Genomic DNA, 115343 nt, shown 5'->3' on the forward strand with positions numbered 1-115343 from the left:
CTTCTCAAGATGTTCACCGGCAAGGTGCATCATCACCTGTTTTCGGCAAACGAATACGCGCCGGCGTAACGGCCGCATCTCGGCTTTGCCGGGCAGATCAGTCAGCAGTCCAAAAACGAGCCGCTCAATGAAAACGGCCCTCTTTCCAATCCGGAAAGAGGGCCGTTTGTTGTCAGGCTATGGCTGGTCGCCGATTACGCCAGATCGAAGCGGTCGGCGTTCATCACCTTGGTCCAGGCGGCGGCGAAGTCGTGCACGAACTTCTCCTTGCTGTCGTCCTGGGCGTAGACTTCGGCATAGGCGCGCAGGATGGAGTTCGAGCCGAACACCAGATCGACGCGTGTCGCCGTCCACTTCACCGCGCCGGTCTTGCGGTCACGGATCTCGTAGAGATTGTCGCCGGTCGGAACCCAGGTGTAGGCCATGTCCGTCAGGTTCACGAAGAAGTCGGTCGTCAACGCGCCTTCGCGATCCGTGAAGACGCCGTGCTTGGCGCCGCCATAGTTCGCGCCGATTGCACGCATGCCGCCGATCAACGCCACCATTTCCGGCGCGCTGAGGCCCATCAGTTGGGCGCGGTCGAGCAGCATTTCCTCGGGGCTGACCACATAGTCCTGCTTCTGCCAGTTGCGGAAGCCATCGGCCAGCGGTTCGAGATAGCTGAACGAGTCGACATCCACCTGATCCTGGCTCGCGTCGCCGCGGCCCGGAGCGAAGGGCAGTTCGAGAGCGACGCCGGCGGCCTTGGCGGCCTGTTCGACGCCGACATTGCCGGCGAGAACGATGACGTCGGCGATGCTGGCGCCGGTCTCAGCGGCGATCGGCTCAAGAGCCGCCAGAACCGAGGCGAGACGCGCAGGCTCATTGCCGGCCCAGTCCTTCTGCGGAGCCAGGCGAATACGGGCGCCGTTGGCGCCGCCGCGCATGTCTGAGCCGCGATAGGTGCGGGCGCTGTCCCAGGCGGTGGAGACGAGGTCCGCAACCGAAAGACCGGAAGCGGCAATCTTCGCCTTGACGGCTGCGACGTCGTAATCGCTGCGACCGGCGGGGGTTGGGTCCTGCCAGATCAGATCCTCGGCCGGAACGTCCGGACCGATATAGCGGGTCTTCGGACCCATGTCGCGATGGGTCAGCTTGAACCAGGCGCGGGCAAAGGCGTCGGAGAACGCGTCGAAGTCGTTCATGAAGCGCAGCGAGATCTCCCGATAGATCGGGTCGACCTTCAGCGCCATGTCGGCGTCGGTCATCATCGGATTGTGACGGATCGACGGATCCTCGACATCGACGGGCTTGTCTTCTTCCGCGATGTTGACCGGCTCCCACTGCATCGCGCCAGCCGGGCTCTTGCGCAGCTCCCAGTCATGCTTGAACAGCATTTCGAAGAAGCCGTTGTCCCACTGGGTCGGATGGGTGGTCCAGGCGCCTTCGAGGCCGCTGACCACTGTGTCGCGACCGATGCCGCGGCCGTTGACATTCATCCAGCCGAGACCCTGGAATTCCGGATCAGCCGTTTCCGGGTCGGGGCTGAGATTGGTCGCCGCGCCATTGCCATGGGTCTTGCCGACAGTGTGACCGCCTGCGGTCAGCGCTACGGTTTCAGCATCGTCCATGCCCATGCGGGCGAAGGTTTCGCGCATCATCGCCGCCGTCGCCAGCGGATCGGACTTGCCGTTCACGCCTTCCGGATTGACATAGATGAGGCCCATCTGCACGGCCGCGAGCGGATTGGCCAGCGTATCCGGCTTGGTCACATCGCCGTAGCGGCCGTCGCTGGGCGCCAGCCATTCCTTCTCGTCACCCCAATAGGTGTCCTTTTCCGGATGCCAGATATCTTCGCGGCCGAAGGCGAAGCCGAAGGTCTTGAGCCCGGCGACATCATAGGCGATCGTGCCGGCGAGCATGATGAGGTCGGCCCAGCTGATCTTGTTGCCGTACTTCTTCTTGATCGGCCACAGCAGACGGCGGCCCTTGTCGGTGTTGACGTTATCCGGCCAGGAATTGAGCGGGGCAAAACGCTGGTTGCCGGTGCCGCCGCCGCCGCGGCCATCGGTCACGCGGTAGGAGCCGGCGGAATGCCAGGCGGTGCGGGCGAACATGCCCACATAGCTACCCCAGTCGGCGGGCCACCAATCCTGGCTGTCGGTGACGAGCGCCCGCACATCGGCCTTGAGCGCTTCCACATCGAGCGTCTTCAGCTCTTCGCGGTAATTGAAATTCTTGCCCAGCGGATTGGTCTTGACGTCATGCTGATGCAGGATGTCGAGATTGAGCGCATTCGGCCACCAGTCGGTGTTGGTCGTCTGGCGTGAGGTATGGCCGCCATGCGCGACCGGACATTTGCCGACGATTTTCGGATGTTCGTTCATGTCGTTTTCCTTCCCTTCGTGCTGCCTGGGAGTGCCGCAGCCGCCCGTTCTGTTGTCGGGTCCCTCAACCCGTGAACTTCTTCTACATCATCGCAGTCATAAAATATAATTGCATTTTCTAAAGATCGCGATAGGAAAAACTAATGACGAACCTTTCGATGAGACATCTCAGATATTTCGACGCCCTGGCGCGTCACGGTCATTTCGGGCGGGCGGCCGCCGATTGCGCCGTGACCCAGCCGGCTTTGTCGGTGCAGATCAAGGAACTTGAGGAATTGCTCGGCGCGCCGTTGGTTGAACGCGGCGCGCGGCAGATCCGGTTGACGGCGCTCGGCGAGACGGTGGCGGCCCGGGCCCGCGATGTTCTCACCTCGGTGGATGAAATCGCCAATCTTACCCGCGGCGCGAACGGTGATTTCATGCGGGAATTGCGACTCGGGGTGATCCCCACCGTCGCGCCCTATCTGTTGCCAGCGTTGATCAAGGCGCTTGCGAAGCGCTATCCGGATCTCGACGTCCGTCCGCGCGAAACGGTGACGCAGCGGCTCATTGCCGATCTCGGCGACGGTAAACTGGACGCGGCCATCGTCGCGCTGCCGGTGTCGGAGCCTTCCCTGACCGAAACGCCATTGTTCGAGGAAGAGTTCGTGCTGGTGCGGTCGCTGGACGATGCCGTCAAGCCCGTCCCCAATCCGCAGGCTCTGCGCGAAATGCGTCTCCTGCTTCTTGAGGAGGGGCATTGTTTCCGTGACCAGGCTCTATCCTTCTGCGATATCGCGCCGCCCGCGCCGCGCGATCTGATGGAGGGGAGTTCGCTTTCGACCTTGGTGCAGATGGTTGGCGCGGGAATTGGCATCACGCTCATTCCGCAGATGGCGGTGGCCATCGACACCCGGTCGGCGGCGGTCTCGATCGCCCGTCTCAGCGACCCCAGCCCATCACGGATGGTGGGCATGGTCTGGCGCAAGAGCAACCCTCTGGGCACACAATTGCTGCAGATTTCCGACCTCGTCCGTGAAGAGGGATTGCGTCTCTTGTCCGACATCGCCGAGCGGGGAGCCTGAGCTCGGCAAACGCGGAGAATTTGATGAGGCAGTATGGCTGACTAAAAAATCACCAGCTAATCGCCTTGACACATTTTTGGGCCACCATTAACAATTTCTACCAATTGGTAAAAAATGGGGAACCACAAAATGTCTAGCCAATTCAAACTGTCGCGTCGCTCTGTGCTCGCCTCGGGCCTCGCGCTCGGCGCATCCTCCTTCATTCCCTCCGTGCGCGCCGCCGAACCGATCAAGGTCGCCGGCATTCACGGTTCGCCGGTTGAAAACGCCTGGAACTCGGTGCTGCATAAGGCAATGCAGGACGCCGCCAAGGAAGGCGCGATCGAATATGTGTTTTCCGAAGGCGTATCCGGCACCGATTATCCGCGCGCCATGCGCGAATATGCCGAACAGGGCGCAAAGCTGATCATCGGCGAAACCTTCCCGGTCGAAAAGCAGGCTCGTGAAGTGGCGGCTGACTATCCCGAGACCGCCTTCGTGATGGGGTCGAGCGGCAAGGAAGCCGGCAAGAATTTCGGCGTGTTCGGCACCTGGAATTTTGACGGCGCCTATCTCGCCGGCATGCTAGCCGGCAAGATGACCAAGTCGAATGTGGTCGGTTCGGTCGGCGCCATGCCGATCCCGGAAGTCAACATGCTGATCAACGCCTTTGCGGCGGGCGTGAAGGCGGTCAATCCGGACGCCAAGCATCTGGTCACCTTCATCGGCACCTTCTTTGATCCGCCTAAGGCGCGCGAAGCGGGTCTGGCGCAGATCGACGCCGGCGCCGACATCCTGTTCGGCGAACGCATCGGCACCGCTGACGCCGCCAAGGAGCGCGGCATCAAGTCGGTCGGTTCGCTGATCGATTACACGCCGCGTTATCCTGATACGGTGTTCGCCAATGCGCTGTGGAATTTCCGCCCGATCCTCAACGCCGCGCTCGCCGATATCGCCGCCGGCAAGCCGACCGGTCGCGATTACACCGCTTACGGTCTGATGAAGGAAGGCGGCAGCGACATCGTTTACGTCAAGGGCGTAGCTCCCGCCGACGCCGAGGCGGCGATGGAGAAGGTGCGCACGGACATCAAGTCCGGCGCCTTTGAAGTTCCCCGGATCATGGACGAGCCCAAGTAAGCCTTGATCATGCAGGAAGACGCCACCAGCCTCGCGGAGGCGATCGCAAATGGTCGCCTCGCCTCTGTCGAGGCGATGCGGGCTTGCCTCTCGGCAGCCGATAGGGCTGCCGATCTGGGTTCCATCGCCTATCGCGACGACGGCAAAGGCCTTGCCGCCGCCCAGGCGGTCGATGCGATGCCATTGTCCTCTCCCGAACGTGCGGCCATGCCCTTCGCTGGCGTTCCCACGCTCGGCAAGGATCTTGGCGGCCCTTTTGCCGGCTTTCCGATGGCGGCCGGGTCGCGGCTCATGGCGAGGCGCGGCGGTTTTGTTGATTCCGATCTTGCGGAACGGTACCGGAGCGCGGGCTTCTGTCTGTTCGGCCTGACCACCAGCCCGGAATTCGGCCTGTCGCTCGCCAGCGAACCGGCCATCGGTCCCATCGCCCGCAATCCGCTGGCGCCGGATCTCTCGGCCGGAGGCTCCTCTGGCGGAGCCGCAGCTGCGGTCGCGTCGGGCATTGTCAGCATCGCGCACGCCACCGACGCGGGCGGATCGATCCGCGTGCCCTCCGCCTGCTGCGGTCTCGTCGGCTTGAAGCCTAGCCGGGGGCTAATGCCGGCCGGCCCGCATTTCGGCAATCATCTCGCGGGGCTGGCCACCGAACTCGCCATCTGCCGCTCGGTGCGCGACAGCGCCGCCATGCTTACACTCTTGTCCGGCGAGGCGAGGGGGCCATTTCCACCCGTGGCGCTGGCTGCTCCCGGCGATGGGCCGCTGCGCATAGGTCTCCTGACCGACACCGGAGACGAGTTTCCCACCGATCCGGACCGCGCCCAGGCGATCGAAGACGCCGCCCGTTGTCTGGAGCAGGACGGCCACCGCATCGTCCCCATCTCGTTTTCGCAGATTGAAGCGGCGGCGGCCAGCAGCCGGCGCGCCTTCGTCGATATCGTCTGCATCAACCTCGCCGATACGATCGCACAGTTTAATCTCGACGCGACCAAGACCGAGCGGCTGACCCAGGCTGTGATTGAGCGCGGCCTCGGCATGAGCGCCGGCGCGGTGTGGCGCAGCTTCAACGCCATGGTCATCGTCAGCCGCGACCTCTGGCGTCTGTTCGACGGGATCGATTGCCTGCTCACGCCGATCCTGTCGTCCGCGCCGCTGCCGGTCGGCTCTTTCCCCAGCGATCACGCCGATACGGATCTGCATTTCGACCGCATGGCCGCGTTTTCGCCGCTTGCAGCGCTGGCCAACGCGTCGGGCTTCCCGGCTCTGACCCTGCCCTTCGGCCGCGACGCCAGGGGATTGCCGCTGCCGGTGCAATTGATGGCCCCGATGGGCGGCGATCACAGGCTCTTGCGTCTCGCCTCGCGTCTGGAGCAGGATGAACGCTGGACGCATCCTTTCCCGATCGCAGGATTGACCGCATGAGCGCTTCCGTTCTCGACATTGTCGGCGTCAGCAAGCGGTTTGGCGACAATCTTGCCAATGACGATATTTCGCTTTCGCTGGGTCGGGGCGAGATCGTTGCGCTGCTCGGCGAAAACGGCGCCGGCAAGACCACGCTGATGAGCATCCTGTTCGGCCATTATACGCCCGACAGCGGCCATATCCTTATCGACGGTCGCGATCTGCCGCCGGGCAAGCCGCGCGATGCCATCCGCGCCGGCATCGGCATGGTGCATCAGCATTTTTCGCTGGCCCCCAATCTGACCGTGCTCGAAAACGTCATGACCGGAACCGAAAGCCTGTGGTCGCTCGGCTCAAAACGCGCCGAGGGCCGGGCCAAGCTGATGGCGATTTCCGAGCGCTTCGGTCTGAAGACCGATCCCGACGCCCGGCTGGGCGATCTCTCGGTCGGCGAGCAGCAGCGCGTCGAGATCCTCAAGGCGCTTTATAACGACGCCCGCATTCTGGTGCTCGACGAGCCGACCGCGGTTCTGACCCAGATCGAGGCGGAACGTCTGTTCGCCATTCTCAAGGACATGGCGCGCCAGGGTCTGTCGCTGATCTTCATTTCGCACAAGCTCGACGAAGTGATGTCCACCGCCGACCGCGTCGTCGTGCTGCGCGGTGGACGGCTGGTCGCCGAACGCAAGGCGGCGGAGACCAGCAAATCCGAACTCGCCGAACTGATGGTCGGGCGCAGCGTGTCGCGTCCGGTCCGAGAGGCCTCGACGCCGGGCGAGATCGTGCTTGAGGCGGTCGGCGTCACCATCCGTCAGGGCGGTGTCGACAAGCTCAAGGCGGTGGATTTCCGTCTGCGCGCCGGAGAGGTTCTCGGCGTCATCGGCGTATCCGGCAATGGTCAGGCGCAGCTGGCGCAGATGCTGTCGGGAACGTTGCCCCGGACGTCAGGCGACATCCTCCTGTTCGGCCAGACCGTTGAACGGCTGACGGTGTCAGATGCGGTCGCGGCTGGTATTGGCCGCATCCCCGAAGATCGCAACAAGGACGGCGCGATCGGCGAAATGGCGATCTGGGAAAATGCTGTTCTGGAACGCCTGTCGAAATTCTCGAAAAACGGTCTGGTCGACCGCAAGGCGGGCGCCGCTTTTGCACAGGATATTATCAGCCAGTTCGACGTGCGCGGAGGCTCGCCAACCAGCCGCATCCGGCTGTTGTCGGGCGGCAATATGCAGAAGCTCATTCTGGGCCGCAATCTCATCGAACGACCGAAGATCCTGATTGCCGCGCAGCCGGCCCGCGGGCTCGACGAAGGCGCGGTCGCCGCTGTACATGCGCGCATTCTGGAGGCGCGCCGCCAGGGCGCGGCGGTCCTGTTGATTTCCGAAGATCTCGACGAAGTCATGGCGCTCGCCGATCGCATCCAGGCTATTGTCGGCGGCAGGCTGTCGCCGCCGATCTCCGCCGAACAGGCATCGACGCGAAAACTCGGGCTGATGATGGCGGGCGAATGGGAGAGTGAGGTGGCGCATGCGGTTTGAACGCCGTGAACACCGACCGCTGGCGCTGGTCGTGGCAACGCCGCTGATCGCCATCGCCGCCGCCATGGCGATCGCCGGCGTGCTGATCGCGATTGCCGGCGCGCCGGTTCTGGAGGCCTATTGGTTGATCCTCAAGGGCGCCTATGGCTCCAGGTTATCCGCCACGGAGACGCTGACCCGCGCGGCGCCGCTGATTCTGACCGGGCTTGCCGCAGCCGTCGCGTTTCGCGCCCGCCTCTGGAATATCGGCGGCGAAGGCCAGCTTTATCTCGGCGCCATCGCGGTCGCATGGATGAGTTCGCATCTTCTCGGCGACCTGCATCCTGCCGTTCAGATACCTCTTTTGCTGGTCTTCGGCGCCATTGCCGGCATGGTCTTGCTGCTGGCGCCGCTCTGGCTGAGATTGCGCTTTTCGGTCGATGAAGTGGTGACGACGCTGCTTCTGAATTTCGTCGCAGTCCTCTTCGTCTCGATGCTGATCGACACGGTGCTCAAGGATCCCATGGCCTTTGGCTGGCCGCAGTCGCAATCGGTCACCGATCAGGCGATGCTGCCGAAGCTCTTGTCGCGGTCGCGGCTGCATCTCGGCCTGGTGATTGCGATCGCGCTGGCCTTCGTCCTGCATTTCGTTCAGTCGCGCACGGTGTTCGGCATGCAGTCGCGGGCGGCTGGTCTCAATCCGCAAGGCGCGGTCTTTGCCGGCGTGCCGCTCGGACGCACGCTGGTGATCGTCGCCTGCCTGTCGGGAGGGCTCGCGGGTCTTGCGGGCGCAATCGAGGTGATGGGCGTCAAGGGTTACGTGACCACGGATCTGTCGCCGGGGTATGGCTATTCTGGCATCGTCGTCGCCATGCTCGCCAATCTCAATCCGCTCGGCGTCGTGCTGGCCGGACTGTTCACCGCCACCATGTTCGTCGGCGCTGATGGTATGAGCCGCAGCCTCGGCATCCCCAGCTATATCGCCGATGTGATCGTGGCGCTGTCGCTGCTCACCATGCTGATCGCCGTCTTTTTCACCCAATACAGGATCCGCCGATGAGCGCGCTGTTCGACATCGTCGCCTCCGCCGGTCTCTGGGCCGCCGTGCTCAGGATTGCGACGCCCCTGATCCTCGGTACGCTCGGCGCGCTGCTGTGCGAGCGAGCGGGCGTGCTCAATCTGGGCATCGAGGGGATCATGACCTTCGGCGCGATGATCGGCTGGCTCGCGGTCTATAACGGCGCCGATCTCTGGACCGGATTCCTGATTGCGGGGATCGCCGGCGGCGTCTTCGGTCTGCTGCATGCCGGCCTGACCGTGACGCTCGGCCTGTCGCAGCATGTCTCCGGCCTGGGCGTCACGCTGTTTGCGTCGAGTTTCAGTTACTACGTCTTTCGCCTCATGGTGCCGGTCGCCGGCACGCCGCCGACGATCGAGCCATTTCAACCGATTGCGATCCCCGGGCTGAGCGATATTCCCTTCATCGGACCGGCGCTGTTTTCCCAGACGCCGCCCACATACGCCGCCATTCTTCTCGCAATCGTGCTGGCCTATATGCTGTTTCGCACCCCGCTCGGGCTGGCGATCCGGATGACGGGGGAAAATCCGCATGCGGCGGATGCGCAGGGCGTCAATCCCATGGCGGTGCGTTATGGCGCCGTCATCGCCGGCAGCGCCCTGATGGGCATGGCGGGAGCGTTTCTGACGCTGTCGGCTTTCAACAGCTTTTTCCCGACCATGGTGCAGGGGCGTGGCTGGATCTGCATCGCGCTCGTGGTGTTTTCGTCCTGGCGGCCCGAGCGGGCGCTGTTGGGCGCGCTGCTGTTTGCTTTCTTCGACGGCTTTCAGCTCAGGCTGCAGACGACGCTCGGCGGCGCGGTGCCCTATCAACTGTTCCTGATGATCCCCTATATCCTGTCGATTGCGGCGCTGGCGGTCATGGCCCGGCGCGCGCGCGTTCCCCAGGCGCTGATGCAACCCTATCGGCGCGGCGAGCGCTGACCTCCGGAGAGTGACCATGTTCGATCTGATCATCCGCAACGCCAATCTGCCCGATGGCCGCCAGGGCTGGGATATCGGTCTCAAGGGCGGCAAGATCACCGCGATCGAGAAGAGTATCGCCGCTGAGGCGGGCGAGGAGATCGACGCGTCAGGCCGCCTCGTCAGCCCGCCCTTCTGCGATCCGCATTTCCACATGGATGCGACGCTGTCGCTCGGCATGCCCCGGATGAATGTATCCGGCACGCTTCTGGAGGGCATTGCGCTATGGGGCGAGTTGCGGCCGCTGCTCACCAAGGAGGCGCTGGTCGAGCGCGCCCTGCGCTATTGCGATCTCGCCGTAAGCCAGGGGCTTCTCTATATCCGCAGCCATGTCGACACCTCTGATCCCCGGCTGGTCACGGCCGAGGCATTGATCGAGGTCCGCGAGCGCGTCGCGCCCTATATCACGCTCCAGCTCGTCGCTTTTCCGCAGGATGGCTATTACCGCGCGCCCGAGGGCGAGAAGTCGCTGGAACGCGCGCTGGACATGGGCATCGACATTGTCGGCGGCATCCCGCATTTCGAACGCACCATGGATGACGGGCGCCGCTCGCTGGAAGCGCTCTGCCGTATCGCCGCCGAACGCGGCCTGCCGGTCGATATTCACTGCGACGAGACCGACGATCCCATGTCCCGGCATATCGAGACGCTGGCGGCTGAGGCGATCCGCTACGGACTGCAAGGCCGTGTCGCCGGCTCGCATCTCACCTCCATGCATTCCATGGACAATTACTATGTCTCGAAACTCATTCCGCTGATGGCGGAGGCCGAGATCAACGTCATCCCCAATCCGCTGATCAACATCATGCTGCAGGGGCGGCACGACACCTATCCGAAACGTCGCGGCATGACGCGGGTGCGCGAATTGATGGCGGCTGGCCTCAACGTGTCCTTCGGCCAGGATTGCACCATGGACCCCTGGTATTCGATGGGCTCGGCCGACATGCTCGAAGTCGGGCACATGGCCATCCATGTGGCGCAGATGGGCGGCATCGAGGACAAGAAGAGGATCTTCGAGGCGCTGACCGTCAATTCCGCCAAGACAATGGGGCTGGAAGGCTATGGCCTGGAGGTCGGCTGCAACGCCGATCTCGTGGTGCTGCAGGCAGCCGATGTGATCGAGGCGCTCCGGCTGAAGCCGACGCGGCTCTATGTCGTCAAGAGCGGCAAGGTCATTTCCCGCTCGGCGCCGCGCATCGGCGAATTGTTCCTCGACGGTCGCCCTGGAAGTATCGATCCGGGGCGTGACTACGTGCCGAAAATGGCTTGAGGATGATGGCGCTCCCGAAGGAGCGCCACGAGATCAGCCGACAAAGGCCCTTTCGACCACGAAGGTGGAAGGGGCATTGTTCGCGCCCTCTTCGAGACCAAAACCTTCGAGCACTGATTTGGTCTCGTTGAGCATCGCCATGGAGCCGCAGATCATCGCCCGGTCGGTTTCGGGCGAGATCGCGGGCAGGCCGAGATCGGCAAACAGTTTGCCATTGCGCATGAGATCGGTGACGCGGCCCATGCGAGGGGACGCTTCGCGGGTCGTTGTGGTGTAGAGGCGCAGCTTGCCGGCCGAGCATTCGCCGACCAGCGGGTCCTCCGCCAGGCCTTCCACCAGCTCCGTGATGTAAGTGAGCTCGGCGACCTCGCGGCAGGTCTGCACCAGAATGACCTCTTCGAACTTCTCGTAGGTTTCAGGATCGCGCACAAGGCTTGCAAATGGCGCGACGCCGGTGCCGGTCGAAAAGAGGTAGAGTCGCTTTCCGGGCAGCAGCGCGTCCAGCACCAGCGTGCCCGTCGGCTTCTTGCGCATCAGCACAGTGTCGCCCGGAACGATTTTCTGGAGATGTTCGGTCAGCGGACCGTTCTCCACCTTGATGGAGAAAAACTCCACTTCCTCGTCCCAGGACGGGCTCGCCACGGAATAGGCGCGGTAGACGGGCTTTTCGGCGTTGGGCAGGCCGATCATCACGAATTCGCCGGAGCGGAAGCGGAAAGCGGCGGGACGGGTGATCCGGAAGGAAAACAGACGGTCGGTGTAATGCTTCACGCTGACCACGCGCTCGGCGAAGACATTGTCGGGAATGGGGAAAGCGGGTGCGGAGACGAGGGCGTCCATGACGGGCTCCTGTGGAGAGATTGTTTGTGTGCGAATTAAATGCATGCACGTTGACTGAGGAGGGCGTCAGGCGGCCCTCAGGCCGCCTTTGCAGATCGCGCCGCTTTCGTCGCCGCGATATCGACATCGCCGGTCGCATCGAGCGCCACGCCGAATAGAGCCAAGGCTTGGTCAACAGTGTAGCGTCCGAGCCTGACATCGCGGGCCACGGCTTCCGGGTCTCGTTCGAACGGATTGCCGTAGCCGCCGCCGCCGGGGGTCTGCACCCGCACCCGGTCGCCGGCTTTCAGCGGAATGTCCTGCGCTTTGGACAGATGCTCGGGCGTCATGGCGACGCCGTCGCGATAGAGCGTCACCTGGTTGGTCGCGCCATCCTTGCCGCCGAGCGCGCCCGGAGGTCCGAAGCGGCCGTGATCCATCACGAAGCTCGCGGTGGCCAGTCCGCGCCGGAGTTCGATCTCATAGTCTAGACCGAAACCGCCGCGATGGCGGCCCGCGCCGCCCGAGCCTTCGCGAAGCGCATAGCGGTGATAGAGCACCGGATATTGCTGCTCCATGATTTCCACGGGCGGCGCCTTGGAAATGCCGATGGTCGAGCAGCCATTGGCGAGCCCGTCGTGATCGGCGTTGCCGCCGTAACCGCCGCCGGAGATCTGATACATGACATAGCCCTGGCCGCGTTCGGGATCATGGCCGCCAAGCGCGAAATTGCCGGAACTTCCGGCAGGCGAGGCCGTCACCCGGTCCGGCAGCGCCTCTACCAGCGCCGCAAACACCGCTTCGGCGATGCGCTGGCTGACTTCGGCGGCGCAGCCCGAGACCGGTCGGGGATAATGCGCGTCGAGGAACGTGCCTTCCGGGCGGATCACCGTCAGCGGCTCAAACGCGCCGGCCGAGATCGGCACATCCGGAAAAATGTGGCGCATGGCGAGATAGACGGAGGACAGCGTCGTCGCCAGCACCGAATTCATCGGGCCGATGCAGGGTTTTGAAGATCCGGTGAAATCGAAGGTCAGTTTGCCCTGGTGGGCTGTGACCGTCAGGCGGATTTCAAGCGGTTCATTGACCACGCCATCGCTGTCGACATAGGCGGTCGAGCGGTAAACGCCATCCGGGATCAGGCGGATATTGGCGCGCATCTGATCGGCCGCGCGACGGCGCAATTCGGCAATCGCCTCGGTTACTGTCGCGTCGCCATAGCGATCCAGCAGCCGCACAAGGCGCTTCTCGCCGACGAGAAGGGCAGCGGCCTGCGCCTTGACGTCGCCGATGCGCTGGTCGGCCACACGGATATTCGAGCAGATGATTGCATAGATTTCCGTGTCGAGTTCGCCTTGCTTGAACAGGCGCACGGGCGGTAGACGCAGGCCTTCCTGCTCGACGGATGTCGCTGACGCCGAAAAGCCGCCCGGCACCGCGCCGCCGGTATCCGGCCAATGGCCGGTGTTGGACAGCCAGCAGAAGATCTCGCCATTGCGATAGACGGGCATGGCGAAGCGCACATCCATCAGATGCGTGCCGCCGAGATAGGGATCGTTGACGATATAGATGTCTCCAGGCCTTGGAGCGGCCGCCTTGCCGGCGGCGATCATCTCGATCAGCACGCGGGTGGAATATTGCATCGTGCCGACGAACACCGGCAGGCCGCTCGATCCCTGCGCGATCAGCGCGCCATCGACGGCGGAATAGATGCCGTCGGAGCGGTCATTGGCTTCGGCGATGACAGGCGAGAAGGCGGCGCGGGAGAAGGACAGGTCCATCTCGTCGCAGACCTGCTGCAGGCCGGATTGAATGACGGAGAGCGTGATGGGATCGATGCCTTGGGTCATGGCTCAGCCTCCGATGGTGATGATGATGTTGCCGTCGGCGTCCTGACGAGCGACGTCGCCGGGCTCGATGACGATGGTCGTGTCCATCTGCTCGATGATGGCAGGACCTTCGACGACGGCGTCGGCGGGCAGATGGTCGCGCCAGTAGACCGGCGTCTCTACGAAGCCGCCGAAAAACACCGGACGTCTGCCGGTCTCGGCTTCGGCGAGGCTTTGCTTGCGACCCGAGGCGTCGATCAGCGCCGAGAGATCGATCTCCTCACGGCGTCCGATGACCGATGTATTGACATTGACGAGATTGGCGCGGATTTCCGGCAGCGCCACATGGAAGCGGGCGAAATAGGCTTCTTCAAAGCGCTGCTGCAGCTCTTCGCGGCTCGGCGTGGGATTGGGCAACGGCACGCGCAGCACATGCGTCTGGCCGATGAACTGCATGTCGACCGAGCGCATCTCGCGGATTTCGCGGATTTGCACGGCTTCCTTGGCGATCAGGCTGCGGCCTTCCTCGCTCTGGCGGGCGAAGATCTGGTGGACAGTGTCGATATCGGCGACGGCCAGGGGACGATTGACGGTCTGCACGAAATCATGCCGGAGATCGGCCACTACGCAGCCCAGCGCATTGGTGATGCCGGGTCTTGAGGGCGCGAGCACCTTGGGAATGCCGAGTTCCCTGGCGATGGCCGAGGCATGCAGGGGCCCCGCGCCGCCGAAGGCGAAGAGGGCGAAATCGCGCGGATCTTCGCCGAGGCTGACCGAGACCATGCGCACGGCGTCGGACATGCGGGCATTGGCGATGCGGATCACGGCGTCGGCGGCCTGGATCGCGTCGAGGCCAAGCCTGTCGCCGATTTCGCGGGCGAATGCGGCTTCGACATCGGCGAGCGTCACCCCGCCCGGCACCTTGTTGAGGCGCGAGGGGTTGAGGCGGCCGAGCAGAAGATTGGCGTCGGAAATGGTCGGTCTTGTTCCGCCCTTGCCATAACAGATAGGGCCGGGTGTGGCGCCAGCGCTTTCCGGGCCGACCTGCAGCAGGCCCGCTTCCGTGACGCGGGCGATCGAGCCGCCGCCGGCGCCGACGGTGCGCACATCCACCATCGGCACATGGATCGGCATGGCGTATTCCACCTCGATCTCGTTGGAGACGGTGGGTTCGGCGTCGCGGATCAGCGCGACATCGGTGGAGGTGCCGCCCATGTCATAGGTGATCAGGTTGGGCATGCCGGCGCGCCGACCGGTATAGGCGGCGGCCATCACGCCCGAGGCCGGGCCGGACATCACCGTCTTGGCCGCCTCATTGGCGACCCGGCGGGCGGAGACCATGCCGCCATTGCCGTTCATCACCAGCACGTCATGGCGATAGCCGCGCGCAGCGAGCGTATCGGCGAGACGCTCGACATAGCGGCGCAACAGCGGCTGCACCGAGGCGTTGACGGCGGCGGTGACGCCGCGCTCATATTCGCGGCTTTCCGACAGGAGCGCGTGCCCGAGCGTGATATTGCCGTTCGGCCAGACCTCGCGGGCGATTTCGCCGGCCCGGAGTTCATGGGCGGGATTGGCGTAGGCATGCAGGAAGTGAATGACCAGCGACTCACAGCCTTTGTCGGCGAGGTCCTTCAGCGCCGAACGAAGCGCTTCCTCGTCGAGCGGCGTCACCACCGTCCCGCGCGCGTCCATGCGCTCGGGAACCTCCATGCGAAGATCCCGCGGGATGATCGGACGAAAGTCGCCCTTCATGCCATAGGCCTGCGGCCGGGTGCGGCGGCCAAGCTCGAGCACGTCGCGGAAGCCCAGGGTGGTGATCATCCCGGTCTTGCAGAGCTGGCGTTCGAGCACGGCGTTGGTGGTTGTGGTCGTGCCATGCACGATGAGATCCAGAGCGGCGAAATCGGCCTCTGCCGCCTCAAGCGCATGGATCACGCCGAAGGCCTGATTGTCGAGCGTCGTCGGCGTTTTCGCCAGCCGCACCGTGCCGGTTGCAGCGTCGAACAGCACGAGATCGGTGAATGTGCCGCCGACATCGACGCCGGCGACGATCGATTGGCTGGAGGATGGAGTCCTGGCGTCGGTCGCCGATGCGGGGGGCTGAGACACGGCTGTTCCTTGGTTTTTATTGTTTGTATACAAATGATATTGTCAGCCGTCTTTCCGGCTGTCAAGCAAGGGCAGTCAGCGCAGACCGTCCTTGCCTTCGATTTCCTGGACCTTCAGTCCGCCGATACGGGGCAGGGGGCGACCGCTGTCCGTCAAGGCCACCGCGACCATGATTTCTCCGGCTCTCGGACTATCGGCGAGCCTGATATCCATGCCATCGAAATGCGAGCGCACATAAGCGGCATCCTTGTGTCCCAAGGGAATGTCGAGCGTCTGCCCCGGGCCGCCACGCTTCTTGGACGAGGGCACCAGAGCCGCGCCCTTTTCGACGGCGGCGCGAAGCGGCTTGCCCAAAGCGGGATGGAGGATGGCGGCGGCATGTTCGAGTTCGCCGTCCTCGCCCACCATCGCCGCCTTGCCGTAACTTTCGACGGCGCCCGGCTCGATGCCCAACGCTTCGACGCAGCGCCGGCCGAGGAGATCGCCCAGTTCTGCGCCGATGTCGATCAGGTCGGTCAGATCCTCGACATAGCGGCCCGCGAAGGGGTTGCGGATCACCCCCACCGCCGCGACCTTGCGGGTCGGAGGGGTGATCTCGCGGCCCATTTCCTGGCGCAACTCCTCGACGAAGACAGCGATTTTCCGGATTTCGGCCTTCACCGCAGTCCGTCCTCGCCCTTGATGTCCTCAGCCTTCAAGCCGCCGACGCGGGCATGGATGCGGGCGCCGGTGGTCATGACAAGGCAGAGCACGATCTCATTGGCGCGCGGCGCATCCGACACGCCAACTTCCATGGCGTCGAAATGGCTGCGCACATAGGAGGCGTTGATATGGGTCACAGGCACGTCAAGCCGGGTTCCCGGGCCGCCGACTTTCTTGGTCGAGGGCACAATGGCCTTGGCGTCGCCGAGCGCTTCGCGCATGGCGTAGCCGCCCGGCACATGCCAAAGCGCGCCATGTTCCAATTCTCCGCCCTGGCCGACGATCGCGCCCTTGCCATAGGCCTCGATATCATTGACGTCGCCGCCGAGACAATCGATCAGCTTGCGCGCCATCTCGAGACCAAGCGGCTCGAGATCCTTCATGAAGCCCGCAATCTCCGGCTCATAACGGCCGGCGAAAGGATTCTCGATCACGGCCATGACCGCGCCGCGCTTGAGCGGCGTTTCCGAAACCGGGCCGCCCTCGTGGAAGACGTCTTCGACGATGGTGGCGATCTTGCGCACTTTGGGTTCAGGCATAGAGTTTTTCCTCCGGAATGGGGATGTGCGGGGCAGAAGGGTGGGGCGGCGCAACGAGTCGGCCATGGTGGCCGAGAAACAATGCCGACCGCTCGACGAGAGTCCGTGAGCGAAGGTTTTCAGCCATCGCCTCGCCTTTGTCGAGCGCGAACGTAATGTCCTGATTTGTGAGCGCGCCGACGCCCGTCGTCACCAGACGCGCGCCGAGATCGCTGTCGTCGACGACAGTGTCTGCGGGCGCCCTGAAAACGGCGGGGTGACCAGGAAGATCGACGGCGTTGGCGATGATCGTGGCTGCCGCGTCAGCGCTCGCAGCACTCTCGGAAAGCGTGGTCACGGAATCGGCGATGCCCATGGACAGCGACCGTCCACCGCGTCCAGACGTAGCGACGCCCCGGCAGCGATGTTCGGCGGTCACGCTGAAATCGCCGAGATCTGCGCCATCCTCGCGGGCAATCTTCACCCGGAATGACGCGTCCTGTTCCAGATGCAGCGCGATGTCGCCGCCATTGTTGACATAGATGCGGTTGGGGCGGTTCTCGACGGGAAAGCCTGAGATCATCGCAGCCAGGATTTCGTCGGCCACCGCGCCCGCCACCGCAGCCATCGGTGTGATGAAGAATTCACTGGCGAAAGGCATCACAGCGCGCCACATGCGCTTGGCGACCGCGCCCTGAGGCTCAACACCATCTGGCAGAGCCTGGCACTTGAGAAGGGGAAGTTCCGCCACGAGTTCGTCGAGAACCGTCTTGAAGCGGCGATGCGCAAGCGCGAAGGCATGCGCCCGCTGATAGGCTTCGAGTTCCAGCGAATGCGCGCCATCGACGCCGATCACCAGATCGATCGGACCGTGCTGCAAATGCAGACGTCCGTTCTGATGTCCATCGAGATAGGCGGCTAACGGTCCCGGCATGATGTTTTGGCCTTTCAGGCGCCCCAACGGAAATTCTTGCCGTCCATCGGCCAGACGCTGTCCTCGGTCGAGGCGATCCGCCGCTCGGCCTGCTCGACGGCGCGCTCTACAGGAATGACGGCGTCCATATGGCCGCCCAGCGCCCGGTAGTCCTCGAGCCGCATGGTGAATTCGATCGGCGCGACAATGGCCGGCGTCGGCACATAGCCGAAACTGTTGGTCGGCATCTTGGTGACGTCGGCCATCACGGTGATGCCGCCGCCCGGCCAGACATAAGCGGGCGCTCCGCCCACCGAAACATAGGTCAGCGCATCTTTGACCGACCGCGTCAGCCGCACCGGATTGGTGGTGACGCCCGCGCGCAGGCTGCCGCCGGCGCCGCCGATGAACAGCACCGAGGTCATCGCCGGTTCGCAGTTTTCGGCGACGATCTCGACCGTTTCCTGCACTGCGGAGGGCAGGATGTCCTGCAGAACCGGCTGCAGGTTTTCATCAAGGATGTAGTAGCCGTATTGCTCGCCGGTGGTGGAGACCATCAGCAGGCGCAGGCCGGGATAGGCGACCTTGGGGTCGAAATCGCCGAGAATGGCGAGCGGATCGGAAATATTGGTGCCGCCCCAGCCGGTGCCGGGTTCTGCGACCTGGAAATAGCGGCCCGGCGTCGAACGGCGGCCCTTGATCTTGATGCCGGTGGGCGCGACGTCGAGAAGTTTGCCTGCCTGATGTTCAGAAAGGACGCCGGTGATATGGTCGTCGACCACCACGACCTCGTCCACCATGTCCTTCCACTGCTTGGCGAACATGCCGATCGTTGCGGAGCCGCAGCCCACGCGCATGCGGCTTTCCTCGACGCCATTGATGATGGGGGGACAGCCGGCCGTAAGCCGGAGCGTCGCGCCGCCGTCGATGACGAGGTCGACGCTTTCGCGGTTACAGAGGCGCAGGATCGTGTCGCAGGTGACGCGGCCCTCTTTCTTGGAGCCGCCGGTCAGATGATGCACGCCGCCGATCGACAGCATCTGCGAGCCATATTCGCCCGTGGTCACATGGCCGACGGGTTCGCCATCCACCAGCACTTTGGCGGTCTCGGGGCCGATGAAGCGATCGGTGTCGATCTTTATCTTGGCGCCGCAATAGGAGAAGATGCCTTCGGTAACCACGGTCACCATATCGACGCCAGCATGGGTCTGCGACACAATGAAGGGGGCCGGTTTGTAATCGGGATAGGTGGTGCCTGCGCCGACAGCGGTGACGAAGGGCGTCGAGGCGTGGACGAGGTCGCCATTCCACTCTTCCGAGGGCTCGTTGGGCAGGAAAGCCACCACCTTGCCGCCATCGTCGATGGTGTTTTCGATAATGGTCAGGGGATCAACGCGGATGAGCTCGCCGCCGACATTGGCGTAGCGGTCGCAGGCGCCGGAACGACCGTCGGCGATGTAGCACATGACCGGACAGGCGTCGCAGCGGATCTTTCCATTCACGGCGCTTTCGACTTGCTGTTTGACCATCGAAAATTCCCCCGGGCGCCAATTGAAAGCGGCGCGCTCAATTTATTTGTATACAAACAAACTAGGTCTGCTTTGCCGAAGCTGTCAAGCGCTGTTTCGCGCCATTTTCATGCTGTCTGCCGATAGAGCGCGATTGTCGTGCGATTGACAATCAACTCGCCGTCGCTAAACCGGGAAAACGGAGCGAGGATTTCTTGTCCTCAGATGGGAGCGCCAATGTCGACGAAACCGGATATTTCCGCCGCGCCCCTGGCCGTGGATTATCGCGTTGATCAGCAGATCGGCTTTATGCTTCGGCAGGCAAATCAGCGCCATGTCGCGATTTTTGCGGCGCGGATGGGCGACAAGCTGACCACCATGCAATGGTCTGCCCTCATCAAACTCCGGGAAATCCAGCCCTCGTCGCAGAACCAGCTCGGGCGCGAGATCGCCATGGATGCGGCGACGACCAAAGGCGTCATCGATCGGCTGGTGGCGCGTGGATATGTCTCGACCTCGCCGGATCCAGAGGATGGCCGCCGTGTGATCCTGTCTTTGACCGAGGCCGGCGATGAGGCGGTGGAGCGCAATCTCGCCTCCGCGCAGACTGTCACCGAAGAGACGCTGGCGCCGTTAAGTGTTGAGGAGCGCTCGACCTTGCTCAGCCTGATCCGCAAGCTCTGCTGACTGACGTCGCTTCGCCGTGAACAGGACAAGAATTCATTTGCGCACGAATGATTTCTTGTTATCATCCCGGCGATGGATGCGATCGAAAAAAACCAAAAGGGGAACGCCGCAATCCTGAGCCCAATCCCTTGCCGGGATCAAGGCCGGATTTACGCGCGATGTCCCACCGAACAGGCGGGTGCGCGATGTCTTCACCCCCGCTGACGCTCACAATCAACGGCGATGCCCGTGAGTTTTCCCTGCCGGTGGACACGCCGCTCATTTATGTCTTGCGCAATGATTGCGGGTTGAATGGCCCCAAATTCGGCTGCGGTCTCGGCGAATGCGGCGCCTGCGCCGTGTTGCTCGACGGTCGGCCGGTGCGATCCTGCGCGACGCCGCTTGCGGCCGTCGCAAAGCGTGAGGTGACGACGCTTGAGGGGCTGTCGCGCAATGGGCAGCCGCATCCTGTGCAGCAAGCCTTCATCGACATGCAGGCCGCGCAATGCGGCTATTGCCTCAACGGCATGATCATCGCGACGGTCGGGCTCCTGGCACGCAATCCCGATCCGACTGAAGCCGAAATTCGCACGGCACTCCGCCGCCATCTCTGTCGCTGCGGAACGCATATGGAAATCCTGGCGGCCGTCAGGCTGGCCCGTGCGCGATTGGATGCCCCTGAAACTGCGGAGACTGAAGCATCATGACTGCGCCGCGCGAAGCCAGCCGGGACGCCTATCTCGCCATGTCCGACGCGCTGCTGGTGGTCAGGCCGGGAGGCTCGAACCAGCCTGACATCTATCTCGCCATGACGGCGGCGGGCGAGGTGGTCGGATTCAACGGCCATGTCGATCTCGGCACCGGCATCCGCACTGCGCTCGCCCAGATCATCGCCGAAGAACTGGATGTCGCGTTCGAGAGCGTGCGCATGGTGCTGGGCGCGACCAGCGCCGCCCCCGATCAAGGCCCCACCATCGCCAGCGAAACGATCCAGATCACCGCGATCCCGCTCAGGCAGGCCGCAGCGTCAGCGCGCCGCCGGCTAGTGCAGGCGGCGGCGGAGCTATGGGGCGTCGAGCCCGAGGAGATTTCAGTTTCCGAGGGCGTATTGAGCCATGGCGACCGCCGAAACTCCTATGCGGAGCTGCTCCTCGGCTGGCGCGAGCGGATCGAGATCGACCCGATAGCGCCTTTGAAGTCGGGAGCCGAATTCCGCATCGTCGGCCAGTCGCAGCCGCGCAATGATATTCCGGCCAAGGCGACGGGCGACTGGGTCTATGTGCACGATGTCAGGCTGCCGGACATGCTGCATGGCCGCGTCATCCGCCCGCCCTATGTTGGCTTCGATCATGGCGAAGGCGTCGGCGCGAGCCTGCTGGGCGTTGATGAAGCCTCTGTCGCCCAAATGCCGGGTCTGGTGTCCGTGGTCGTGGTCGGCGATTTCGTCGGCGTCGTCGCCGAACGCGAGGAACAGGCCGCAGCCATCGCCAAGGCGCTGAAACTGACATGGCGTGAGCCGCCGAAACGCCCGGATCTCAACGCGCCGGAACAGCCGCTGCGCGACAATCCCGCCTCGCGTCGGCTGTTGAAGGAGAGCGGCGATGTCGATCTGGCGCTCGACGGCGCCTCGCCCCGTATGGACCGCACCTATGTCTGGCCCTATCAGATGCATGGCTCGATCGGTCCGTCCTGCGCCGTGGCCGACTGGACTCCTGAACGCCTCACCGTCTGGTCCGGGACGCAAAATCCCTATTTCATGCGCCGCGATCTTGCCCGCCTCATGGATTTGCCCGAGGACGCGATCGTGGTGGAGCGCCATGAGGCGGCGGGCTGTTACGGCCGCAATTGCGCCGATGACGTGACCGCTGACGCAGCACTTCTGTCGCGCGCCGTGGGGCGTCCTGTCCGCGTGCAGTTGACGCGTGAGCAGGAACATGGCTGGGAGCCGAAGGGTGCGGCGCAAGTCATCGATGTGCGCGGCGGCCTGGATCTCGAAGGCGGTCCGATCGCCTATGATTTCGAGACCCGCTATCCCTCCAATCTCGCCCCGACGCTGGCGCTGGTGCTGACCGGCAAGACGACCGGCAACGACACCGTCGAAATGGGCGACCGCACGGCGATCCCGCCTTATGCTGTCGGCAATATGCGCATCGCCGTGCATGACATGCCGCCGATCGCGCGGGCCTCCTGGTTTCGCGGCGTCTCCGCCATGCCGAATTCCTTCGCGCATGAAAGCTTTTTCGACGAACTCGCCGCCGCCGCTGGCGTCGATCCCGTCGAATACCGGCTCCGCTATCTGACCGATCCCAGGGCAATCGATCTGGTGCGCGCCGTAGCGGAAAAAGCCAAGTGGAAACCTCGCACCCGCTGGGGCAGCGAAGGCGGAGAGGGCGACCTGCTCTATGGCCGAGGCTTTGCCTACGCCCTTTACGTTCACGGAAAGTTTCCTGGAACACCAGCGGCCTGGTCGGCCTGGGTGGCCGATGTCGCCGTCAACAAGCGCACCGGTCAGGTGACCGTGACGCGGGTGACGGTGGGCCAGGATTCCGGCCTGATGATCAATCCGGACGGCGTTCGCCATCAGATCCACGGCAATGTCATCCAGTCCGTCAGCCGCGTGCTGAAAGAAAAGGTGACGTTCACCGAGACCGGCGTCGAGAGCCTGGAATGGGGCGGCTATCCGATCCTCACATTCGAGGAGACGCCCGATATCGATGTGCTGATGATCCCGCGTCCGGACGAGCCGCCAATGGGCGTCGGCGAATCCGCATCCGTTCCGAGCGCTGCGGCGATCGTCAATGCGGTCTATGACGCCACGGGCCTGCGCTTCCGCGAATTGCCGTTGACGCCCGACCGGATACTCGCCGGACTGGGCCGGCAGGCCTTGCCTCCTTCCGGCAACGACGGTGGCAAAAAGCGGATGTCCTGGTTCCGCCGCAGCTTCGGCTTCGCCGGGCTGGCGGGGTTGGCCGTCTTCGGACTGGCGACCGCTTCGCCCTGGCGGCCGTCGATCGCGGCCATTCAACGGCCCGATCCGGCCGTGTTCAGTCCCGCTTCAGTCGAGCGCGGCCGTCTGGTCGCCGCCGCCGGCGGCTGTGCGACCTGTCATGCTGGCGCCGATGGCGCGGCCTTGGCCGGCGGTCGGGCGTTCGAGACGCCGTTCGGCACGGTGCGCGCCGCCAATATCTCTCCGGATGAGACCCATGGCATCGGCGGCTGGTCCTATCCCGCCTTTGCCCGCGCCGTCCGCGAGGGCGTCAGCCGAGACGGGTCTCATCTCTATCCCGCCCATCCCTACACCTCTTTTGTCAGTGTATCCGATCAGGATCTTCAGGATCTCTACGCTTTCGTAATGAGCGCGCCGGCCGCGCATCAGCCTGCTGCCCAATCGGAGATGAAGCCGCCCTTTAATATCAGAGGATTGATGGCTGGCTGGAATACGTTGTTTCTCGGCGCCAAGACCGTCGCCTATGACCCCGCCAAGGGCGAAGCCTGGAACCGGGGCGCTTATCTGGTCGAAGGACTGGGCCATTGCTCCGCCTGCCATACGGACCGCAATATGCTGGGCGCCGAGCGCAGCGGCGATGCCCATCTCGCCGGCGGCTTTGCCGATGGCTGGGCGGCGCCGGCAATCAATGGCCCGGGCGAGGGCGCCGTTCCCTGGACCAAGGCTGCGCTCTATGACTATCTCCGCCGCGGTCATTCCGATGATCATGGCGGCGCCGGCGGGCCTATGGCGCAGGTCGTCGCCTCGCTCTCGGCATTGCCGGACAAGGATATCGAGGCGATGGCGACCTATCTGTCGAGCATGGCGCCTGAGCCTTCCGCACAAGACGTTGCGAGCGCCAAGCGCCAGGCGCTTGATCGCGCCGCAGCGGCGGAAAGCGCGGCGGCGCTAGCTTTTCCGGAAGGCCAGCGCCTGTTCGACGGCGCGTGTTCTTCTTGCCACGAGGGCGATGGAGCATTGACGAGCCTGGCCCTCAACACCAACCTTCTGAGCGGAGGCCCCGACAATGTGCTGCAGGCGATCCTGCATGGCGCGCCGGCGCCAGCCGGATTGAAGGAGCGGCTGGACGCCGACGGGCAGCCCATGGCTATGCCGTCCTTTGCCGGCAGTCTGTCGGATCGGCAGATCGGTGAATTGGCTCAGTATCTCCGCGCCCGCTTCGCCTCGAACCAGCCACCTTGGCGGATCGAGCCGGAAAACATTTCGGCGATGCGGGCCGCGCATGCCGCGCATTGACGGAATTCACGCTGATCAGCATGCTGTGTGGCGCACAAATTTGCCGCATTGCCGGCTTGCCGAAAAGCAAATAGAGAGGGCGCATGACCCGTTTTCGGCCCCGCAAAGACCTTCGAAACGTCGTGATGACCCTGCGCCTTGTCTGCGCGCTGGCCATTGCGATGATCGGCTTTGCGCATCAGCCGGTGTTTGCGGCGCAAGCATTCGGATACGACGTTTCGGTTCTCCCGGACGGCGAAATCGCCGCCATGTGCCTGTCTTCGTCTGAAGAGGGCGTCAAGAAAGGCGCTGTCGGAAATGGGATGTGCGAAGCCTGCCGGCTGTCGGCGGCTTGCCTGCTTCCGGCGCCGTCCGATGTCCATGCCGCCGTCATCCGCACGGCACTTGCCTTTCCAGCTGGGAATGGGCGGGAAGGCCCGCCTCTCGACGTCCTGTCCTATCGTGGCGCGCCGCGCGCCTCTCCCTGTGTCTGAGGGCTCGGCCGCTTGCGCCCGACAAGGGTGGAGCCGGCCTGTCAATGCGAGCGTCCGGTTTTAAGCCTGTCCTGCTCGCTCCGGTTCACAGAATTTACGCATAGGATCGTCACCATGAAAAAGTCACTCATTCGCGCCGCGCTGATGGCCGCTTTGTTCGCCGCAGCGCCGGCTCTCGCCCATGAATACAAACTGGGCCAGCTCGAGATCGATCATCCCTATTCCCGCGCCATGTTGCCGGGCGCTGTCGTTGGCGGCGGTTACCTGAAGATCGTCAATCACGGCGCGGCGGACCGGCTGCTTCGCGTCACCACGCCCCGCGCCGAATCTTCGCAATTGCACGAGATGCAGATGGGCGACGACGTCATGACCATGCAGGAAATGTCCGACGGCGCCGAAATTCCCGCCCATGGCGTTCTCGAATTGAAGCCCGGCGCCTTCCATGTGATGTTCATGAATGTCGCCCAGCCCTTCAAGGAAGGCGAGCGCGTCAAGGCGACGCTCTATTTCGAAAAAGCCGGCGCTGTCGATGTCGACTTCGTTGTTGGCGCGCCGGCTGGCGATCCGCCCGCCCATGCCGATCACGATGGCGGCCATGATCATATGGCGCATCAGCATGCTCAGGCGGATGCAAACGCCCATCATGATCATTCCGCCCATCAGATGCAGGCCGCCTCCGGCGATCCCGCACAGGACATTCCGGCGATCATGAAGGCGATGTTCGAAACCCCTGACACGCCCCTGTCCGTCGAACCTGTGGTGGTTGAGGGCGATTGGGCTGTCGCCGGCTGGGCGCAACAGGATCGCGGCGGTCGCGCGCTTCTCAAGAAGAAGGGCGACGGCTGGGCGATCCAGATCTGCAGCGGCGATAGTCTCAAACAGGCGGATGCGCTTGAAAAGGCTGGCATCTCCAAGCCGGACGCCGAGGCTTTGGCGGCCAAGGTCATCGATGCCGAGAAGAATTTCGACGTCGCGAAACTGGCGCTGTTCGCCAGTTTCGAAGGCACGGTGGTGGTCGATGGCGGCGAGCATGACCATGGCGCCACCGGAGGCCATCAGGATCACGCGCAATGACCAAGACCAATCCCTTCCTGATCGTGGTTCTGGCCGTCATCGGCCTGTTCATGTCAGCGCTGATCGGCATCATCGCCTGGGTGGCGGCGGATGATTACAGGCCAGGCCCGTTCCGCGAAACCTTCACGCTGATCAATGATCGCGGCGAGACGGTGACGGAAAAGATGTTCCGGGGACGGCCCTCGCTCGTCTATTTCGGCTATACGCATTGCCCGGAAGTCTGCCCGACCACGCTGTACGACGTCTCGGTCTGGTTGAAGAAACTGGGTCCGGAAGGGGCGGGTCTACAGGTCTATTTCATCACCATCGATCCCGAGCGCGACACCCAGCAATTGCTGCATGGCTATGTCAACGCGTTCACCAACCGCATCACCGGGGTAACAGGCGATCCCAGGGAGATCCAGAAGGTGGTCGATGGCTGGATGATCCATGCCTCGAAATCGGCGAGCAAGAATGGCGACTATCACATGAGCCATACGACGTCGCTCCTGTTGATCGGCTCGGATGCCCGGCTGAAATATCTGCTTCCCTATGGCACGGAAGACAGTGTCGCGGTCGACCGCATCCGGGATTTCCTGAAGCGCGACCGTCGCGCGGCGGAAGCCAACAGTTAGAGATTGATCTCAGCATGACATATGAAGCCGCGCGCCTTGTGACGCGCGGCTTTTCTCTTGCCTATCTCAGGCTGCTCGCCGCTGTTCCCAGGCGATTCCGAGTTCACGGGCATCGGCTTGGCGGTTGAGCTTGAATTGTCCCACCAGTTCCGAAAGCCCGGTCGAATCCTGCGCCAGCGAATGGCTGATCGCGGTCGTCTCCTCCACCATGGCGGCATTCTGCTGGGTCATCTGGTCGATCGAATTCACCGCTGCTGAGATTTCCTGCAGCCCGATCGACTGTTCGCGCGAGGCGGTGTCGATGGCGTTGATCTTGAGATCGATATCGTTGACGAAGGCGGCGATGCGCGTCAACGCCTGGCCGGTCTCGTCCACGAGACGGACGCCGGAGGAGACCTGTTCGCTCGAACTCTTGATGAGCGCGGAGATTTCCTTGGCCGCCTGCGCCGAACGTTGCGCCAGTTCCCGCACCTCCTGGGCGACCACCGCGAAACCCTTGCCGGCGTCGCCGGCGCGGGCGGCTTCGACGCCGGCGTTCAGTGCGAGAAGATTGGTCTGAAAGGCGATCTGGTCGATCACGGCGATGATCTGGCCGATCTTGCCAGACGAGTCCTCGATCCGGCGCATGGCGTCGACAGCTTCAGTCACCACATCCTGGGACGTCTGGGCGCAGGCGCGCGCATCGCCCACCAGCATGCGGGTCTCGGAGGCGCGTTCCGCCGAAGACTTGACCGTCGATGTCACCTCGTCGAGCGAAGCGGAGGTCTGCTCCAGCGCCGCCGCCTGCTGTTCCGTGCGCTTGGCGAGGTTGCCGGCCGAATCCTTCATCTCCTCGGCATTGCCGGAGACCTGCGCGGTCTTGGCCAGCACCTGTTCGAGCGCGCGCTGGAAGGTGGCGATCGAATTGTTGAAATAATGCCGAAGCGGCTCGAAACGCGGCGCGAAAGCGTGGTCGATCGTCACCCGCATGTCGCAGGCCGCAAGCCGTTCGAGGCCGGCGCCGAGTTCATCGACCACCTGCTTCAATTCTCCGGCTTCCGTCTGCATCAGTTCTTCGCGGGCGCGCTTTTCGTCCTCGATCCGGTCATTCTGCTCGGCGATCTTGCGCAACCTGTCCTGGACGCGGGCGCTGACGGAATCGCGCAGCGTTTCCAGCGCCCGCGACATGTCGCCGAATTCGCTGCGATCCTTCGCGCCGCTGATCGGCGCGTCAAACTCTTCCGATGCGATGCGCTGCATGGAGCGCATCAGCGATTTCATTGGCGCGATAACGCTGCGGATGACGGTGAAGGCAAAGCCCTGCAGGATGATCATGCCGATGATGCTGACCAGCCCCTGCTGACGGCCGATCTCCCAACGGCGGGCATGGAGATCGTCGACATAGACGCCCGTGCCGATGACCCAGCCCCAGGGTTCGAACAGGGTGACATGCGACAGTTTTTCGGCGGGCTCGGCCTCGCCGGGTTTGGGCCATTGATAGGTGACGAAGCCGGACTTCTCGTCGCGGGCCACCCGCGTGAATTCGGTGAACACGGCAAGACCGGTCGGGTCTTTCATGCCGCTGACATCCTTGCCGTTCAGTTCCGGCTTGGTCGGGTGCATGATCATCGTCTGGTCGAGATCGTTGATCCACACATAGCCGTTTTCGCCATAGCGCAGCGCGCCAATGTTCTCCATGGCGCGGGTCTGGGCCTGGTCGCGTGTCAGTTTGCCCGCCGTTTCCAGCGCATGAGCCGCCTTGGCGATGGCCATGGCGTTGTCGTCGATGGACGATAGCAGCATCCGCCGGTCCGCCATCATTTGGGCGTCCGTCGTCGTCAGGCTGAAATAGAAGACGCCGGCGAGCACGAGAAAGGCGAGCGTCACAAGGGCGTAGAGTCTTGAGGAAACCGAAAAGTTTTGCATGGTCAGTCCTGAAATGCAGGTGGACGAATGCGGGCGACAAGACACGGGTCAATCCACCAGCGCCATGACTTTCGTCAATCCAGCCGACCGGAAGAGGGTCGGAAGCGGAATTATTTGATTGTGGTATAAAAATAGTTTCTTGCAATTTTAAGGGCGACCTGAACTCTTCAGATCGCCCCAGGGCGCCGCATCATTCCGCCGCTTGCGGCAGCGGTTCAGGCCGATGGTGATCCAGCTCAGTCACCACATCATTCTTGGTCGCATCTTTAGTTCCGTCCTCCTTCTTCGCTCGGCCGAAGAATAGCGCATAGCCGGCGGGCAGCACGAAGATGGTCAGAAGCGTGGCGACAAGGATGCCGCCCATCATCGCAAAGGCGAGCGGTCCCCAGAAGACGCCGCGTGAGATCGGGATCAGCGCCAGCACGGCGGTGAGCGCGGTCAGCGTGATCGGCCGGAAACGCCTGACGGCGGCGCCAATAATCGCTTCGGATCGCTCCATGCCGGCCGCGATATCCTGGTCGATCTGGTCAACAAGAATGATCGAATTGCGGATGATGATGCCGAGCAGGGCGATGACGCCGAGGATGGCGACGAAGCCGAACGGCGCGCCGCTGATCAAAAGCGCGGCGGCGGCGCCGATGATGCCCAGGGGACCGGTCGCGAGCACCAGCATCGCCTTGCCGAAATGCTGCAGCTGGATCATCAGCAACACCACGATGATGGCGAGCATGATCGGCGCCTTGGCGGCGATCGAGGCCTGGCTTTCGGCGGAATCCTCAGGCCCGCCCTGGATTTCGACCCGATAGCCCGCCGGCAGCGCGGCGCGGAGATCGGTCATGCCGGCATACATGGCCGTCACCACGTCGTTGGCCTGGACGTCGTCGGGCAGCGTGGCGCGCACGGTGATCGTCGGCAGGCGGTCGCGGCGCCATTCGATGCCCTGTTCGATGACAGGCTCCACCTTGGCGATCTGCGATAGCGGCACGAAGGTTCCGAGATCGGTGGGAATAGAGATGCTCTGCACCGCCGACAGCAGCTTGCGATTGGCTTCGGGCTCGCGGGCGACGATCGACACGGTTTCCTCGCCATCGCGGAAATCATCGAGCGGCGCGCCTGACATCGTCGCCTGCAACATCTGGCGGATACGTTGCGAGGTGACGCCGAGGGCGCGGGCGCGGTCCTGGTCGACGACCAGTTTCATGGCTGTCACAGGCTCCAGCCAGTCGTCATGCACGGCGCCGAGTTGTGGATTGGCTATGAAGCGTTCCTTGACCTGATCTGCGATGCGGCGCACCTCTGCTCTGTCAGGACCCATCACCCGCATCTGCACCGGCCAGCCGGTCGGCGGACCCAGGAACAGACGGTCGACCTTGCCGCGGATCGAGGGGAAGTCGCTGGCGAGGATGCCGCGCAGCTTGACGATCAGCCTTTCGCGGGCCGGTTCGTCATTCGCCATCACCAGAAGCTGGGCGTAATTAGGATTGCGCAATTGCTGATCGAGCGGCAGGAAGAAGCGCGGCGCGCCTTCGCCGATATAGGTGGCGACGAATTTCTTGTCCTTGTCGTCGGCGATTTTGGCTTCGAGCAATTTCGCCTGGCGCTCCACTTCCGTGATGCTGGTTCCCTCCGGCAGCCAGAGATCGACGAGAATTTCCGGACGCGACGATTGCGGGAAAAAGTTCTTTGGAATGAACTGGAACGCCCAAAGGCTTGCGCCGAACGTGAGAAGAGTCAGCGTCAGCACGATCGTCTTGTAACGCACAGCCCAGGCGACCGTGTGGTGGAGTCCGCGATAAAAGCGGGTGTCGAACACATCTTTATGCTCGCCGGCATGCGCCCGCTGCTTGAGGATCATGTGCCCGAGCCAGGGCGTGAAATAGACGGCGACGAACCAGGAGAGCACCAGCGCGATGCCGACGACGTAGAAGAGCGAGCGCACATATTCGCCGGCGGTGGATTCCGCAAAACCCACGGGAATGAAGCCGGCGGTGGTGATCAATGTGCCCGTGAGCATGGGAAAAGCGGTGGAGGAATAAGCGAAGCTCGCGGCCTCGAGTTTCGGCAGGCCTTCCTCCAGCTTGCGCTCCATCAACTCCACGACGATCATCGCGTCGTCGACCAGAAGGCCGAGCGCAATGATCAGCGCGCCCAACGAGATGCGCTGAAGATCGATGCCGAGCTGATGCATGATGGCGAAAGTCGCGGCCAGCACCAAGGGAATGGTGATGGCGATGACGATGCCCGAGCGCCAGCCGATCGACAGGAAGGAGACGATCAGCACGATCACCAACGCTTCGCCCAGCGCCTTCATGAATTCGCCGACGGCTTCGGTCACCACATGCGGCTGATTGGCGATCTGGTCGACCTTGACGCCATAGGGCAGCGATGCCGCGAACCGTTGATAGGTCTCCTCGATCTTGGCTCCGACATCGGTGACCTTGAAGCCCTTGCTCATCACCACGCCGACCTGGACGCTGTCGGCGCCGTTGAAGCGGAACTTGCGCTGGACGGGGTCTTCGAGCCCTTGATAGACGGTGGCGATGTCGCCGAGGCGGGTCACCTCGCTGCCCGCGCGGAGGCGCAGTTCACGGATGGCGGCGACGCGATCCACCGCGCCATCGACGGAAATTCGCACCGATCTCAGGCCGGTGTCGACGGAGCCGGAGGGATCGACGCCATTCTGGCCTTTCAGCGCATTCTGGATATTGGTGAGCGTCAGTCCGCGTTCCGCGAGTGCTTGGGAGGAGATGTCGATATAGATCTTCTCAGGCTGGTCGCCGAGGATGACCGCCTTTTCGACGCCGGGCGTGGTCAACAGCATGTCGCGGGCCTGGATGGCGAAAGCCTTCAGCTCCGGGTAGGAATAGCCGTCGCCGCTCAGGGAATGCAGTGTGACATAGGTGTCGCCGAATTCGTCGTTGAAATAGGGGCCGAGCAATCCCGACGGCAATTCATTGGCGATGTCGCCGACTTTCTTGCGCGCCTGATAGAAGGACTCAGCGACGTCCTCGCCGGTGGTGTCGCCCTTGATCTGCAGGGTGATGATAGCGCTGCCGGCGCGGGTGTAGGATTTGACCCAGTCGAGATGCGGGGTTTCCTGCAGCTTGCGCTCGATCTTGTTGACGACCTGATCCTGCATGTCCTGGATCGATGCGCCCGGCCACACAGCCTGGACGACCATCACCCGAAAGGTGAAGTCGGGATCTTCCTTCTGCCCCATGTTCAAGAGGCCGAATACGCCGGTCAGCAGAATGAGGCCGAACAGAAAGCGCGCTATGCTCGGATGGCCGATGGCCCAGCGCGACAGGTTGAACTTTTCCTTCTCAGGGGATGTCGTCTGCATGGCCGGGCTCCGTCTGGATATCAGGATCAGTTGAGGATGTTTTCAGCCAGCGCCCCGACATCGGGAAGCTTTACGATCAGATTTTCGCGCATGAACTGGGTGCCCGCCGCGACCACGAGGTCGCCTGCCTTCAGGCCCGAAGTCACGCCGACGCCGTCATCAGTAAATCCGGCCACTTCGACGGCGCGCGCATGCACGGTCGCCTTGGCGGGATCGACCGTCCAGACGATCTTGGCGCCATCCTTTTCAGCGAGTGCGGTCAGAGGCACGGCATAGGCTGCCGTTTCCGCCTTTGCCTCCGCTTCGATCATGGCGGTCATGCCGATCAGCACCCGGTCATTGGCCGGCAGGCTGATGCGGACGGAGAAGGTGCGCGACTGCGGATCGGCGCTGCCGGAGACTTCGCGCACCTGGCCCGTCAACGTCAGCGCGTCGTCGGCCCAGAAGCGCGCCTTGACTGTTTTCCCTGGGCGGAATTCGGAAATCTCGGTCTCGGGAACGGCGATCTGTACTTCCTTTTCGTCGTCGGCGACGACGGTGAGAACGGGCGAGCCGGCGCTGACGACCTGGCCGCGATCGGCATTGACCGCAGAGACGATGCCATCGCGGTCCGACGCCAATTCGGCATAGGCAAGCTGGTTCTGGGCCTGTTCGAGCGCCGATTGCGCCGCTGTTCTGGTCGCTGCGGCCTGATCATAACTCAATTGCGCCTGTTCGAGTTGCGCCTTGGGAACGGCGTTCTTGGCAAACAGCGTCCTGGCGCGGCGATTGGCCAGGTCGGCGGTCTCCAACGCCTTTTGCGCAGAGCGCAAATCAGCCTCAGCCGATTGCACTGCGAGCTGATAATCGGTCGGATCGAGACGGGCGAGCACGTCGCCCTTCTTCACCCGATCGCCGATATCCACCTTGCGCTCGATCACCTTGCCTGCGACGCGGAAACCGAGGTTCATTTCGGTGCGGGATTTGACTGAACCGGAATAGGAGAGTGTGCGTGTGGCTGCAGCTGGTGCGATCTCCACCACTTTGACCGGTCGGATCACTGCAGCCGGTGCCTCAGCCTTCTCCTCGGTGCAGCCGACGAGAGCGAGGGAACCGATCGCGAGACCGGCGAGAAGAACAGATGTCCTGATGCGCATGCGGTTCAGCGTGGTCATGGATGCCTCCGGTCGTTACTTGAGCGCGGCAAGCGCGAATTCGATGAGCTGTTCGGGCGTCGCCCGGTTGGTCTTGGCCATGCATTGCGCCACCATCTGCGGATGGCAAAGCACGACGGTCGCTCCGCCAAAGCAGCGCGCGGCGATCTCGGGATCCTGATCGCGAAATTCCCCGGCTTCGATACCCTGGCGGATCGCTTCAGTCAGAAGTACGTGCAGGCGATTGATGTGCTGGTCGATGACATGCCAGTCGCGCTCCAGCGCCACGACCACCATTTCATGCACTTTCTCTTCGTCGAGCATGGTCTCGACAGTCATGCGGTGTTGCGCATGCCCCCATTGCCGCAGGCGCTCGGTGGCGCTGATCGGCTGGGACAGGATCTGTCGCGCCATGTCGTGTGAGCCCATCAGCATCCGCCCGCAGATCGCTTGGTGGATCTCAACCTTGGAGGTGAAGAACCGGTAGATATTGGCCGGCGACATGCCGAGATCGCGGGCGATATCCGCCACATTGGTCTTGGCGTAGCCGTAATGGCGAAACAGCCGCTCCGCCGCATCAAGGATGCGGGTGACGGTTTCGTTCTTCGAAACATCGGCTGCAAGCTCTGGCGTATCAATCACGACTGACGTCTTTCGAATTACGTGTGACGAAATATATAAATCGTCAGTAGACATAATTTTAGCGCGTGTCAATGGATGATGCAGCGCGGGTTCTGGTCCCGGGCGGTAAGGGCAACAAAAAACCCGCCGGAAAGCGGCGGGCTCGTGTCGTAGTGGTGCTGGAAAAGCTCAGGCGTGGTGAAAGACTTCCTCCATCGAGGCCCACCATTCCCCCTCTTTCCGCGTCTCAAGCGGCTTCTGGCAGGGCATGCAGACGGCCCACCAATCCTGCGTCACCGGATCGGCGGCCATGATCTTCATGTCGGCGTCGAAATCCTCCCCATGATATTCGAAATAGGAGAAGAGCAGGTTTTCCGGCTCCTTGAGGAAGATAGAATAGTTGCGGATGTGGCATTGGCTGATCATCCTGAGGACATCGGGCCAGACCGCGGCATGCAGACGCTTGTACTCCTCGATCTTATCGGCGTTGAGGCCGATCACCATTCCCATCCGCTGCATGCTGTCCTCCCTCAGGCAATAACGCGATTGAAGTCCGGGATCGCCCGGCGGCGGATTTCCTGCCAGTCCCAGTCGATCCCGAGGCCCGGCGCGGAGGGCGCGATCGCCATGCCGCTTTCGATCTTCATCTTCTCGCCGGTGATCTCGTCGAGTTGGGGAATATACTCGACATATTTGCCGTTCGGAACGGCGCAAGCGAGGCTGACATGCAGTTCCATCAGAAAATGCGGACAGATCGGGATATTATAGGCTTCCGCCGCATGCGCGACCTTGAGCCAGGGCGTGATGCCGCCGATGCGTCCGACATCGACCTGGACGATCGAGCAGGCGCCCCGCTGCATATATTCGCGGAAATGCCGGATGGAGTAGAGCGATTCACCGATGGCGATCGGCGTCGAGGTCGAGGCGGACAGCCTGACATGGCCGTCGATATCGTCAGCGGCCAGGGGCTCCTCGATCCAGGCGAGATCGAGATCGGCGAAGCGACCCGAACGCCGGATGGCTTCGTCGAGCCCAAAACCCTGATTGGCGTCCGTCATGATCTCATAGCCGTCGCCGAGGGCGGCGCGCATGGCTTCCAACCGCTCGACATCCTCGGCGGCGCGGGGCTTGCCGATCTTGACCTTGGAGCCAGTGAAACCTTTTTCGCGCGCGGCCAGAGCATCTTCGATCAGCGCCTGCTTGTCGATATGCAGCCAGCCGCCTTCGGTGGTGTAGAGCGGCCGGCGATCGGAAGCGCCGCCGGCGAGTTTCCAGAGCGGCAGCCCATCTTCCGGGCGCGCAGATCCCAGAGCGCCGTGTCGATGGCTGCAAGCGCAATGGCGGTGATCGCGCCGATCGTGGTGGCATGGGTGTAGAATTCCAGATCGCGCCAGATCGCCTCGATCCGGTCGGCGTCCTGGCCGATGATGCGCGGCGCGAGATGATCGGCGAGCAGCCGCATCACCGAGGAGCCGCCGGTGCCGATCGTGTAACTATAGCCCGCGCCGGTCGCGCCATCGCTGTCGGTGACGATGACTACAGGCGTTTCCTGGCTAACGAAGCTCTGGATCGCATCGGTGCGCTTCACTTTCGGCGCGAGGTCGACCATCAGCAGTTCGACTTTTTCGATTTTCGCCATGGTTCAGACCCTCAGGCTCGCGCCTGTTACGGCGTCGAACAGATGCGCCTGCGAAAGATCCACGCTCATGGCGATCACTTCGCCGGATTTCAGCGTGCGCGGATTGAGCATGCGCGCCACCCATTCCTTGCCGGCGAAGGTCACGAAGACCAGGGTCTCGTTGCCGAGCGGCTCGGTGATCGACACCGGCAGATCGAGAGCCGCGACTTCATGGGCTTCGCCCGAATGCAGGCCATGGCCGGCGGGGTAGAAATCGTCAGGTCGGATGCCGAACACCACTTTCTGTCCTGGTCGCAGCCGGTCGCGGAAGGCCTGCGGAATGGGCAGCGCATCGCCATTGGCGAAGACGAGCCGGCCCTGATCCACCGTCGCCTCGACGAGATTCATTGGCGGCGAGCCAATGAAGCCGGCGACGAAGCGGCTGGCGGGGCGCTTGAACACGTCTTCGGGCGTTCCCGCCTGCTCGATGCGGCCGTCGCGCATGATGACGATGCGGTCGGCAAGCGTCATTGCCTCCACCTGGTCATGGGTTACATAGATGACCGTCGACTGCACTTTTGCATGCAGTTTCTTGATCTCGGTGCGCATCTGCGTGCGCAGCTTGGCGTCCAGATTGGACAGCGGCTCATCAAACAGGAAGACTTCGGGATGGCGCACGATGGCGCGGCCCATGGCGACGCGCTGGCGCTGGCCGCCAGACAATTGCGCCGGCCGCCGCTCCAAGAGTTGTTCGAGATCGAGAGTCTTGGCAGCGTCGGCGACGCGGGCGGCGATCTCATCCTTGGAAGCGCCGGCGATCTTGAGCGAAAAGCCCATATTCTCCGCCACCGTCATATGCGGATAGAGCGCATAGGACTGGAACACCATGGAGATGTTGCGGGCGCGCGGCGGCAGGTCGTTGACCACTCTGCCGCCGATTTCGATCTCGCCGCCGGAAATGTCTTCCAGACCGGCGATCATGCGCAGCGTCGTCGACTTGCCGCAGCCGGAGGGGCCGACCAGCGCGATGAATTCGCGATCGGCGACATCGAGATTGATGCCATGGACGATTTCAAAGGCGCCGTAGCGCTTGACGAGGTTTCTGAGTGTGACGGGAGCCATGATTTACCCTTTGACCGCGCCGGATGTCAGGCCGGAGACGAGATGTTTCTGGACGGCGAAGGTGAGCGCGAGCGCAGGCAGGATCATCACCACGGCCAGCGCGCACATGCCGCGCCAGTCGATGGTGAATTCCGCCGTGTAATCGAGCAGCCCGACCGGCAGGGTCTTGGAATTGACCGAGCGGGTGAGGTTCGACGCCAGCGCGAACTCGTTCCAGGAGGTGAGAAAGGCGAAGATGCCGGCGGACGCGATGCCGGGTCCGGCGAGCGGAAACTCGACCTGCCAGAAGGCCTGCCAGCGCGTGCAGCCGTCGATCTGGGCGGCTTCGGCGAGGTCTTTCGGCACCTGCCGGAAGAAGCCGTCGATCAGCCAGATCGTGAAGGGCACGTTGAGCGCCACATAAGCGAGGATCAGGCCCATATGCGTGTCGAGAAGGCCAAGCTTGGCGTAGACGAAGAACAGCGGCAGCGACAGCGCGATGCCCGGAACGGTGCGGGTCAGCATCAGTCCGAGAAACCAGCCGGCCTTGCCCTTGAAGGAGAAGCGGGCGAAGGCGTAACCGCCGGACATGCCGATGGCGAGCGCGATCACCGTGGAGGTGATCGAGATGATCAGCGAATTGCGGAAATACTCGATGACCGGAATGCCGCCTTTGCCGACGCCTGAGAACATCGCGACATAGGCGTCGAAGGAGATTTCGCTGGGGATCCAGACCGGCGGCTTTGCCATGATTTCAACAGTCGGGCGGAGCGACGACAGCACGATCCAGAAGCCGGGCAGGCAGATGACCATCATCGCCAGGAACAGGCCGATGAGATGCCCGGCCTTGAGGAGCCGACGGCGGATGCGGTGGCTTGAATTGACGTCCATGATCACCACTCCGTCCCGACCTGGGCGCGGGCAAGCGCGAGTTTCTTGTAAAAATAGACCGTGAAGACGATCGACAGCAGGATCGAGAAATAGGCCATGGCGTTGGCCATCCCCATCTTGGCGTCGGCATAGGCCGTGCGTGAGACCAGCGTCCAGAGAAGCTCGGTGCGCTTGGCGGGGCCGCCATCGGTCATGATCTTGACGATGTCATAGGCGCGCGCCACATCGAGCGAGCGGATGGTCATGGCGATGAAGGCGAAGGGCATCACGAAGGGCCAGGTGACATAGCGGAAGGTCTGCCAGGGCGTGCAGCCGTCGACTTTGGCCGCCTCGATCGGCTCCTTCGGCATGGCGAGCAGGCCCGCCAGGATGAGGATTGCAAAGACGGAGGTGGACGACCAGACTTCCGCGACCACGATCGAGAAGAAGGCGAGTTGGCCGTCGATCAGCCAGGGAATGGCCTGGTCGGTCAGGCCCAGCGATTGCAAAGCGTTGTTCACCAGGCCGACATTGTCGTTGAACATGAATTTGAACTGGAAGCCGACGAGCAGCGGCGAAAACATCATCGGCAGCATCATCAGCGTGCGCAGGATGCGCTGGCCGGAGACGGCCTTTTCCACCAGCATCGCCAGTCCGAGGCCGAGCAGCATTTCGAGATTGAGCGCCACGGTGAGCAACAGCACGGTGCGGCCGAAAGCCGTCCAGAATTCGAGATCGGCCAGCAGCCGCGCATAATTGCGCAGGCCGATGAACACCCAGAATGTCTCCGGCTTGGTCAGCCGGAACGGTGTGAAGCTCGAATAGAAGGACAAAATCAGGGGCGCGATCACCACGGCCGCCAGCACGATTACGGCCGGCAGCAGCAGAAGAACGGGCGCCGAAAGTTTAAAACCTCTCATGCGAGGGCTCCGGCCGATATGCGTGATAACAAGGGAGAGGCGCGACCGCGGGAAGCGGTCGCGCCCATGTCGGAAACGCTCAGAGAGCGCCGGCGTCTTCGAGGATGGCCACCGCCTTGGCGGCGGCGTCGTCCAGCGCCTGCTTGGAGGTCTTGTCGCCGAGAATGGCGGCCTGAAGCTCCGGATAGACGGCGTTGGAGATCTCGATCCACTGCGCGGTCTGCGGCACCGGGAAAGCGTGCTTGGCGGCTTCCTGGAAAGCGGTCAGCACTTCCTTCTTGTAGGGATCGCTCGCGGCCTCGGCTACATCCCATTCCCAGACGGCGGTGCGGGTCGGCAGCGGGCCTGCGGCGGCTTCGAGCTTCTGGCTGTCCTCATTGGTCAGGAACCAGACGAGCGAGGCGGCCGCATCCTTGTTGGCGCAGGATTCGGTCACCGAGAAGCCGTGATGACCCGACCAGCCGGTGCGGATGCCGGCCGAACCCATCGGCTGAACCTTCACGCCGACATTGCCGGCGACCTTGGAGGACTTGGGATCGTTGAAGAAAGTCGCCCAGCCCGGCCAATCGAGATTGAGCGCCACAGTGCCCGAGGCGAAGCCCTGGCCGAGATCGTCCCAGAGATAGTTGGTCGTGCCGGCTGGAACCGCCTTGTTCTTGTACATACGCACGAACCAGTCGAGCGCGCGCACGCCGGCGTCGGAATTGAAGGCCGGCTTGCCTTCGCCGTCGAGATACTGGCCGCCCTCGGCCACCAGCATTTCGTAGAAGCGACCGTTGATCGCCTCTTCCTTGCCGGCGAACTGGGTGCCGTAGAAATCCGGCGGGCTCGCGAAGAATTCCGCCTGGTCGGCGAGGTCGGCCCAGGTGTCCGGCGGGGTCAGGTCACGGCCATATTTTTCCTTGAAGGCCTTCTTCTTGGCTTCGTCCTGATAAAGGCTCTTCTGGTAATAGAGCGCCGAGACGTCGAACTGCGCGCGCGGCAGCATCACCAGCTTGCCGTCGAGCGTCGAGGCCTTGATATTGGCCGGCACGAAGGCGTCGATTTCTTCCTTCGGCAGCAATGCGCCGAGATCGGTGTAGATATCGGGATATTGCGGGGCGAAGGACGAGTGGTTCGAGCCCACGCACCAGGTCACGCTGCTGGATGCGATGTCCGACTTGATTTCCTTGTCGAGTTCGAAGTGGTTCTTCTTCGAGAGAATGTTTACCTTGGCGCCGGTCGCCTTCTCCCATTCGCCTATCCGCGCATAGAGCGCCTCATATTGCTGACCGCCGATCAGCTTGGCGTCGATCGTGACGCCGTCGAACTTTCCCGGCAGATCCGCGGCCTGAGCAAACCCGCCCAGCAACATCAAGGAGACGACTCCGGCGGAGACGCCGGACAGCAATTTCACCATGACTTCCTCCCAGTTTGACAATGGCGGCCCCCTCCGGACCTGGCCCATCAAACCCTCACCCATGAAGGTTTCATTTATATGTAAACAGTGAATCCGACATGCGTCAAGCCGGGATTGTGTTTGCGGAACAAAAGCGCCCGGAACACGCGCGTTCGCGGCCGCCCAGGCGGACGTCGCTTCCGTGGTATTTTGGGGAATTGAGAAAGAAGACGCAGCAAAGAAGGCCCGTGCGGTTCAACGCCGATGAAATCGCGGCCTATAGACGGCCCTGTCTCATGGAGGGCGCGGAAGAAAGCGCGCAAAAAAAATAGCCCGGGCGCTGGGCCCGGGCCATGATCGAAAGCGAAAACTTGGGGATCAGGACTTCAGATACCAGCCCCAGGTTTCGGATGCGTCGAAGCTGGTGATCTGCTTGGTCTCCAGATAGTTTTCCAGCCCCCAGCGGCCCAGTTCGCGGCCGATGCCAGATTGCTTGTAGCCGCCCCAGGGCGCTTCGGTGAAGGTCGGCTGCGAGCAGTTGACCCAGACGATGCCGGCGCGGAAAGCGCGGGCGACGCGCTCACATCGGGCAAGATCATCCGACATCACCGCAGCTGCGAGGCCAAAGCGGCTGTCATTGGCCATGCGGATGGCGTCCGCCTCGTCCTTGAACGGCTTGACGCAGACGACGGGTCCAAAGATCTCTTCCCGCCAAAGGCTGTTGCCCTCGGCGAGTTCGGTGATGATGGTCGGCTCAAGAAAGTAGCCGGTCTGCAAGGTCGCCGGCGGCTTGCCGCCTGTGGCCACGACAGCGCCTTCCGCCATTCCTTGTTCGATCATGGCAAGGATCTTGTCGCGCTGGCCCTTCGATACGAGCGGGCCGAGCAGCACGCCCTCAGTGAGGCCGTCGCCCATGGTGATCTTCTGCGTCTCCTCGGTCAGTCGCGCCAGCAAGGCCGGATAGAGGCTTTCTTCGACGAGCACCCTCGAGGTCGCCGAGCAGACCTGACCCTGATTCCAGAAGATGCCGAACATGATCCATTCGACGGCCTTGTCGATGTCGCAATCAGCGAAGACCACGAAAGGCGATTTGCCGCCGAGTTCGAGGCTGACATTCTTGATGTCGCGCGCCGCCGTCGCCATGATCTTGGAACCGGTCGGCACCGAGCCGGTGAAGGCGAGCTTGTCGACGCCGGGATGTTCCGACAGCGGCTGACCGGCGTCCGCTCCGAAGCCGGTGACGATGTTGAGCACGCCAGCGGGAAGGCCGACCTCCTCGGCGATCGCCCCCAGTTCGAGGGCGGTGAGGGGCGTCAGCTCCGACGGCTTCAGCACCATGGCGCAACCCGCCGCCAAAGCAGGGGCGACTTTCCAGGATGCCATCAGCAGCGGATAGTTCCAGGGGATGATCGCGCCGGCGACGCCGATCGGCTCGCGGACGACCTTTGACGTGAAGCGGGCGTCGCCGAGCGGAATGGCTTCCTCGGGATGGGCGTCCAGTTGTTCGGCGAGACCGGCATAGAAGGCGAAGCAGCCGGCGGCGTCCTCGATGTCCCACACCGCTTCTGGCAGCGGCTTGCCGTTATCCATCACCTCGATCCGTGCGAGATCCTGTTTCCGTTCGAGGATCTTGTCAGAGATGGCGCGCAGATAGCGGGCGCGCTCGGCGCCAGTCATGCGCGGCCAGGGGCCGCTGTCGAAGGCGCGGCGCGCGGCCTTCACCGCGAGATCGATATCGCCCGCGCCGCCGGCCGGCGCCGTGGCGAATTCTTGTTCGGTGGCCGGATTGATCACCGGAAATGCGCCGCCGCCGAGCGGGGCGACCCATTGGCCGTCGATGAAGAGCTTGTCGCGCATAAAGCCTCCTTGCAGAAGTCAGCGCCGCGCCGCGCGCGTCGCCTTGGTGTCGCTGATGGTGTCGAGGATGCGGCGGGCGGCGAGCGTCGCGCCGGAATGGGCCTGCATGGTCGCGGCATTCGCCTTGAGGCGCGCCTGCATCGCCTCGTTGCCGATCAGGCGCAGAATCGCGCCGGAGAGATCTTGGGACGACCAGTCGTAGCGAGCGAGCTTTTCACCCACCTGGGTTTCTTCTGCGCGGCGGGCATTGTCATGGCCGTCCCAGCAATAGGGCATGACCAGTGACGGGACGCCGAAATAAAGCGCCTCGCAAAAGCTGTTATTGCCGCCGTGATGGATGAACAGGCTGGATTGACGCACGACGGACGGCTGCGGAAACCAGCTGTCGACATAGACATTGTCGGGCACATCGGAATAGTCGTCGCGCCAAGGCCCCGCATTGACCAGGAAACGGCAGGGCAGATGGGCGAAGACATCGATCATCCGCTTCATCATCTCGACATCCATGGCGCCGAGCGAGCCAAAGCTGACCAGCGCGAGCGGCGCATCATTGTGGCTGGCGAAACGCGGCGGCGCATAATCCACCTCGCGACGGACGCAGCCGTCGAGAAAGACGAAACGGTCAGGATCGAGAGGACTTTTGCGTTCCCGGCGGATGATCTCAGGCGCGAGCAGCAGATTGAGCCAGGGCGACGGGTCGAGGAAGGACGGCGAGGGCGGCGCCTTTACGCCGCAGTCGCCGAGAAAGGATGCGAAACGGCGATGCGCCGGCGCGGTGACCTTGGCGTAAGCGCTGGAAAACTCTTCCCAGCTCCTGTTCGGCTCGCCCCCCAGGCCCGAGAGATAGGGCGGCACTGAAACGTCGGCGATCTCTGTTTCGGCGCAGGAGACGATCCTGATCCAGGGAACGCCGGCTGTGGCGATGGCCGGAAACATCACCACATTGTCGAGCACGATCGCATCCGGTTTCAGCCGCGCCAGCAATTGGCGCAGCGGCTCTTCAGCCTTCACGGCGGTGTCGACGATGGCGTCCCAGGTCGGCCCCACATAACTGGTCAGTTGCTCATAGGGCGACTGCCGGAACGCGTCCTGATGGCGGGCGATGAAGTCGGTCCAATCGGTTGCGTCTGCACCGTCGTCGCTGCCCAGCTGATATTCGGCGAAACCGTATTCGGCAAAGACGCCGCGAAAGCCGGGGTGACAGATGAAGACCGGATTGGCGCCCATGTCTCTCAACGCCTGAGCCACGCCGACGCAATTGAGCGCCGCGCCGAAGCTGGCTTCCGGAAACAGGGCGATTGTCTTTGCTGCGCTCATTACTGTGTTTGGACTGCGTTTCTAGCGTGTGGCGAGTTTGAGGGCGGGCGGAACGCCGCGCCCGGCGAGTCGCGGCCGCTGGGATTGCGATAGCTGCAGATGCACGCGCATCAGATCCGCCGCAAGCGTCATTTGGCCCCGTTCGATCTGTTCGAGGATCTGCAGATGCTCGGTGTTGGATTGCATCAGCCTGAATGTGCCGACATGATTGGCGGCCGGCAGCGCGAAACGCCGGCGGTGATGCGCGTTCAACGCTTCGGCCATGAAGGGATTGCCGCAGCTCTTGGCGATCAGCAGGTGAAAGTCCATGTCGGTGCGTTCAAACAGTCGCCGGTCGAACTGCCGCTCGTCCATCGCTTTCAGCGCCAGCATGGATTGGCGAAGCGAAAAGATCGCGGTCGCGTCGCGCTTGAAGTCCGGCATGGTCAGCGCCAGTGGTTCAGCCGCAAGACGGAATTCGAAACTCTTGACCAGCGCTTCCGCGCCGACAGCGAACTGCTTCAAAATCCATTGCTGGCCTGATCCGCGTTCGGCGAGATTGTCTTCCGACAGTTTGATCAGCGCATTTTGTACCGCCTGCCTGCCGGCCTCATAGCGGCGTTGCAGGCTTGCGACCGTCTGGACGTCGCCAATCCGGCCCGCCGCGAGATCGCGCAGGATTGCCGCATGCAGGTCTTCTTCCGAGGCGTCGGCGAAATCGGTCTCGGTCCGCGCCAGCATCACCGGGTCGGCTGCAAACCTGTAACCGCCGTCCGTATCGGGCAGGACCAGACCTTTCTCCGCCAGGATCTGCAGGGCCTTGCGCACCGGAGTTCTAGAGACATTGCAAAGGCTTGCGATCGCTTGTTCAGCCATGCGCTCACCCGGCGACATGCCGCGCTCGGTGGCGATCTCCAGTATTTTCTGCGCCAATTCGACATGGCGTCGGTTGGGTTTTTTCGGCGTGTCCGTCATGCGCTCTTGTCCGGTTCAATGGGTATGCTGCCTGCGAAACCAGTGCTTTGCAAGCGTCTCCCACGGCTTCCAGCGTAAAATTTGCGCAGCGCACGATTTGCTATTGACGTATTTTTTTTTGAAATAATACTGTAGCGCATCGGGCGAACAGATCGCAACAAGCGGCGGCGCCGATGCTGAGGCTGGAACAATTCAACAAGGGAGCTTCCCGTGATTGCGAAAATTCGATCTGGTTCGCGGAACTGGACCGCGACACTCTTGGCCGCGACCATGCTCGCCTCCGGCGCCGGCATGGCCAGCGCCGCCGACCTGGTGATCTCCAACTGGGCTGGCTATATGGCCCCCGACATCGCCGAGACCTTCAAGAAGGCGACCGGGCTTGAGGTCGAGATCGTCAATCACGCCACCAATGAAGAAGTCATGGGCAAACTGATGGCGAGCGGCGGCAAGGGCTACGACATCGTCTTCGTGTCCTCGCCCTTTGCCGAAATCCTCAATGGCCAGGGCCTGGCCGAGCCGATCGACAAGGCTGCCGTTCCGAACCTCGCCAATCTCTATCCGGAAGCCGCAAGCCTCGCTTACGATCCCGGCGCGAATTTCTCCGTCCCCTATACCTGGGGCACGACCGGCCTTTGCTATCGCTCCGATCTGGTGAAAACCACGCCGGACAGCTGGATGAATCTGCTGAAGCCGTCTGACGATCTCAAGGGCAAGGTCACAATGCTGGCGACCGACCGCTGGCTGATGGCGGCAGGCCTGTTCGCGCTGGGCTATTCGGCCAATGAAAAGGATCCGGCCAAGATCGAGGAAGCCAAGAACCTGCTGATCGAGGCGAAAAAGACCTTGCTCGCCTATGACGACACGACCTTCTATTCCAAGCTCGTTTCCGGCGAAGCCTCGCTGGTGCATGCCTGGGACGGCTGGTGCAATTACGGCATCACCGACAACAAGGACATCAAGTTCGTGACGCCGAAGGAAGGCTCGGATCTCTGGGTCGACACGATGGTGGTGATGAAATCATCAGAGCATAAGGATGCGGCGATGAAGTTCATCAACTTCATGCTCGACGCCAAGAACCATGCCTGGGCCGCCGCCAACATCCTCTACAAGGTGCCGAACAAGGCCGCCATGGAAAGCCTCGATCCGGCGCTGATCACAGCCTATCCGAATATGGGCATGACGCCGGCGGAACTCACCAAGTTCGAACTGCTGCGCGATCTCGGCGATGCGCAGAAGGATTATTCCAAGGCGGTCAGCGAGATCAAGGCCGCCAACTGACGGTCTGCCTCTGAAGACCCGGCGGGGTTCTCTGAATCCTGCCGGCGCCGAGGCGAAAGCGAGGCGGGCCGTGTTCGCCTCGGCCAATCTCATCCCATTGTCAGACTGTGAATCGAAACCCCGTGTCCTCCAAGGCTGCACGTTCTAATCTCATGGCTGCGCCCGCCGTCGCCTGGCTTCTCCTGTTCATGGTGACGCCCTGCGCGCTGGTGCTCGCCTATGCCTTTTTCGAAAGAGGCCCGTGGGGCGGCGTCGTCTTCAATTTCAATTTTGACAATTTCATCAGGGTCGCCGATCCGCTTTACGCCAAGATCTTCCTGTCTTCGGCGCGGATTGCCGCGATCACCACACTGATCGCCATTCTCATCGCCTATCCCGCCGCCTACGCCATCAACCGCGCGCCGCGCTCGCGCCAGGCGTTGCTGCTGTTCTTCGCGGTGCTGCCCTTCTGGAGCAATTATCTGATCCGCACCTATGCCTGGATCGTGCTGCTCAACCGCGAGGGCCTGTTCAACAATCTGCTGCGCTGGCTGGGATACGAGGGCGAGCCGCTGTCGCTGCTCTACACCGAAGGCGCTGTGATCACCGGCCTCGTCTACAATTACCTGCCCTTCGTGATCCTGGCGATCTACTCCTCGCTGTCGCGCCTGAGCCCGGATTACGCCGAAGCGTCGCGCGATCTCGGGGCCGGCCCCGTCAGAACCTTCCTGCGGGTGATCCTGCCCTTGACGCTGCCGGGCGTCGCCGCCGGCGGCGTGTTCGTCTTCGTGCTGTCGATCGGGAATTTCGTCACGCCGGCGCTGCTCGGCGGCGGACGCTTCCAGATGATCGGCAATGTCGTCTACGACCAGTTCCTCACCGCCAATGACTGGCCTTTCGGCGCGGCGCTCGGCATGGCGCTGATTGCGGTGATGGTGGCGCTGCTCACCCTTCAGGCCAAGGCCGCCTCCCGCGCCGCCGGCGAAGTCAGGGAGGCCGAGGCATGAAGACCCGTTCGCTGCCCTTCCGGCTGATCCTCGTCGCCGTCTTCGGCTTTCTCTATCTGCCGATCGCCGTGCTGGTGCTGCTGTCTTTCAACGAGGCCGGCCTGCCGACCGCCTGGTCCGGCTTTTCGCTGAAATGGTATGCATCTCTCGCCGAGAACAAGGACATTCTCGGCGCAGCCTGGAACACATTGGTGGTCGGCGTTTTCGCCACGGTGATCTCCACCGTGCTCGGCACGATGCTGGCGATCGGCATCGAAAGCCGGAGGCGAAAGAGCGCCTCGCTGGAAGCGCTGATCTTCGCGCCGATGGTGATCCCGGACATCGTGCTCGCGGTGGCGCTGCTCACCTTCTTCTCGCGCCTCGACATCACGCTCGGCCTGCACACGATCGTCATCAGCCATGTGATCTTCGATCTCGCTTTCGTCAGCTCCATCGTCCGCGCCCGGCTCAAGCATTTCGACTATTCGATCGTGGAGGCGTCGCGCGATCTCGGCGCCTCGCCTTGGACGACCTTCTGGCGGATCACCTTCCCGGTGCTGGCCCCGGCCATCATCGCCGGCGCGCTTCTGGCTTTCACCCTGTCGGTGGATGAATTCATCATCGCCTTCTTCACGGCCGGCGCCGGCCGCGGCTCGATCACGCTGCCGATCCAGATCTATTCGATGATCCGCTTCGGCGTGACGCCCGAGATCAACGCGCTCGCGACCATCGTTATGGGGGTCAGCGCGCTCGCGCTCATCCTTTCCCAATGGCTCAACAAAGAACAGATGCAATGACCGATACCGCCCCCCAGACGATCCTGTCGATCGACAGCCTCAGCAAGGATTTCGGGCCGGTGCGCGCGGTCGATCGCATCGAGCTCGATATCCGGCGCAACGAATTCTTCGCGCTGCTCGGCCCGTCGGGCTGCGGAAAATCGACGCTATTGCGCATGCTGGCTGGTTTTGAAGCGCCAAGTTCGGGTCGCGTATTGCTCGACGGCGCCGACATCACGTCGCTGCCGCCGGAGAAGCGGCCGCTCAACCTGATGTTCCAGTCCTATGCGCTGTTTCCGCATATGACGGTCGCCAAGAACCTCGCTTATGGGTTGGAAATGGACGGTCTGCCCAAGGCCGAGATTGCTTCCCGCGTCGAGGAGATGATGGCGGTCACTGATCTCGGTGAATTCGCCGCCCGCAAGCCGGAGCAGCTGTCGGGCGGCCAGCGCCAGCGCGTGGCGCTCGCCCGCGCGCTCATCAAGCGGCCCAAGGTGCTGCTGCTCGACGAACCGCTCGGCGCGCTCGACAAGAAACTGCGCGAGCGCATGCAGCTCGAATTGAAGCGCCTCCAGCACGAGGTTGGCATCACCTTCATCATCGTCACCCATGATCAGGAGGAAGCGCTGGTGATGGCTGACCGCATGGCGATCCTGAGGGATGGCCGCCTGCTGCAATGCGGCTCGCCCGAGGAAATCTACGAGCGCCCGGTCGACCGTTTCGTCGCTAATTTCATCGGCGTCATGAATTTCATCGACGGCCGGGTCTCCGGCGGCCGCTTCGGCGCGCCCGGGCTGGATATCGCCGCGCCCGGCATGGTCGATGGGCCTGCGGCGCTGGCAATCCGGCCCGAGGATCTGGAGCTTGCGGGCGGGGTGGACGCCGAAGCGGTGATCGAGGGTGTCGTGGTCGATATCGCCTATCACGGTCTCGACCGTGTGCTGCATGTGAAAACGCAGGCGAGCCAGACGCCGCTTCAGTTGCGCGTCGCCGCCCGCAATCCGGCAGGGCATGCGGCGGGCGAGACAGTGCGTCTCGCTTTGCGCCCGGAGCGCTGCAAATTCTTCAACGAAAAATCAGAACCGAAAGAGGGTTGAGATGTCCAAGACGATTGCATTTTTCCCGGAAGCGGCCTTCGGGCCAGCGCTGAATTCCGTCGGCATCGCCCAGGCTGTCGAGGCGCTGGGCCACAAGGCCGTGTTCCTGTCCGATCCAGGTTTCGTTTCGGTCTATGAAGGCTATGGATTTGAGGCGCATCCGGTCAATCTTTCCGAACCGATGCCGCCCGAGCAGATGGCGAAGTTCTGGGAAGACTTCATCAACGGCCATATCCCGAACTTCCGCAAGAGCCCCTATGACCAGATCGACAATTATGTGAAGGATTGCTGGACGGCGATCGTCGACAGCGCCAAATGGGCCGAGAAGGATCTGCCGGGCGTGCTCGCCAAGATCAATCCAGACATGATCTGCGTCGACAATGTCATCCTGTTTCCGGCGGTCAAGCATTTCGGCAAACCCTGGGTGCGCATCATCTCCTGCTCGGAAAACGAAATCGAGGATCCGAAGATCCCGCCGCATCTCTCCGGCTGCCGTCAGGACGATTACGAGGGCCACAAGGCCTATCGCGACCACTTCAACGAGGTGATCAAGCCGATCCATGACGATTACAACGCCTTCCTCGCCTCAACGGGCGAAGCGGCCTATCCGATCGGCCAGTTCTTCGAAGCCTCGCCTTACATGAACCTGCTGCTCTATCCGGAATCGGCAAAGTTCGATCGCGAACATCCGCTCGATCCCAACCAGTTCCAGTATCTCGAAGGCTGCGTCCGCAAGGAAAAGTCCTATGAGGCGCCGACGTTCGCGATCAACAACGACAAGCCGCTGATCTACATTTCCTTCGGCTCGCTCGGCGCCGGCGACACCGATCTCCTGAAGCGGCTGATCGAGACGATCGGCAAGCTGCCCTACCGGGCGCTCGTCAATGTCGGCGACTACAAGGACCAGTATGAAAACGTGCCGGGCAATGTGGTCATCGAAAGCTGGTTCCCGCAGCCCTCGGTCATCCCGCAGGTCGACGCGGCCATTCATCACGGCGGCAATAACTCCTTCACCGAATGCCTCTATTTCGGCAAACCCGCCATCATCATGCCCTATGTCTGGGACGGTCATGACAACGCCACGCGCGTCGACGAAACCGGCCACGGCTTCAAGATGCCGCGCTACGACTGGACCGACGAGGAACTGGCCGCCAAGCTCGACCACATGATCAACGATCCCAAGATGAAGGCGAAGCTTCAGGCCACCTCGGCGCATATGCAGTCGCAGAACGGTCCGCAGAAGGCGGCGGTCATTCTGGATCAGTTGGTGAAGACGGGGGCGTATCGTGCTTGATATATCCGCATCACACGTAGGTGGTCGAGGCTACCCCCCTCTGGTCTGCCGACCATCTCCCCCTCAAGGGGGGAGATTGGATGGTGGTGCCGGCATCCCCCATCCTCGACGTCTGTTGCTGGGGGATGGTCGATCCTCTTGTCAATCTCCCCCCTTGAGGGGGAGATGTCCGGCAGGACAGAGGGGGGTAATGCTGGCTCCAACCACCCCGGAGGTCCTCCATTGACCGACACCCTCAAATCCACCGCCCCGCATATCCACAACGCCACCAGTTTCGACGATCTCGTCGATTGGGGTGTGCAATCGGACGCCATTGAGGGCCAATCGACATCCACAGGGCGGCTGCTGTTCAAAGGGCCGAACAACCAGCCGGAAACCGGCATCTGGGTCTGCACGCCCGGCCGCTGGCGATTGTCCATCCCGCGCGACGAATTCTGCCATTTCGTCTCGGGCTCGGCCACCTATCGTTCGGATGACGGCGAGGTGGTCGAGGTCTCGGCGGCAACCGCGGTGATGTTCAAGGCGGGCTGGACCGGCGAATGCACGGTGCATGAGACCATGCGCAATATCTACATGCTGGTATGAGGTTGAGATGACCACACCCCACTGGGCGAAAGCCGACGCCGTGGCGCTCGAAGACTGGGGCGCGTCGACGACCGCCACCGAAGGCAATCCGGTCATGGCCGGCAAGATCCTCAGCGTGAACGCGGATGGATCGAGCGAATGCGGCATCTGGTCCTGCACGCCGGGAACCCGGAAGATCACGATTGCCAGCGACGAGTTCTGCGTCTTTCTGGGCGGCAAGGGCCTCTATATCAGTGAAGACGGCGAGGAGATCGCCGTCGAAGCCGGTTCGATCGTTTTCTTTCCCAGAGGTTGGACCGGAACCTCCATCATCACCGAAACTCTGTCCAAGGCTTTCATGAGCCGCTGACTGCAAGGAATAGACATGACCTCCGCACCCCTTATGTACAAGCCGCTCGAACAGGACAACCTGGTCGATTGGGGCACGATCCCCACCATGATCGAAGGCGTCAGCCACGTCTCCGGCAAGCTCATTCACAAGGGCCCGAACGGCGAAAGCGAATGCGGCTTGTGGATCTGCACGCCCGGCAAATGGGAATGCCATGTGACGCGCGACGAATTCTGCCACTTCCTCGAGGGACGTTCGACCTATGTGCATGAAAGCGGCGAGGTGATCGAAATCACCCCTGATACCGCCGCCTTCTTCCCCAAGGATTGGAAGGGCGTCTGCACCGTCCATGAGACGATCAAGAAAGTCTACATGATCCGCTGAGCAAGCGGGACGGCCTTAACGGCCAGTCAGGACCAGATATGCAGGACTTATTGAAACCCGTCCATTTCGTGGACGGCGGCTACCGGCCGAGCCTGGGCGCCCGCGCCGATGTGATCGACCCGGCGACGCTTGCCGTGGTCGGCGCGTTTGCCGAAACCACAGACGCCGAGCTCGACGCAGCGCTGGCGCTTGCGACCGCCGCGCAAAAGAGCTGGGCGAAGATTGACGCCAAGACGCGCGCCGCGATCCTGCACCGGATCGCCAACCGCATCGAGACGACCGATATGCGCCGCTGCGCCGAGGTGATGTCGCGGGAAATGGGCAAGCCCTATCCCGAGGCGATCGGCGAAGTCGCCAATTGCGCCGGCGCCTTCCGCTATTTCGCCGAGATCGCCAGAGACGAAGCGGGCAAGGTGGCGGGAACGACGCAGACCGGCTCGTTTCAATATGCGCGCTACGAGCCGCTGGGCGTCTCCGTTCACATCATGCCCTTCAACTTCCCGATCCTGTTGATGTGCTGGACGGTCGCCGCCTCGCTCGCCTCGGGCAATGCTTGCATCATCAAGCCCGCGCCGGCGACGACGCTGTCGACATTGATTTTCATGGAGGTCTTCGCCGATCTGCCAGCCGGCCTGATCGCCTGCCTGCCGGGCGGCGCGGAGATTGCCAAGGCGCTGGTTGCGTCGAAGAAGACGCATGCCGTCGCCTTCACCGGTTCGGCGGAGGCGGGCAGGGCGGTGGCCATGGCCGCCGCTGGCGCAATGAAGCCTGCGGTGATCGAGGGCGGCGGCTCGGATCCGATGATCATCACCGCGCATGCGCCGCTCGATGTCGCCGCCGCCGGCGCGGTCACGGCCGCTTTCCACATGTCGGGCCAGGTCTGCACCTCGGCCGAGCGCTTCTTCGTTGTCGACGCCGTGCATGACGCCTTCATCGAGCAATTCGTCGCCGAGACCCGCCGGTTGCGGATCGGCAACGGCCTCGACAAGGCAGAGATCGGCCCTCTCGTCTCCAAGGCGGCGCGCGACAAGGTGATCCGTCTGGTCGAGGACGCCAAATCCAAGGGCGCAACGGCTGTTATCGGCGGCAAGATCCCCGAGGACCAGCCGGTGGGCTGGTTCTATGAGCCGACCATCCTGACCGGCTGCACGCCCGACATGGCGATCATGCAGGAGGAATGCTTCGGCCCGGTCGCGGCCGTGATGCGCGTGCAGGATTTCGACGAGGCTATAACCCGCGCCAATGACAGCGAATTCGGTCTCGGCGCATCGGTGTTCACCACCTCGCTCGAAGAGGCGATGGAGGCGGCCGAACGGCTGGAGGCCGGCATGGTCTGGGTCAACAATCCGTTGATCGACAATGACGCGCTGCCCTTCGGCGGCTGGAAGCGCTCGGGCCTGGGACGGGAACTCTCACGGCTTGGCCTAGACGCCTTCCGGCGCTCCAAGATGGTCATCATCGACCACAAGCCAGTGCGTCAGGGCTGGTGGTATCCCTATCCCGACGACTGGTTCTACGAGACGGGCGGCCGCAAGCACGTCTGACACAACGACATTTCAGCAGGAACGACATCATGATCATCAGCCTTCTCGGCGGCGCCGGCCTTATGGGCGCGGGCATCGTGCGCGACCTTCTTTCCGATCGCGCCATCATCGACATCAAGACCGTCCGAATCTGCGACGCGCAACGCGAGCGGATGGAGGCGCTGAAAGCCGAACTCGACGACATCAGGATCGAGCTTTTCGATCTCGACGTCACCAAGCCGGATGCGCTGGCCAGCGCTGTGGCTGGCGCCGATCTCTGCATCAACTGCGTGCCGACCCTGCTAGGCCACCAGATGACCATCTTCGAAGCCGCGCTGGCGGCCAAGGTCGCCTATATGGATCTCGGGGGCTTGGGCACCTACACCGTCAAGCAGATCGCCGAGCATGAGCGCTTCAAGGCGGCCGGCGTGACGGCGGTGGTCGGCTGCGGCGCCGATCCCGGCATGTCCAACGTCATCTGCCGCGCCGTCGCCGACGAACTCGACGAGATCGACACGATCAATCTCTATTGGGCGGCGGAACTGGTCGGCGAGGAGAACCCGGTTCTCGTGCCGCCCTATAGCGTCTCGACGGTGCTGGCCGAATACGCCCATGAAAGCACGCAGTTCTATGACGGCAAGCATGTGACCTGCCCGCCGATGAGCGGCTCTGAATATCTCGACCTTCCCGAGCCCTGGGGCCGGTGCGAATTCATGCATTCGCCGCATTCCGAACAGCTCACCGTGCCCTTGGCCGACGGCATTCGCGAAAAGGGTATCAAGGAATTTTCTTGGAAGCTGCATCTGCCGCATCGCGAGCATGAAGCCTGGGTCGGCCTCGTCAAAGCCGGTTTCGGCGATTTCGACGATCCGGTCGAGGTTGGCGGCGTCAAGGTGCGTCCGCTCGACGTGCTCAACAAGGTCATCGAGCGCAATATCAAGAAGAACGCCGCCCGTATGCCGGAGCAGGAAAGCCACGAAATCCATTTCGCCATCGGCCGTGGCCGCAAGGATGGCGTCGCGCGCACGGTGACCGTCGAAGTCGTGGTCAAGCCGGATGCGATGTATGCGCCCTATGTCGACGCCTGCACCTCGATGAACGGTTCGATCGCCGCGCAACTGATCCTCGCCAATCCGAAAAAGCCGGGCGTCTGGGCGCCGGAAGCCTATTTCGACATCCCGCCCTATTTCGTTGAATTGGAGAAGCGCAAGTTCATACTGTCGACGCGGGTTGAATAGGCGCGTTGCGTCCGGGGCCGGCAATCGCCTATGTGACGTCTACGCCATGACGGCGCGACAGGCGATTCCCGGTCAGGATGCTCGATGCACGAAAATAGAAGCACGGACAGGCTTTTTAGCGATCAAGGCCAGCGCAACCCGCTCTCGGTCCTGAAGGAAATCTACGGCTATCCTGCCTTTCGCGGCAAGCAGGCTGATGTCATCGAGACTGTCACCGCCGGCGGCGACGCCGTCGTGCTGTTTCCGACAGGGGCGGGCAAGTCACTCTGCTTTCAGATCCCGGCGCTGTGCCGCCCCGGTCTTGGCGTGGTGGTCTCGCCGCTGATCGCCTTGATGCGCGATCAGGTCGAGGCGCTCAAGCAGTTGGGCGTCCGCGCGGCCGCGCTGAATTCGGCCATGAGCCGCGAGGATTACCTTGACACTCGCCGCGCCATATCGCGCGGCGAACTGGATCTTCTCTATGTGACGCCGGAGCGCATCGTCACGCCGGCCTTCAAGGAACTGGTCGGGTCGTCCAAAATTTCGCTTTTTGCCATCGATGAGGCGCATTGCGTGTCGCAATGGGGCCATGACTTCCGGCCGGAATATCGCGAGCTCGGTAAGCTCGGTGAAGACTATCCTGGCGTGCCCAGAGTGGCGCTGACTGCCACCGCCGATCCGCATACCCGCGAGGACATCATCCGCGGCCTCGGCCTTGAGGGCGCGGAGGTCTTCACCACCTCGTTCGACCGCCCGAACATCTCTTATGAAATCGTCGAGCGCGACCAGCCGCGCCAGCAATTGCTGCAGTTCCTGTCGCGTCACAAGGGATCGAGCGGCATCGTCTATTGCTTGTCCCGCGCCAAGGTGGAAGACACCGCCGAATGGCTTGATGGTCAGGGCATCCGGGCGCTCGCTTACCACGCTGGCATGGACAGGGCTGTTCGCGACGCGCATCAGGACGCCTTTCTCAAGGAGGAAGATCTCTGCCTCGTCGCCACGGTCGCCTTCGGCATGGGCATCGACAAGCCGAATGTGCGCTATGTCGCCCATCTCGACCTGCCGGGCTCGGTCGAGGCCTATTATCAGGAAACGGGCCGCGCGGGTCGCGACGGTCTGCCGTCCGACGTCTGGATGGCTTACGGCATGGCCGATGTCATCCAGCGCGGCCGCATGATCGATGAAGGCGGGGCAAGCGACGAGATCAAGCGCATCGAGCGCGGCAAGCTCAATGCGCTGCTCGCCATCTGCGAAACGGCAGGATGCCGGCGCCAGGCGATCCTCAATCATTTCGGCGAAGCCCATGCCGGCGGTTGCGGCAATTGCGACACCTGCTTGAAACCGGTCGACACCTGGGACGGCACCGAGGCCGCCATCAAGGCGCTGGCCGCCGTCTATCGTACCGGCGAGCGTTTTGGCGTCGGCCATCTCATCGACGTGCTCTTGGGCGTCGTCAATGAGAAAACTCAACGCTTCGGCCATGTCGACATGCCGGTGTTTGGCGTTGGCAAGGACATCGCGGCCAAGACCTGGCAATCGGTCTATCGGCAGCTGCTCGCGGCCGGCTATGTCGGCGTCGATCACAGCGCTTTCGGCGCGATCAAGCTCGACGAGCGGGCGCGCGCGGTGTTTCGCAAGGAAGAAACAGTGCGCTTCCGCGTCGACCGTCCCACCAAGGGCAAGGCGGCGCGCAAGGCGTCAGCCAGTTCCAGCCAGGCCCGCTCGTCGCTTGATGTCGCTGATGGCGAGCTGTTCGAGGCGCTGAGGGCCGCGCGCAGCGCCATTGCCAGGGAGCTCGCTATCCCGCCTTATCTCGTCTTTCCAGACACGACGCTCGTGGCGCTCGCCACCGACCGACCTGATACGCCCGAAGCCATGCTGGCTATCTCCGGCGTCGGCCAATCCAAGCTGGAAAAGTATGGCGAGGCCTTTCTGGCGGTGATTGCAGAGCATCAAAGATAGGTCTTTGACTTTTGTCAGCGTTCGTGAATAATGTCAGAAACGCTGCGCAAAGGGAGATGCGAGGGACATGCGGTCCACAGACCAGATCATGCACAAGGCCGCCTGGCTTTATTACATGCACGGGCTCCGGCAGGACGAGGTCGCCAAGCAGCTCAATATTTCTCGCGCCTCGATCGCCACCTATCTCAGGCGCGCCCGCGAGATCGGCATCGTCAATATCTCCACGTCGACGCAGCTGTTCTCTGATGACGTTCTGGCGCGCAAGCTCGAAGACGCGCTGAGCCTGGAGACCGTCTGGATCGTGCCGGAGGACCGGTTGGCCATCGATCCGGCGGCGGAAATGCCTGTTGTGGCGGCCGCCGTCTTTCTCGAACTGATCAACAAGGGCGACCGGATCGGCGTGGCCTGGGGCCGGACGGTCTATCATCTCGCCGATGTCATGCCCTATGCCGATCTCCAAGGCGTCACCGTCGTGCAACTCTGCGGCAATCTCGGCGCGCCCTATAATTACCGTCCCGACCAGTGCACGACAGAAATCGGCCGGCGGCTCAATGCTGAAGGCATCAATCTCTATGCGCCGCTGGTGCTGAGTTCCGAGCGCCTGGCGAGCGATCTGCGCAACGAGCCTGTCATCCGCGAACAGCTCGCCTCGATCGCCGACTGTCAGCTGGTGCTCTATTCGGTCGGCGGCATCGAAAGCGACAGCCATCTGGTGCGCTGCGGCGCACTGACGCCAGAGGAAATGCAGGCTCTAGGAGAGGGCGGCGCGGGAGGGGTCATCGCCGGCCAGGTCATCGATCATGAGGGCCGCTGGCTCGACTGTCCGCACAATCGCCGCTGCATTTCGGCGGATCTGGAGATCATCAAGACGATCCCCAAGCGGATGATGGTGGTGGAGGAGGATTCCAAATTCCAGCCGCTGGTGGCCGCCATCAAGGGCGGCTTCGTCTCGCATCTCGTGGTGACGCATTCCATGGCGATGCGGCTTCTGGCCCGCTGGGAGGCTGAGGGACCACAGCGCAGCTGAGAGCTAGGCAATTAGAATTCTCCGCCCGGCCCGGATGCCGGGCGGAATCATGTTGAGGAGGAAACTATGGACAATCTCTGGAACGACCAGGACGCCGAGCGCATGGTCGAAACCTATGCGCCCAAGGGCGTCAATCGCGATCTCGCGCTGCGCACCTATACGACGCGACTTCTCGGCGGCGTGCCGAAACTCGTTCTGCATGGCGGCGGCAATACGTCGGTCAAGACCACCGTCACCGATCTGGTCGGCGATGAATGGGACGTGCTCTGCGTCAAGGGCAGCGGCTGGGACATGGGAGTCATCGAGCCCGCTGGCCTGCCGGCGGTCAAGATCGCGCCGCTGCTCAAGGCCCGCAAGCTCGATCGTCTGTCAGACGAAGACATGGTGACGCTGCAGCGCGCCAATCTCATCGATCCATCCTCGCCCAATCCCTCGGTGGAAGCGCTTCTGCACGCCTTCATTCCGCATAAATTCGTCGATCACACCCATTCCACCGGCGTGCTCGCGATTGCAGATCTCTCCGACAGCATGGCGCGCAGCAAGGAACTCTATGGCGACAAGATGGGCTATGTGCCCTATGTCATGCCGGGCTTCGCGCTCGCCAAACTGGCCGCCGAAGTCTATGACCGGAATCCAGACGTCGAGGGGCTGATCCTCGACAAGCATGGCATCTTCACCTTCGGCGCGACTGCGAAGGAAGCCTATGACCGGATGATCCACTATGTGAGCATGGCCGAGGACTATGTCCGCGCCCATGGCCGCAACCCCTTCACGCCTGTGACGCTGCCGAGCGCGCTCGCCAAGCCCGAGGATATCGCGCCGATGCTGCGCGGAGCCGTCGCCGTGCCCAAGGGCGAGGGCCGTTTCGACCGCATGGTCAGCGCGTTCCGCACCTCTCCCGACATCCTCGCTTTCGTCAACGCGGCCGAGGTCGAAGACATGGCGCGACGCGGCGTGTCGACGCCGGATCTCTCCATCCGCATCAAGACCGGACCGGTGGTGCTGGCCGCGCCCGAAGCCGGCAAGCTCGACGCCTACAAGTCCGACATCGCCGCCCGCGTTGCCGGCTTCATCGAGGATTACACCAATTATTTCAAGGCCAATGACGGCCGCGACGGCGTCAAGAAGATCATGCTCGATCCCATGCCGCGCCTGACGCTGGTTCCCGGTCTCGGCCTGTTCGGCCATGGCCGCACGCTGAAGGACGCGAAGATCGCCGCAGATGTCGCGGAAACCTGGATCGAGACCGCCCGCGACGCCGAATCCATCGGCCGTTTCGAGCCTGTCAGCAAGCCTGACCTCTTCGATCTCGAATATTGGTCTCTGGAACAGGCCAAGCTCGCCGGCGCCAAGCCGAAGCCGTTCACCGGTCAGGTGGCGCTGGTCACCGGCGGCGCGGGCGCGATCGGCGCGGCTGTCGCCAAGGCCTTCGCCCGCGAAGGCGCCCATGTCGTGGTGCTCGATCTCGATGGCGCCAAGGCTGCGGATGCGGCCAAGGCGGCCGGCAATATGTCGATCGGCGTCGCCTGCGACGTCACCGACCCGGCGTCGGTTCGCGCCGCTTTCGATAAGGCTGTCGCGACCTATGGCGGCGTCGATATCGTGATATCCAATGCCGGCGCGGCCTGGGAGAGCCCGATCGCCACCATGGACGATGCACTGCTGCGCAAGAGTTTCGAACTCAACTTCTTCGCTCATCAGACCGTGGCGCAGAATGCTGTGCGCATCATGAAGGAGCAGGGCACGGGCGGCGCGCTTCTGTTCAACGCCAGCAAGCAGGCAATCAATCCGGGCGCAAAATTCGGCGCTTACGGTCTGGCCAAGGCGGCGACCTTGTTCCTGTCGCGGCAATATGCGCTGGAGCATGGCGCTGCCGGCATCCGCGTCAACGCGGTGAATGCCGACCGGATCCGCTCCGGCCTGCTCAACGACGATATGATCGCCAACCGCGCCGCAGCCCGCGGCCTGTCCGTCAAGGATTACATGGGCGGCAATCTGCTCGGCCTCGAAGTGACCGCCGAGGATGTCGCCCAGGCCTTCGTCCACCATGCCCTGGCGGAGCGGACAACGGCCGATGTCACGACCGTGGATGGCGGGAATATTGCCGCGATCCTGAGGTAACCGGCTCCGTTAGCCCAGATCAGTATGTATGAAATCGTTCCCCTTGTAGAGGAGGGGAACGCGTTCAGCCTTTGCGCATGCATAGCTGAAACAGTCGCCAAGATTTAGGCTTGCGCGATGGCCGACTACTTTGCCGTACACACGAGCAGCCATCAAGGCAAGCACGCCAATCTCGGTTGTGATACCAACTTCCCGAACGCCAATTTCAACGAGCATTCCATTCACGAGCATTTCAGCTTCACCAAGGGCTTGCCCTCGGTTGTTGGCGTATGAGTCTGGACTTCGAGCAAAAGCAAGAACGGCTTCAAATTTTGAGAGTGGAGAAACCAAAAACTCCCCAGAGCACTCGTCCATGCGATCCGCAATGGCTTTCCACCCCGGCTCCCGCGCAAGAAGCGCAACGATGACCGAAGCGTCCAAGAACATTAGATGTCACCCCACATCTCGTCGAAGAACGCCTTCATATCAAAATTCGGATCACGGGGCCCCATCTTCGCTGCCAGCGCTTGCGACGCAGCGAGCCGTTCGCGCATCGGCCTCTTTTCGCTGACGCGCCTCAGTTCATTTTCAAGCGCTTGCTTGACGGCATCCTTCTTGGTCGGCGCGTTGGTCACCTTTTGAAGCTCGCTTGCCAAAGCATCGACTGTCTCGTCGCGAATGAATAGAGCCATGAAGAGCCCTCCAGATATCTCTCTTCTCATAGCAGATAGATGGGCGTGGTAAAATGCCTCGCTCAGAGATGAGCCGCCCAAGCTCTCAAAAGCAAAAAAGCCCAGCCGGGGCGAACCGGCTGGGCTCATTTTACATGCCGTCGAACTTAAACTTACTTCGCGTTCGGGTTCGGCATCCAGGCGGGCATTACGACATCGGCATGGGCGAACTGCGGCAATTTCGCGCCGAGTTCCTCGACATTCTTGATGTCCTTGTCGAGCAGATCCTTCTGGGTGATCAGCGTCGGCGGAACGATGACGCTTTTGCCGGGGTCTTCGCCGGTGAGCATCATGGCCAGCGCGCGGACCGATACCTGGCCGACGACTGCGGGATTGGTGGCGGCGGTGGCGGCCCAGGCGGAGCCCGGTTCGCGCATCGCGGCGATGTCGGAGGTCGAGATGTCGGCGGAATAGATCTTCACGCTGGAGGACATGCCGGCTTCGTCGACGGCGATCTTCACGCCCTTGGCGAATTCGTCATAGGGCGCGAACATCACGGTGATGTCGGGATTGGCCGAAATGACCGAACGCGCCTGGTTGGCGACGGAGTTGGCGATCGGATTGTCGAGCGTACCGAACATCGCCTTTTCCTTGATGCCCGGATATTTCGCCTTGAACTCTTTCCAGGTTTCGTCGCGGCGGTCGAGCGGCGCGATGCCGGCGACATAGACATAGCCGGCGTTGAAGCTCTCGCCATTGTCCTTGATCGCCTGTTCAAGGGCGAGACGGGCGAGGTCGCGGTCGGACTGTTCGATCTGCGGGATCTTGTCGTTTTCGACATTGACGTCAAAAGCCACGACCTTGATGCCGGCGGCCACTGCGCGCTGGGCGGCTTCCTTCATGGATTCGGTCAGGCCGTGCTGGATGATGATGCCCTGCACGCCCATGGCGATGGCCTGGTCGACCATGTCAGCTTGGAGTGCGGCGTCCTGACGGCTGTCGAGCACGCGCAGGTCGATGCCGAGCGCCTTGGACTGGGCTTCCACGCCCGCCAGATAGGACTGGAAGAAATCGCCGGTCGAGAGATAGCGGACCAGCGCGATCTTGGCGCCGGGCTTGTCGAACGGGGCGGGCATATCGGCTGCGAGTGCCGCGCCTCCCAACGCGGCGGCGCCGATGACGCCGAGGGTGAGTTTTCCGAGCAGTCTGCGGGTGATCGTCATAGGGCTCCTCCACTTATTGACGGTCTGGTGTCTGTTCTTGCGCCTGCCGTCGGATAAAAGTCCTGCGGCAGGCGATGGTCCGGGCCGGTCACCGCTTGCGGTGCGACAGCGCGAAGGTGAAGACGAGAGCGACGACGAGCACGCCGCCCTTGACGAAATCCTGGGTGTAATAGGGCGCGTTCATCATCGTCAGGCCCTGCAAGAGCACGCCGACAAACAATGCGCCGATTGCTGTGCCGAAGGCGTTGGGCTTGGCCGCGCCGAGCACCGCGAAACCGATCAGCGCCGCCGCGACCGCATCCAGCAAAAGATTGTTGCCCGAGGCGATGTCGCCGCGTCCCAGGCGGGCGGCAAGCAGGATGCCGCCGATCGAGGCGAAGACGCCGGAGATGACATAGGCGCTGATCTTGTAGGCGTTGACCGGCGCGCCGGCGAGCGAGGCAGCGCGCTCATTCGAGCCGACGGCGTACATCATGCGGCCGAAGCGGGTGTATTCGAGGAAGAACCAGATGACGATCGCCAGCACGATCAACACCACCACCGACACCGGCAACAGGTTCGGCAGGATGAAATCGAAGCGATGGCGGCCGAGCGCCAGGAAGGCGGGCGAGAACGTGCCGTTCGCCACGGTTCCATCCGGCAGGCTCATGCCGGTGGCGATCGAGCGGCCCTCGGTTGGAATGCGCTGCAGGCCGACCAGCAGGAACATCATGCCGAGCGTCGCCAGGAGATCCGGCACGCGCATATAGACAATCAGCACACTGTTGACGAGGCCGACGGCGACGCCGATCAGAATGCAGACGAGGGTGGCGGTCATCGCATCGCCGCCCATCACCACCATCACATAGGACGAGGCCATCATCGCCGTGGTGGCGACCGAGCCGATCGACAAGTCGAAGCCGCCCACCACCAGCGTGGCGGTGACGCCCAACGCCAGAATGCCGGTGATCGACACCGATTGCAGGATGAAGACGGCGCTTTGCGGCGAAGCGAAGCCGTCGGTCGACACGCAGAAGAACAGGATGAGGCCGAGCAGCAGCACGAGGAAGCCATATTTGATGGCGAGCTCGCGGCCGGTCAGCTTGCGGGCCTGCATCGGCCGGTGGGTGAGGGGGGACGTGACGTTCGTCTGTTCGGTCATGATCAGGCAACCATATGATTTTGGCCCGCGATCTGAGCGAGCAATTTGTCGAGATCGATATCGGCGTTTTGATGTTCGCCGACGATCGTGTGTTCCGACATCACGAGAATGCGGTCGGCGACCTCGAAGGCCTCGTCGAGTTCGGTCAGAAACACGACGGTGGTGCGTCCTTCAGCCGAGGCGCGTAGTTTCGCGCCGATATCACGGCGGGCGGCGATGTCGACGCCCTGGAAGGGCTCGTCGAGGATCAGGAGACGCGAGGCTTGCGACAGCCAGCGTCCGACCATCACCTTCTGCTGATTGCCGCCTGACAAAGTGTTCATTTCGTCGAATTCGTTGCGGCAGACCACGCCCAGTTCGCGGATCTGCCGCTGCGCCATGTCGCGTTCACGGCGCCTGTTGGTGACGCCGAAGGTCGAGATGCGCCGCAGAAACGGCAGGCTGATGTTTTCGTAGATGTTGAAGCCCGGCACGATGCCGTTGTCACCACGATCCTTGGCGATGAGAAACACGCCTTTGTCGATCGCAGCCCGTGTCGATGACGGGTGATAGGCCGCGCCATCCAGGCGCATCTGGCCTGCGAAAGGTCGGCGTGCGCCGAACAGGGTTTCGGCAAGCACCGTCTTGCCGACGCCGACAAGGCCGGTGATCGCCACCACTTCGCCCGCGCCGAAGGATAGCGAGAGAGGCTTCGATGTCGGCGTAATCTGCAAGCTGTCAGCCGTGAAAACGGGCCGCGTCGCCGCGCGCAGCGTGATGTCGCCGGCCGAGACTTTCTTGCCGAGCATGGCGTTGACAGCGCCTTCGTAATCGAGCTCCGGCCCTTCGAAAAGGCCGGCGATGCGGCCGTCGCGCAGGCTGACGATGGTGTCGGCAAGCCGGCGGATGTCGGACATGCGGTGTGAGATGTAGAGGATGGCGACGCCGCGCGCCTTGAGACGCTCGACGAGTTCAAACAGCCGCTCGGCCTCGGCGCTCGACAGCGACGAGGTCGGCTCGTCGAGGATCAGCACTTTCGGTTCATGCGCCATGGCCCGTGCGATCGCCACCATCTGGCGGTCTGCGAGCGAGAGATCGTTGATATTGGCGGAGAGATCGAGCGACAGGCCCATGCGCTCGGCCACAGCCTGGGCTTCGCGCTTCACCCGGCGCGGATTGAAGATCAGCCGCGCGCCGCGACCGTTCAGTCGGTCGAGCGTCAGATTGGTGGCGACGTCGAGATCGGCCACCACGCCGTCATTGATATTCTGATGCACGGTCACGACGCCTGCGCGCATGGCTTCAGCCGGCGTCACCGGCGCATAGCTCGCACCCGCCAGCGACATCGTTCCGCCATCATGGTCGTAGACCCCGCTGACGATACGCACCAGCGTGGATTTTCCGGCGCCATTGGCGCCCATCAAGACCGTCACCGCTCCAGCGCGCAATTCGAGATCGACCCCGCCCAGAACATGGACGCGACCAAACGATTTGCGCAAGCCGGCGATGCGGAACACCGCTTCTTGCACCATGAACTCCTCCCTTGTCCGCACTCTAAAAGCGCATTTAATCAAATGTCAAGGCCATTGACATTTGCTAGCATGGCAATTTAGGAAATGGGGGAGGGCCGGTTTCGCGCAAGGAGGCGCGCCCGGACCCACGGGAGGAAAAGCATGCAAACATTCGAGGCGCTGAACGCCGAGACGCTGCCCGTTCGTCTTGGCTCCTACGCCGTCCTGACCGACCGTATCGGCTCGGCTGCTGATGGCTGGACCGTTCGCGAAGTGGGTGACGGCAATCTCAATCTGGTCTTTATCGTCGAAGGCGCAAAGGGCAGCCTGATCGTCAAGCAGGCGCTGCCTTATGTGCGCTTGGTCGGCGAAAGCTGGCCCTTGCCGCTCAAACGGTCCTATTTCGAATACAACGCGCTGATCCGACAGGCCGAACGCGATCCGGGCATGACCCCGGACGTGCTGTTCTTCGATCGCGAACAGGCGATCATCGTTATGGAGTTCCTGACGCCGCACATCATTCTGCGGCGCGCGCTGATCGAAGGTCAGCAGCTTCCCAAGATCGGCCGCGATCTCGGCCTGTTCCTGGCGCGCACACTGTTTCGCGGCTCTGATCTCGCCATGGAGGCGCGCAAGCGCAAGGAAGACCTGGCGCTGTTCGCCGACAATGTCGAATTATGCGACATCACCGAGAACCTTGTGTTCTCCGATCCCTATTACGAGGCCGTACTCAACCGGCATACGACGCCGCAGCTCGACGGCATCGTGGCCGAACTCCGCGCCGACCGCGATCTCAAGGTCGAGGCGCAGCGGTTGAAACACAAATTCGTCGCCCATGCCGAAACGCTGCTGCATGGTGATCTGCATACCGGCTCGGTGATGGTGACCCCGGACAATACCCGGGTCATCGATCCCGAGTTCGCCTTTTATGGGCCTATGGCCTTTGACGTCGGCATGCTGCTCGCTAATTTCTGGATGAGCTATTTCTCGCAGGCGGGCCATGAAAAGGCCGGTGACCGCGAGGAGATGCGCGCCTATCTGCTCGGCGTCGTTGTCGAGATCTGGGACGTGTTCCGCGCCGAATTCGCTCATCTCTGGCGCACCGAGCGCAAGGGCATCCTGTATCAGGCCGCTCTCTTTGAAAATCGCGGCGATCCGCTCGGGGCCGAACAGGCGCTGGACGAAGTTCTGCACGCAATCTGGGACGACATGCTTGGATTTGCAGGCATCGAGATTCACCGGCGCATTCTCGGCCTGGCGCACAACGCCGATTTTGAAACCATTGAGGATGCGGATCTCCGCGCCCGTTGTGAAACCAAGGCGCTCAAGCTGGGCCGCCACCTCGCCGTCAACAGGCACAGGATCCACGGCCTCGCCGAGATCCATGCGCTCGCCGAACGGCTGGAAAAGGAGATTGTCTCGTGAAAGTCGGAGACCGCCACTACCGCACCATCTGGATGAACGAAGACGGCCGCTCCATCGACGTCATCGACCAGCGCTGGCTGCCGCATGAATTCCGCGTCGTCACGCTGAAGACCGTCGACGATGTCGCCACCGCCATCCGTGATATGTGGATCCGCGGCGCGCCGCTGATCGGCGTCACTGCAGCCTATGGCGTGGCGATCGCGATGAACGAGGACGCCTCGGACGCCGCCCTCGACCAGGTCTGGGAAAAGCTGCACGAGACGCGGCCGACCGCGATCAACCTGCGCTGGGCGCTCGACGCGATGCGCGCTCATTTGAAGGCCTATCCCGAATCCGAACGCGCTGAAGCCGCCTATGCGCGGGCGCATGAGATTGCCGATGAGGACGTTGAGCTCAATCGCTCAATCGGCGCCAATGGGCTGGAACTGATTCGCAGGATCGCCGCCGGGAAGAAGCCGGGCGAGCCGGTCAATATTCTCACCCATTGCAATGCCGGCTGGCTGGCGACCGTCGATTACGGCACGGCGACTGCGCCGATCTATATGGCGGTCGAAGAGGGCATTCCGGTTCACGTCTATGTCGACGAGACCCGGCCCCGCAATCAGGGCGCCCAGCTGACCGCCTGGGAAATGAACGGCCATGGCGTGCCGCATACGCTGATCGTCGACAATGCCGGCGGCCATCTGATGCAGCATGGCCAGGTCGACATGGTGATTGTCGGCACCGACCGCACCACGGCCAATGGCGATGTCTGCAACAAGATCGGCACCTATCTCAAGGCGCTTGCCGCCCGCGACAACGACGTGCCGTTCTACGTGGCGCTGCCGTCGCCGACCATCGACTGGACGGTCAAGGACGGCGTCAAGGAGATCCCCATCGAAGAGCGCAACAGCGACGAAGTGACCTTTGTCCAGGGGCGCGCCGCCGATGGCTCCATCGCCATGGTGCGGATTTCTCCCCAGGGCAGCCCGGCGGCCAATCCGGCCTTCGACGTGACCCCGGCGCGCCTGATCACCGGCCTGATCACCGAACGCGGCGTCGCCCAGGCCTCGCCCGACGGCCTCAAGGCCATGTTCCCCGAACGGAGCTGATAGAGATGACCCTGACCAATCGGCAAAGCACGGAAGATGTGGCGGCGGGTATCCGCAAGCGCGTCTTCTTTCACACCATGCGCAACAATGGCGGCTATCTGAGCCAGGCCTGTTCGGCCGCCGAAAGCCTCGCTTTCCTCTACAATGAAGCGCTCAATCTCGGCGAACCGACGCTTCCGAAAGTGCCGCTGCCCTTTTCCGGCGTGCCCTCGGCAACCAATCCGGACGCCTTCACCGGCGCCGGCTATCACGGTCCTTTCGCTCCCGAATATGACCGCTTCATCATTTCGCCCGCCCATTATGCTCTGGTGATCTATTCGGCTCTCATTCAGATGGGCCGCATGGACGAACATGCGCTCGATCACTTCAATCGCGACGGCAGTTCCGTCGAAATGATCGGCGCCGAGCATAGCCCCGGAATGGAAGTCACCACCGGCTCGCTCGCCCAGGGCCTGTCGATGGCCTCGGGCGTCGCCTGGGCGCGCAAGCGCAGGGGAGAGGCCGGCAAGGTCTGGGTCTATATGTCTGACGGCGAATTCCAGGAAGGGCAAACCTGGGAATGCCTGGCGGCGATGGCCTATCACGGCATCGACAATATCCGTGTCGTCGTCGACGTGAACCGCCAGCAATGCGACGGCGCGATGTCGTCGGTGCTCGATCTCGGCGATCTCGCCGCGCGCGTCGCCTCCTTCGGCGTCACCTGCCGGTCGATCAACGGCCATGATCTCGACGCTTTCCGCGAGGCTGCCGCCAGCGCGGAGCCGGGCAAGCCGCTGATCATTCTCGCCAACACCTCGCCCTATCAGGGCATGGAATTCCTGAAGCGCCGTTTCCCGCGTCTGCACTATGTCCGGTTCAAATCGGCTCAGGAACACCAGGAAATGCAGACCGCCATCGCTGCCGAACTCGGCGTCGATGAAGCCGAAATCGCGAGGGCCTGATCATGGTGGAAATCGTCAATCGTCCCTACGCCAAGGCCTTTGGGGCCTTTGCCTCGGCGCGTCCCGAAATTCTCTGCCTGTCGGCGGACCTCACCTCGTCTTGCGAGGTCGACGGCTTCCGTGACCGGCATCCCGACCAGTTCCTGTCGCTCGGCATGGCAGAGCAGAACATGCTGTCCTTTGCCGGCGGTCTGGCCATGCAGGGTTTCCGGCCCTTCATCCACACCTTTGCGGTGTTCCTCTATCGCCGTCCTTATGACCAGCTGATCAATTCCATCGCTTATTCGAACCGCAAGGTCAGGATGATGGGCTTCCTTCCGGGCATCACCACGCCGGGCGGCATCACCCATCAGGCGATCGAGGATATCTCGGTCATGCGGGCGATCCCCAATATGACCATTCTCGAATGCGGCGACGCCACCGAAGTCGAAACCGTGCTTGAGGTCGCCGACAGTATCGACGGTCCCGTCTATGTCCGCGTGCTGCGCGGCGAGGTGCCACGGCTGTTTTCCACGCCCTTCGTGTTCAACAAGGTCAGGACGTTGAGTGAAGGCGACGACGTGCTGGTGGTCACCGCGGGCGTCTGCACCGAGGAAGCGATGCGCGCGGCCGAACCGCTGAAGGCGCGTGGCGTTGGGGTTCATCACCTGCACGCATCCACCCTGAAGCCCTTCGATCGCGAGGCGATCGTCAAGGCTGCCGCCGGCAAGAAAGGCGTGGTGACGCTCGAGAATCACACGATCAATGGCGGGCTGGGCTCGATGGTTGCGGAAATTCTCGCCGAGGAGGGGATGGGCGTCAAATTGCGCCGGCTCGGACTCAACGACACTTTCGCGCACGGCGCCTCCAAGCCTTACCTCATGAAGAAGTACAAGTTGGACGCCAGCGCGCTGGTCTCGGCCATTTCCGACCTGCTGGGCAGGCCGCTCGACATTGCCGATGCCGAGTTCGAGGCTGTGCGACTTGACGCGGTTCATTCCACCCAGAAGGCGGAGGCGCTCTGATGGCTCGGTTCTCAGTCACCTATTGGGTCGGGGCGCGTGACGAGAGCGAGGCGCGCCAGCGCGCCCTAGACATCGCGCTCGAACAGACCGTCGAGATTCCGCGCGATGCGGTGCCCGCAGGTTATGTCGAGGATGAGATTCTCGGCAAACTCGAAAGGTTGGAGCCGGGGCGTGACGCGCGCGGCGGCTATCTCGCCGAAATCTCCTATAGCGAGGACGATATCGGCGGCGATTTCCTGCAATTGCTCAACATCATCTTCGGCAATTCCTCGATCAAGACCAATATCCGCGTCGAGGACATCACGCTGTCGCCGGGCATTTTGGAGTTATGCTCCGGTCCGCGTTTCGGCATCGAGGGTTTGCGCGCGCGGGCGGGCCTGACTTCAGGGCCGCTTCTGATGTCGGCGATCAAGCCCGTCGGTCTGTCGTCGCGGGAACTGGCGAAAATCGCTCATGATTTCGCGTTGGGCGGTATGGATTACGTCAAGGACGATCACGGTCTCGTCGACCAGAAGACCTCGCCCTTCCTGGAACGGGTCAAGGCCTGCGTCGCCGCCGTGCATGACGCCAACGCCAAGACCGGCGGCAAATGCTCCTTCGTGCCGAACATCACCGGTCCGGCGCGGCAGGTGCTCGACCGCGCCTTTGAGGCCAAGCAAGCCGGCGTCGGCGCCGTCATGCTCGCGCCCGCGCTGGTGGGGTACGACGTGGCGCGAGAACTGGCTGCCGATTCGTCCTTCGGCATTCCCATCGTCTCGCATCCGACTTTCGGCGGTCCGAATGTGCTGACGCCGACGACAGGCTTTTCGCTGCGCTTCTATTACGGGCTGTTGCCGCGCTTGATGGGCTGCGACGCCGTCGTCTATCCCAATTTCGGCGGACGTTTCGGCTTCAGCCTCGAAGAATGCCAGTCGATCGTCGATGGCTGCCGCGCCGAATTCGGCGGCTACAAGTCGATTGCGCCTGCGCCAGGCGGCGGCATGTCGTTGGCTCGCGTCGACGAGATGAAATCCGCCTATGGCGACTATGTCATGTATCTGATCGGCGGCGCGCTAATCCGCGAAAAAGACGGGCTCACCGACGCCTGCCGACGTCTCGTCGACGCTGTCAGGGCCTGAACGACAAAGGCCGGCGCACGAACGCCGGCCTTTCCACGTTGCAGATAATCGGCTCAGGCTGCTTCGAGTTGGGTTTCGAGATGGGCTTCGAGCGGAATTTCCACGTCGATTTCCAGGATCGAGACGAATTCTTCCCGATCCATCGTTACCCGCACCTTGTCGGCGTCGAGCTGCACATGCTTGGCGATCACCGCGAGGATTTCTTCCCGCAGGATTGCGCAGAGATCGGAATTGCCCGTCGCCCGTTCATGGGCGAGCAGGACCTGCAGCCGCTCCCGCGCCTTGGGCGCGGATTGGTTTTTCTTGAACAGGCCGAAAATATTCATGCAGCCCTCCGTGCGAAGATCTTGCCGAACAGTCCGCGCTTTTCGCCCGGGATGGTGACCGGCAGCGTTTCGCCGCAGAGACGGCGCGCCGCTTCGAAATAGGCCTGCGCCGCGGCGCTGCGGGCGTCGGCCAGCGTCACCGGAGCGCCGATATTGGAAGCCCGCAACACATCGGTGCTTTCCGGGATGATGCCGACCAGCGGGATGGAGAGGATTTCCAGCACGTCTTCGACCTTCAGCATGTCGCCGCGCTCGGCGCGTGCGGCGTCATAGCGGGTCAGCAGCAAGTGCTTTTCCATTCGTTCGCCGCGTTCGGCCTTCAGCGTCTTGGAGTCGAGCAGGCCGATGATGCGATCGGAGTCGCGCACCGAAGACACTTCCGGATTGGTGACCACCACGGCAATATCGGCATGGCGCATGGCCAGCGTCGCGCCGCGCTCGATCCCGGCGGGGCTGTCGCAAATGACCCAGTCGAAATAGCGCTTCAGCTCGCCGATCACCCATTCCACGCCTTCGGCGGTGAGATTGTCCTTGTCGCGGGTCTGCGACGCCGGCAGCAGGAAGAGCGTTTCCAGACGCTTGTCGCGGATCAGCGCCTGCGGCAGCTTGGCGTCGCCCTGGATGACGTTGATGAGGTCATAGACCACGCGGCGCTCCGCGCCCATGACCAGATCGAGATTGCGCAACCCGACGTCGAAATCGACGACGACGACCTTCTCATTGCGCTGGGCAAGCGCCGCGCCAAGCGCGGCCGTCGACGTTGTCTTGCCGACCCCGCCTTTGCCTGACGTGACCACAATAACCTTCCCCATCCTACTCTCCTGTTTTCGGCCGGATTCGGCTTAATTGATCTTTTCCGCCATGATGGCGTCGTCTTCGAGCCACAGCTGGACAGGGTGTCCGTGCAGCGTTTCGGGCATGTCGTCCGCCATCTTGTAGACACCGTCGATGGCGATCAGTTCGGCTTCCATCTTGCGACAGAAGATGCGGGCGGCGGCATTGCCGAGAGACCCGGCCAGCGCCCGGCCGCGCAGCGCGCCGTAAATATGGATCGACCCTCCGGCGATCACTTCGGCGCCCGATGCGACCGAGCCGATCACGGTGATGTCGCCTTCCGGAAAGATCACCGACTGGCCCGAGCGCACCGGCTCGCGGATGATCAGGGATTGCAGCTGCGGGCGGCTTTCCATGATCATTTGCTGCGGAGCTTCGGCCGCGGCGTCGCCCGGCTTTTCATCTTCGACTTTTTTAGGCGCCGCCGTGACGGTGGCGGGAACTTCCGAGACGTCTACGTCCGACGAGCCGCGTCCTCCCTTGAGCGCCGGCGGCATGCCGGGTCCGATCAGCGACGGACGCGCGCCTTCGACGCCCATGACGCTGACATTGCGCTTGGATAACTCTTCGAGAAAGGCCGTCAATTGGGCGCGGTCGATATCAAGGCCGGCGAGATCCAGCACAACGGGGCGGCCGAGGAAAAATCCGGCCGAACGCGACGCGAGATCGTCCAGCCGTCCCAGCCAGTCCTCGAAGGGAAGGTCGGGCGACAGCACGACGGCCAGAAAGGACCGGCCCTTGATGCGGATCGAGCGAGCGTCTGTTAGCACTTTGATAATCTGTGTTAAGAATTCGTTGACATGGAGTAACGTCCGTTAGGTTAACAAATGGTTAACGCGGCTTGCCCGAGCCTTGCGACCAGGCTCTTGGTTACCTCCTGATGCATTCCGGACACGCCGAAAGATGCGGACATCGTCTCCGCCAGACGCTATGAACGGAAATCGTGCGCATTGGACGCGCACGGTCGCAGCAGGTCCGACAGGAAGGCGTCTTGACGATCCGATATTTCACCAACCGTTCACGCCTTCACATCGCTTCCGGCGTCGTCCTCGCCGTGTTTCTCGTTACGCATTTCATCAACCATGCGCTTGGCTTGCATTCCCTGGCGTTGATGGAGTGGGGCCGGGTCTATTTCAGTCTGATCTGGCGCAGTCCGCCCGGCACAGTGCTGCTCTACGGCGCGCTTCTGACGCATGCGGCGCTGGCGCTCGAACAGTTGGCCCTGCGCCGCAGCTGGCGGATGCCGGCGCGGGAGGCGCTGAAGATCGCTTTCGGTCTGTCGATCCCCTATCTGATGATGGCGCATGTGGCGGGAACGCGGCTGGAATACGCGTTGTCGGGCTATGACCGCGGTTATCTCGAAGTCCTGCGGGCGCTTTGGAGCGGCGTCGGGTCGAAGATCCAGTATATCCTCGCTCTGCTCGTGGTCTGGGGCCATGCCTGTCTCGGTCTGTGGTACTGGCTGCGTGGAAAGACCTGGTTCGGGCGCGCTGCCGGCTTTCTTGGCGCTCTGGCGCTATTGCTTCTGTTCATAGCCCTGGCCGGTTTCGTCACCGGCGGCGTCGAGGCGCGGGGGACCGCCATGCCACGGCCTGCGGTCCGGCCCCTGTCGCTCGATCAACTCTATACGATTCAGTATTGGCTTTATGGCGGTTGGACCTTGCTCATCGCCGCGGCCGCCTCATCGGGTTTTCTCGTGCGGGGGGAAAAAATCCGTGTGCGTTACGCCGGCGGAAAACTGGTTGCGGTTCCCAAGGGGTCGAGTGTTCTCGAGGCGAGCCGATCCGGCGGCGTGCCGCATGTTTCCGTCTGCGGCGGCAAGGGGCGATGTTCCACCTGCCGCGTCCAAGTGCTCGATGGCGGCCAAGGCCAGCCGGAGCCCGAGGCGCGCGAAGCCGCGACGCTGCGCAGCATCGGGGCGGGGGCGGATGTCAGGCTCGCTTGTCAGTTGCGGCCCACTCATGATCTAACCGTGTTGCCGCTGCTGGACGCCTCCGACTTCGATCGGGCGCCCGGGCGGTCCAGCGACGGCGCGGCGGGTCGCGAGCGCCTCGTGGCCGCGCTGTTTTGCGACCTGCGCGGCTTCACGCAACTTTCGGAGAGCAAGCTGCCCTATGACGTGGTGTTTCTGCTCAATCGTTACTTCTCCATGGTGGACAGGGCGGTGACGGAATCAGGCGGCGTGGTCGACAAATTCATCGGCGACGGCGCGATCGCGCTGTTTGGGTTGGAAACTGGTTTCGATGTTGGCTGCCGACAGGCGCTCGCCGCCGCCGCGCGACTCTCTGACGAATTGCGCGGCCTGAACCTGTCGCTGGCCGCCGAGCTCGACAGGCCGTTGCGCGTCGCCATGGGCCTGCATGGCGGCACGGCCATTGTCGGGCGCATGGGGTCTGGCCGGGCAGCCGGGCTGACGGCGATCGGCGACACGATCAACACCGCAAGCCGGCTTGAAGGCCTGGCCAAGCAACGCAATGTCGAGCTTGCCGTCTCCGCCGATCTCGTCCGCGCCGCCGGCGCCGACTGTACGGATCTGCAATCCGAGCATCTGGAAATTCGCGGCAAGAGCGGTCTTCTTGAAACCTGGCTGGTGCCGGACGCTGCGACAGTGCGGCGCCTGCTGCCGGTCGCCAAGTAGCCGCCGGCTTCAGATCACCGCGCAGACGGTCTTGGTCTCCAGATAGTTTTCGAGCCCCTGTCCGCCGTTTTCATAGCCCCAGCCGGATTGCTTGTGGCCGCCCTTGGGCAGTTCCGGCGAGAAATAGGAATGGCAATTGATCCAGATCGTGCCGGCCTTTACTGCCGCCGCGACGCGATGGGCGCTGGAGAGATCCTGCGTCCAGACGCTGCCGGCCAGGCCGTAGGGACTGTCGTTGGCGAAGGCGAGCGCTTCCTCGATCTCGTCGAACGGCGTCACTGCCGCCACGGGGCCGAAAATCTCTTCCCGCATCATGCGCATGTCAGGCCGTACCGAGGTGACGACCGTCGGCAGATAGAACGCGCCGGTCTCGCCCTCCTGCCGTCCGCCCACCGCGATCTCGGCGCCATCGGACTTGCCCTCATCGATGAAAGCCGCGACGCGATCGGCTTGCTTGCGGTTGACCAGCGGTCCGAGATCGACCTTGGGGTCGAGGCCATGGCCGAGCGTCATTCCACCCGCCGTCGCCGCTAGTCTTTCAACGACCTCCTCATAGACAGAGCGATGGGCATAGATTCTGGAGCCCGCGACGCAGACCTGGCCGGAATTGGCGAAAATGCCCCTGGCGACGCCGGGAATTGCAAGCGCCATATCGGCGTCGGAGAGGATGATGGCAGGGGATTTACCGCCGAGTTCCAGCGTCAGCTTTTTGAGATTGCCCTGGGCCGCGCGGACGATGAGCTTGCCGACCTCGGTCGATCCGGTGAAGGCGACCTTGTCGATATCGGGATGGGCGGTCAACGCTGCGCCGACATCCTCGCCGAAGCCGGTGACGATATTGACGACGCCGGCCGGCAGGCCTGCCTCTATCATCAATTCGCCGAGGCGTATGGCTGTGAGAGATGTCTCCTCCGCCGGCTTCAGCACCACTGTGCAGCCCGCGGCCAAAGCCGGCGCAAGTTTCATGGCGGCCATCAACATCGGAGAGTTCCAGGGCGTGATGGCGGCGACCACGCCGACAGGCTCGCGGGTGGTGTAGGCAAAAATCTGTTTGCCCTGGGGCTGATAGGCGATCGAGGTCGGGATCGTCTGCCCAAGGATTTTTGTGGCGAAGCCGGCATAGTAGCGGAATTGTTCCGCCGAGGCCGGGATCTCGCCGAAGCGGCCGGTCTTGAAGCTCTTGCCCTGATCGAGCGTTTCGAGTTCAGCCAGTTCGTCGACATGCGACTCGATGAGATCGGCAATCCGCCACAGAAGTTTGCCACGCGCCGAGGGCGTCATGCCTTTCCAAGTGGGGCTGGTCAACGCTCGGCGGGCTGCCGCCACGGCTTCATCGACATCCGCGGCCGTTGCGCGGGCGAGATCCGCAAGATGCTGACCGGTTGCAGGATCGTGACTCGGAAAGGTTTCGCCGTCTTCTGCCTTGCGCCAGACGCCGTCGATCAGAAGCTGTTTTTCCGGTGCGGCGAGAAATGCCCGCGCCCCTTCGCTTGCGGGTTCGTGGACGGTGAGCGTGAAGGTCATGCTAGGCCTCCGGTGGCGCGCTTGGCGCGCAGCATGGCGGCCGCCGACAGAGCGCCGCGCAGAATGGAATGATAGCCGGTGCAACGACAGAGATTGCCTTCGAGCCCGGCGCGAATGGCCGCCTCGTCGGCGTCAGGGTTCTCTTTGAGAAGCGCGAGCAGCGCGATGGAAAAGCCCGGCGCGCAATAGCCGCATTGAAAGGCGTTTTCCGCAATCAGCGCCTCTCGCAGGAGGCGGCCTTCCGGCAGGTTATCGAGGCCTTCGACCGTGACGATGTCGGCGCCGTCGATCCGCCAGGCCATGGTCAGGCATGTATTGATCGCTTTGCCGTCAATCAGCGCCAGACAGGCGCCGCAGCGGCCGAGACCGCAGGCGATCTTGGTCCCCATCATGCCCAAATGATCGCGCAACAGCGTGGCGAGCGAAAGATCAGGCGGACAATCCAGCGATACGGTTTCGCCATTCAATATGAAGTTCATATTCATGCGGCCTCCAGAGCGGCGAGGATCGCTTCGGGAGAGAAGGGCGTCACGGTGGGCCAGACGCCGGAAATCACAGCCATGGCGTTGGCGATGGCTGGCGTGATCGCGCCGATGCCGAGTTCGCCGGGGCCGCGCGGCCCCAATTCGTCGCCGTCGTCGAGGCTCTCGAGCGCGAAAATCTGCATGGCGGCGGGCGCGTCCTGAATGCCAGGCAGCATATAACTGTCGAGATTGCCGGTGAGATAGCGGCCGTCGCGCATGGTCGCATCCTCCGTAAGCGTAAAGCCCAGGCCCTGCACCGCGCCGCCCTCCAGCTGGCCGAGATAGGCGGCGACGTCGATCACAGGCCCGGCGGCGGTGTGCTGGTGTATATCGAGGATGCGGATTTCTCCCGTCACGCGGCTCACGGCCACGCGCGCCAGCGCCGCGCCGAAGGCGAAGATGTAGCGGGCATTGCCGGCGGAATAACTGTTCTTCGGGAATTCGAAGGCGATGGTGACACTGGGGCGCTCATTCGGCGCGAGGCGTTCGGCGAGTTGTCGATAGGTCAGAAGCAGATCGCCGTGATTGGCGCCGCGCAGCGTGACGCCGCCGGGAGCGAGCGCCAAACTTTCGGGATCGCGTCCGAGACAGGCGGCTGCCGCAGTCCGCATCTTCAGAGAAAATTCCGGAGCGGCCCTGCGCGCCGTCAGCCATACGACGGCGGAACCACGCGAGGCGGTGGTGGAGCCGGATTCCGGCGCGAGCGAGGTGTCGCCGGTGACGGGCCAGACATCGTCGCGGCTGCAGCCGAGCTCGTCGGCCAGTACGGATTTGATGGCGGTCAGCAGGCCCTGACCCATTTCATCCAGACCATAAGCGCCTTCGATCATCCCGTCCTCGGTGAGCGAGACCCGGCCGCCGGCAGGATCAGGGACCAACGAGCCCAGGCCGTTGCCCTGATAGTTCAGCGCCATGCCGGCGCCGATGACCCATTCGCCATCAGGCTGGACGCCCGAGGGCATGCGCCAGATCGGCGACGCTGTAGCGGCGGCGAGCATGTCGTGAATACGCTCGGACGGCGCGACCTCCTGGCCGAGATAGCCTGGCGTTCCCGGCTCGCGAAGATTTCGGGCGCGGATCTCGATCGGGTCGAGGCCTGCGAGCGCTGCAAGACGGTCCATCTGGCATTCGATGGCATAGGTCATCTGATTGGCGCCGAAGCCGCGAAACGCGCCGCAGACGCCGTTGTTGGTGTAGGCGAGCCGACCGCGCGTCGTGACATTCGCGACGACATAGGGACCGGCGGCGTGTTCATGCGCGGTTTCGAGCACGCCGGGCCCGAGCGAGGCATAGGCGCCGGCGTCCGACAGCACGTCAACCTCCTGCGCCACCAGCCGTCCCTCAGCGTCGCAGGCGGTGCGCATGCGGATCGTCATCGGATTACGCTTCTGACCGGCGAGCACGGATTCTGCGCGGCTGAGCTGCAATCGGACCGGGCGACCACTCTTCAGCGCCAGAAGCGCGAGCGCCGGCTGGACCGTCAGTTCATCCTTGCCGCCAAAGGCGCCGCCGGTCGGGCTGGTGATGACGCGGATTTTCTCTTCCGGCATGGCGAGGATGCGCGACAATTGCATCCGGTCTCGGCCGCCATGCTGGCCGCCGACGGCGACAAGCAGCGATCCGTCCTCCTCGATCCGCGCATAGCCGCCTTCGGTCTCCATGAAGCCGTGCATCTGGCGGGGCGTCACATAGACGTCCTCGACCAAATGGGCCGCCGTGGCTAAGGCTGAGGCCGCGTCGCCGCGTGAGAAGGTGATGTCACGCTGCAGATTGCCTCCGTCGTGAACGAGGGACGCGTCCGGCTGCAGGGCCTGTTCGGGACTGGTCACCACCGGCAGCGCCTCGTAGTCGACCCGGATCAGCGACAGCGCCTTCTCCGCGGTCTCGGCGTCGACGGCAGCGACGGCCGCCACCGCATCGCCGACATAGCGGACCTTGTCCGCGCAGAGCGCGGGTTGATCCTGCACGACGATGCCGAACGCGTTGTCGCCCTGGATATCGCGATGAGTCACGACCGCGACGACGCCGGGCAGCGCCTCGGCGAGACTGGTGTCGATGGAGAGGATGCGGGCATGGGGGACGCCGGCGCGCAGGATACGGCCGACCAGCATGTCCTCCTGTCGCCGGTCGGTGAGGTAAGAAAGCTTGCCTTCGACCTTGTCGCGCATATCGGGTCTGACATGCCAGCGATCGGGGTGCTCGCTGCGCGACAGAGCGACTTCGCCGTCGATCCCTGGAGCAGTCGGCGGTGAGTAGGCGGCGCGATCAGCCATTGTCGGCAACACGCCGCCGAGACCGTGAACGAGGGCATTCGCCGCCGCCAGCCGCCGGTAGCGGCCCGACCTGAAATCATCATCCGGCGCGTCGATCATTTCGATAAGAGCGTCGCGGATCGCGCTCCAATCCAGATCGCAGTCGTTGCGGCCGATCAGCAAATTTTCGACGGCAAACAGCCTATGGGGGCGCGTGATGCCGCCCCCGACCGCGAGGCGCGCTCCAGCGATCTCGCCGCCGTCCATCGCGAGGATACCCGCGACATTGATGACGCTCGGCGTGAAAGCGGCGCGCAGGCCGATCTTGCGCCATGTCCAGCGTTGGACGTCTTGGCGCGGCAGCTCGATGGCGACAATCAGTTCCAGCGCCTGCGGCGACCCAGCCAGCCATTCTTGCAGCGGCATCACGAACTGACCACCCGGCGTGGCGAGGACCAGATTGGCCTCAACAGCCAGAAGCGCGGGCAGCAGGCAGCCGTTGCGATTGGCGATATTGCCGCCGATCGTCGCCATGTTGCGGATCGAGGGTCCAGCGACGGTGCGGATGGCGGCGGCGAGAAGAGGACAGGCCTCCGAAAGCCTGCTGTTTCCGGCAAGCTCAGCGAGCGTCGTCAGTGCGCCGAGCGAGGCCCGTTCCTGACTGAAGGAGATGCCACGCAAGGCCGATAGCCCCGAAAGATCGATCAACCCCTCCGGCTTCGGCGCGCCTTTGGCCCAATCGAGTTGCGTCGTCGTCGCACCCGCGACGGGTTTCAATCTCCCGCCGCCGGTGCGGATCAGCGAAAACACGTCGTCGATGGAGCGCGCACGCCAGATCTGCATCAATGCCCCCCCGCCGTGGTGCCGTAGCGCAGGCCCTTCTCCTTGAGCCAGCGGCGATAAGCGATGGAAGAGCTGTCGGCGCGGGTGGGGATCTCGGCGCGCGGTTCGAGCGGCAGCAGCAGCGGCCGCTGGTTTTCGACGATGATCCGGTCCTGAAGAAAGATCACCTGTTCGAAATTCAGAAGCGCCTTATGGGTCGAGAGGCTGTCGACCAGATACATCACCGGCTGCGCCCGGCAGAGCCCATCCTCCATCGGCTGGATGAACAGCGCGATGGCGTCGAGCCGGTTCGGCGAGGTCGGACAGACGCGGTAGAGCATCACAACGAAAGGCGAGGGCACGCGATAGGTCAGCCGAACGAAATCGCCCTGCGCCTCGGTCGCGGCGATGCGCGGCTGGAAGAAGGTGCAATTGGTCGCCCAGACCTCGTCGACGTCGCGGCGGATTTCGCTCAGATAATTCGGCACCTCCGTATGCGGCTCGGACCCGAGAATATCCGTATGCACGAAGGGGAAATGCGCCATGTCGAGGAAATTCTCGACCACGCGCAGGCCAGACGCGCGCATCGTCACCCAACCGCACGGCACGAAGCGGCGATCGCTCTCCTCGGCTTCTTCGATATGGACGATATCCTTTTGCGGGGCGCCGAGCGTGGTGAAAAGGCAGCCATAGCGGATGCGGGTCGGCAAGGGCGGGCCGAGCGCGCCGTCATCCAGCATCTCGCGCACCTCAGGCGCGCCCGCAGCGTCGAGCACGTAGACCAGCGATTGGCCGAGGAGCTTGGTCGTCTGCGGCGCCTCGGTCACCTCGCTCGCGGTCGCGATGGCGTACCAATCGTCAAGCGCCACCTGATCGGTTGTTTTAGCCATCGCTTACTCCGTTCCGTCGGTCCATTGCTTGGTCCCGCCGCCATTGGCCGCCAGCCATTCGGCGCGACGGGCGAAATGATCGGGCGCGAAGCGGTGGATCTCATTGATGATCTCGCTGATATCGGCCGTCTTCAGCGCGCCGTCTTCGACGATGATGTCGCCATCGACCATGGTCAGTACGACATCGCCGCCGCGTACGGCATGGACGAGATTATGGTGCAGATTGAAATAGGGGCCTTCGGGGAAGAACGGCGTCATGCGCGGCGTGTTGGATTTTACCGCGATGATGTCGGCGCGCTTGCCCACTTCGATCGAGCCGATCTCATGATCGAGGCCGATGGCCTTGGCGCCGAGGATTGTGGCCATGTGCAGGCATTGCCAGCTGTCCATTGCGGCGGCGTCGCGATCCCTGAGCTTGCCGAGCAGAGACGCGGTCTTCATCTCCTCGAACATGTCGAAATTGTTGTTTTCCTTTTCGCCATCGGTGCCGATGCCGACGGCGACGCCATGGGCGATCATGTCGGCGATCGGTGCGATGCCGGAGGCCAGCTTCATGTTGGAGACCGGATTGTGGGCGACCGAGACATTGTATTTCGAGATCAGCTCGATCTCATGCGCATTGAGCCAAACGGCGTGGGCGATCATGGTCAGCGGCGTCTCGAAGAAACCGAGTTCCTCGAGCGCGAACATCGGCCGCTTGCCATAGCGGGTCATGAATTCCGCCACCTCGATCTCGGCTTCCGAGCAATGGGTATGAAAGCCGGTCTTATGCTTCTTGGCGAGTTCGATCGCCCGCTTCTGGCCCGCCTCGTCGGCATAGAACAAATGTTCGAGGCCGACCCAGACATTGACGCGACCGCCGGCCTTGCGGTGCCAGGTCTCGATCAACGCCTCGTTCATGTCGAGCGTGTCGAAATAGTTGTAATCCGAATGCTCGCCGACATAGGGCACGGCGACCAGCCGCGTGCCGATGGCTTCGGCGGCCCTGGCGCTGCCGTCCATATAGCGCCACATGTCGACCACCGTCGTTGTGCCCGCCAGCGCGGATTCGGCGTAGCAGAGCCAGCTGGCGGTTTCCGCCTCATGCGGCTGAAGCATGCGGTGCATGGGGTTGATGTGGATGGTCAGCCAGTCCCACACCGGCAAATGCTCGGCGGTGCCGCGCAGAAAGCCGGAATGGGCATGGGCGTTGATGAGGCCGGGCATCAACACGGCGTTGGTCATCATCTTGACCGGAAAATCCGGATAGGCTGCCGTGATCTCGTCGAGCGGTCCAACCGCGAGGATGCGGCCGTCATCGATTGCAACCGCTCCCTCGGCGATCACGGTGTTATCGTCATCCATGGTCAGCAGGCTCTCGCCCGCGATGATCATTGCCGTCTTCGCCATGTTCTCTCCTGGTCTCCCTCATGGAGACGCGATGCAAAATTCAGGCCGCTCCCAACAGAAAATCGGCGGCGCGTTCGCCGATCATCGTGACGGGAGCATGGGTGTTGCAGGTCGGTATGATCGGAATGACCGACGCATCGGCGATCGTCAGACCGTCGAGGCCGCGCAGCTTCAGACGCGCGTCGACCACGGCCATTTCGTCATTGCCCATTTTCGCCGTCCCGACCGGATGGAAGAAGGTGGAGCATCCCTGGCGGATGAAATCGATCATCTCAGGCTTGGACAGCCGCCGGGACGGCGCGGAAAATCCATCAAACAGATCCGAGAAAGCGCGGGTTTCGGCGAGATCCATCATCGTCTCCACCGCCACTATGAGCGCATCGAGATCGGAAGGTTCGGCCAAATAATTCGGCTGGATGTCGAGCGGGCCGAACGGATCGGATGACAGCATTTTCACATGGCCAATGCTTTTGGAATGCATCAGCCCCGCGCCGATCGAGAAGACGTCGCCGGAGAGATCGTAAAGCTCGCGGATGCGCGGCTCGGCCGAATTTCCCTGGACGGGAAAAGCGTGGATATCGGGCTGGAGAAGGCCGGAACGGGATTTCCAGTTGATCATCGAGCCGCCGCCATTGTCGAGCGCGGGTCCCATCGGCTGTTTCGATCGACAGACTACCGCCTGCACCAATGGATGATCCTGCAGATTCTTGCCGACGCCGGGCAGCGCATGGCGGAACTCTATGCCGAGGGATGCCAATTCCTCGGGATCGCCGATGCCGGAAAGCATCAGCAGGCGCGGCGTATCGATCGCGCCCGCCGCCAGCACGACCTGGGTGGTCGCGCGCGTCTCGATGGGCTGTCCTTCCACGAGATGCTGGACGCCGACGATCGCGCCGTTTTCGATCATCAGGCCGACAGCCTGGGAGTTGCACAGGATCGTGAGGCGCGGATTGCCGAATATGGGCGCGAGATAGCCGGTGACAGAACTCCAGCGCTTGCCACCGGAAATGTTGAAATTGGAGGGAGCTGCGCCTTCATTGGTCTCGGAATTTGGATCGGCTATCCTTGGAATGCCGAGTTCCCCAGCCCCTTCGATCAACGCTTGCGCAACGGGATGCAGCGCCTTGCTGGTCTCGATCCGCAGCGGTCCGCCCGCGCCTCGGAAAGCTGTCTCTCCGCCTTCCCAATCTTCCGCGCGTTTGAAATAGGGCAGGCAGTCGGCGAAGCTCCAACCGTCGCATCCGGCGGCGCCCCAGGCGTCGTAGTCGGCGGAGTGGCCGCGATACCACATCATGGCGTTGGTGGAGGAGGAACCGCCGAGCACCTTGCCGCGCGGAATGCCGATCGTGCGACCGGCGACGCGCTCGGTCGGGGCGTAGTCGTAAAGCCAGTCATGCCGGCTGCGGCCGAGCGGCACCCATCGGGTGGGATCGGTGATCTCCGGCGCGTCGAATTCTGCCGAGCCTGCCTCGATCACCAAGACTGTCGCATCCGCGCCCTCGATCAGCCGCCGCGCCACCGCCGCGCCGCCCGAGCCCGAGCCGACGACGATGTAGTCATAGGCTTTCAGGAGCGGGCGGTTCGTAACGGGGCGTGGCATCATCTGTCTCAATTGTGCTCGCTCGGGCCCATGATGACGATGCCTTCGGTCGCCTCAACATGGCGGACGAAAATGTATTTGTCCTCGCGTCCGTCGGAATGTTTGCGCTTGATGTCGGGCTGCACTGTGCCCGCCACTTTCGCGACGACGATATAGGGGACATCTGCTGATAATCCGGCCTCGCAATGGGCGTCGAATTCTTCGAGCGTGCGAGCAGTGAAGGCGTTTTCGACGCCCGCGCCGCGAGCGATGGCGGCGATATCCACCCGGCCGAAGGCGGTATGCGTCGGCGGGCCGCCGATCGACTGGTAGCACTCGTTGTCCCAGACCACCACGAACAGGTTTTTCGGCTGCTCATTGCCGAGCGTGGCGAGGATGCCGAGATTGAACATCATGCCGCCATCGGTGTCGAGCGAGACGATGCGGCGATGCGGAAGGCCGGCGGCCAATCCAAAAGCCTGAGGCGTCACGCAGCCGAGTTGTTGCTGGAACAGGCTCGCCTCGCGCATATGCGGGGCGGCGTTGTACCATTCGTCCACCGAGGCCCCGAGCGAGAGGATGACGAGCTCGTCTTTCAGGCGCGCAGCGAGCAGTTTCATGCAGTCGTAGCGCTTCATCGCACGATCTCCCCGCCGAGCGCGATGGCCGAATGGTAATAGGCGTTGTAGGACCAGTTATAGGCATCGACGATCGACTGTTCGATCTGCTCCTCTTCGCGGACGATCCGGTAGGGAATGCGCAACGCATTCAGCACCGGCTCCATGGTGATGCCGTGGGGGATAGCCCACCAATTGTTCTCGCCGAGTTCGCCGCGATAGCTCATCAGCATCACCACCGGAATGCCGGCGCCGAGGCCCATGCGGGCGAGCGGTTCGACCGAGGCGCGCAGGCCGGAATTCTCCATCACCAGCGCTGCGCGCTTGCCGGACAGGAACACGCCGCCGCAGATAGCAGCGCCTTCGCCCTCATTGGTGACGCGGATGGTGCGGATGTCAGGATCGGCGTCAAGCGCCGGATAGAGCGGTTTGAAAAGGGAATCGGGCAGGTAGCAGACGATGGATACGCCCGCTTTCTTGAGACCCCGCAGCACCGCGTCGACGGCTGATTGCTTCATGATTGTAACTCCGTTCGCTGGGAGCAGAGCAAATTGGAGGTGTTCCGAATAGACAAGAAAATTTGTCTGGCTTGTTGCGTCATAAGCAACAACTCACGTTGTCGTGGCTGCGCCGAGACGATCGACCGCCTCGGCGAGCAGTTTACCGAAAGCGGAGGCGGCGTCGGATATTTCCTTTTCGGAGCGCGACAGCAACATCAGCTTTCGCGGCGGCAGGCGGCTGTCCTTCAGCGGGATAAAATTCAGCGTGCCCTCGGCAAGCTCCTGTTCGACGCCGACTCGCGTCTGCAGCACTGCGCCAAGATTGCGCTTGGCGAGATCCACCATCAGCCCGATCGAATTGGTGCGGGCGCGGCGCGAGAGGTCGATGAGCGACCGGTTGAACGCCTCCTCGACCGAGGCGCCCAGCGTCAGCGAAGCGTCCGACAGGATGACCCGCTGGTTGGCGAGATCGAACAGCTTGAGTTCAGTGCGCTCCGCCATCTCGCTGCCTGGCAGGGCGAGAACGCCGAGCGGCAACAGCGCCTGGGTGATGCGCCGCATGGCGCGCGGAGGCCGGATATCGAAGACGACGGCGAGATCGCAATCGCCTTCCGCCACCGCTGTCGCCGCCTGTTGAGAACCCATCACCTTGATTTCGACGGTGATGTCGGGATGCCGTCCCCAGAACTGCTGTAACGCCCCTGGCATCAGGCCGCGGGCGACGCTTTCCACCACCGCCACCGACAGCGAGCCACGATGCAACCCGTGCAACTCGTTGATTTCGTTGCAGGCGCGGTTGAGTTCGCCGAGACTCGCGCGGGCGTGATAGAGCATCAATTCGCCGGCGCTGGTGAGTTTCAGCCTTTGCCGGACGCGTTCGAACAGCGGCGTGCCCAACTCGTCCTCGAGCTGTTTCAGCACGCGGCTGATGGAGGAGGGCGCGACATTGAGCGCGAGCGCCGCCTGCCGGATCGAGCCCAGCCGCGCCACCAGCTGGAAATAGTGGATGCGGGTGGCGACGAGCCCGAGCCGGAAAGGGTCCATGGCGTCAGGCCGGCTCGAACAGCGGCTGGATGCGCATCTCAGGCACCAGCACATTGCCCTTGTCGGTGATGCGGATTTCCGGGATCACCGACAGGGGGATCAGGTTGAAGCCCATATAGGGAATGGTGCAGCCCGCCTTTTCCCATTCGATCTTGAGCTTCTGCACCTCTTCGGCCACCACATGCACACGCTTGTCGGACAGGAGCCCGGCGATCGGCAGCGGCACCATGGCGGTCACCACGCCGTCCTGCACCACGCAGACGCCGCCCTGATGGGCTTCGATGGCGCGGAGCGCCACCTGCATATCCGCCTCGTTCGCGCCGGCGATGATGATGTTGTGGCTGTCATGGCCGACCGAAGAGGCGACCGCGCCGCTCTTCAGCGCGAAATTCGACAGGAGGCCATGGGCGACATTGCCCGAAGATTTGCCATGGCGCTCGATCACGGTGACGAAGCACAGGCCGTGGCGGTCGAACTGCGTCTGCCAGTCGTTCGCAGGCTCGAGCCGGATCTGCTCGTGACCGAGAATGATGCCCGGCAATTCGGTGCGGATCGTATGCGCAATCACGGGCGTCGTCGGCAGGTCCGGGGTGAGCTTCAGCTCCTTCGGCAGCTTCACCGTATGATAGGCGGCTTCGGGATAGCGCCAGAGGTCGGACAGCGCTTCATCCAGGATCGGGGTGATCTTCTTCTGGTCGACAACGAGTTCGCCGCCATACCAGGTGCTGACGGGCTTGAGATCGTCGTCGAGCAGCACGAGATCGGCGCGTCGGCTGCCGCCCATGCCGCCAATTTCGCCTTCCTTGCCGAAGCGGGTCGCGCCATGGAGAGAGCCCATCGACCAGGCTTGTTCCTTGGTCATGCCGGCCTTCACCGCTTCGCGCACCACCCAGTCCATGCCGAAGGTCAGAAGGTCGTCGGCGTCACGGTCGTCGGTGCACACGGCGACGCGCTTGTGCGACGAGCCGAGTTCGGTGATCGTGCGGATGGCGTCCGGCAGCGAATGCCAGGGCGTGGTCGGCGGGCCGCCGCGCAGGAAGAGCCAGATGCCGGCTTCCAGCATGTCGTCGGCGATATCGCGGTCGATGGCTTCATGGGTGTCGGTGACGCCTGAAGCGGCGTAGGCCGCGACAAACTCTCTGCCATAGACATGGCCGCAGACCGGCTTGCCGCGCGACAGCGCCGCCGCCAGGATCGCGTGGCTGCGCTCGTCACCCATGGTCACCGGCACGAAATCCATCTTTTCACCGAGCGCCACGGCCTCGGGCCATTTGTCGAACAGCGCCGCGATCTTGTCGGGCGTCAGGTCGCCGCCGGCGGTTTCGAGTTCCGGCGAGGTCGCCGGCACGGTCGAGGGCACGGTGAGGAAGATGGACAACGGCGCATGCCGGGCATCCTCCAGCATCGCCTCGACGCCGGCGACATCCATGACATTGCCGATCTCGTGGCTGTCGCAGAAAATCGTCGTGGTGCCATTGAGGAGTGCGGCCTCCGCATAGGCGCAGGCCGTCACCATCGAGCTTTCGATATGGATATGCGGGTCGACGAGCCCGGGCGCGATGATGCCCCCCTTGGCGTCATAGCGTTTCGCGCCGCCCTTGTGGGTTCCGGCAGGCTTGACGGCGGCGATGCGGCCGCCGGCGATCCAGACTTCCCGGGCTGGCAGGATGCGTTCGGAATAGGTCGAGAGCACGCGCGCGTCGGAGATGACGAGATCGGGATCGGCGCGTCCGGAGGCGACATCGGCGAGCCTTCGGGTCATGCTGGCGAGTGGCGCGACGGAAAAACGGGTGAGGGACGTCATGGTCTTCTCCTGAGGCCGTCAGTGATAATCGGGAATGCCCGGCATGGTCTTGAACCCGTCGAGCGTGCGGAACCGGCGGATCCAGCGCCGCAGCGCCGGGAATTCGTCGTGATCGATGCCGAAATCGCGCGACAGCGCGAAGATCGGAAACAGCGTGACATCGGCGATCGTGGCGTGGTCGGCCGCAAACCATTCAACGCCGTCCATCTGGCGAAGGGTCATGTGGTCGTCCATGGCGCGAAAGGCTTCGCGCGCAGCGCTTCTCAGCGCATCGAGATCGCCCGGCTCACCAAACAGCGCCACAAGCCTGGCCTGCATGGCAGGCGCGAGCGCCGAGGCGGAGAAATTCAGCCAGCGCATGGTTTCGCCGAAAGCCCTGAGCTCCATCGGCAGGAACTGCCCCGATGGATCGTAGGCCTTGGCGAGATAGGCGAGGATGGCCTCCGGGCCATACAGCGTCAACTCGCCATCCTTTATCACCGGCAGGGAGCCCAGCGGCGACAGCGCTCGCATGGCGGGGCCGAGATGTTCCTTGCCCGGAACCATGTCGACAGCCACGACCTCGTGCGGCGTCTTGAGCATCGACAGCAGCAGCCTGACGCGGTAACTGGAATCGTCGAGTTCGTAATTGTAGAGAGTGAGAGACATTACGCCACCTTCGCCATGGGAGTGACAGGGGCGGTTTCGATTGCGCGCCGGGCGTTCTCGGCCCATTTGGCTATGCTTTTCCGCGCAGCGGCGTCGACCGCGCCGATGGCCGCGATATGCAGCGCGCTTTTATCTGCCGCGACCGACTGACCGGCGATAAGAAGTTTGACCTCACCGCTCGTGAAAAGCACAGCGCCCGAAGACAGCGTCTCCATCGACACATCCGCGCCGTCGATTGGCAGGCAAGGCAACAGGGGCGCAATGGCCTCGACCGGACGGTCGATATAGAGGCTGCGGATCGGCGTGACGTCGTCGGATATGGCAGGCAGCGCCGAAGCGTCCGCCGTCTCCTTGAGACAGGTCCAGATCACGCCGCCGCGCTCAGTGACCGCATAGGACGGGATCTTGATGGTCGAGGGAACCTCAAGGTCGGGATGCGCCGGAATATAGCGGCATTGGCCGCCCGTATCGTATTGCCAACCGTGATAGAGGCAGGCGATGTGATCGCCGCGCACAAAGCCGAAGCTCATGCGCATGCCGCGATGGGGACAGCGATCTTCCCAGACATGCGCATTGCCGCTGTTGTCGCGCCAGACTACGATTTCAAACCCATTGATCTGTGTGCCTGCTGAGGTTCCGGCCTCAATCGAGGCGCTGAGCGCTACCGGCGTCCAGCCGCTTGCCGCTGTCATCTTCTTGCTCCTTCGTATCCGATCCCGGGGATCATTCAATTCTCAATTCCTGACATCCGCGCGAGTGACCTCGCGGATGATGCAATCCCTTGGCCCCAGGCTGCAGGCCATTTCGAACATGTCCACCAGGGCCTCCTGGCCGCTCACCCGCACGGTCGCCCGGCCGGAGTCGCAAGCGTCTATGGCGAGGGCGAGATCGAGCCGCGCCGCCCTGTGGCGCGCAAACTCGATGAAGCTTTCGCTGGCGATGTCGCCGATAAAGGCAAACTTGATCTCTTCGGTCACGTCGTGTCCTACATTGCGGGGCTTTGGCCAGACAGCACAAATGATAGCCTGCTGGCGCATGCGTTTTGTCCTTGTCTCGGCCCGTTAATTGGGCGTATGGCTAAAAAATAGCCATGCACCCGATTTCATCACTGTAGACTTTGGCTTGCGCCGATTTCAAGCGATTTTTTCGCCCTACTTGTTGCGCTCAGCGCATCAACCGCGTCGAAATTTGAGGTCTATGCGGAACATCCTCTATTTGAAAGGCTGCCGATCCGGCGGTTCCTGATCCTCTGGCGGCGGTGCGCGCTGGTTATGCGTTGAGCGCGCCGACAGCGATGGAGTTGCAAGGGTTTGCGGGGAATTCCCGCAAGGGCTGCGACTGCGGGCCTTGGCACAGGAGTTGCTTCAGTTACGTCGAAAGCGTCGGAAGCTAGGACTATCCGGCGGAAAACCAAAAAGGGGTTCACATGATCGATCTGCGTAGTCTTTCCCGCCGCGGCTTCCTCAACATGGCTGCCGCCGGCGCCGCATCCACCATGCTGCCGGGCGGCTTTGCCCGTTCGGCGATGGCAGCCACCCCGCTCGCGGCCGTCAAGGAAGAAGACGCCGTTATCGGCTTTGGCCATGTCGGCCCGATCACCGACGAAGGCTGGACCTGGAGCCACCATCAGGGCCTGCTCGCCGTCAAGGAAGCCTATCCGAAGCTCAAGAAGGTTCTCGAAGTCGAGAACGTTCCCTATTCCGCCGATGCGACGCGCACCTATCGCCAGTTCGTCAGCGAAGGCGCCAACATGATCTTCGATACGTCGTCGACCGGCGACTTCCTGCATGAAGTGGTCAAGCGCGCGCCTGATACGGCCTTCCTGGAATGCAACGGCCATATCCTGATGGATAATCTCGGCTGGTATTATCTGGCTCACTGGTATCCGACCTATGTCCTGGGCGTTGCCGCCGGCATGTTGTCGAAGACAGGCAAGCTCGGTTACGTCGCCTCCTTCCCGGTCGCCTCGGTCTATGCCTCGACCAACGCTTTCCTGATGGGCGCCCGCACCGTCAATCCCAACGCGACCTGTAAGGCCATCGCGATCAATTCCTGGTTCGATCCGCAGGCCGCCTCGCAGGCCGGCACCGCGCTGATCGACGATGGTTGCGACTTCCTGTTCGGCATCATGGACGAGGCCGCCTATCTGCAGGTGGCTGAAAAGCGCGGCGTCTGGGCGGCGATGTGGAACACCGACATCCGCCGTTACGGCCCGAATTCCTACGTGTCCTCGATCATTATCGACTTCAAGAAGTTCTATGTCGATCAGGTCGGCAAGCGTCTCGCCGGAACCTGGACGCCGGCCGAAACCCTGTTCGGCATGGGCGCCGGCGTCGACCGCGACAAATGGGGCGAGAAGGTCCCGGCCGAAGTTGGCAAGGCGGCTGACGCCGTGCGCGACAAGATCCTCGGCGGCTGGTCGCCGTTCACGGGCGAACTCAAGGACTCCAAGGGCAATGTCAAGGTCGCCAAGGGCCAGACAATGACTGAGCTGGAGCTTTACAACTGGGATTGGTCCGTCGAAGGCGTCACCGGCCTCTGATCCCTTTTCTTGGGAAGGGCGCAGTCTGCGCCCTTCCTTTCCCGCATGTCCCCATATCCGGTCACGCCTGATGTCAGAACATCCGATCCGCTATGTTGCTCCGCCCGGCGCTGCCCCTCTCGTGCAGTTGAAAGGCATCGCTAAGTACTTCCCCGGTGTCATCGCCAACGAGGATGTGGATCTCGACGTCATGCCGGGAGAAATTCATGCGCTTCTGGGCGAGAACGGGGCCGGCAAATCCACGCTCATGAACATCCTCACCGGCATCTATCAGCCAGATGGCGGCGAAATCATCATTGACGGTTATGCGCGGGAATTTTCCACGCCGCAGCATGCCATTGCCGCTGGCATCGGGATGGTTCACCAGCATTTCAAGCTGGTCAACGCCTTCACCGTCGCGGAAAACATCCATCTCGGCTGGAGCGAAACGCCGCGCCGGGCCTCTGCTGCCGTGCTCGAAGCGCGCACCGCCGATCTTGCCGCCAAATTCAATCTTGACGTCCGGCCCGCGGCCCGCATCACCGAATTGTCGACCGGCGAGCAGCAGCGCGTCGAAATCCTGCGCGTTCTGGCGCGCCGGGCGAAGGTTCTCATTCTCGATGAGCCGACAGCCGTTCTGACCCCCGGAGAAGCGCGCGAACTGTTCAAGGCGTTGCGCGAGTTCGTCTCGACCGGCAACGCCGTCATTTTCATCTCCCACAAGCTCGACGAAGTGCTGGAGATTTCCGACCGCATCACCATTTTGCGCGGCGGCCGCAAGATCGCCACCGAAAACGCCGAGGACTGTACGCCCGCCAAGCTTGCCCGCTTGATGGTGGGCCGCGACATCGTGCTCGCCGATATGCGCGGCCGTCCCGAAGGCGCCGCCCCGATGTCGGCGACCCCGGTGCTCAGCCTGCGCAATGTCATCGCGCTCAATGATCTGGGCGACGAGGCGCTGCATGGCCTGTCGCTGGATGTCCGCGCCGGCGAGATCGTCGGCGTCGCAGGCGTCGCCGGCAACGGTCAGCGCGAACTCTCTCAGGTGCTGACCGGCACCCGCGGCATTGCGTCCGGGGAAATCGTGCTCGACGGACAGGTGATAGGTCGCGCCAATGCCGCCGATTTTGTCGCGCGCGGCGTCGGACACATTCCGGAGGACCGTCTGCATAGCGGGCTCGCGCCGGCGCTCAGCGTCGCCATCAACGTGGTGATGCGGGAATATGGCGCGCCGCCTGTCACCAAAGGCGGCGTCTATCGTCCTGGCGCGGCGACCGCGCTTGCCAAGGAGATCGCGGCGGCGGCAGACGTCGCCATTCCCGATTTCGCCATGCCGATCCGTAATCTCTCCGGCGGCAACCAGCAGCGCCTCGTCGCCCGCCGTGAGATGCGTGTAGCCACCAAGGCTCTGGTCGCCGCCTATCCCAGCCGGGGCCTCGATGTCGGCGCCATCAACACCATGCTGCGCTATATCGTCGAACTGCGCGACGCCGGCGCCGGCATCATTCTGATTTCAGAGGATCTCGAAGAATTGCTCAATCTCTCCGATCGCATCGCAGTCCTCTATGAAGGAAAGATTATGGGCGTCGTGGACAACGACACTGTCGACATCGAGGAGATCGGTCTGCTGATGGGCGGCCGCAGCAAGGACGGGGGCGCCGTCCATGGCTAAGGTCCGTCTCCAACGACTTCCCTCCGCCCATCCCGGCATGGCGCTCGGCGCCCGAATCGCGGCTATCGCGCTCGCCTTGATTTTCGCCGGCGTCATCCTCGCGTTTGCAGGCCACAATCCGCTCATGCTGGGCATGGAGGTTATCGGGGCCTCGTTCGGCTCATCCTTCGGCATGGAGGATCTGGGGCTCCTGGTCATCCCGCTTATTCTCACCGGGCTTTCGGTGACGGTGGCGCAACAGATCGGCGCCTGGAATATCGGCGCTGAAGGCCAGTTTTACGCCGGCGCATTTGCTGCCACCGCCGTCGGACTGTTCATCCCCTTGCCGGACGGTTTGAGCCTGGTCGCAATGTTCATCGCCGGCGCGATCGGCGGGCTGATCTGGATCTTGATCCCGACGCTTGCGCGCGCCTACGCCAATGTCAGCGAACTCATCACGACCCTGCTTCTGAACTTCGTCGCCATTCTGCTGGTCTATTATGTCTCGACCGACGCCTGGCGCGAGCGGGGAGGGGTGGCCAATTCCGCCACGCCGCGCATCCCGGCCGAAATGCCGGAATTCTGGGGCCTGGTGCATTGGGGCCTGCCGATCGCGGTGATCCTTGCCATCATCACGGCGCTGATCTTCAACTTCACCAAATGGGGCTATGAAATCCGGTTGATCGGCTCCAACCCTTCAGCGGGCCGTTACGCGGGCATCGCCTCGCGGCGCTATATGATCCTGGTCATGCTCGCATCCGGCGCGATCGCCGGCGTCGCCGGCATGCTGGAGATCGCCGGCACGGTGCATCGCCTGCAGGGCGGAATTTCCAACAATTACGGCTATCTCGGCATCATGGTGGCGGTGCTGGCGCGCGGCTCTTCGGTCGGTGTGATCTTCTCGGGCGCGCTGATGGCCTTCATTCTCAATTCCGGCATCATCCTGCAGACGGAGGGTCTCACCACCTCCGCCGTGCTCGCCATGACCGGCCTTATCCTCTTCCTCACCGCGATCGGCGATGAACTCGCCCATTACCGCATCGTGCGCGACAAGGCCTGAAAGGACACGCCATGGAACTCCTGACCGGTCTCCTCACCACTGCTTTTCTCGCTGGCGGCGTGCTGTCGCTCGCGGCCATCGGCGAGGTGATTTCCGAACGCGTCGGCGTGGTCAATCTCGGCGTCGAGGGCCTGATGGCGATGGGCGCGGTAACCGCCGTCGTCACCGTCACCGCCGCGCCCTATCCGATGCTGGGTTTCCTTGCCGCGCTCGTGGTTGGCGCGCTGCTCGGCGTGCTCTTCGCCACCGCCACCGTGGCGCTTCGCGCCAACCAGGTGCTGTGCGGACTGGCGCTGACGCTGATGGGCACCGGCCTCGCCCAGACTATCGGCAAAGCTTATTCGGGAATGCCGGTGCCGGCCACCTTCGAGGGCGTTGCGATCCCGCTTCTGTCCTCCATCCCGATCCTCGGCAAGGCCTTTTTCAGCCAGAACATTCTGGTCTATCTCATCTACATCATCCTGCCGTTCGGCCTCTCCTTTCTGATGTTCCGCACCCGACACGGCCTCAATATGCGCGCGGTCGGCGAAAATCCGGCGGCCGCCGACGCCGCCGGCATTCCGGTCAATCTCATCCGTTTCGGCTATGTTGCGCTGGGTTCGGCCCTGGCTGCGGGGGCGGGTGCCTATCTCGTTCTCGCTTTCGTGCCGTCCTGGTCGGATGGCGTTGTCTCCGGCCGCGGCTGGATTGCCGTGGCGTTGGTGATCTTCGCCGGCTATCGACCCATTCCGGCGGCGCTTTCGGGCCTGTTGTTCGGCTTCATCACTGCGCTCGGCTTTGTCGGCCAGGCGCGCGGCTGGCCGATCGCGCCGGCCTTCCTGTCGATGCTGCCCTATGCCGGCACGATCGCCTTCATCATCGCGCCCGTCGTGGCCTGGCAGCGGATGAAGCGGCTTATGGCGGCCCCGGCGGCGCTCGGCGAACCCTATTTCCGGAATGTGAGGTCGTGAACCGCTTGCCTCTGCGCGCGGACGGCGTCATGACAGGACAAGAGCTGAAGGGAGCACGGACATGACCATCGCCACAGACAAAGCGTCGCTCGACCAGTGGTATGTGATCGAGACCGAGGCGGCGCTGCCGGTGGGCACGTCGCCCAACCGCCTGCTCGGTGTCGATCTCGCGGTAACGCGGACCGAAGACGGCGACATCACCGTCATGGCGGAGGGCCGGGCCGAGCCCTTACCGATCCGCAAGCGCTTCGGCTTTGTCTGGACATCGCTCGGCGAACCCGCAGGCGAAATCTTCCCGGTGCCTGAAGCCGACGAACCCGATCGCCGCTATGTGCCCTGTGGAGCCGTTGCGGTGAAGGCGTCCGGTCTGCGCATCATCGAGAATTTCCTCGACATGGCGCATTTCCCCTTCGTGCACACCGACATTCTCGGCTCGGAGCCGCATACCGAAGTCGAACACTACAATGTCGAGATCCGCCGCGACGTCGACGAGGTCTGGGCGACCAATTGCCAGTTCTTCCAGCCGCAGGCGGCGCTCTCGGCCACCGACGGGCTCATGACCCAATATATCTACCGGGTGATGACGCCGTTCACGACGTTGCTCTACAAGACATGCCCGAATTCCGCCAATCGCTGGGATGTGATCTGTCTCTTCGTGCAGCCGCTCGATCCCGATCGCTGCCGTGCGCATCCGGTCATGTATCTGATCGACGACGTCTCGACGACGCCGGCGCTGATCCAGTTCCAGCAGCTGATCTTCCTGCAGGACCGCATCATTCTCGAAAACCAGCGGCCGGTGCTGCTGCCGATGGAGCCGCGCTCGGAAATTCCGACCCGCGCCGACGCCTCCTCGATCGCCTATCGCCGCTGGCTCAAGGAAAAGGGCGTCACCTATGGCACCTCGCTGATGAACGCGGCCTGACGTAATGGCTGCGTCCGCGACCCAAATCGATCTCGCTTTCATCAACGCCACGGTGCTGCCGATGGGCGAGGCCGCCGAGATCGCCAACGGCGTGGTGGCGGTGCGCGGCGACAAGATCGCCGCCGTTGGCGCGGCTTCCGAGATCGATGTATCAGGCGCGACACGCATCATCGATGCGAATGGACGCGTGGTGATGCCGGGTTTCGTCAATTGTCACACCCATATCGCCTCCAACATGCTGTTGCGCGGCCTGCTGGAAGATGTGCAGCTGTTCGAATGGCTGCAGACCATGTGGCGGCTCAAGCGCAATTTCGACGAGGAAACGCTCTATTGGGCAAGCCTGATGGGCCTCGTGGAGATGGTGAAGTCGGGTATGACCTGCTTCAACGAGCATTTCGACGGCTATCGCGTCGAGCCTCAGACCGAGGCGCTGAAGAAGGTCCCGCTCCGCGCCACGCTCGGTTACGGCTTTGCCGATCGCGGCATCTATGCGCCAATCACCGATTGGTCGTGGAAGACGCTGGACAGGTTCGGCGATAAAGTCTCCGCGCATCATCGCAGCGGCGATGGCCGCATCCATGTCGGCCTGTCGCCGCATGCGCCTTACTCCTGTGGACCGGACATGTATCGCAAGGTGCGGGATGTCGCCGACGCCTATAGCCTCGCGATCCACACGCATCTCGCCGAGGGGCCGCAGGAGATGGCCTATATGCGCGAAACCTATGGGACGAGCCCGGTGAAATGGCTGCATTCCCTCGGCTTCCTGAAGCCGGATGTCACTGCGGCGCATTGCACGCAGCTCGACGATGACGATATTCGTATACTGGCGGAGACGGGAACCAAGATCGGTCATTGCCCCTGCTGCAACGCCAAGCTCGATTCCGGCACGCTGAGGCTGAGATGCTGCCAGGAGGCGGGCGTCACCGTCGGGCTCGCCACCGATGGCCCGGCCAGCCACAACAGCTTGGACATGTTTCAGGAAATGAAATTCGCGGGCATGATCCACAAGGACAAGACCCACGACGTCGAATTCCTGAAGACGCGCGACTTGCTGGAAATGGCCACCTGCGAGGCGGCGAAAGCGATGAACCGGCCGGAGACCGGGCGTTTGACGCCCGGCGCCAAGGCGGATCTGATCATGATCGATCTCGACAAGCCGCATACTCTGCCGGTCTATGATGTCGCGGCCGCGCTCGTCTATTCATCGCGCGCCGACGATGTCGAGATGACGGTGGTCGACGGCAAGATCCTGATGGAAAACCGCGCCGTGCTTGGCATCGATGAGCGGGAAATCCGGGCGCGGTTTCGCGAGGCGGCGCTTTCGCTGCGCGACCGCAGCCTTTGAAAACGCCAAGAGGCGAGACAATGACCGTGCGCAACAAGACCCTACTCGCCAATGCTTTTCATGCGCCGACGCCCTGGAGCGTCGAGTGCCTCACTGACGCGCTGATCACCGTCGACGCTGACGGCGACATTGCCGACGTGATCGGGCCTGAGCATTCCAACTATGCGGGAAAGCGCGCGGCGCTTTCGGCGAGCGGGGACTTGGAGGTCCTGCCGCGTGGCTCCTATCTGCTGCCCGGTTTCGTCGATTGCCATGTGCATGCGCCTCAATATCCGCAGCTCGGCAATGCGCTCGATGTTCCCTTGGAAGTCTGGCTGCAGAAATACACTTTTCCGCTCGAAGCCCGCTATGCCGACGCTGCCTTTGCCCGCCGCGCTTACTCGCTGCTCGTTCAGGACATGCTGGCCAACGGCATTACGACTGCGCTCTATTTCGCCACCATTCATCAGGAGGCGACGCGGCTTCTGGTCGATATCTGCCTTGAGAAGGGGCAGCGGGCATTGGTCGGCAAGGTGGCGATGGACAATGCCGAGAGCTGCCCGGATTATTATCGCGATGGATCAGCCGCCGAGGCTGTCGAAGGGACGCGGGCGCTGATCGATTATGTCAGGAGCCATCCGGCCAATCGCGATCATCTCGTGCATCCCGTGGTGACGCCGCGCTTCATCCCCTCTTGCACCGATGCGGCGCTGGAAGATCTCGGCGCGCTGGCGAAGGAATGCGGCTGTCATGTGCAGACCCATTGTTCGGAAAGCGACTGGGAGCATGGCTATGTGCTCGAACGTCACGGCATGACCGACGCCGAGAGCCTCGATCGCTTCGGCCTGCTCGGCCGGCGAACCATGCTTGCGCATTCCAACCTGCTGACGGCGTCTGATATGGAGCTGATCCGCACGCGTCAGGCGGCTGTGGCGCATTGCCCGCTGTCGAACGGTTATTTCGCCGGCGCGGTGTTTCCACTGCGCGCGGCGCTGGAAAAGGGGTTGAATGTCGGCTTGGGCACGGACATTTCCGGCGGCCCTTCCGCCTCGATGCTGGAAAACGCCCGCGCCGCTATCCTCGTCTCGCGCATGCTGGAAACTGGAGTCGATCCCGCAAAGACTGGCGCAGAGCGCGCGTCCGGCGCGCCCACGCGCATCGATTTCCGCCAGGCCTTCCATATCGCCACCGCCGGCGGCGCAAAGGCGCTCGATCTTCCGGTCGGCCGCTTCGAACCCGGCTGCAAATTCGACGCCATCGTCATTGATACCGAGGCGGAGAAGGGCACGATGCGGCTGTTCGACGAGTTCGACAGCGGCGAAGCGATCCTGCAGAAGATCATTTTCACTGCGTCCCGCGCCAATATTTCCGACGTCTATGTGTCTGGCCGAAAGGTCGCCTGAGTTGAGATCCGGCCAGTCCGGTGAACCGGCCGGTCGTTGCCGTCAGGCTTTGATCCTGGCCATCTTGGGATCGTAGAGCGGTGCGAGATGCAGCGTGGCGGGCGCCTTGTCCATGGCGACGACGAGTTCGTATGTCCCGCTGTTCAGGAATTCATCGGTGACGCCTTCGGCATGTTTCACATAGCCGTAGCCGATATTCTTGCCGACCGTATAGCCATAGCCGCCGCTGGTGAGATAGCCGACAGCGACGCCGTCGCGCAGGATCGTCTCGCGTCCCAGAAGAACCACCGAGAGGTCGTCCACTGTGAAGCCGACGAGCCTTTTCTTGAGCGTCTGACCCTTTACGGCTTCCAAAGCCTTGCGGCCGAGGAAGTCGATGGGCTTGCCGAGCTTGACGGCCCAGCCGAGCCCAGCCTCCTCAGGCGTGTCGTTCGGCGTGATGTCGGAGCCCCAGGCGCGGTAGCCTTTCTCGAGACGCAGAGATTCCAGCGCGCGATAGCCGACCGGTATCAAGCCATGAGGCGCCCCCGCGTCCATTAAGGCGTCATAGATACGGCCGAGATCGCCGATCGGCGCATGCAGCTCCCAGCCCAGTTCGCCGACATAGGTGACGCGCAACGCCCGGACGGGAGAGCCCGCGATATCGATCTCCCGGACATGGCCGAAGGGGAAGGCTGCGTTTGAGAGGTCGGCGGATGTCGCGGCCGCCAGCGTGTCGCGCGCCTTCGGCCCCATCAGCGACAGCGTGCCCCAGGCTTCCGTGACATCCGTGAGCGTCACGTCGAGTCCCTCTGGAATATGGTCGCGGATCCAGCCGAGATCATGGGTGCGGAAGCCGGTGCCGGTGACGATGTAGAACCTGTCCTCGGCAATTCGCGCGACGGTCAGATCCGCCTCGACGCCGCCGCGGCTATTGAGGAGTTGCGTATAGGTGAGCCGTCCCACCGGCTTGCGGACATCATTGGCGCAGATACAGTCGAGAGCGGTGAGAGCATCCGGTCCCGACATCTCGAATTTCGCGAAGGAGGACTGGTCGAACACCCCGACCGCCTCGCGCACATGACGATGTTCCACGCCGACCGCATCGAACCAGTTCTGCCGGCCCATGCTGTAACGGTCTTTCGGCTCCACGCCAACGGGCGCGAACCAGTTGGGCCGCTCCCAGCCGAGCTTAGAGCCGAACACGGCGCCCGCAGCTTTCAGCCGGTCGTAAAGCGGCGAGGTCAAGCGGGGGCGACCGCTGTCATATTCCTCATGCGGGAAAGCGACGGTGTAGTGTTTGCCATAGGCTTCCAGCGTGCGGTCGCGCACCCATTGACGGTCGCGATGCATTTCGGAGAAGCGCCTGATATCGACCACCCAGAGATCGAGCGGCGCTTCGCCATCGACCACCCATTGCGCGAGCACCCAGCCCGCGCCGCCGCCTGAGGCGATGCCGAAGGCGTTGAAGCCCGCGCCGACAAACATGTTCTTGCATTCGGGCGCGGCGCCAAGAATGAAATTGCCGTCAGGCGTGAAGCTTTCCGGACCATTGATCATTTGCTTGACGCCGACCGTCTCCAGCGCCGGCACGCGGGCGATGGCCTGCTCCATATGCTGTTCGAAATGGTCGAAATCGTCGTCGAACAAGCGGAAACCCCATTCATCCGGCACATCGCCGGTGGTCCAGGCCTGCGGATTGGGCTCATAACCGCCCATCACCAGACCGCCGACCTCTTCCTTGAAATAGGTGCGGCGGTCAGGGTCGCGGATGGTGGGGGCGTCGGTCGACAGGCCCTCGATCTTTTCGGTGACGATATATTGATGCTTGACTGGCTGCAGCGGCACATTGATGCCGGCCATCGCGCCCACCTGCCGCGCCCATTGGCCGGCGCAATTGACGACCTTTTCGCAGGCGATGTCGCCGAGCGTGGTCTTCACCTTGAGGATGCGGCCATTGTCGATCTCGAAACCGGTGACGCGGACATTTTCGACGATCTTCGCGCCATGCATGCGCGCGCCCTTGGCGAGCGACTGGGTGATGTCTGAGGGGCTGGCCTGGCCATCGGTCGGCAGCCAACTCGCGCCGATGAGATCATCCGTCGTCATCAGCGGCCACATGCGCTTGACCTCTTCCGGCGAGATCAGATGCATCTCCATGCCAAAGCTGCCAGCGGTGGTGGCGAGACGCCGGAACTCCGTCCAGCGATCCTGATTGGTGGCGAGGCGGAGGCAGCCGGTCATCTTCCAGCCGGTGGCGAGGCCGGTTTCCGCCTCCAGTCCTTTGTAGAGCTCCACCGAATATTTCAGCACACGGGTGATCGAGGCCGACGAGCGCAACTGGCCGACAAGGCCCGCGGCATGCCAGGTGGAGCCCGATGTGAGTTGGCCCTGCTCCAAGAGCAGCACATCCGCCTTGTGATCGCGGGCGAGGTGATAGGCGGTCGAGCAGCCGATGATGCCGCCGCCGATGACGACGATCTGGGCGTGGGAGGGCAGGGTCATGATCTCAGTCCGTATTGGGCGCGGTACGCATCGAGCGCCGCATCGAGCTTGTCGAGATTCTCCGCTGTGTAGGCGACATAATCGGCGCCGGGGGCGGAGAGGTGAAGTTCAGACGCCATGCTCCACATGGCTTCGCGCAGAAGCGAGGCGCATTGCATGGCGGCGAAGGCGCGAAGGACCGAAGGGTCCGGCTTGGCCCCGAAATAGGCTTCCAGAAACTCCTGCGCCTCGTCCTGGCCGAACCCGGCATTCGAGGCAGCGCCGGCGAGATCGAACATCGCGGTCGAAAAGCCCGCATATTCGAAATCGATGAGCCAGAGCCGTTCGCCATCATCCAGCAGGTTCGACGGCAGGAGATCGTTATGGCCGAAAATGATCGGCAGCGGCGCTTGCGCCGCCTCCAATTCTTCGGCGAGCGCGAGATAATCCGGCAGCTTTTCCGTCATCCGGCTTTCGCCGTCACGCAGCACGCGCGCGTAATCGCGGATAACGTGGAAGACCCAGAACATATAGCCGGGGCCGGACACATGGCGGGGCATAAGCCGGTGGAACTCGGCGAGAAGCCGGGCAATGCGCAGCCGCTCCGCCGCGACATCCTGGGCGCCCAACGTCTTCGCGCCCAAATAGGCGGAGACCATCAGGCCCGGTTCGGCATACTCAACGGCGGGCGCGAAGCCGGCCGCATGCGCCGCGCGCGCGGTCATCAATTCCCGGTCGCGATAGACCTGATGAAAAGGATAATCCTTGCCGAAACGCACGACATGCCGGCCGCTGGCGTCCTCGACGACGAAGCTCTCATTGCTGAGGCCGCCCTTCAGCCTGTCGATGCCGATGGAGCCGTTCCAGCAGGGCAGGGCGCGGATGCGATCCTCGATCTCCGGGGCGATCGTCATAGGCGCCTCGCAGTCTGAAGGGAAAGGAAAGTCGAGATATGGAGCTGGTCCATCGCGTTCTCCCGGTGTGAAGACCAGGCCGCGTGTTCCCTGTTTTTTGTCACGGCCTCGTCGTTGAGCGCATGACACGCCATCCAGCAAGACCTGTCAATCTGGAATCTGTGGTAATGTGTGGTTTTGTGACCGATTGCGTGGCGGCGCATTGTCATGCGGCTCAGGCTTCGGTTATGATCGTGGCAGTTGAATGAGGTGTCTATGGTTCAGAGCAAGCGTCAGACGGACATATTGCGGCTGCTCGAAAGCGAGGGCGCGATCGGCATCGCGGAGCTCGCGGCTCGGCTCGGGGTGTCGCTCGAAACTGTCAGGCGCGATCTGAAGCCGCTTGCCGGCCTGGGCGCGGTCATCAAGACGCATGGCGAGGTCGGGCTCCCCTCCTCGATGGGCGAAGCGCCGTTTGAGAAGCGAATGCGCGAAAACAGCGCCGCCAAGAAGACCATCGCCGCCCATGTCGCCGCCACGATCCGCGACGGCGATTCCATCATGCTGGACACGGGTACGACCACGAGTTTCCTGGCGCGAGCGCTCATCGGCCATCGACGGCTGACGGTGGTGACCAATTCCTCCGATATCGCCCGCACGCTCGCCACTGTCAATGGCAACCGGGTCTATATGGCGGGCGGAGAATTGCGCAGCGACAATGGCGCAGCCTTCGGCTCGACGGCGATCGATTTCGTCAGCCGGTTCAGCGTCACCCACGCCATCGTCTCGGCGGGCGGCATCGATAAGGACGGCGTGATGGATTTCGATCTCGATGAAGCGGATTTTGCACGCATGGCCTTGAGCCGGGGCCAGCGGCGGCTGGTCGTCTGCGACCACACGAAATTCGGCCGCCAGGGGCTGGTGCGGGTCTGCGGCTTCAGCGGCGTCACCGAGCTTGCCACAGATTATGCGCCGCCTTACGAGATCAGCGCCGCGCTCGAGGCTTCGGGCGCGGCGCTGACGGTGGCTCACAAGTAAGGATCGGGCCGCTGGACTGGCGGCCGGATCGTTTCGCGTCAGGCTGGCAGCTGGAACACCACATTGGCGATCAGCACGATCGCCAGGCCGCCGGCGAGCGCGAGATAGGGCAGCATGCCTGCCTTCTTCACCCCGAGATCCTGACCGACCAGGCCGAGATCCTCCATGGCTTCCGGCGGGAATTTGCCCTTGTCCTGCACGAAATGTCGGTAGGCGAAGACCGGCAGGATGAGCGCGGCGAAGATGAAGCCGACCCACAGTGCATTCGAATAGCCCCAGACCTTGGCGCCCGCGCCGAGGAACAGCGCGTTGACGAATGCCAGCACGGTGTTGACGCCGATCAGCCAGGTCGGCGCCTTCCAGGGGCGTTCGACATGGCCCGAATCCATCCGGTGGATCCAGCCGGAATTGAGGTTGAGGAAGTTGAAGATGATGTAGCCGACATTCGATACGGCCAGCACGAAGAAGTAGCCTGCGGCGTCCGACGCGATCGCCAAGAGCAGCAGATTGAAGCCGAAATCGGTCCACATCGCGCCGGTGGGGGCGCCGTTCTTGTTGACATGGCTGAGATAGCGCGGCAGCCAGCCGTCTCTGGAGCCCTGATAGAGCGTGCGCGAGGAGCCCGCCATCGCCGTCATGATGGCGAGAAACAGCGCCATGATCATCAGGATCACGAGGATCTGCGTGACGATGCGACCGCCATGGATGAGGCCGGCCAGCGCTTCGGCGACGCCGGTGCCGTCGACGATCCCCGGCGCCAGCATGCCGCTATGGCCGAGCACGCCCTGGAAGGCGAAGGGCACGAGGAAGAAGAACAGGCAGCAGACTAGGCCCGAATAGAAGATGGCCTTGAACGTGTCCGTCTTCGGGTTCTTCAGTTCGCGGGTATAGCAGACGGCGGTCTCAAACCCGTAGGTCGACCAGGCTGCGATATAGAGCCCGCCGAGGAACAGCGTCCAGCCGCCATTGCTCCAGGTTCCATCGACGCCGGAATAGCCTGCGGTCGGCGGCACGAGGCCGGTAACGTTGGCGGCGACGATCTGACCCGAAAAGATCGGCCAGAGGCCGATGAGCAAAAGCGGGATCAGCACGATGATCGCCAGCCATTTCTGCACACTGGCCGTTTCCGCAATGCCGCGATGCTGGATCGCGAAAATGATCAGCATCAGCGCGACGCCGATCACGAAGGTGGCGTTGAGATTGGCCTTGGCGAGGAAGGGAATGTCAAACGAGATCAGCGACCAGCTGCGGATGGCAGGCGTGAGCGCGGCGATCGCGTCATTGGACAGGAGCGCGTTGATCGCCTGATCGGGCGTCGATCCCGCATTGGCTGCGAGCCATTCCGCCACGCGCGGGCTGTCTGCAGCGAGCGTCGAGGCATGGGCGGCGACCCAATCGAGCACGGCCTGCGATTCCGCTACCGGGATCGGGAATAGCGCATTGAGAATATAACCAGCGGCAATCGCGCAGCCGAGCGACAGAACCGGCGACCAGGCGAACCAGTTGCACCAGACCGAAAGCGGCGCGATGAATTTGGAATAACGCAGCCAGGCGGTGGCGCCATAAACAGAAGCGCCGCCGGATTTGTTGCCGAACATGCCGGCGATTTCCGCATAGGTGAAAGATTGCAGGAAGCCCATGATCATCGAGATGATCCAGACGAGGAAAGCGAGCTTGCCCGTGGTGCCGGCGATGCCGCCGATCGAAAAGAGAACAAGGGGCGGCACGCCTGCGGCAACCCAGAACGCGCCTTTCCAATCAAGCGTTCGTTGAAGACTGCCTTGCGTAGCGGGCGGCGCCGAAGCGACGTCGGTAATATTGGTCATGATCTTGGTTCCCCAACCGGTGTTGCGACGCTGTGCGTCCGTCGTTTTGCCCGGTCCGCCATGTTCGGTCGGCTGTTATGGGCCGCCTTCGCGTCCTTCTGTGTGTGGCGCGACGTGACCGGGAAAACTATCCTCACAGTGGAATAAATTTCACAAAGGTCAAGGGATTCTGCGTGGAGCGAGACCAGTCTTTGCACTTTTCCGCCGATGAAATCCCGCTTGGGCTGTACGTCTGTTGGTGCATGCAATTTCTGGGGTGTGTGGAGGGCGTGGCGACGGTAAAAGAGCCCTTTGGTGGCCGATCACAGCGACGTCGCTTCGGCTCAGGCTTTCGTAGATTCGGTAATCAAGGGAATATAAATTGAACACAGTGAAAATATCTTTGCTTTGAAGACGGTTTTGTTGTTTCCTCCTGCCGAAGGTTCATGGGCAGGAGGCCTTTATGACGCGCTTTGACAGTTCGGCGGGACAGAGCCGTTTAGCTGGCGGCTATCCGGTCGTCGTGCGATCCGCGCGGCCAAGCCAAACATTCATGCCCGGCTTCCAATCGCCGGCGTCTTCCGTCGAACGTTACAGGGTTCGAGGCGGCGGCAGCCTGACTACGCCCGTATTCGAAGGCGACCGTCTCACATTTGTCGACAAGGAAGGCCTGCAGCCTTGCGAAATTTCCTTTCTCGACAGTCAGGGCAGGTTCGCCGGGCAGCCTCTGGGCGTCGCGTTTAATGCCCCTGGCGATGGCCTCAAGGCGATCCTTGTAAGCCAGGATGTCAGCGCCCGAAGGCTTCGGTCCGCTTTGGAGCGCCGGAATGCCGATCTTTCCAACCTGATGGCGCTCCGCGTGTTCGGCGGCGGCTCGCGTCCCGGCGAAAGTGTCGATTTGACCGTCGCATCCGCTGGCCTGTTGATTGCCGCTGCGCCCGGCGCCGCTATGTCGCCGGACGAACAGGAAGCCGCCACCGAAATTGAAATCAGGATCGTTCGGGCCAATAAGGTGCGCGACTATGCGGCCTATCTGCCAGAACCACTCGCCGATCCCCTGCAGGATATCCGCATCGATGCGGCGACGGCGAAAGCCTATTTCGTCCGCGCTGGCGAATTCATCCAGGTGATCGACGTGTTCGGTCGGCAATGCACCGATTTCCAGGCGTTTTCCGCCCGCAAGCTCGACAAGGGGCTTGATCTCGCGCTTGACGCCACCGTGACCCGCACACTGCTTGGCCGCAGTTATCCGATCCCCGGCCTGCCGTCCAAGGCCTTCGACCGCGATTTCGAGCCTCTGGTGGAGGTGGTGCAGGACACTGTCGGCCGTCATGACGCCTTTGCGACGGCCTGTAATTCCCGTTATTATGACGACATGGGCTATCCCGGCCATGTCAATTGCACGGACAATTTCAACGAGGCGCTCGCGTCCTACGGCGTGGCGCCGCGCAAGGGCTGGGAAGCGCTCAATTATTTCTACAATACGCGCGTCGACGACCACAATCAGCTCTATCTCGATGAGCCCTGGTCACGGCCGGGCGACTATGTGCTCATGCGGGCGCTGACTGATCTTGTCTGTGTGTCCTCGTCTTGTCCCGACGATATCGATGCTGCAAACGGCTGGACGCCGACCGACATTCATATCCGCACCTTCTCCGCCCAGGAAAAATTCTCTCGAGCCATGGCTTATCGCATGACCCCCGACGCGCCTGCCGAATTGACGCGGGAAACCGCCTTTCACGACAAACTGTCCGCGATGACCCGGGACATGACCGAATATCGCGGCTTTTGGCTGCCCAATCGCTTCACGGCCACGGGGCCGATCGAGGAATATTGGGCTTGCCGCGAGGCCGCCGCCTTGATCGACCTCTCGCCGCTCAGGAAATTCGAGGTCACCGGTCCGGATTCCGAAGCGCTGCTGCAATATTGCCTGACGCGCGACATCCGCAAGCTGACGACCGGCCAGGTGGTCTATTCTGCGATGTGCTTTGAGCATGGCGGCATGATCGACGATGGCACCCTGTTCCGGCTCGGCGACCACAATTTTCGCTGGATCGGCGGCGACGACTATAGCGGCATCTGGCTGCGCGAGATCGCGGAGAAGAAAGGCTTCAAGGCATGGGTGCGCTCCTCCACCGATCAACTGCACAATATCGCGGTGCAGGGTCCGAAATCGCGCGACATCCTCAAGGATATCTTCTGGACCGGACCGCGCCAGCCTGAGATTGCCGATCTCGAATGGTTCCGTTTCACGGTCGCTCGCATCGGCCATTTCGAGGGGCCGCCGGTGGTCGTATCGCGCACGGGGTACACCGGCGAGCTCGGCTATGAAATTTTCTGCCACCCCAAGGATGCAGCAGCCGTGTTCGACGCGGTCTGGGCGGCCGGCGAGCCGTACGGATTGAAGCCCATGGGCCTGCAGGCGCTCGACATGGTCAGGATCGAGGCGGGGCTGATTTTCGCCCATTACGATTTCGACGACCAGACCGATCCCTTCGAGGCGGGTATCGGCTTCACCGTGCCTCTCAAGTCCAAACAGGATGATTTCATCGGTCGAGACGCCCTGATCCGCCGCAAAGAAAATCCAAGGATGCGCATGGTGGGGCTCGATATAGCCTCCAACGAAGCCGTGGGCCATGGCGATCCGCTCTATATCGGCCGCGCCCAGATCGGCGTCGTCACCAGCGCCACCGCGTCACCTATCCTCGGAAAGGTTATCGCCATGGCGCGTGTGGATGTAACCCATGCGACGGTCGGGACTGAACTGGAGATCGGCAAGCTCGACGGGCTGCAGAAGCGCATTCCCGCAGTCATCACGACGTTGTCGCATTATGATCCGGAAAAGAAGCGCCCGCGGGCGTGACCAACGGCTTTGGGCGAGCAGATCAGCTCGCCCGCTTCTGTGCGGAGGTAATGGCGCGAGCCGCCTCTTCCGAGGCATTCGCCAGCTGACGCATTTCGGCGGCGAGCACGGCGAAGCCTGAACCCGCGTTTCCGGCGCGGGCGGCTTCGATGCCGGCATTGACGGCGAGCATCTTCAGATATCTCAGTGAATGGAGAATCTCGCCGGTCTTCGAGGCCGTCACCCGCATTTCCGATGTCTGCGCGTCGATCCGCTGGTAGAGCGACTCGATGTTGATGATGCTGCCTTCGAGATACATCAGTTCGCCATTGTCGTCCCAGACGCCCCCGCCTGTTTCCGTCACCCAGATCAGATGCCCGTCCGCATGGCGCATGCGATATTCCATGGTCCAGTCGGTTCGCTTTTCCAGCGCCGCGCCGACGGTTTCGTCCATCCGCGCCACGTCTTCCTCGGAAATGAGCGAGGTGAAGGTCCTGACCTTGTTGCCGATCAGGTCATCGGCGCGATAGCCGAAGATCCTCTGGATGCCGTCGGTGATTTCCAACATCGTATATTCGGCGTCCGCCTTGCAGCGGTAAAGCACCCCATTCATGCGCCCGAGTATGCTGGTCTGGAAATCCATGAAACACCTGAGAAATGAATTTTATGATGAATTATTTCTTCCGCAAAATGCTTAGAAATCCGTGAATGCCCTGTCGAAAACAGCGGGAAACTGATCGTTCCGTCAGTTTCCCGCCATCAACTTCAGTTCTGAAGATAGACCTCCATCGTGTCGTCGAGCGCGTCCTTCCACGGCGTGTGATGTTTCGGCGCCATGGTCCCCGTCAGCAGGGATTTGTAGGAATTGTCCCGGAACGCCATGATGCCGTCGACCTTGTGCTGCTTCCATTCGAAGAACGCCTTGCACATGCCATCGACGTCGAATTCAGGGTAATCGGTCGCCGCCAGCAGTTCCTTGACATAGGCGCCCTGATATTTGATCGCGGATTTCACATCGTCATAGGCGTCTTCGCGGGCTTCACGATCCGCAACATCCGCCAGCAATGTCTCCTTGTCGGCGGGGATCGCAATGCGGCCCATGATGATGTCGCGCACATACCAGGCCTGGACGTCGAACATGTTGAACGTGAACCACTGGTCCTGCATGCCGATATAGAACATCTTCGGATTGTGGACGAAGACCACCCCCTTGTAGAGATCGGCGGTCGCCAGCCGGTTCTTGGTTTTCAGCCGGAGATCGTCGGGCAGGAACGGGAAGTAATGGCGATAGCCGGTGCAGAGGATGATGGCGTCGACATCCTTGCTCGTGCCGTCCTTGAAAAAGGCGGTCTTGCCTTCGACCCGTTCGAGCGCAGGCTTTTCCTCCCAATTGTCGGGCCAGTTGAAGCCCATCGGCGCTGAGCGGTAGCAGGAGGTGACGGTCTTTGCGCCATATTTCCAGCATTGCGAGCCGATGTCCTCTGCAGAATAGGACGCGCCGACCACCAGCACATCCTTGCCGGAGAATTCGCGCGCATCGCGGAAATCGTGGGCATGCACGATGCGGCCGTTAAAGGTGGAGAAACCGGGATATTCGGGCACGTTCGGCGATGAGAAATGGCCCGAGGCGCAGATGACATAGTCGAAGCGGTCGGTCGTCACGCTGTCCTTGACAAGATCGTGGACGCTGACGCTGAAATCGCCGGTTTCTGGATGATATTCGATCCAGCGCACCACGGTCGAGAAGCGGATCCAGTCGCGGACGCCCGCCTTGACGACGCGGCCTTCGATGTAATCGAACATCACCGCGCGCGGCGGGTAGGAGGCGATCTGCTTGCCGAAATGTTCTTCAAAAGGATAGTCGGCGAATTCGAGACCTTCCTTGGGGCCATTGGTCCAGAGATAGCGATACATGGAGCAATGCACCGGTTCGCCATTCTCGTCGACGCCGGTGCGCCAGGTGTAATTCCAAAGCCCGCCCCAATTGGACTGTTTCTCGAAGCAGACCACTTCGGGGATCTCGGCGCCCTTGGCGGCGGCGGATTGAAATGCGCGCAACACTGCGAGACCGGATGGACCGGCCCCGATCACTGCAACTTTGGTCATGGGATTTCCCCCCTCTTCTAGCATTGAGATATCGAAATCGTCGGCCATCCCAGGGGATGGTCGATCAGTCGGGAAAGATGCCGGGACTGGTCGGCGCGCCGTCATCATACCGGGACAGCCAGTCGATAGTCGTGTCGCGGAAGCGGGGCAGGCCTTTGTAATCGACGAGTTCGGGCGGCAGAGTCTTGAGCACGCGGTGGAAACGGCGCGCCCATTTCGGGACTGTCACCAGTTCCTCCATGTTCATGAGATAGCAGCGGATCACGAACAGGATGGCGTTGGAGCGCGGCAGCCGCCAGAGGCTCTGCAATTCGACCCGCAGATGCACCTTTTCGCCGACGTTCTCGGAGGTGACCGTCGTGCGGTCCTTGCCCCATTTGGGATAGTTTTCAGGGCTGGTGTCGAGCCGCGGATTGATCGTCATCGTCCAGTTGAAGCGGCGCGTCGGCTGTCCCTGCTGAAGATTAAGCAGGAATTTGAGCGCGCGTTCGAACACGCCGATCTGATGGGCGAGCGGCACCGGGCCATGCCATTCCATGAAATTCATGCCGATGTCGAAATCGAGCGACCAATCGGCCTGGGTGGTCACCATGCCGGCGTCCATCCAGAGATTGCCGTCACGCTGGTCGACAACGCAGATGTCGCCCTGGGTCTGGCGGGAGATGTATTCCAGCGGCTCATAGGGCAGGGTGGTGGGGTCGCCGAAGGTGAACGTGTCGTCGATGCCCAGGGGGCGATTGATCCAACGCCAGCGGTCGCCGTCCTTGGTCAGGGTGAAATGCTCGGGATAGCCGGCCGCCTGCTGCTCCATCAGGAGTTCGAGCGTATCCCATTGCGCCTGCATCATATGCGGCAGCGCCTGATAGCGCAGCGGGTCCTCTTTCAGCACCATCGCCCGGTCGGCCATTTCCGAGACATAATGTTCGTCGACGTCGATCAGGCTTTCGAACACGGTGCCCGCTCTGCCCTTCACATGCGGCTCCATATTGACCGAATACATGTAGCCGTCCTCGTGGAACGGGAAGGGAAAGCGCCGGATGTTTCCCGGACTGTTGCGATAGGTGAAGTCGTTGCGGAAAGTTTCCTGCTTGAAAACGATGGCCATGGATCGGGCCTCCTTGCGCTCGGGCGCCGTCAGAGATCGAGTTGCAGCCGCGTCCCCTCGAAACGGGAGACGCAGAGCATGATTTTCTTCCCAGACGCCTTTTCGGCATCGGTCAGGAACACGTCGTTGTGCATGATCACGCCGTTGCAGGCCGAGACTGATGTCTCGCATTGCCCGCAGGCTCCGCCGCGACAGAGATAGGGAGCGTCGACGCCCGCCGCCTCCAGCGCTTCCAGAATGCTCTCATGCGCGCCGACCGGCACTAAGACTCCGCTGCGCAGGAGATCCACCGAGAAGGGCTTGCCCGGCGGCGGCGCTAGGAAGCGTTCGGAATGAAGATTATGCGCCGGCCAGCCAGCCTCGAGACCGGCGGCGAGTACCGCGTCGATCATGCCGCCGGGACCGCAGACATAGAGATGCGAGCCGAGCGGCTGGCGGGCGAACAGCGCGTCGAGCGAGATCGCCGATCCCTCCTCATCCACATAGATCTTGACGCGATGGCCGTAGCGGGCGGTCAGATCCTGGCAATAGGCGCCCCGGCTGCGCGAGCGGACTGCGTAGTGAAGCTCAAAGGCAATGTTTTCGCGGTCGAACTGCGCCATCATCGCGAGGAAGGGCGTGATGCCAATGCCGCCGGCGACGAGGATATGCTTGCGGCCGCGCCAATCCGGCTGAAACAAGTTTACCGGCTGGCTGATCGTGAGCACATCGCCTTCATGAACCCGGTCATGCATGAAGATGGAGCCGCCACGTGATAGCGGCACACGCAATACGCTTATCTCATAGGCCGAGGTGTCGGCCGGATCCGACATCAGCGAATAGGCGTTGCGCCGGATGTGATCGTAATCGCGCATCGCCACTACGACATGGGCGCCGCCTGAAAAGACCGGCAAGGGCTTGCCTTCGACATGTTCGAAGCGGAAGCGCTTCACACCGTCGGCTACGGCTTCGACACGGGTCACGCGAACGGAAAGATCGGTCTTGCTCATAGGAACAGCGCCTCCGGTTCCGGCCTGACGCCCGGTTCCTCGGCGTCGATGCAGACGCCCTGGAACGCGCCGAGCCGTCGCGAATAGTGATCGCGGACGAGGAGAGACAGGCCGCAATGGCTGCAGGTGAAGGGCGTCGTGGCGACGTCCTCGGTGACGCCCTTGCAATGGACGCATTGAACGCGGCGGGCGAGCGAGCCGCGATGTTCGGTGGGAATGGTGGAATAGTCCATGCCCTGGTCGAGCGCGACCTGCATCGCCTTGCCGATGAAGCCTTCCGTGCCGGAAATGTAGAGCCGTGTTCCCATGTGAGCGACGGCCAGCATGGCTTTCAGCCGGAACAGCAACGTCTCGACCGTCGGCGCCGTCCAGGCGACATCGGCGCCGAGCGCCGAGAGCGCCTCGACATGTCCCTCGCCGGCGGAGCCCCGGGCGACATAGAGGATTTCCGTTGACGCCAGGATCGCCGGCGTCAGGCTGGGTTCTTGCTCCAGAAGAGCGCGGGCGCCTTCACCTTCGAGGACGAAGATATGTCGGCGCGCGCGAGGGTCCGCCGCGATCCCGTGATAGACAGGGCGGCTCTTGATGCCTTCAACCAACATGACGCGATCCTCAGCCGATCGCCGTGCGCTTTTTCTTCTCGGGATCGTCGAAGGGCAGTTGATGCGCGATCGCCTTTGCCTGCATCCCCTTGCCTTTGACTTCGAGCGGCGTGCCGTGGACCGCCTTGTCGACGTCGAGACGGGCGATCGCCATGCTCTTGTTGGTGAGCGTCGAATAGCTCGGGCAGGTGATGACGCCGACCTTTTTGCCATCGGCCCAGACCTCGTCGCCGAGATCGGCGGGGCCATCGGCCTCGATCAGCATGCCGTAGATCTTGAAGCGTTCCTTGCCCTCGAGGCGGGCATGTTCCTCCGCGCCGCGGAAGCCGGTCTTGCCGGGGCTGACGACGAAATCGAGGCCGAGTTCCCACAGGCTGTCGCCGGGCTGCTCATTGGCGAAGGGATACATCTGCGAATTGTCATAGGGATAGAACAGCAGGTAGCTTTCGACGCGCAGCATGTCGAGCACGCTGAAGCAGCAGGGGATGATGCCCATATCCGCGCCTTCGGCGAGGATCGTATCCCATACTTTGCCCGCATCCTGGCCGCGCACGAAGATTTCGTAGCCGCGTTCGCCGGTATAACCGGTGCGGGAAATCATCACCGGCGCGCCGAACAACGTCGTCTGCATGTGATGGAAATATTTGAGATCGCGAATGCCCGGCACGTGCTTGGCGAGGAAATCCACCGCCAGCGGCCCTTGGAGCGAGAGATCGTGAAGATCGTCATCGAACAGGACGGCGCAGTTGCGGCCTGCGGCCTGCTTGTTGATTTCCTCATGCGCCGAGCCGGAACCATGCACGAGCATCCAGGAATTGGGGCCGGTGCGATAGACGATGCAGTCATCGGTGAAATGGCCGCGCTCGTTGAGCATGGCGGCATAGACGGAGCGGCCGGGATAGATCTTTCCCATATCGCGCGTGGTGATATAGTCGAGCACGGCAATGGCGTGCGGGCCGACCAGATGGACCTTCTTGAGGCCCGAGACATCCATCAGACCCGCCTTGGTGCGGATCGCCACATGTTCGGCGTAGATGTCCTTGTCATAGGTCCAGGCCGTGCCCATGCCGCTCCAGTCTTCGAGCTTGGAGCCGAGCGCGCGATGTCGTTCTGCGAGCGCGGAGAAGCGCCAGGAAAGAGTCATTGTAGTTCCCCATGCTTGACCACACTTTACTGTGCGGAATAATTATTTCCTCACTATAGAACGAAAATGGCCGGTGGCAAGCACCTATCGCGGCAAAATCGACCAAGGTCGCATAGGAGGCTGGGGAGTTTGTCGGGGACTCAAAAAAAGACCGGGCCACTCCATGCGGCCCGGTCCGTAAGATGTGGGGACGAATTGAAACCCTACTGGGCGGCGGCCGAAGCTGCGGCCGCTGCGGCGTTGAGTCTGCGTTTGGCGCGCCGCGACAGGAACACCGGCAGGATCGCGACAAGAGCTGCAAGGCACCAGAGCACGATGGAGATGGTGCTTTCGAACAGGATCGACATGTCGCCGCCGCTGATCGCCAGCGCATTGCGCAGGTTGACTTCCATCACCCGTCCGAGAACGAAGCCGAGAATGATCGGCGCCATATCGAAGCCGGCCTTTCTCAGCAGCCAGCCCGCCATGCCAATGGCCAGCATCAGATAGATCGAGAAGACCGAGGCATGCGTGGAATAGACGCCGACGATGGAGAGAACCAGGATGCCAGGCACCAGGATCCAGTTCGGCATGGTCAGCACGCGGGCGAAGATGTTGACCAGCGGCAGGTTGAGCGCAAGCAGGATGAAGTTGCCGACGAACAGCGAGGCGACGAGGCCGCCGACGATTTCGGGACGCTCGACCATCAGCATCGGGCCCGGCTGGATATTGTAGAGCATCAGCGCGCCGAGCATGACGGCGGTGGTGCCGGAACCTGGCACGCCGAGCGTGAGCATCGGCACGAAGGCGCCGCAGGCCGTGGCGTTATTGGCGGCTTCGGGGGCGGCGAGGCCACGCACATCGCCTTTGCCGAAGGTGCCTTCGGTGTCGGAAATGCGCTTTTCCGTGGTGTAGGAGACTGCGCTCGACACGGAAGCTCCAGTGCCCGGCAGCACGCCGACGATGAAGCCGATGACCGAGCCGCGCAGCGTGGCGCCCGTGCATTTGACGATGTCGCTCATCCGCGCGGTCATCCGGCCGAGTTCGCGGATCACGGTCATGCCGCGGCCCTGATGCTCGAGAATGATCAGCGCTTCGGATATCGAGAACAGGCCGATGACCAGCACCACGAATTCGATGCCGTCGCCCAGTTCCGGCTCGTTGAAGGTGAAGCGATAGGCGCCGGAGGTTGCGTCCAGACCAACGGTCGCCAGCATCAGGCCGAGCACGCAGCCGATCAGCGTCTTGGCGGGCGCGCTGCCGACCATCGAACCAAGGGTCGCAAAGGCAAAAACCATCAGCACGAAATACTCAGCCGGGCCAAAGCCGATTGCAAGCCCCGACAGGAGCGGCGCGAAGAAAGCCAGCCCGATCGTGCCCGCAATGCCGCCGACAAAAGAGGCGAGGCCTGATAGCGCGAGCGCCTCGCCGGCGCGACCCTGCTTGGCCATGGGGTAGCCGTCCATCGCCGTCATCACTGCGCCGGCGTCGCCGGGAACGTTGAGCAGGATGGAGGAGATGCGGCCGCCATATTCGGCGCCGCAATAGATGGCGGCGAGCAGGATCATCGTGCTCTCAGCCGGAAGGCCCATCGTATAGGCGATGGGGAGCAGAAGTGCGATGCCGTTGATCGGGCCTATGGCGGGCAGGGCGCCGACCATAGTGCCGATGAAGCAGCCGACGAGGCCGATGATGAGGTTTTGCCAGGTCAACGCGACAGCGAAGCCTTGCCAGAGATAATCGAAATTCATGGCGAATGTCCTTTCAGGTCGGCTCGCTCAGCCGAACAACATGCCGGCGGGCAGATAGACTTCGAGGAGATAGGAGAAGATGAACCACCAGAGCGCCGCATGCCCGATGGCGCCGATCAGCGCGAGTTTCAGCGGCGCGCCGAAAATATAGCCGGTTCCAAGCGTCAGCACGAAGATCGAGGCGGCGAAGCCCGCGGGTTCGAACAGCGCGATCGAAATCACGGTCAGCACAGGAATGGCGAGCACCTTGACCAGCAGCGGACCGGTTGGGAAGCCTTCGCAGGCGCCGGGTTTCAGAAAGTAGAACACCGAAAGACCTGCGAGCACGATTGCTAGAGCCACCGGGAAAACGCGCGGCCCTAACGGATCGGAGGCGAAGGCGTATTCGATCACGCTGCCGCCGAGGCCGTAGACCAGAGCCAGAGCGATGAGAATGAGGGCTGCGATGCGGCCGGTGAGGCGCGTGGCGCGCGCGGAAGGTTGGTGGGAGTCCGGCATCGGCTCGCTCCAGTTTGGTTAGAGAAACTCTTTTTGTTGAAACGGATCGCCTGGCGATCCTGATCTCCTCCTTGCCCCGGCCGACCTGTGGGCGCCCCAGGCTCGGGAGGAGGAGAGGGGCTCGATTACATGCCGGCTTCCTTGGCGAGGATCTTGAAGCGGGCGACGTCGGACTTCACGCGATCCTCGAAATCCTTCCCGAGCAGGGTGAATTCGAACAGGCCGCGTTCTTGGCGCTCCTTGGCGAATTCCGGCGTCTTGGAAGCGGTTTCAAACGCCTTCACCCACCAGTCGTAATCCGCCTGGGAAACGTCCTTGCCGACGTAGTAGCCGCGCCAGACCGGCCAATCGATATCGAAACCCTGTTCCTTGGCGGTCGGCACGCCGGCGAGTTCGCCCGGCAGACGTTCGGACGACATCACCGCGAGGATACGGACTTTGCCCGCGACATGGTGCTTGACCATTTCGGCAGCGTCGCCGGAGCCGACCTTGACATGGCCGCCTTCGAGCGCGGTCAGCACTGCGCCGCCGCCTTCGAGCGCGACATAGCGCATGGTCTTCGGATCCTGGCCGGCGGCCTTGGCGAGCAGCGAGCCCTTCATCCAATCCTGCGAGCCAACGGCGCCGCCGCCGGCGATGGCGAAGGCGGTCGGATCGGCCTTGTAGGCTTCGACAAGTTCGCCCAGCGTCTTGTAAGGCGCATCTGCGGCGACCACGAGCACGCCGTAATCGGCGCCGAGCGCGCCGAGCCAGCGCACGGCCGTTTCGTCATATTTGCCGAACTTGCCCTGCGCGATCAGCAGCGCGGAGCCCGAAGAAGCTGCGGTGATCAGACTGCCGTCATGAGCGCGCTTGCCGATGACGTGATTATAGGCCACAGCGCCCACGCCGCCTTCCATATAGGTCACAGCCATGGGCTTGGAGATCTGCTTGGTGGCGAGCAGAGAATTGGCGGCGAGGCGGCACGTCAGGTCGAAGCCGCCGCCGGGCTTTGCGCCGGCCAGGCATTCGGGCTTGGCAGGTTCTGCAAAAGCGGTTGATGCGGCGCCGAGTGCGGCGAGGCTGGCTCCGACGAAAGCGGCGGCGAAAAATCTCTTCATCATGTCTCTCCCAATGGCGTGATCTCCGGGAGAAGGCGCGCAAAGACAGGCCCTGTTCGAACCGTCTTTCACAGCGATTTTGATGGTGCTCCTCCCCGGAGCGGCTCCTCCTCTCGGAGCCGATAACGATCCATTAACCCGCAAACCTGTCACCTTGCTGTCATGGCGCCGCAGCATGGAAATGCCGCGTATGGAGCGTTTCAGGCGGCTTGATCGCGCCTTGCGACCGTGACAGCATAGACCATGCGCATTCTCTTGGTTGAAGACACACATGACGTCGGCGAGGCCATCTGCAGCCGTTTCCAATCGACCGGTCATACCGTCGACTGGCAGACCGACGGCGCGGCGGCGGCCGACATTCTCGACTTTACCGATTACGACCTGGTGATTCTGGATGTCATGCTGCCGGGCATGGACGGCTTCTCCATCCTGCGCCGCCTTCGCAAGGACAAGAGCAGCGTGCCGGTGCTGGTGCTGACCGCTCGCTCCGAGATCGACGATCGGGTGAGCGCGCTGGATCTCGGAGCCGATGACTATCTGGTCAAGCCCTTCGATTTCCGGGAGCTCGAGGCGCGGGCGCGTGTGTTGCTGAGGCGGCGCAGCGGCGGCGAAGCCACCAACATCATCATGTGCGGGGATGTCAGTCTTGATCGCACGAATCGGAGCGTCAAGGTGGGAAAGCGGGAGGTTCAGCTCAAGCGCCGCGAAATGACGCTGCTCGAAGTGCTGGCGTCACGGCCTGGCAAGATCTTCAGCAAGGAGGAACTGCTCGACCGCCTGTTCGGATTCGAAGAGGCGGCTGGCCCGAACGCCATCGAGCTCTATGTCGGCCGGTTGCGCAAGAAGCTCGAAGGCGCGAGCGCCCGCATCGTCACCCAGCGCGGGGTCGGCTATCAGCTGGTGTCCGATGACCCTGCTTAAGGATTCTCTCTTTTCCCGCCTGATGACGCGTGTCGCCGCCATATTGGCGCTGGGCGCCGCGGCACTCGTCACTGCAGCCTGGTTTTATGCCCGCGCGGCCGCCGACGACGCCTATGACCGGTTGCTGCTGGGCGCCGCCTTCCAGATGTCCGATAGTTTGATCATCACCGAGGGTCAGTTGAATTTCGAATTGCCGCCCTCGGCTTTTGATCTTCTCGGTCTCGCCCAGCGCGACCGCATCTTCTATCGGGTCATCGATCCCCAGGGGCTGACCCTGACCGGTTACCCCGATCTGACCACGCGGGCCGGTCTCGACGAAAGCCGCGCAAGGCCACGTCTTGAAAATGGCGACTATCGTGGCGCTTCGGTCAGGATCGTCACCGTCGCTCGCGCCTTGACGCAAGCTTCAGGCCCAGGCTGGACCTATGTGATGGTCGCCCAGACGACGGAGGCCCGCCAATCGCTCGCCGCAGAACTTACCTGGCGGGCGGTGATTCTGGTGGGCGCCATGAGCGGACTTGCGCTTGTCGGCTCGGCCTTCGCCGTTCGGTTCTCGCTGAAGCCGGTCGCCGATCTCGGCGAAGCGATCGAGAAACGCGACCCTCAGGACTTTACGCCGATCGGAACCGCCGCGCCGCGCGAACTCCTGCCTTTCGTGGATGCGATCAACCACTTCATTCGCCGGCTCGATGAACGGATCAAGCTGTTGCAGCGTTATGTGGCCGACAGCGCCCACCAGATCCGCACGCCGCTCACGGCCCTGTCGGCGCAGGTCAGCCTGATCAACGAAGACAGTCTGGCGCCCGACGATCGCCGGCATCTGGAGCGGGTGCGCAATCGGACGGCGGAGCTCGCGCGCTTCACCAACCAACTCCTCAATCATGCCATGGTCATCCACCGCTTCGATTCTGCGCAATTGGTCGCCCTATCGCTGAATGATGCGGCGCGGACGGCTTTTCGGGCGGCGATCCCGATCACGGTCGATC

The 115343-nt window shown here is 62.8% G+C and carries 97 protein-coding genes and 1 pseudogene (2 of these 98 running past the window's edge); 44 read left to right on the forward strand and 54 right to left on the reverse strand.

Annotated features, from left to right (window positions below; genetic code table 11):
* A protein-coding gene (locus M2360_RS08035) for a hypothetical protein (RefSeq protein ID WP_280774251.1) crosses the window boundary here: on the forward strand, nt 1–69 show its end. It extends 264 nt beyond the left edge of the window; 69 of the gene's 333 nt are visible here — the last part of the coding sequence; the start codon falls outside the window, past its left edge; the stop codon is at nt 67–69.
* A 125-nt stretch (nt 70–194) separates the two neighbouring features.
* On the opposite strand, the gene katG is transcribed toward M2360_RS08035, so the two are convergent.
* Nucleotides 195–2366 (reverse strand): catalase/peroxidase HPI, encoded by a 2172-nt coding sequence (gene katG / locus M2360_RS08040; RefSeq protein WP_280774252.1) that lies wholly within the window; start codon nt 2364–2366, stop codon nt 195–197.
* Between the two features lie 143 nt (nt 2367–2509).
* On the opposite strand from katG, the gene M2360_RS08045 reads away from it, so the two are divergent.
* The 7 genes from M2360_RS08045 (at nt 2510) to M2360_RS08075 (ending at nt 10771) form a co-directional block, all read left to right on the forward strand.
* Nucleotides 2510–3430 carry a hydrogen peroxide-inducible genes activator gene (locus tag M2360_RS08045; protein WP_280774254.1) on the forward strand — a complete coding sequence of 307 codons (921 nt, stop codon included), beginning with the start codon at nt 2510–2512 and terminating at the stop codon, nt 3428–3430.
* A gap of 129 nt (nt 3431–3559) precedes the next feature.
* Nucleotides 3560–4546, forward strand: a complete 987-nt coding sequence (locus M2360_RS08050) for a BMP family protein (RefSeq protein ID WP_280774255.1) — start codon at nt 3560–3562, stop codon at nt 4544–4546.
* Nucleotides 4547–4555: 9 nt separating this feature from the next.
* Nucleotides 4556–5965 (forward strand): amidase, encoded by a 1410-nt coding sequence (locus M2360_RS08055; RefSeq protein ID WP_280774257.1) that lies wholly within the window; start codon nt 4556–4558, stop codon nt 5963–5965.
* Complete coding sequence (locus tag M2360_RS08060) at nt 5962–7482, forward strand: ABC transporter ATP-binding protein (RefSeq protein ID WP_280774259.1); 1521 nt, start codon at nt 5962–5964, stop codon at nt 7480–7482. Before M2360_RS08055 ends, M2360_RS08060 begins: the two co-directional genes overlap by 4 nt.
* The gene (locus tag M2360_RS08065; protein WP_280774261.1) at nt 7472–8521 is read left to right on the forward strand and encodes an ABC transporter permease; all 1050 of its coding nucleotides are present in this window, start codon (nt 7472–7474) and stop codon (nt 8519–8521) included. Before M2360_RS08060 ends, M2360_RS08065 begins: the two co-directional genes overlap by 11 nt.
* Nucleotides 8518–9462: an ABC transporter permease gene (locus M2360_RS08070; RefSeq protein ID WP_280774263.1), complete on the forward strand. Its 945-nt coding sequence runs from the start codon at nt 8518–8520 to the stop codon at nt 9460–9462. The genes M2360_RS08065 and M2360_RS08070 overlap by 4 nt, the downstream gene beginning before the upstream one ends.
* A gap of 16 nt (nt 9463–9478) precedes the next feature.
* Complete coding sequence (locus tag M2360_RS08075; protein ID WP_280774265.1) at nt 9479–10771, forward strand: amidohydrolase family protein; 1293 nt, start codon at nt 9479–9481, stop codon at nt 10769–10771.
* A 33-nt stretch (nt 10772–10804) separates the two neighbouring features.
* Here the strand turns inward: M2360_RS08075 and M2360_RS08080 are convergent, their stop codons facing one another.
* From M2360_RS08080 to M2360_RS08110, 7 genes are all read right to left on the reverse strand, one after another.
* Complete coding sequence (locus M2360_RS08080) at nt 10805–11611, reverse strand: ferredoxin--NADP reductase (RefSeq protein WP_280774266.1); 807 nt, start codon at nt 11609–11611, stop codon at nt 10805–10807.
* Between the two features lie 77 nt (nt 11612–11688).
* The gene (locus M2360_RS08085; RefSeq protein WP_280774268.1) at nt 11689–13440 is read right to left on the reverse strand and encodes a hydantoinase B/oxoprolinase family protein; all 1752 of its coding nucleotides are present in this window, start codon (nt 13438–13440) and stop codon (nt 11689–11691) included.
* A gap of 3 nt (nt 13441–13443) precedes the next feature.
* Nucleotides 13444–15531 carry a hydantoinase/oxoprolinase family protein gene (locus M2360_RS08090; RefSeq protein ID WP_280774270.1) on the reverse strand — a complete coding sequence of 696 codons (2088 nt, stop codon included), beginning with the start codon at nt 15529–15531 and terminating at the stop codon, nt 13444–13446.
* 75 nt (nt 15532–15606) lie between these two features.
* Entirely contained in the window at nt 15607–16191 is a 585-nt protein-coding gene (locus M2360_RS08095; RefSeq protein ID WP_280774272.1) for an amino acid synthesis family protein, read from the reverse strand.
* Nucleotides 16188–16772 (reverse strand): amino acid synthesis family protein, encoded by a 585-nt coding sequence (locus M2360_RS08100; protein WP_280774273.1) that lies wholly within the window; start codon nt 16770–16772, stop codon nt 16188–16190. The genes M2360_RS08095 and M2360_RS08100 overlap by 4 nt, the downstream gene beginning before the upstream one ends.
* A complete protein-coding gene (locus tag M2360_RS08105) occupies nt 16765–17685 on the reverse strand; it encodes a UPF0280 family protein (RefSeq protein WP_280774275.1) in 921 nt (306 codons plus the stop codon). The genes M2360_RS08100 and M2360_RS08105 overlap by 8 nt, the downstream gene beginning before the upstream one ends.
* A gap of 14 nt (nt 17686–17699) precedes the next feature.
* A complete protein-coding gene (locus M2360_RS08110; RefSeq protein WP_280774277.1) occupies nt 17700–19193 on the reverse strand; it encodes a 6-hydroxynicotinate reductase in 1494 nt (497 codons plus the stop codon).
* Between the two features lie 216 nt (nt 19194–19409).
* Here M2360_RS08110 and M2360_RS08115 point away from each other — a divergent pair, with 216 nt between their 5' ends.
* The 6 genes from M2360_RS08115 (at nt 19410) to M2360_RS08140 (ending at nt 26242) form a co-directional block, all read left to right on the forward strand.
* Nucleotides 19410–19859, forward strand: coding sequence for a MarR family transcriptional regulator (locus M2360_RS08115; RefSeq protein WP_280774279.1), 450 nt, complete (start codon nt 19410–19412; stop codon nt 19857–19859).
* A 185-nt stretch (nt 19860–20044) separates the two neighbouring features.
* Nucleotides 20045–20545, forward strand: coding sequence for a 2Fe-2S iron-sulfur cluster-binding protein (locus M2360_RS08120; RefSeq protein WP_280774281.1), 501 nt, complete (start codon nt 20045–20047; stop codon nt 20543–20545).
* Nucleotides 20542–24081, forward strand: a complete 3540-nt coding sequence (locus M2360_RS08125) for a molybdopterin cofactor-binding domain-containing protein (protein WP_280774283.1) — start codon at nt 20542–20544, stop codon at nt 24079–24081. The genes M2360_RS08120 and M2360_RS08125 overlap by 4 nt, the downstream gene beginning before the upstream one ends.
* 83 nt (nt 24082–24164) lie before the next feature.
* Nucleotides 24165–24554, forward strand: coding sequence for a hypothetical protein (locus tag M2360_RS08130; RefSeq protein ID WP_280774285.1), 390 nt, complete (start codon nt 24165–24167; stop codon nt 24552–24554).
* Nucleotides 24555–24668: 114 nt separating this feature from the next.
* The gene (locus tag M2360_RS08135; RefSeq protein WP_280774287.1) at nt 24669–25628 is read left to right on the forward strand and encodes a copper uptake system-associated protein; all 960 of its coding nucleotides are present in this window, start codon (nt 24669–24671) and stop codon (nt 25626–25628) included.
* Nucleotides 25625–26242, forward strand: coding sequence for an SCO family protein (locus M2360_RS08140; protein WP_280774288.1), 618 nt, complete (start codon nt 25625–25627; stop codon nt 26240–26242). The genes M2360_RS08135 and M2360_RS08140 overlap by 4 nt, the downstream gene beginning before the upstream one ends.
* Nucleotides 26243–26308: 66 nt before the next feature.
* Here the strand turns inward: M2360_RS08140 and M2360_RS08145 are convergent, their stop codons facing one another.
* The 13 genes and pseudogenes from M2360_RS08145 to M2360_RS08205 all read right to left on the reverse strand — a co-directional run bounded on the left by M2360_RS08145 (nt 26309) and on the right by M2360_RS08205 (nt 43259).
* On the reverse strand, nt 26309–28147 hold the full coding sequence (locus tag M2360_RS08145) for a methyl-accepting chemotaxis protein (RefSeq protein ID WP_280774290.1): 1839 nt from the start codon (nt 28145–28147) through the stop codon (nt 26309–26311).
* A gap of 190 nt (nt 28148–28337) precedes the next feature.
* Entirely contained in the window at nt 28338–31490 is a 3153-nt protein-coding gene (locus M2360_RS08150) for an efflux RND transporter permease subunit (protein WP_280774292.1), read from the reverse strand.
* 26 nt (nt 31491–31516) lie between these two features.
* Nucleotides 31517–32644, reverse strand: coding sequence for an efflux RND transporter periplasmic adaptor subunit (locus tag M2360_RS08155; protein ID WP_280774294.1), 1128 nt, complete (start codon nt 32642–32644; stop codon nt 31517–31519).
* 15 nt (nt 32645–32659) lie between these two features.
* Nucleotides 32660–33265, reverse strand: a complete 606-nt coding sequence (locus tag M2360_RS08160) for a TetR family transcriptional regulator (protein ID WP_280774296.1) — start codon at nt 33263–33265, stop codon at nt 32660–32662.
* A gap of 168 nt (nt 33266–33433) precedes the next feature.
* Nucleotides 33434–33763 (reverse strand): L-rhamnose mutarotase, encoded by a 330-nt coding sequence (locus tag M2360_RS08165; RefSeq protein WP_280774298.1) that lies wholly within the window; start codon nt 33761–33763, stop codon nt 33434–33436.
* 11 nt (nt 33764–33774) lie between these two features.
* Nucleotides 33775–34883: pseudogene (locus tag M2360_RS08170) on the reverse strand (mandelate racemase/muconate lactonizing enzyme family protein).
* Nucleotides 34884–34886: 3 nt separating this feature from the next.
* A complete protein-coding gene (gene ugpC, locus M2360_RS08175) occupies nt 34887–35984 on the reverse strand; it encodes a sn-glycerol-3-phosphate ABC transporter ATP-binding protein UgpC (RefSeq protein ID WP_280774300.1) in 1098 nt (365 codons plus the stop codon).
* Nucleotides 35985–35987: 3 nt separating this feature from the next.
* Nucleotides 35988–36854: a carbohydrate ABC transporter permease gene (locus M2360_RS08180; RefSeq protein WP_280774302.1), complete on the reverse strand. Its 867-nt coding sequence runs from the start codon at nt 36852–36854 to the stop codon at nt 35988–35990.
* Between the two features lie 2 nt (nt 36855–36856).
* Nucleotides 36857–37753, reverse strand: coding sequence for a sugar ABC transporter permease (locus tag M2360_RS08185; RefSeq protein WP_280774304.1), 897 nt, complete (start codon nt 37751–37753; stop codon nt 36857–36859).
* Between the two features lie 79 nt (nt 37754–37832).
* Nucleotides 37833–39107, reverse strand: a complete 1275-nt coding sequence (locus tag M2360_RS08190) for a sugar ABC transporter substrate-binding protein (RefSeq protein ID WP_280774511.1) — start codon at nt 39105–39107, stop codon at nt 37833–37835.
* A gap of 402 nt (nt 39108–39509) precedes the next feature.
* Nucleotides 39510–40988: an aldehyde dehydrogenase family protein gene (locus M2360_RS08195; protein ID WP_280774306.1), complete on the reverse strand. Its 1479-nt coding sequence runs from the start codon at nt 40986–40988 to the stop codon at nt 39510–39512.
* A gap of 18 nt (nt 40989–41006) precedes the next feature.
* A complete protein-coding gene (locus tag M2360_RS08200; protein WP_280774308.1) occupies nt 41007–42305 on the reverse strand; it encodes a glycosyltransferase in 1299 nt (432 codons plus the stop codon).
* 21 nt (nt 42306–42326) lie between these two features.
* A complete protein-coding gene (locus tag M2360_RS08205; protein WP_280774310.1) occupies nt 42327–43259 on the reverse strand; it encodes a GntR family transcriptional regulator in 933 nt (310 codons plus the stop codon).
* Between the two features lie 210 nt (nt 43260–43469).
* Here M2360_RS08205 and M2360_RS08210 point away from each other — a divergent pair, with 210 nt between their 5' ends.
* From M2360_RS08210 to M2360_RS08270, 13 genes are all read left to right on the forward strand, one after another.
* On the forward strand, nt 43470–44537 hold the full coding sequence (locus tag M2360_RS08210; protein WP_280774312.1) for a spermidine/putrescine ABC transporter substrate-binding protein: 1068 nt from the start codon (nt 43470–43472) through the stop codon (nt 44535–44537).
* 152 nt (nt 44538–44689) lie between these two features.
* Entirely contained in the window at nt 44690–45523 is an 834-nt protein-coding gene (locus M2360_RS08215; RefSeq protein ID WP_280774313.1) for an ABC transporter permease, read from the forward strand.
* Complete coding sequence (locus M2360_RS08220) at nt 45520–46299, forward strand: ABC transporter permease (protein WP_280774314.1); 780 nt, start codon at nt 45520–45522, stop codon at nt 46297–46299. The genes M2360_RS08215 and M2360_RS08220 overlap by 4 nt, the downstream gene beginning before the upstream one ends.
* Nucleotides 46296–47375, forward strand: a complete 1080-nt coding sequence (locus tag M2360_RS08225) for an ABC transporter ATP-binding protein (RefSeq protein ID WP_280774315.1) — start codon at nt 46296–46298, stop codon at nt 47373–47375. The genes M2360_RS08220 and M2360_RS08225 overlap by 4 nt, the downstream gene beginning before the upstream one ends.
* A gap of 1 nt (nt 47376) precedes the next feature.
* Entirely contained in the window at nt 47377–48669 is a 1293-nt protein-coding gene (locus M2360_RS08230) for a glycosyltransferase (RefSeq protein WP_280774317.1), read from the forward strand.
* A 222-nt stretch (nt 48670–48891) separates the two neighbouring features.
* Nucleotides 48892–49254, forward strand: a complete 363-nt coding sequence (locus M2360_RS08235) for a cupin domain-containing protein (RefSeq protein WP_280774319.1) — start codon at nt 48892–48894, stop codon at nt 49252–49254.
* A 7-nt stretch (nt 49255–49261) separates the two neighbouring features.
* Nucleotides 49262–49603: a cupin domain-containing protein gene (locus tag M2360_RS08240; RefSeq protein WP_280774321.1), complete on the forward strand. Its 342-nt coding sequence runs from the start codon at nt 49262–49264 to the stop codon at nt 49601–49603.
* A gap of 15 nt (nt 49604–49618) precedes the next feature.
* Nucleotides 49619–49966 carry a cupin domain-containing protein gene (locus tag M2360_RS08245; RefSeq protein ID WP_137155513.1) on the forward strand — a complete coding sequence of 116 codons (348 nt, stop codon included), beginning with the start codon at nt 49619–49621 and terminating at the stop codon, nt 49964–49966.
* A gap of 38 nt (nt 49967–50004) precedes the next feature.
* Nucleotides 50005–51510, forward strand: coding sequence for an aldehyde dehydrogenase family protein (locus M2360_RS08250; protein ID WP_280774322.1), 1506 nt, complete (start codon nt 50005–50007; stop codon nt 51508–51510).
* Between the two features lie 29 nt (nt 51511–51539).
* Nucleotides 51540–52727, forward strand: coding sequence for a saccharopine dehydrogenase NADP-binding domain-containing protein (locus M2360_RS08255; RefSeq protein WP_280774323.1), 1188 nt, complete (start codon nt 51540–51542; stop codon nt 52725–52727).
* An 84-nt stretch (nt 52728–52811) separates the two neighbouring features.
* Entirely contained in the window at nt 52812–54668 is a 1857-nt protein-coding gene (recQ, locus tag M2360_RS08260; protein ID WP_280774324.1) for a DNA helicase RecQ, read from the forward strand.
* A gap of 67 nt (nt 54669–54735) precedes the next feature.
* On the forward strand, nt 54736–55695 hold the full coding sequence (locus M2360_RS08265) for a sugar-binding transcriptional regulator (protein ID WP_280774325.1): 960 nt from the start codon (nt 54736–54738) through the stop codon (nt 55693–55695).
* A gap of 66 nt (nt 55696–55761) precedes the next feature.
* A complete protein-coding gene (locus M2360_RS08270; protein WP_280774327.1) occupies nt 55762–57816 on the forward strand; it encodes a bifunctional aldolase/short-chain dehydrogenase in 2055 nt (684 codons plus the stop codon).
* A gap of 9 nt (nt 57817–57825) precedes the next feature.
* Here M2360_RS08270 and M2360_RS08275 read toward each other — a convergent pair whose 3' ends face one another.
* From M2360_RS08275 to M2360_RS08295, 5 genes are all read right to left on the reverse strand, one after another.
* Nucleotides 57826–58242, reverse strand: coding sequence for a type II toxin-antitoxin system VapC family toxin (locus tag M2360_RS08275; RefSeq protein ID WP_280774328.1), 417 nt, complete (start codon nt 58240–58242; stop codon nt 57826–57828).
* Complete coding sequence (locus M2360_RS08280; RefSeq protein ID WP_348529539.1) at nt 58242–58616, reverse strand: type II toxin-antitoxin system VapB family antitoxin; 375 nt, start codon at nt 58614–58616, stop codon at nt 58242–58244. Before M2360_RS08280 ends, M2360_RS08275 begins: the two co-directional genes overlap by 1 nt.
* A 23-nt stretch (nt 58617–58639) precedes the next feature.
* Nucleotides 58640–59689 (reverse strand): substrate-binding domain-containing protein, encoded by a 1050-nt coding sequence (locus M2360_RS08285; protein ID WP_280774329.1) that lies wholly within the window; start codon nt 59687–59689, stop codon nt 58640–58642.
* Nucleotides 59690–59777: 88 nt separating this feature from the next.
* Nucleotides 59778–60785: an ABC transporter permease gene (locus M2360_RS08290; RefSeq protein ID WP_280774515.1), complete on the reverse strand. Its 1008-nt coding sequence runs from the start codon at nt 60783–60785 to the stop codon at nt 59778–59780.
* A gap of 47 nt (nt 60786–60832) precedes the next feature.
* On the reverse strand, nt 60833–62341 hold the full coding sequence (locus tag M2360_RS08295; RefSeq protein ID WP_280774330.1) for a sugar ABC transporter ATP-binding protein: 1509 nt from the start codon (nt 62339–62341) through the stop codon (nt 60833–60835).
* Between the two features lie 141 nt (nt 62342–62482).
* On the opposite strand from M2360_RS08295, the gene mtnK reads away from it, so the two are divergent.
* The 5 genes from mtnK to M2360_RS08320 are packed head-to-tail and all read left to right on the forward strand — an operon-like array spanning nt 62483 to nt 67899.
* A complete protein-coding gene (gene mtnK / locus M2360_RS08300; RefSeq protein ID WP_280774331.1) occupies nt 62483–63745 on the forward strand; it encodes an S-methyl-5-thioribose kinase in 1263 nt (420 codons plus the stop codon).
* Nucleotides 63742–64836, forward strand: coding sequence for an S-methyl-5-thioribose-1-phosphate isomerase (gene mtnA, locus M2360_RS08305; protein WP_280774333.1), 1095 nt, complete (start codon nt 63742–63744; stop codon nt 64834–64836). Before mtnK ends, mtnA begins: the two co-directional genes overlap by 4 nt.
* A gap of 5 nt (nt 64837–64841) precedes the next feature.
* Nucleotides 64842–65777 carry a transketolase gene (locus M2360_RS08310; protein WP_280774335.1) on the forward strand — a complete coding sequence of 312 codons (936 nt, stop codon included), beginning with the start codon at nt 64842–64844 and terminating at the stop codon, nt 65775–65777.
* A gap of 2 nt (nt 65778–65779) precedes the next feature.
* Nucleotides 65780–66781: a transketolase C-terminal domain-containing protein gene (locus M2360_RS08315; RefSeq protein WP_280774337.1), complete on the forward strand. Its 1002-nt coding sequence runs from the start codon at nt 65780–65782 to the stop codon at nt 66779–66781.
* Nucleotides 66781–67899 carry a RuBisCO large subunit C-terminal-like domain-containing protein gene (locus M2360_RS08320; protein ID WP_280774339.1) on the forward strand — a complete coding sequence of 373 codons (1119 nt, stop codon included), beginning with the start codon at nt 66781–66783 and terminating at the stop codon, nt 67897–67899. The genes M2360_RS08315 and M2360_RS08320 overlap by 1 nt, the downstream gene beginning before the upstream one ends.
* A gap of 53 nt (nt 67900–67952) precedes the next feature.
* Here the strand turns inward: M2360_RS08320 and minE are convergent, their stop codons facing one another.
* The 3 genes from minE to minC are packed head-to-tail and all read right to left on the reverse strand — an operon-like array spanning nt 67953 to nt 69838.
* Nucleotides 67953–68225: a cell division topological specificity factor MinE gene (minE, locus tag M2360_RS08325; RefSeq protein ID WP_280774340.1), complete on the reverse strand. Its 273-nt coding sequence runs from the start codon at nt 68223–68225 to the stop codon at nt 67953–67955.
* The gene (minD, locus tag M2360_RS08330) at nt 68222–69037 is read right to left on the reverse strand and encodes a septum site-determining protein MinD (protein ID WP_280774342.1); all 816 of its coding nucleotides are present in this window, start codon (nt 69035–69037) and stop codon (nt 68222–68224) included. Before minD ends, minE begins: the two co-directional genes overlap by 4 nt.
* A gap of 30 nt (nt 69038–69067) precedes the next feature.
* Nucleotides 69068–69838, reverse strand: coding sequence for a septum site-determining protein MinC (minC, locus tag M2360_RS08335; RefSeq protein WP_280774517.1), 771 nt, complete (start codon nt 69836–69838; stop codon nt 69068–69070).
* A 212-nt stretch (nt 69839–70050) separates the two neighbouring features.
* Here minC and M2360_RS08340 point away from each other — a divergent pair, with 212 nt between their 5' ends.
* Nucleotides 70051–71697: an adenylate/guanylate cyclase domain-containing protein gene (locus M2360_RS08340; RefSeq protein ID WP_280774344.1), complete on the forward strand. Its 1647-nt coding sequence runs from the start codon at nt 70051–70053 to the stop codon at nt 71695–71697.
* 9 nt (nt 71698–71706) lie between these two features.
* Here M2360_RS08340 and M2360_RS08345 read toward each other — a convergent pair whose 3' ends face one another.
* The 13 genes from M2360_RS08345 to M2360_RS08405 all read right to left on the reverse strand — a co-directional run bounded on the left by M2360_RS08345 (nt 71707) and on the right by M2360_RS08405 (nt 86327).
* Nucleotides 71707–73221: an aldehyde dehydrogenase family protein gene (locus M2360_RS08345; RefSeq protein WP_280774346.1), complete on the reverse strand. Its 1515-nt coding sequence runs from the start codon at nt 73219–73221 to the stop codon at nt 71707–71709.
* Nucleotides 73218–73706 carry a 2Fe-2S iron-sulfur cluster-binding protein gene (locus M2360_RS08350; protein ID WP_280774347.1) on the reverse strand — a complete coding sequence of 163 codons (489 nt, stop codon included), beginning with the start codon at nt 73704–73706 and terminating at the stop codon, nt 73218–73220. Before M2360_RS08350 ends, M2360_RS08345 begins: the two co-directional genes overlap by 4 nt.
* Nucleotides 73703–76840 carry a molybdopterin cofactor-binding domain-containing protein gene (locus tag M2360_RS08355; protein ID WP_280774349.1) on the reverse strand — a complete coding sequence of 1046 codons (3138 nt, stop codon included), beginning with the start codon at nt 76838–76840 and terminating at the stop codon, nt 73703–73705. The genes M2360_RS08350 and M2360_RS08355 overlap by 4 nt, the downstream gene beginning before the upstream one ends.
* The gene (locus M2360_RS08360) at nt 76840–77709 is read right to left on the reverse strand and encodes an aromatic ring-hydroxylating dioxygenase subunit alpha (RefSeq protein WP_280774350.1); all 870 of its coding nucleotides are present in this window, start codon (nt 77707–77709) and stop codon (nt 76840–76842) included. Before M2360_RS08360 ends, M2360_RS08355 begins: the two co-directional genes overlap by 1 nt.
* A gap of 3 nt (nt 77710–77712) precedes the next feature.
* Nucleotides 77713–79098 carry an amidohydrolase gene (locus tag M2360_RS08365; protein ID WP_280774352.1) on the reverse strand — a complete coding sequence of 462 codons (1386 nt, stop codon included), beginning with the start codon at nt 79096–79098 and terminating at the stop codon, nt 77713–77715.
* Nucleotides 79099–79138: 40 nt separating this feature from the next.
* The gene (locus M2360_RS08370) at nt 79139–80698 is read right to left on the reverse strand and encodes a GMC family oxidoreductase N-terminal domain-containing protein (protein ID WP_280774354.1); all 1560 of its coding nucleotides are present in this window, start codon (nt 80696–80698) and stop codon (nt 79139–79141) included.
* 8 nt (nt 80699–80706) lie between these two features.
* Nucleotides 80707–81315, reverse strand: a complete 609-nt coding sequence (locus M2360_RS08375) for a thiamine pyrophosphate-dependent enzyme (RefSeq protein WP_280774355.1) — start codon at nt 81313–81315, stop codon at nt 80707–80709.
* A complete protein-coding gene (locus M2360_RS08380) occupies nt 81312–81812 on the reverse strand; it encodes a thiamine pyrophosphate-binding protein (protein ID WP_280774356.1) in 501 nt (166 codons plus the stop codon). The genes M2360_RS08375 and M2360_RS08380 overlap by 4 nt, the downstream gene beginning before the upstream one ends.
* A gap of 93 nt (nt 81813–81905) precedes the next feature.
* Nucleotides 81906–82838 (reverse strand): LysR family transcriptional regulator, encoded by a 933-nt coding sequence (locus M2360_RS08385; RefSeq protein WP_280774358.1) that lies wholly within the window; start codon nt 82836–82838, stop codon nt 81906–81908.
* Nucleotides 82839–82842: 4 nt separating this feature from the next.
* Nucleotides 82843–84642 carry an adenine deaminase C-terminal domain-containing protein gene (locus M2360_RS08390; RefSeq protein ID WP_280774360.1) on the reverse strand — a complete coding sequence of 600 codons (1800 nt, stop codon included), beginning with the start codon at nt 84640–84642 and terminating at the stop codon, nt 82843–82845.
* 18 nt (nt 84643–84660) lie between these two features.
* Nucleotides 84661–85290: a glutathione S-transferase family protein gene (locus tag M2360_RS08395; RefSeq protein ID WP_280774362.1), complete on the reverse strand. Its 630-nt coding sequence runs from the start codon at nt 85288–85290 to the stop codon at nt 84661–84663.
* A complete protein-coding gene (locus M2360_RS08400; protein WP_280774364.1) occupies nt 85290–85982 on the reverse strand; it encodes a Rieske (2Fe-2S) protein in 693 nt (230 codons plus the stop codon). The genes M2360_RS08395 and M2360_RS08400 overlap by 1 nt, the downstream gene beginning before the upstream one ends.
* Nucleotides 85983–86024: 42 nt before the next feature.
* Nucleotides 86025–86327 carry a hypothetical protein gene (locus tag M2360_RS08405; protein ID WP_280774366.1) on the reverse strand — a complete coding sequence of 101 codons (303 nt, stop codon included), beginning with the start codon at nt 86325–86327 and terminating at the stop codon, nt 86025–86027.
* A 389-nt stretch (nt 86328–86716) separates the two neighbouring features.
* On the opposite strand from M2360_RS08405, the gene M2360_RS08410 reads away from it, so the two are divergent.
* The 7 genes from M2360_RS08410 (at nt 86717) to guaD (ending at nt 95121) form a co-directional block, all read left to right on the forward strand.
* Nucleotides 86717–87832 carry a BMP family ABC transporter substrate-binding protein gene (locus M2360_RS08410; protein WP_280774368.1) on the forward strand — a complete coding sequence of 372 codons (1116 nt, stop codon included), beginning with the start codon at nt 86717–86719 and terminating at the stop codon, nt 87830–87832.
* A 70-nt stretch (nt 87833–87902) separates the two neighbouring features.
* The gene (locus tag M2360_RS08415; RefSeq protein WP_280774370.1) at nt 87903–89483 is read left to right on the forward strand and encodes an ABC transporter ATP-binding protein; all 1581 of its coding nucleotides are present in this window, start codon (nt 87903–87905) and stop codon (nt 89481–89483) included.
* Nucleotides 89476–90522, forward strand: a complete 1047-nt coding sequence (locus M2360_RS08420; RefSeq protein ID WP_280774372.1) for an ABC transporter permease — start codon at nt 89476–89478, stop codon at nt 90520–90522. The genes M2360_RS08415 and M2360_RS08420 overlap by 8 nt, the downstream gene beginning before the upstream one ends.
* 11 nt (nt 90523–90533) lie before the next feature.
* Nucleotides 90534–91472, forward strand: a complete 939-nt coding sequence (locus tag M2360_RS08425; protein WP_137157537.1) for an ABC transporter permease — start codon at nt 90534–90536, stop codon at nt 91470–91472.
* Between the two features lie 61 nt (nt 91473–91533).
* Entirely contained in the window at nt 91534–92394 is an 861-nt protein-coding gene (locus M2360_RS08430; protein ID WP_280774376.1) for an aromatic ring-hydroxylating dioxygenase subunit alpha, read from the forward strand.
* Nucleotides 92395–92398: 4 nt separating this feature from the next.
* Nucleotides 92399–93739 (forward strand): amidohydrolase, encoded by a 1341-nt coding sequence (locus tag M2360_RS08435; protein ID WP_280774378.1) that lies wholly within the window; start codon nt 92399–92401, stop codon nt 93737–93739.
* Between the two features lie 20 nt (nt 93740–93759).
* Complete coding sequence (guaD, locus tag M2360_RS08440) at nt 93760–95121, forward strand: guanine deaminase (RefSeq protein ID WP_280774380.1); 1362 nt, start codon at nt 93760–93762, stop codon at nt 95119–95121.
* A 42-nt stretch (nt 95122–95163) separates the two neighbouring features.
* On the opposite strand, the gene M2360_RS08445 is transcribed toward guaD, so the two are convergent.
* Together M2360_RS08445 and M2360_RS08450 are read right to left on the reverse strand one after the other, a co-directional pair.
* Nucleotides 95164–97605, reverse strand: coding sequence for an FAD-dependent oxidoreductase (locus tag M2360_RS08445; protein WP_280774381.1), 2442 nt, complete (start codon nt 97603–97605; stop codon nt 95164–95166).
* The gene (locus tag M2360_RS08450) at nt 97602–98498 is read right to left on the reverse strand and encodes a phosphotransferase (RefSeq protein WP_280774383.1); all 897 of its coding nucleotides are present in this window, start codon (nt 98496–98498) and stop codon (nt 97602–97604) included. The genes M2360_RS08445 and M2360_RS08450 overlap by 4 nt, the downstream gene beginning before the upstream one ends.
* Before the next feature lie 255 nt (nt 98499–98753).
* Between M2360_RS08450 and M2360_RS08455 the strand changes: the two genes are divergently transcribed.
* On the forward strand, nt 98754–99515 hold the full coding sequence (locus M2360_RS08455) for a DeoR/GlpR family DNA-binding transcription regulator (RefSeq protein WP_280774385.1): 762 nt from the start codon (nt 98754–98756) through the stop codon (nt 99513–99515).
* A gap of 38 nt (nt 99516–99553) precedes the next feature.
* Here the strand turns inward: M2360_RS08455 and M2360_RS08460 are convergent, their stop codons facing one another.
* Nucleotides 99554–101341 (reverse strand): APC family permease, encoded by a 1788-nt coding sequence (locus tag M2360_RS08460; protein WP_280774386.1) that lies wholly within the window; start codon nt 101339–101341, stop codon nt 99554–99556.
* Between the two features lie 532 nt (nt 101342–101873).
* On the opposite strand from M2360_RS08460, the gene M2360_RS08465 reads away from it, so the two are divergent.
* Complete coding sequence (locus tag M2360_RS08465; RefSeq protein WP_348529541.1) at nt 101874–104183, forward strand: DUF1989 domain-containing protein; 2310 nt, start codon at nt 101874–101876, stop codon at nt 104181–104183.
* 22 nt (nt 104184–104205) lie between these two features.
* Here M2360_RS08465 and M2360_RS08470 read toward each other — a convergent pair whose 3' ends face one another.
* The 9 genes from M2360_RS08470 to M2360_RS08510 form a co-directional block, all read right to left on the reverse strand.
* The gene (locus M2360_RS08470; protein WP_280774388.1) at nt 104206–104805 is read right to left on the reverse strand and encodes a PAS domain-containing protein; all 600 of its coding nucleotides are present in this window, start codon (nt 104803–104805) and stop codon (nt 104206–104208) included.
* A 122-nt stretch (nt 104806–104927) separates the two neighbouring features.
* Entirely contained in the window at nt 104928–106268 is a 1341-nt protein-coding gene (locus M2360_RS08475; RefSeq protein WP_280774390.1) for an NAD(P)/FAD-dependent oxidoreductase, read from the reverse strand.
* Between the two features lie 64 nt (nt 106269–106332).
* Nucleotides 106333–107373 (reverse strand): DUF3445 domain-containing protein, encoded by a 1041-nt coding sequence (locus M2360_RS08480; RefSeq protein WP_280774391.1) that lies wholly within the window; start codon nt 107371–107373, stop codon nt 106333–106335.
* Between the two features lie 29 nt (nt 107374–107402).
* Nucleotides 107403–108362 carry a PDR/VanB family oxidoreductase gene (locus tag M2360_RS08485; RefSeq protein WP_280774392.1) on the reverse strand — a complete coding sequence of 320 codons (960 nt, stop codon included), beginning with the start codon at nt 108360–108362 and terminating at the stop codon, nt 107403–107405.
* Nucleotides 108359–108964: a dimethylamine monooxygenase subunit DmmA family protein gene (locus tag M2360_RS08490; protein WP_280774394.1), complete on the reverse strand. Its 606-nt coding sequence runs from the start codon at nt 108962–108964 to the stop codon at nt 108359–108361. Before M2360_RS08490 ends, M2360_RS08485 begins: the two co-directional genes overlap by 4 nt.
* 10 nt (nt 108965–108974) lie before the next feature.
* On the reverse strand, nt 108975–110108 hold the full coding sequence (locus tag M2360_RS08495) for an aminomethyltransferase family protein (protein ID WP_280774396.1): 1134 nt from the start codon (nt 110106–110108) through the stop codon (nt 108975–108977).
* A gap of 203 nt (nt 110109–110311) precedes the next feature.
* A complete protein-coding gene (locus tag M2360_RS08500; RefSeq protein ID WP_280774398.1) occupies nt 110312–111838 on the reverse strand; it encodes a tripartite tricarboxylate transporter permease in 1527 nt (508 codons plus the stop codon).
* Nucleotides 111839–111865: 27 nt separating this feature from the next.
* Nucleotides 111866–112336 (reverse strand): tripartite tricarboxylate transporter TctB family protein, encoded by a 471-nt coding sequence (locus tag M2360_RS08505; RefSeq protein WP_280774399.1) that lies wholly within the window; start codon nt 112334–112336, stop codon nt 111866–111868.
* Between the two features lie 125 nt (nt 112337–112461).
* A complete protein-coding gene (locus M2360_RS08510) occupies nt 112462–113436 on the reverse strand; it encodes a tripartite tricarboxylate transporter substrate-binding protein (protein ID WP_280774401.1) in 975 nt (324 codons plus the stop codon).
* 243 nt (nt 113437–113679) lie between these two features.
* On the opposite strand from M2360_RS08510, the gene M2360_RS08515 reads away from it, so the two are divergent.
* Nucleotides 113680–114357 (forward strand): response regulator transcription factor, encoded by a 678-nt coding sequence (locus M2360_RS08515; protein ID WP_280774403.1) that lies wholly within the window; start codon nt 113680–113682, stop codon nt 114355–114357.
* Nucleotides 114344–115343, forward strand: the 5' portion of a protein-coding gene (locus M2360_RS08520) for a sensor histidine kinase (protein WP_280774405.1). 392 nt of this gene lie beyond the right edge of the window; 1000 of the gene's 1392 nt are visible here — the first part of the coding sequence; it begins with the start codon at nt 114344–114346; the stop codon falls past the right edge of the window. Before M2360_RS08515 ends, M2360_RS08520 begins: the two co-directional genes overlap by 14 nt.

The organism is Rhizobium sp. SG_E_25_P2 (genome assembly GCF_029892285.1).
Lineage (GTDB): Bacteria > Pseudomonadota > Alphaproteobacteria > Rhizobiales > Rhizobiaceae > Rhizobium_E.

Coding starts and splice junctions, on each gene's coding strand:
- M2360_RS08390 (WP_280774360.1), bottom strand. CDS start 84,642: ATGACGTCCCTCACCCGTTTTTCCGTCGCGCCACTCGCCAGCATGACC.
- M2360_RS08285 (WP_280774329.1), bottom strand. CDS start 59,689: ATGACGATCACCCGCAGACTGCTCGGAAAACTCACCCTCGGCGTCATC.
- M2360_RS08145 (WP_280774290.1), bottom strand. CDS start 28,147: ATGCAAAACTTTTCGGTTTCCTCAAGACTCTACGCCCTTGTGACGCTC.
- M2360_RS08395 (WP_280774362.1), bottom strand. CDS start 85,290: ATGTCTCTCACTCTCTACAATTACGAACTCGACGATTCCAGTTACCGC.
- M2360_RS08120 (WP_280774281.1), top strand. CDS start 20,045: ATGTCTTCACCCCCGCTGACGCTCACAATCAACGGCGATGCCCGTGAG.
- M2360_RS08355 (WP_280774349.1), bottom strand. CDS start 76,840: ATGCAGATCTGGCGTGCGCGCTCCATCGACGACGTGTTTTCGCTGATC.
- M2360_RS08125 (WP_280774283.1), top strand. CDS start 20,542: ATGACTGCGCCGCGCGAAGCCAGCCGGGACGCCTATCTCGCCATGTCC.
- M2360_RS08255 (WP_280774323.1), top strand. CDS start 51,540: ATGATCATCAGCCTTCTCGGCGGCGCCGGCCTTATGGGCGCGGGCATC.
- M2360_RS08155 (WP_280774294.1), bottom strand. CDS start 32,644: ATGACCACGCTGAACCGCATGCGCATCAGGACATCTGTTCTTCTCGCC.
- M2360_RS08465 (WP_348529541.1), top strand. CDS start 101,874: ATGCCCGGCTTCCAATCGCCGGCGTCTTCCGTCGAACGTTACAGGGTT.
- M2360_RS08065 (WP_280774261.1), top strand. CDS start 7,472: ATGCGGTTTGAACGCCGTGAACACCGACCGCTGGCGCTGGTCGTGGCA.
- M2360_RS08450 (WP_280774383.1), bottom strand. CDS start 98,498: ATGACGATCGCCCCGGAGATCGAGGATCGCATCCGCGCCCTGCCCTGC.
- M2360_RS08495 (WP_280774396.1), bottom strand. CDS start 110,108: ATGACTCTTTCCTGGCGCTTCTCCGCGCTCGCAGAACGACATCGCGCG.
- M2360_RS08310 (WP_280774335.1), top strand. CDS start 64,842: ATGACCCTGACCAATCGGCAAAGCACGGAAGATGTGGCGGCGGGTATC.
- M2360_RS08415 (WP_280774370.1), top strand. CDS start 87,903: ATGTCAGAACATCCGATCCGCTATGTTGCTCCGCCCGGCGCTGCCCCT.
- M2360_RS08220 (WP_280774314.1), top strand. CDS start 45,520: ATGAAGACCCGTTCGCTGCCCTTCCGGCTGATCCTCGTCGCCGTCTTC.
- guaD (WP_280774380.1), top strand. CDS start 93,760: ATGACCGTGCGCAACAAGACCCTACTCGCCAATGCTTTTCATGCGCCG.
- M2360_RS08480 (WP_280774391.1), bottom strand. CDS start 107,373: ATGGCCATCGTTTTCAAGCAGGAAACTTTCCGCAACGACTTCACCTAT.
- M2360_RS08385 (WP_280774358.1), bottom strand. CDS start 82,838: ATGGACCCTTTCCGGCTCGGGCTCGTCGCCACCCGCATCCACTATTTC.
- M2360_RS08185 (WP_280774304.1), bottom strand. CDS start 37,753: ATGAGAGGTTTTAAACTTTCGGCGCCCGTTCTTCTGCTGCTGCCGGCC.
- M2360_RS08455 (WP_280774385.1), top strand. CDS start 98,754: ATGGTTCAGAGCAAGCGTCAGACGGACATATTGCGGCTGCTCGAAAGC.
- M2360_RS08205 (WP_280774310.1), bottom strand. CDS start 43,259: ATGACGGACACGCCGAAAAAACCCAACCGACGCCATGTCGAATTGGCG.
- recQ (WP_280774324.1), top strand. CDS start 52,812: ATGCACGAAAATAGAAGCACGGACAGGCTTTTTAGCGATCAAGGCCAG.
- M2360_RS08435 (WP_280774378.1), top strand. CDS start 92,399: ATGGCTGCGTCCGCGACCCAAATCGATCTCGCTTTCATCAACGCCACG.
- M2360_RS08045 (WP_280774254.1), top strand. CDS start 2,510: ATGACGAACCTTTCGATGAGACATCTCAGATATTTCGACGCCCTGGCG.
- M2360_RS08165 (WP_280774298.1), bottom strand. CDS start 33,763: ATGCAGCGGATGGGAATGGTGATCGGCCTCAACGCCGATAAGATCGAG.
- M2360_RS08500 (WP_280774398.1), bottom strand. CDS start 111,838: ATGAATTTCGATTATCTCTGGCAAGGCTTCGCTGTCGCGTTGACCTGG.
- M2360_RS08410 (WP_280774368.1), top strand. CDS start 86,717: ATGATCGATCTGCGTAGTCTTTCCCGCCGCGGCTTCCTCAACATGGCT.
- M2360_RS08290 (WP_280774515.1), bottom strand. CDS start 60,785: ATGCAGGCCCGCAAGCTGACCGGCCGCGAGCTCGCCATCAAATATGGC.
- M2360_RS08230 (WP_280774317.1), top strand. CDS start 47,377: ATGTCCAAGACGATTGCATTTTTCCCGGAAGCGGCCTTCGGGCCAGCG.
- M2360_RS08180 (WP_280774302.1), bottom strand. CDS start 36,854: ATGGACGTCAATTCAAGCCACCGCATCCGCCGTCGGCTCCTCAAGGCC.
- M2360_RS08280 (WP_348529539.1), bottom strand. CDS start 58,616: ATGAGCCCAGCCGGTTCGCCCCGGCTGGGCTTTTTTGCTTTTGAGAGC.
- M2360_RS08070 (WP_280774263.1), top strand. CDS start 8,518: ATGAGCGCGCTGTTCGACATCGTCGCCTCCGCCGGTCTCTGGGCCGCC.
- M2360_RS08420 (WP_280774372.1), top strand. CDS start 89,476: ATGGCTAAGGTCCGTCTCCAACGACTTCCCTCCGCCCATCCCGGCATG.
- M2360_RS08425 (WP_137157537.1), top strand. CDS start 90,534: ATGGAACTCCTGACCGGTCTCCTCACCACTGCTTTTCTCGCTGGCGGC.
- M2360_RS08445 (WP_280774381.1), bottom strand. CDS start 97,605: ATGACCCTGCCCTCCCACGCCCAGATCGTCGTCATCGGCGGCGGCATC.
- M2360_RS08250 (WP_280774322.1), top strand. CDS start 50,005: ATGCAGGACTTATTGAAACCCGTCCATTTCGTGGACGGCGGCTACCGG.
- M2360_RS08320 (WP_280774339.1), top strand. CDS start 66,781: ATGGCTCGGTTCTCAGTCACCTATTGGGTCGGGGCGCGTGACGAGAGC.
- M2360_RS08475 (WP_280774390.1), bottom strand. CDS start 106,268: ATGACCAAAGTTGCAGTGATCGGGGCCGGTCCATCCGGTCTCGCAGTG.
- M2360_RS08245 (WP_137155513.1), top strand. CDS start 49,619: ATGACCTCCGCACCCCTTATGTACAAGCCGCTCGAACAGGACAACCTG.
- M2360_RS08375 (WP_280774355.1), bottom strand. CDS start 81,315: ATGAAGCGCTACGACTGCATGAAACTGCTCGCTGCGCGCCTGAAAGAC.
- M2360_RS08115 (WP_280774279.1), top strand. CDS start 19,410: ATGTCGACGAAACCGGATATTTCCGCCGCGCCCCTGGCCGTGGATTAT.
- M2360_RS08430 (WP_280774376.1), top strand. CDS start 91,534: ATGACCATCGCCACAGACAAAGCGTCGCTCGACCAGTGGTATGTGATC.
- M2360_RS08150 (WP_280774292.1), bottom strand. CDS start 31,490: ATGCAGACGACATCCCCTGAGAAGGAAAAGTTCAACCTGTCGCGCTGG.
- mtnK (WP_280774331.1), top strand. CDS start 62,483: ATGCAAACATTCGAGGCGCTGAACGCCGAGACGCTGCCCGTTCGTCTT.
- M2360_RS08460 (WP_280774386.1), bottom strand. CDS start 101,341: ATGACCAATATTACCGACGTCGCTTCGGCGCCGCCCGCTACGCAAGGC.
- M2360_RS08215 (WP_280774313.1), top strand. CDS start 44,690: ATGGCTGCGCCCGCCGTCGCCTGGCTTCTCCTGTTCATGGTGACGCCC.
- M2360_RS08365 (WP_280774352.1), bottom strand. CDS start 79,098: ATGGCGAAGACGGCAATGATCATCGCGGGCGAGAGCCTGCTGACCATG.
- M2360_RS08190 (WP_280774511.1), bottom strand. CDS start 39,107: ATGTTGCTGGGCGGGTTTGCTCAGGCCGCGGATCTGCCGGGAAAGTTC.
- M2360_RS08400 (WP_280774364.1), bottom strand. CDS start 85,982: ATGACAGCGGCAAGCGGCTGGACGCCGGTAGCGCTCAGCGCCTCGATT.
- M2360_RS08225 (WP_280774315.1), top strand. CDS start 46,296: ATGACCGATACCGCCCCCCAGACGATCCTGTCGATCGACAGCCTCAGC.
- M2360_RS08360 (WP_280774350.1), bottom strand. CDS start 77,709: ATGGCTAAAACAACCGATCAGGTGGCGCTTGACGATTGGTACGCCATC.
- M2360_RS08195 (WP_280774306.1), bottom strand. CDS start 40,988: ATGCGCGACAAGCTCTTCATCGACGGCCAATGGGTCGCCCCGCTCGGC.
- katG (WP_280774252.1), bottom strand. CDS start 2,366: ATGAACGAACATCCGAAAATCGTCGGCAAATGTCCGGTCGCGCATGGC.
- M2360_RS08130 (WP_280774285.1), top strand. CDS start 24,165: ATGACCCGTTTTCGGCCCCGCAAAGACCTTCGAAACGTCGTGATGACC.
- M2360_RS08275 (WP_280774328.1), bottom strand. CDS start 58,242: ATGTTCTTGGACGCTTCGGTCATCGTTGCGCTTCTTGCGCGGGAGCCG.
- M2360_RS08055 (WP_280774257.1), top strand. CDS start 4,556: ATGCAGGAAGACGCCACCAGCCTCGCGGAGGCGATCGCAAATGGTCGC.
- M2360_RS08315 (WP_280774337.1), top strand. CDS start 65,780: ATGGTGGAAATCGTCAATCGTCCCTACGCCAAGGCCTTTGGGGCCTTT.
- M2360_RS08105 (WP_280774275.1), bottom strand. CDS start 17,685: ATGCCGGGACCGTTAGCCGCCTATCTCGATGGACATCAGAACGGACGT.
- M2360_RS08050 (WP_280774255.1), top strand. CDS start 3,560: ATGTCTAGCCAATTCAAACTGTCGCGTCGCTCTGTGCTCGCCTCGGGC.
- M2360_RS08380 (WP_280774356.1), bottom strand. CDS start 81,812: ATGAAGCAATCAGCCGTCGACGCGGTGCTGCGGGGTCTCAAGAAAGCG.
- M2360_RS08485 (WP_280774392.1), bottom strand. CDS start 108,362: ATGAGCAAGACCGATCTTTCCGTTCGCGTGACCCGTGTCGAAGCCGTA.
- M2360_RS08135 (WP_280774287.1), top strand. CDS start 24,669: ATGAAAAAGTCACTCATTCGCGCCGCGCTGATGGCCGCTTTGTTCGCC.
- M2360_RS08085 (WP_280774268.1), bottom strand. CDS start 13,440: ATGACCCAAGGCATCGATCCCATCACGCTCTCCGTCATTCAATCCGGC.
- M2360_RS08490 (WP_280774394.1), bottom strand. CDS start 108,964: ATGTTGGTTGAAGGCATCAAGAGCCGCCCTGTCTATCACGGGATCGCG.
- ugpC (WP_280774300.1), bottom strand. CDS start 35,984: ATGGCTCCCGTCACACTCAGAAACCTCGTCAAGCGCTACGGCGCCTTT.
- M2360_RS08505 (WP_280774399.1), bottom strand. CDS start 112,336: ATGCCGGACTCCCACCAACCTTCCGCGCGCGCCACGCGCCTCACCGGC.
- M2360_RS08110 (WP_280774277.1), bottom strand. CDS start 19,193: ATGGTCAAACAGCAAGTCGAAAGCGCCGTGAATGGAAAGATCCGCTGC.
- M2360_RS08515 (WP_280774403.1), top strand. CDS start 113,680: ATGCGCATTCTCTTGGTTGAAGACACACATGACGTCGGCGAGGCCATC.
- M2360_RS08405 (WP_280774366.1), bottom strand. CDS start 86,327: ATGCGCCAGCAGGCTATCATTTGTGCTGTCTGGCCAAAGCCCCGCAAT.
- M2360_RS08370 (WP_280774354.1), bottom strand. CDS start 80,698: ATGCCACGCCCCGTTACGAACCGCCCGCTCCTGAAAGCCTATGACTAC.
- minD (WP_280774342.1), bottom strand. CDS start 69,037: ATGGGGAAGGTTATTGTGGTCACGTCAGGCAAAGGCGGGGTCGGCAAG.
- M2360_RS08075 (WP_280774265.1), top strand. CDS start 9,479: ATGTTCGATCTGATCATCCGCAACGCCAATCTGCCCGATGGCCGCCAG.
- M2360_RS08200 (WP_280774308.1), bottom strand. CDS start 42,305: ATGAGCGCAGCAAAGACAATCGCCCTGTTTCCGGAAGCCAGCTTCGGC.
- M2360_RS08100 (WP_280774273.1), bottom strand. CDS start 16,772: ATGCCTGAACCCAAAGTGCGCAAGATCGCCACCATCGTCGAAGACGTC.
- M2360_RS08080 (WP_280774266.1), bottom strand. CDS start 11,611: ATGGACGCCCTCGTCTCCGCACCCGCTTTCCCCATTCCCGACAATGTC.
- M2360_RS08240 (WP_280774321.1), top strand. CDS start 49,262: ATGACCACACCCCACTGGGCGAAAGCCGACGCCGTGGCGCTCGAAGAC.
- M2360_RS08350 (WP_280774347.1), bottom strand. CDS start 73,706: ATGAATATGAACTTCATATTGAATGGCGAAACCGTATCGCTGGATTGT.
- M2360_RS08060 (WP_280774259.1), top strand. CDS start 5,962: ATGAGCGCTTCCGTTCTCGACATTGTCGGCGTCAGCAAGCGGTTTGGC.
- minE (WP_280774340.1), bottom strand. CDS start 68,225: ATGAATATTTTCGGCCTGTTCAAGAAAAACCAATCCGCGCCCAAGGCG.
- M2360_RS08295 (WP_280774330.1), bottom strand. CDS start 62,341: ATGGTGCAAGAAGCGGTGTTCCGCATCGCCGGCTTGCGCAAATCGTTT.
- M2360_RS08470 (WP_280774388.1), bottom strand. CDS start 104,805: ATGGATTTCCAGACCAGCATACTCGGGCGCATGAATGGGGTGCTTTAC.
- M2360_RS08270 (WP_280774327.1), top strand. CDS start 55,762: ATGGACAATCTCTGGAACGACCAGGACGCCGAGCGCATGGTCGAAACC.
- M2360_RS08265 (WP_280774325.1), top strand. CDS start 54,736: ATGCGGTCCACAGACCAGATCATGCACAAGGCCGCCTGGCTTTATTAC.
- M2360_RS08510 (WP_280774401.1), bottom strand. CDS start 113,436: ATGAAGAGATTTTTCGCCGCCGCTTTCGTCGGAGCCAGCCTCGCCGCA.
- M2360_RS08345 (WP_280774346.1), bottom strand. CDS start 73,221: ATGACCTTCACGCTCACCGTCCACGAACCCGCAAGCGAAGGGGCGCGG.
- M2360_RS08140 (WP_280774288.1), top strand. CDS start 25,625: ATGACCAAGACCAATCCCTTCCTGATCGTGGTTCTGGCCGTCATCGGC.